A 115343-nucleotide genomic window follows, 5' to 3' on the forward strand; every position below is an offset into this window, starting at 1 on the left:
ATTGTATCCTGTAATCTTTTTATTTTTTCTTTATATGTTATTGCCTGTCCGTTAGAACAGCATACAATAGCAACCTTATCTTCCGATGTGCACCCTAATATTTTTTCCATTAAGCAAAATCTTCCTTTTCTCCACTCCACATATCCTGTTATCTCATACCCTAACGACTGATACAATTTTAATGCATATGGATTTTCGGTAAATGCATCCAGACGTATGCATTCAATGCCTTGTTGTTTCAATTCTTTTTCAATATGTAACATTACTTGCCTTGCAATACCTTGATTCTGAAACTTCGGATTAACACATAATCTATGGATAATATAGTATTTTGCATCCGAATCCTTCCATTTTCCATTCTTGTATTCTTCATCGCATTCCTGATTTAGTACATAAGCAGCTACCATTTCCGTTCCTTGTAAAACTACTGTCATTTCCTGTTTACTAATATCTTCTGCTAGTATTTCTTTATCAGGATATCGTTCATCCCATTGATAAATCTTATTAGCATTCATTTCTTGGATTGCTTTTGTATACATTACAAAAATCTCTTCTAATTGGTACGGCTGTGCCGACGTAAATATTAGTTTATTCATAATACCTGTCTTATTCAACTTCTCCTAAAATCAATAAATTTCCGTTGCATCCTTTGGTAATTTCCGTACATGCTCTAAAAATCCCCTACAGCATTTCCCTTCCTCTACATTGTATTCATATCCCAGATGGTCTCCTACATATACTGCAACTTTTTCAAACAAATCGCACATCCGAAAAACTGCATTCCAGCATGCTTCCACCGTTCCGGCACAATATGTTTCCAAATAAGCATTCCATTCCTCTTCTGACAGCCACTTATACATATATTTTGCAGATTTCCCTACACTAACGGAAAAATTTGTTTCTATCCCTATTTTCCAAGACAAAACTTTTTCTAATTGTTTACGCACATGAAAATTAAGCATATCCTGAACATACGGGATTTCTTCTCTCCAAAGTCCTTTTGCCACATTATCAAGACACCACCAGAATTCATTACAGGTACATAAGTATTGTTCCTTTGACGGGCACTTTACCCAATAATCTTCGTCAGTTGTCTTTGGAATTTCGGGAAGCAAATTATCTTTATCTAGCAAAATCTCACATAATTTATCATTCAGAATATTTTCTTTGGCATGAGAAATACTTTCCACATGCAAGTCAATCCGATTGCCATCTTTAAATTGCATCAACCAGCCATAAAAATTTTCTTTATCACTGGGATAATCGGGATGTTCATCCGGATATTGCATAAAAAGTCTTTCGCCGAAACAGTCAATCCATGATTTATCCTGAATAAATGGTATGGTATTCGTCACAACATATACAATATCATAATCCTGAAAAATATCCTTTGGCACATTCAGATTGGTTCGGGAACCATTCATGTATACTGCACGAATACGTTCATCCTGTTTTGCGATATTTAAAATAAGTTCCTGCATTTCTTTTTCTGTTCTCATTTTTTCTCCTTATTCTTCATGCATATCAAAGATTTTACCGGTACACCGATATCATCTGCAATCACTTCACACTTCGTCATCAATAAAAAATATATTCCAACTTTTTCACATTCGCTCAAGCATTCATAATTTGCCTGTCCCTTTGCAATTATTACATCTGCCTGTTCAAATATACTCTGAAATGCTTCACTTGTCCGTTCTAGTACTGTTCCAAGAGAACCATCTCCATTACTTACAATGCTTGCATATTCATCCATTCCAACCGCATAAGCATCTGTCTCAATAGAATCATTGATAACCGGCTCTCCACGCACACCAAAATATACATTTACATCCGGATTATACTTTTTAATTTCCTTTATAAATATTTTATCAAAACAGATTTCTCCACAGTTATCTCCCAGATACAAAATAGACTGAGCATTTTTTATTTCCTGTTTTAACTGATTCATATCATTTATCTGAAACCCCAATCCATCTGCCTGATTGATAAAATCCATGATTTCTTCCATGGTACTGTTATGTATGGGATTAAAGTCTATAATATTTCCAATTACTGCATATTTCATTGCCTGATAGAAACTGTCTTCCGATGCAATTATTTTTTCTTCATAAATTTTACTTAACTTCATCAATAAATTATTATAATAGTTTCTTACTTCTAAATAAGGGTCTTTATTCTTTAAATGTTTCTTTAAAATTCTAAAAGTCTCTCCGGAAATCTCTGGATTTGTTTTATTGAAATCTACTTTACTCAAATACGCAAATACTTCATGAAGTATCTGTTCACGATTTTTCGCCTTCGTAATATCTGCTACCTTTATTACCTGATTTACAAGACATGGCAGACATTTATCTTTCATTTTCATAGCAATTTCCTCCTAACTAGTATTTTAATAACGTCCCATTTATTATAACGCAAACAAGATTTCTTGTACAGAAAAACAGGACTCTATCACTTTGGATAAAGTCCAGTTTTCTATATATTCATTTTGACAGCCACCCATCCTTCTGACTGTTTTACCTCTTTTACAATAACTTCCGTACTACATACCTGACCTATTTTTTATATAATCCTACTTAAAATATTTATCAAAGAAATTATAAACTATAACATTCAATCCCATTGGCAAACCGAATAATATTCCACCAATAAGAATCCCAATAACTAATTGGGGAACTGAAAAAGCATCTGACAGAACATAATTTCTTAATCCAAAGGCTGAGTTAATGAAAAAAAGTATTCCGGTTATCAATCCCGGTGAAACTTTTTTATCTTTTATTGTATAGAAACTATGATCACATACATTAATAATTCCCCATACTAAAACACCTATACCAAAGCACACAAATGACTTATTTATCATAAACAAAAAAACAGATACCAGTAGCATTGGATAATACACAAATATATTATTTGCCATCCAGTGTCCATGCGTCATATGATGTGGCAACCATTTATGTTCATACATCCATTTCGGAAAATCTCCTATCGCTTCTTCAAACAAATGAAATGGCATATAAATAACCAGATTTAACAGAATAAAATGTATCATTTTCATTTTGTCTCACTCTCTTTCTCTACTAATTGCTGTTCAAAGTTTTCTTCCCATTTTTCTAATATTTCCAAAATCATAGCCTGTTGTTCCAATATGGTCCGGCCATATAAAGGAATATCTTCATGTAAAGGCAATTGTTCCAAAATCTGCCTTTTCGTATTGTGAATACTATTCTTAATATTTGCAACACATTCAGCAGCATCGTTATCATCAAGTAATGCTAAGTTAACGATAACTGCGTTAAAATCTAAAAACACTCTGGTTTCAGCTAATGAAAACTTTGTCATCAACTCTTTAAAGGTCTTCTTTCCCACTGGTGTGAGCGAATAAATTGTCTTTTCAGGCATATTTCCACTCTTTATGGTTTCGCTTGTAACATATCCTTTTTTTTCATATTGAACTACTTTCTTGTAAACTGTAAATGAACCTATTTTTATCCATCTGGACAGATTTCTTGCTTCAATTTGTTTTTGCAAATCGTATGCACTTTTAGGACTTTGACAAAGAGAACCTAGAATAATTAAATCGATTGTTGACATAAACTTCCTCCTTTGTGTGCTGTATATTTCAGTACTGTATTATACAGTACTGAAATATAAAAGTCAAATTGATGTGCTATTTTTCTTAACAACCATTTTAGCTCGTACTCGTTTCAATAACATCATCCGCTACTTATGGTATGGTTCTCCCTGCATAATCCGGTATGCCCGATAAATCTGCTCTAACAAAATCACCCTCATTAACTGGTGCGGAAATGTCATTTTCGAAAAACTCAGTTTAAAATCAGCACGTCTCAAAACTTCTTCTGACAATCCTAGTGAACCGCCAATCACAAACACCATATGACTGATTCCATTGATTCCCATCTGTTCCATCTTCTGTGACAGTTCTACAGAATCCAGCATTTTTCCCTCTATCGCCAAAGCACAAACCCATGCATCGTCTTTGATATATTTTAAGAGACGTTGCCCTTCTTTTTCCTTAATCTGCCGTTCCTCAATTTCACTGGCACGATCCGGTGTTTTTTCATCTTGTACCTCTATAATTTCCAACTTACAATATCGACTCAACCTTTTTTCAAACTCCTCAATTGCCTGTCGGTAAAATTTTTCCTTCACTTTTCCAACTGTGAGAACTGTTATCTTCATTTTTTGTCCTTCCGTAAAATATATTTTATTTAGTATAGCATACTTTCCGTCTATTAATCAGTTATTTATTTTATAAATTATATACAAAAATTTTTCAGATGTATTTCCCTAATTAGGAAATTCTGCTATACTATTTCTATACAAATAATTGTTGCGAGGTGGGTTTATTATGAAGTTATTAGAAGAAAGAATTCTTTCTGACGGCATTGCTGTCAACGAGCACATTTTGAAGGTAGACAGTTTTATCAACCATCAGGTTGATCCTCAACTGATGCAAGAAGTGGGGAATGAATTTGCATCACATTTCAAGGAGAAGGGGATTACGAAGGTTGCTACTATCGAAAGTTCCGGTATTAGTCCTGCTATCATGACAGCATTAGCATTAAACGTTCCATTGATTATTATGAAAAAACAACCGTCCCGAATCTTAACTCCAGATGTTTATCAGACTGTTGTTACTTCCTATACTAAAGGAACTAATTATGAACTAACACTTTCTCATAAATACATTACAGAGGAAGACCATGTTTTGATTATTGATGACTTTCTTGCAAACGGCGAAGCTGCCACCGGTGCAGTCCGGTTAATTCGCAAGGCTCATGCTACCATTGCCGGAATTGGTGTTTTAGTAGAAAAATCTTTTGAACCCGGTCACGATAAGTTGGCTCAACAGGGCATAGAGGTTTATGCACTTGCACGAATTGCTAAAATGGGAGAAGGCTTTGTAGACTTTGCACGCTAGCAATGAGCCATGCAAAAAGAAGCATTAACAACTATGTGTGCTTGCACAAAAATAGTTGCTAATGCTTCTTTTTATAGGGCGAAGCCCGTGAACGAAGGAGCCACAGGCTCCTGAGTGTGCATGGCGAACTATATCATTCACACTCACTTTTATAGGGCGAAGCCCGTGAACGAAGGAGCCACAGGCTTCTGAGTGTGCATGGCCGACTATATCACTTTATAAATGTCCCATCACATCTTCGGTATACACTCTTAATACTTCTCCCACACTCCATGCCTGTGAAAAGCATCCTCTGGAAGTACACGGAAAATCTCCATCAAAAATCTCTGCGATTCCATTCAAGCATCCGTCTTCCATATGGTCTAAGAATAATTCGCACATTTGTTTCACTTCCAATACTGCTTCTTTAGAATAATCATGTACCTTGCAGTATGCCGTTAGATAGGCGCCAATCGGATATGCCCATACCGTTCCCATATGATAAGCCGCATCTCTCTTAATACATTCACCTATGTAAATCGATTTGTATTCCGGATCTGCCCATGAAAGGGAACGCATTCCATAAGAAGTATACAAATACTTCTTACACACGTTTACGATACTTTTTTCCTGTTCTCTGGAAAGCATCGTATATGGGAGAGATACTGCCCATAACTGATTCGGACGTATTTTTCCATCATTTTCATCTACCACATCAAAAAGACATCCTGTCTCTTCATTCCAAAACTTCTTGCAAAAGCTTTCCTTTACCTGTTCACTTAACTTCTGATAGCTACTGCCGTCCTCGTTAAACATTTCACAAAGATGTTCCATAACCTTTAAGGCATTATACCACAAAGCATTAATTTCTACCGGTTTTCCATGCCGTGGAGTTACTACCCATTCACCTACTCTTACATCCATCCAGGTAATCTGGTCTAAATCAGAGCCACCAGCTACCAGTCCGTCTTCCTCCATGTGTATAGAAAAATCCGTTCCGTTTTTGTAAGCTTCAATAATTTCCTTCAAATATGGGAATATCTTCTCTTTTACAAATGTTTTTCCCTCTACAGAGGTATCCTGTGCCAGATATCGGTCTACTGCATAAAAATACCACATAGATGCATCCATGGTATTATACATTGGTTCTTCTCCTGCTTTATTTGGAAAAACATTCGGAATTAATCCATTTTTTACATATCGTGAGAAAGACTCCAACACATCCCTTGCATCCTGTAATCTTCCGGTACAAAGAGTTAATCCATGAAATGCAATCATGGTATCTCTGCCCCAGTCAGTAAACCATGGAAAACCTGCTAAAATAGTTTTTAATCCGGTAGAATTACGCGAAGCAATAAAACTGTCGGCTGCCCATGTCAACTTTCTTGCAAATTCATCCTGAACCACAGCCTTATCCATGCATTCCAAAATAGCTTTTTTATAATCCTCTACTACCTGAAAACCGTCAACTTTTGTAATATCTGTATCTTCTATAGAACAAATCATATAAAACTTCTTTTTTTCAAAAGGTTTCAATTCTACATCAATATCATATGGAGTATAATGACTGTCCAAACTATGACTTCCGGTTCTTACATCGATGGTATAACACAAATCTTCCTCCACCACAAAGGTAGGCGCTGCCATAGAGGTTGGATAAGTACTTCTGTCTACATAAGCTCCTTCCGTGGTGTAAAACTTTGTGATAATATTCGGATACTTTTCCGTCTCTAAAGTCAGCACATTTTTGGTAAGGCTCTGCTTATAAGAAATAGCAGACTTATCCGTCATAGATGCTGCTTCCCGCACATTGAAAAGCGGTGTTATATGTAACACTGCCGGTTCCATTCCATTTTCTATTTCATAGCAAACTGCGACCGTATTTTCACCTCGTACCAATGCAATGGTTTTCTTCACAAAAACATCCTCCACCTGATACAAATACTGCGGTACTGCTTCCAGAGAAAAATGTTCCAGATAACGGCATCCATCTTTCTCTTTTCCAAGATAACGCTGGCATGCCAAATCAACGGTGTGTGTTCCTATATCCAGACGTTCCTGCGTCTTACTTAAAATCAACATTCGTTCCACTGGTGGATTCATTGCAGCTACCAAATAACCGGAATGACTTCTGGTTAATTCTCCTGTTACACTGCAGTTGGAATATCCTCCGATTCCATTTACCATCAACCACTCTTTTTCCAGTCCCTGTTCCGCTGTCCGCCAGTTACTTTTACCTAATTGATATTTTTCCATAAAGATTTCCTTTCGCAACATACAACTATGGTATATAAATAAAATTACACTTTGTCACATCAGACCAACGTTCCCTTTTATCTACTAGTATCACAGAAAGAATATTATTTCCTTCCGGCATCTCCAAAGGTCCTGTATACTGTTCTGAGTTAACCGTAGGATCACTTCCATCCCAGGTATAATATGCCATACATCCTTCCGGTACTTCCACTGTAATCTGTTGTGGGGCATAAAAACTTCCACCATCCGGACTTACTTCCGGTGCCTCTGGTGGCTCAAACTCTACCTCATATTCACATTCCGTTTCCTCACTGTAAATACCAATTTCATTGACCGAAATCATTCTTATGGTAGTGGTTCCCTCTTCTAACTGGATAGGTTTCTCATATTCTGTACCTTTTTTAGGATCTGAACCATCCAATGTATAATACGTGGTTGTTCCTGACTGAGAAATAATCTTCAAACCTTCATCTTCATCATATTCTGAGTCGTCAATTGTTGGAGCAGTTACCAAATAATCAGAAAACAAATCCATAATACTACTATCTTTTACTTGTTTAGAAAGTTCTGTAATAGCATCATAGTCCTGTAATTCATCATATATATCAATTAACTTCTGATATGCCTCCTGGTTATCTTTCTCCAGGCCAATTACCTTGTTCAATATATCAATGGCATCATCCTTCTCGTCCTCTACCAGATATACATCAGCCAAAAGCATCAGAGCATCCGTGCTGTCTTCTTGAATTTCCACTGCCTGTTCCAAATATTTTTGTGCTTTAGCATATTCTTCATCCTGTAAGCAGGATTTCGCTTTTTTCATTTGATAATCATAAGAATTGCTATGATTATAATTTACGAGCAAAATAATCAGAAGTATCAATACCACAATTGCTCCAACTGCTCCGGCAACCACTGGTGTTTTACTCTTTTTTTTCTTCTTCTGTGGGGGCTGATTCTTTTTCTCTTCCGCCACCTTATTCTGCTTCTTTTCTTCGTTTAAAAGTTCTTTTAAAAAATCATCTTCCAGTAGATTATAATCCGGTACAATTTGCGCTTCCTGTCCACACACAGAACAATAGATACAACCTACCCTTAATTCTGCTCCACATTTTGCACACTTCATCATTAGTCCTCTTCTATACTCTGTACACAGTTACTCATCAGCATGGCAATGGTCATAGGTCCAACACCGCCCGGAACCGGAGTAATTGCAGATGCAATCGGTTCTACTTCCTCAAACTTTACATCACCGCAAAGCTTGTTGTTCTCATCCCGATGGATTCCTACATCAATAACAACTGCGCCTTCCTTCACATACTCTGCACCGATAAATCTCGGCTTTCCAATAGCAACAATCAAGATATCCGCCTGTTTACAAAGTTCCGGTAAATTTTTTGTTCTGGAATGTGCAATCGTCACAGTTGCATTTTCTCGTAACATCAACAGAGCCATAGGCTTTCCTACAATATTACTTCTTCCAATAACTACACAGTGTTTTCCCTCAATATCTACATTAGAACGTTTCAACAACTGAATAATTCCGGCCGGAGTACAAGATAAGAATCCTTTTTCTCCAATGGTCATTGCTCCAACACTTTGAGGATGGAATCCATCCACGTCCTTTTTCGGACTAATTGCCTGAATTACTTTATCCTCACAGATATGAGCAGGCAGTGGAAGTTGTACTAAAATTCCCTTCACCTCGTCCTTTTCATTCAGTTCGTCAATCAGTTTTAAAAGTTCTTCTTCCGTAGTATTCTCCGGCAACTCATACGCCAGAGATTCTATTCCAATATAAGCGCAGGCATTTTTCTTATTTCTTACATAAACACTGGACGCCGGGTCTTCTCCTACCTGAATCACTGCAAGAGTTCCTGTCTTTCCCTCCGCCTTTAATGATGCTACTTTCTCTTTTAACTCATCTTTGATTTCCTGTGATATTTTCTTTCCATCAATTAATTTTGCCATGGTGTCTCCTTTCTATGCATCTCTTAGAATAATCCGGTGATGACACCATCATCATCTACATCAATATTGTAAGCTGCCGGAGCCTTTGGTAATCCTGGCATGGTCATAATAGCACCGGTTACTGCTACTACAAATCCTGCTCCCGCGGAAACATATACCTCTCTTACATTGATAGTAAATCCGGTTGGGCGTCCGAGCTTAGTCTGATCATCCGACAGAGAATACTGTGTTTTTGCCATACATACCGGGAAACTTCCCATACCAAGTTCTTCAATTCTCTTCAATTCCTTTAATGCAGCAGGTGAATAAGTAACACCATCTGCTCCATAAATTTCCTTTGCTACCGTTTCAATTTTTTCTGTTAAGGAAAGATTATCCTCATACAGAGGTTTAAAGTTACTCTCTTTTGTCTCAAGTGTTTCTAAAACTTTTTCTGCAAGTGCAATTCCACCTTCTCCACCCTTTTCCCAAACTTCTGAAAGGGCAAATTCACAACCACGTTCTCTACAGAACTGTTCAATATAATCTGTCTCTGCTTTCGTATCAGTAATGAAGGAATTTAAGGTTACAACTACTGGTACACCATATTTCTGAAGATTTTCAATATGTTTTTCCAGATTTACGATACCTTTTTTCAATGCATCCAGATTTTCCTCAGAAAGCTCTGCCTTTGGTACACCACCATTGTATTTTAAAGCACGGACAGTTGCCACTAAAACTACTGCATCCGGCTTTAATCCTGCCATACGACACTTAATATCCATAAATTTCTCTGCACCAAGGTCTGCACCGAAACCTGCTTCTGTAATAACATAATCAGCAAGCTTTAATCCCATCTTGGTTGCACGTACACTATTACATCCATGAGCAATATTTGCAAATGGTCCACCATGTACAATAGCTGGTGTATGTTCTAATGTCTGGATCAGATTTGGCTTTAATGCATCTTTTAAGAGTGCTGCCATAGAACCGGTTGCTTTCAAATCATCTGCTGTTACCGGTTTTCCATCAAAGGTATATGCAACAATCATACGTCCCAAACGTTTCTTTAAGTCTGCCATATCATCCGCAAGACACAATACTGCCATGATTTCAGACGCTACCGTAATTACAAAATGGTCTTCTCTTACCATTCCATCCATCTTTCTTCCAAGACCGATGACAATATTACGAAGAGAACGGTCATTCATATCCAAACAACGTTTCCATACAACCTGTCGTGGGTCAATACCAAGTTCATTTCCCTGCTGAATATGATTGTCTAACAATGCCGCTAACAGATTGTTGGCAGAAGTAATAGCATGAAAATCTCCTGTAAAATGAAGATTCAAATCTTCCATTGGAACAACCTGCGCATATCCGCCTCCCGCTGCTCCTCCTTTAATTCCAAAACAAGGTCCTAAGGATGGCTCTCTTAAGGCTAAGACTGCCTTTTTTCCAAGTTTTCCAAATGCCTGTCCTAATCCAACACTGGTAGTTGTCTTTCCTTCTCCTGCTGGGGTTGGATTAATAGCTGTTACCAAAATCAGCTTTCCATCCGGATTATTTTCTACTCTTTTCATTAATTCATCAGATAATTTTGCCTTATATTTTCCATATAACTCTAAATCATCTTCTTTAATATCAAGCTGTGCTGCCACCTCTCTGATATGTATCATTTCTGCTTCCTGTGCAATCTGAATATCTGTTTTCATTTTTCATCCTCCTTCAACTCGTTCGCCTACTCATACTCTTAAACGTATTCGTCAATATATTCCTCAAATTCTGACATAGACATCAGAATCTTTCTAGGCTTTGTTCCTTCTTCCGGTCCAACAACACCGGCTTCTTCTAACTGATCCATAATACGTGCTGCCCGGTTAAATCCAATCTTGAACATCCGTTGCAACATACCAATAGAGCCTTTATCCTTCTCTATCACGAACTTTCCGGCTTCTACAAAGTAAGCATCTCTTTCATCTGTACTTCCCATACTTCCAGATGCCGAACCGCCTCCTACAGAAACACTGTTCATTTTTTCTTCTATTTCTGTATTATATACTACAGTACTCTGCTTTTTCAAAAAATCAACTACTGCTTCCACTTCGGTGTCTGAAACGAATGGTCCTTGTACACGCAAAGGCTTTTGATAACCCTGTGGATAAAACAACATATCGCCATTTCCCAGAAGTTTTTCCGCTCCATTCATATCCAGAATGGTTCTAGAATCCACACCAGAAGAAACAGAAAATGCAATTCGTGACGGCATATTTGCCTTAATCAATCCCGTAATAACATCCACAGATGGTCTCTGTGTTGCAATAATCAAATGTATTCCGGCTGCACGGGCTAACTGTGCCAATCGACAGATTGCATCTTCTACATCGCCAGGTGCAACCATCATAAGGTCGGCTAACTCGTCCACCACAATTACAATCTGTGGCAGCTTTTGCGGCTTCGTTTCATCCTCTACATCTTTGATTGCTTCTACTTTTTGATTATATCCCTTCAAATCTCTGACCTGATATTCCGCAAATTTTTGATATCGTTCTGTCATTTCTGCCACTGCCCAATGCAATGCGCCGGCAGCCTTCTTCGGGTCAGTCACTACCGGAATAAACAGATGCGGGATACCGTTATATACGCTTAATTCAACTACCTTCGGGTCTATAAGAATCAGCTTTACATCCTCCGGATTCGCTTTATACAAAAGACTCATAATAATGGTATTGATACATACTGACTTTCCAGAACCGGTAGCTCCTGCAATTAATAAATGGGGCATTTTAGCAATATCTGCTACTACAACCTGACCGCCAATATCTTTTCCTGCTGTAAAACAGATATTAGACTTGTGATTCTTAAATTCCGATGACTCTATCATATCACGGAACCGTACCATAACATTTTCCTTATTTGGAACTTCGATTCCAACTGCTGCTTTTCCTGGTATTGGTGCCTCAATACGAATATCCGCTGCCGCAAGATTCAATTTGATATCATCTGCCAGATTAACAATTTTACTTACTTTTACACCCATTTCCGGTTGCAGTTCATATCGTGTTACACTTGGTCCACAGCTTACATCGGTAATGGTTACGTTAACCCCAAATGTTTTTAGTGTCTGCTGTAACTTCATAGCGGTTTCCTGTAAATGTTTCTTGGAATCGCCCTGACTGTTTTCCCCCTTTGTCAGCAATGACACTGGTGGAAAAACATACTCTTGCCCTGATTTTTCCGGAACCGGACGCTGAATTTGTTCCATCTCCTGCTCTATCTCTGCTACATTTTCTTCTATAGATGCCTGATCTTGTTTCGGCTGTTTTGGCTTTTTATGTACTTTTTCCACTACTACAGGTTCAGGAATGACATCTTCCGGCTCAGGTTCTACCGATATCACTTCTTCAACTACCGGAACGGCTTCTTCCGGTGAAAACAGCTTATCCCGTACTTCTGCAGAAAATACTTCCTTTTCCTCTATCGGTGGTGCTGTCAATTCACTGATATTATCTGAATGCTCCACATCCGGTGGTACTACCCGGGTATCAATAGAAACGCCTTCTACCTTTTTGTCCATACGGCGCTTTTCACGTTCTTCTCTTCTTTGTTCCTTTATTTCCCTGCGTCTTACTGCATCTTCTTTTGCAGTATCGTATACCCTTTTACTTCCTTTTTTTACGCCTCCTAAAAAGGAACGTTCGGTCAAAAGAACCATAGAAATAATCAAAACGATAATATCTACCACATATGTTCCAAGCTTACCAAATGCAGGACATAATACCCCTGCCAGAAGCCCACCTATGGCTCCACCACCATTTTTATTCTCCCTAGCATATTCAAAACCAGTTTTTATCGAATATACTCCGGAAGAGTCAACTACCAATTCTACAAATAAACTTAAAAACAAAATAAATAATACACCTGCAACAATTTTTACAACTGCAACAGTATTCTTACGGTTTGACATAAAAAATGCAGTTCCTACAAATAGTGCAATGGGAAATATATATGCCATTAACCCAAATACACCAAAAAAGAAAGAACTTACCTTTGCACCTACAAAACCGCCGAATCCGAAATTACTAATAAAAAGAAGAATAGCCACTGCCAGCACAGAAAGCAAAATCACTTCATCTCTAAAATCTTGCTGTTGCTTTTTGCTATTTCTCCCCTTCTGTCCTGATGTCTTTTTCCCAGCACTTCCTTTGACAGATTTATTCTTAGGCTTTGCTGCCATGTTACTTCCTCCTGAATCTCTCACTGTTTGTTTCACGGGCATCAGCGCACAAGTACTTTGCTGTTTTTCTGCCCTATCCGTATATATTACCATAATTATTTGAAAATGTCATTATCCCTTTTTTCGTCTATCATTTGATGAAGCTTTGTCATTGCTTCTGCAATCCCACCCACTTCATTGATAATCCCTTCTGCAACCGCCTGACTTCCTACCAAAATTGTTCCAAGATCCTTTGTCAGCATTCCTGTGTTCAACATCATCTGTTCCAAACGACTCTGTGTGGCAAAACAATGCTCTGCAATAAAACCCGTAATTCTGTCCTGCATCTGCTGAAAATAATCATAAGTCTGTGGTGCTCCAATTACCAATCCATTTAACCTAACCGGATGAATTACCATAGTTCCGGTAGGTACAATATAGGAATAATCTGTAGACACCGCAAGTGGTACTCCAATAGAATGGCTTCCCCCAAGTACTAGAGATACTGTTGGTTTACTTAAAGAACTTATCATCTCTGCAATGGCAAGCCCAGATTCTACATCTCCACCTACCGTATTAATAATAATCATTACACCGTCAATAGAATCATCATCTTCTATTGACGCAAGTTTGGGCAAAACATGTTCATACTTAGTAGATTTTGTATTAGCAGATAAAGTTTCATGTCCCTCAATTTCTCCTATAATAGATAAAAGATGGATTTTATGCTTGTCTTTCCCCTGCTCTAAGGTAATCTGCCCCATATCTTTGATTTCTTCATTTTCATTCTTATTTTTTTCTTGCTGCTTTAAATTTTCTTCCATAAAAAACTTCCCTTTCTATGCTTTCGGCTGAGCCTTTTTCACATAGTATGGGAAGTTTCTTTCAAAATTATCCGACTTTCATCAAATTCTAATATTTAACATTCACCCATCAGATATTTGTATAATCCCTCATAACGGAACTTAGATGCATTCCAGGAATAATCATTTGCCATAGCCCTGTCTACCATCTGATTCCACTGACGTTTTCGGTCAAAGTAAATGTGTTTAGAATAATTGATAATATTTAGCATTTCTTCACCGTTGTAATTTGTAAACGAAAAACCGTCTCCGGTATTTTCATATTCATTAAAAGGATGAACTGTATCCTTTAAACCACCTGTTTCACGCACAATCGGCAACGTCCCATAACGGAAAGAAATCATCTGAGTAAGTCCACAAGGTTCAAACCGTGACGGCATCAAAAATGCATCTGCAGCAGCATAAAGTTTATGTGCTAAATCATCTGAATAACAGATATTAGCAGAAATGCGGTCCGGATATTTCCATGCAAAATGTCGGAACATATTCTCGTACCTTGCTTCTCCGGTTCCGATTACTACAAGCTGCGTATAATCATCTACCAGACGCTCCATTACATAATCAATTAAATCCAGTCCTTTCTGGTCTGTCAACCTGGAAACCAAACCAATCATATAACGTTTCTTATCCACAGCAAGTCCTAAGTCCTCCTGCAACCTCGTTTTATTTATTGCCTTCTTCTTGCGGAAGGTTTCTGCATTGTAATTTGCATAAATTTTCTGATCGGTCGCCGGATTATAAGCATTATAATCAATTCCATTGACAATTCCTTGCATATCCATATGCCTTGCAGATAACAAACCATTTAAACCTTCTCCATAATAATCAGTCTGAATCTCCTGTGCATAAGTGTCGCTTACGGTTGTAATATAATCAGCATATACCAAACCGCCTTTTAGCATATTGGCATCTTTTTTAAACTCCAATTTATCTGGGGTAAAAAGTCCTGAATGGAATCCCGTCAATCCGCGCATCGTCTTAGTATCCCAGATACCCTGAAACTTCAAATTATGAATCGTCATGATAGACTTCATTCCCCAGAAGAACATATCACCCTGAAACTCGTTTTTCAAGTATACCGGAATAAATCCGGTCTCCCAATCATGGCAATGAATGATATTCGGTTGAAAACCAATTAATGGAAGCATCGACAATACTGCCTTGTCAAAAAAAACAAACTTCTCAATATCATATCGAATATCTCCATAAGGAGTAAAACATTCAAAATAGTTACGGTTATCAATGAAATAATAAGTAATTCCATCCATCTTGTATTGAAGGACACCTACATACTGATTCTGAATATAATTTCCGCAACTCATATAAAAATGAGTTACATACTCAAATTGATTGCGCCAATGCTCCGGTATACAAGTGTAATTCGGAATAACCACACGAATATCCCAGTCATTCTTATCAAACTCCTTCGGCAGCGCACCGCATACATCTGCAAGTCCGCCAGTCTTGATAAAAGGTACACACTCTGATGCTGCAAAAAGAATTTTTCTCATATCTAACCCTCCATATCCTTATCTTATATGGTTGCCAATGCCTGTTTCAAATCATCTATAATATCATCTGCATTCTCAATTCCTACAGAAAGACGAATCAAATCCGGTGCAACACCTGCTTCGATTAATTGCTCATCTGTCATCTGTCTATGTGTATGACTTGCCGGATGAAGTACACAGGTTCTCGCATCTGCCACATGGGTTACAATAGCTATCATCTTAAGCTTATCCATGAATCCAACAGATACAGCTCTTCCTCCTTTTAATCCAAAGGAAATAACCCCACAAGTTCCTGTTGGCATATATTTCTGTGCTAATTCATGATACTTATTATCCGGAAGTCCCGCATAATTTACCCATGCAACTTTTTCATTATTGTTTAAGAACTCCGCAACCTTCTGCGCATTTTCGCAATGTCTTGGCACTCTTAAATGTAAAGTCTCCAATCCAACATTTAATAAAAATGCATTCATTGGAGAAGGAATAGAACCTAGGTCACGCATCAACTGCGCCGTTGCTTTTGTTATGTATGCACCTTTTCCAAACTTCTTCGTATACGCAATCCCATGATAGGTTGGATCCGGCTGGGTTAATCCAGGAAACTTATCTGCATGTGCTTCCCAATCAAAATTACCACTGTCTACAATACAACCGCCTACAGCCATTGCGTGTCCATCCATATATTTTGTAGTAGAATGAGTTACAATATCCGCTCCCCATTCAAAAGGACGACAGTTAATTGGAGTTGCAAAGGTATTATCTACAATCAATGGTACCCCATGATCATGTGCCAATTTTGCAAACTTCTCAATATCTAGTACCACCAGTGCCGGATTTGCAATAGTCTCGGCAAACAATGCCTTTGTATTAGGCTGAAATGCCTTAGCAATCTCTTCTGCCGGAGCATCCGGGTCTACAAAAGTACAATCAATTCCTTGTTTCTTCATAGTCGCGCCATAAAGATTAAACGTTCCACCATACACTGTCGAGGAACATACCACATGATCTCCTGCCTCGCAAATATTGAAAAGTGCATAATAATTAGCTGCCTGGCCAGAAGACGTAAGCATTGCTGCCACACCGCCCTCCAATTCACAAATTTTCTGGGCTACTGCATCATTGGTAGGATTCTGCAATCTTGTATAAAAATATCCTTCGTCCTCTAAATCAAAAAGTCTTCCCATCTGGTCACTGGTATCATATTTGAAAGTCGTACTCTGATAAATCGGAAGTACTCTCGGCTCTCCTTTTTGCGGATGCCAGCCGGACTGGATGCATTTTGTTTCCATCTTATAATCGCTCATTTTGTCTCCTCCTGAAAGTGTATTCATTAATTATAATTTTAACACAAGTATTAACACAAGGCTAGAAAAATTTACCCCTCCATTACTTTATCCATCCATTCTTCCATTCTATCCTCAATCAGCTCATACTGACATGGTCCTATTTCTAATAAAAAACGATGAAATTCCTTGATATCAAAACCAGAACCAAGCACCTTGGATGCCTCTTTCTTTAATGACAAAATTTCCAAATATCCTACATAATATCTTAGATATACTGTCGGTTCATCTACCATAGTATAATATATTTCTGAAATAGCTTCTTCATCTTCCCCTACATATTGCGCCAAAAATTCTGCCGTATCTTCATAATCCCATCCATAATAGTTCACCCCTACATCAACCATACCGTAAATTGCAAAACTAAAAGAAGTATTATACTCAAAAGCCCTTGCCAAACTGCTATTCATTCCTGAATACTTATATGAATAACAGGTTTCAATATACTGTGCCCACCCCTCACTATATCCATTAAAAGGCAATAATGACCGGAAATAATGTGGATTCAAACTATAAAAATAGTTTGTCTGATACATATGTCCCGGAAAACCTTCATGAGCTATGGTTGGAAATAAATCCATATGCGCATATTCCTCACCCTGATTAATATAAATCACATTTCTATTTGGATTATCAATCGGTGGTATCAGATAAAACGCAGGACTCATTGTACTTTCCAGTGACTCCGGAACATAATTCAATGTATATTCTTCATTTACCGCCGCCGGGAAATCTTCTTCCAGAGCATCCTGCAACATTGCCAGCATTTGTTCCGGGTCATCTATAGAATACTCAAATGCTGCCATATCATCCAAAATACTGTCGTTTGTTGCATAAAGAGATGATATTCCAAATGAACACCGTTCCATCTCTTTTTCCATCATCTCATACAGTTCATCAACCGTACGGTCAGATCCGGTATTATATCTTACAAGATATTCATAATATTCACTACCATTTTCATAATTACATAATCCTAATTTTGACTGTTCCTGCCCCTTTATCTGAGTAAATGTATCTATCATGAGTCTGTAAGCCGGTAGCAAAGACTCCTCTACTCCTTTATCAAAAGCTGTCAAATACTGATTTTTTTCTTCTTCTGTAAGTGTTGAAAAATTATTCAATTTTTCCTCAAATACAGGTCGCAGACAATTTGGCTCTGAATTAACAAATTCATTGCACTGTTCAATCACTGTATCCAGCGAATACTCTGCAAGAGTATATCCATTTTCCATACGATATATTTCATAGTTACACAACTGTTCAACATAATCATATATGTCATTTAATAATGTAATATAATCATCTATATTCTCTTTCTCCAGAAATTCATACTCCGAAAAAATAATCGGAAGATTTCCCTGAAGACCTGACATAGGGGCAAATGCAGACTCAAAAAGCAGATACTCACTTCCACTAACACTAAGTTGGTCCTCCATATAGCTTTCAAAACTATCATAAATAAGCTGTTGCTCATAAGTCAGAGCATCATAATCAAACCCTTCAAGTACATCAAGCAGTTCTTCTGTTTCTGCAGTAGCTGCTTCTGTATCAAAATACGACGAAAGTTCCCCCCAGGTAACCTCAACATCTTCTATTCCATAGTTTTCCGGGTGCTCCATCAAAAAATGGGTGTCTATAATGCTATTGGACATTTCGTTTACAAATGTTTCATGCAAGAACTCTTCAAACTCTTCCTGTTCCGAAAGCTGTTCTTCTGAAAAAGTTCTTCCATCCTCATAAATAGAAAAATCATAATTATATTCTACATTCTCTTCCTCTGAAGATGCTTGTTTTTTCGATTTTTCCTGCTTCGCTGTGGACTCTTTTTTCGTGTTCTCCGATTTTCCCTGACTACTTGTACTATTTGTACATCCAGTCATAGAAATTGTAAGAATAAGTATAATTGCAATAATTTGTTTAATTTTTTTCATTGGCTCTCCCTCCTACACAATATCTTGTGTATTATCAATATGCTTAATGGTATCATAAGTCGAATTTTGTTACAAGTCTCGATAACCGGAATTATCCTAAACCAAGATAAAAAGCCGAAGATTTCTCCTCGACTTTCCAAACACCTGTATCAATTACTCCTATACACACTATCGGTCACGGCATGATGTATGTATGCATTTCTGGAAATGTTCATCATATAAATGGAATAATTATATCCAAATAAACTATTCTTCAGACATTACAGAAACAAAAATAGAGCCGGAAACTCCGGCTCTTTTAACTCTCATCCCACTTTTAGAATCAAAAACAGATTCTAAAAGTAGGTCCTCGTAAAAAAAACGCTAGCAAGCTGCATTTTTTTACTCGTCCCAGTTATGATATACCGCCTGGACATCGTCGTCTTCGTCCAGAAGGTCTAAGGTTCTCTGTAAGGATTTCACTGCATTCTCGTCTGTAAGTTCTACATAGTTCTGTGGAATCATGGTCACTTCTGCAGAAACCATTGCAATTCCTTCTTCTTCTAACTTCTGACGCACTTCACTAAAAGCATCTGGATCTGTAATAATTTCAAAGCTATCTTCTTCATCAGAAAAGTCTTCTGCTCCGGCATCCAATGCCAACATCATCAGATCATCTGCATCCATATCACATTCTTCCTTATCCACGATAATCTGACCTTTCTTATCGAACATATAGGACACACAGCCCGGAGTTCCTACATTACCATTTCCTTTTGTAAAGGCACTTCTTACATTTGCAGCAGTACGATTTTTATTATCTGTTAATGCATCTACAATAATTGCAATTCCGTTTGGTCCATAACCTTCATAGGATACAAATTCATAATTAACGGAATTCGCATCTCCAGCAGCTTTTTTGATACCTCTATCAATCGTATCATTCGGCATGTTATTTGCCTTTGCTTTCGCAATGACATCACGCAGTTTGCTGTTATTATTAGGATCTGGTCCACCTTCCTTAACTGCCACTGCAATTTCTCTTCCGATTACAGTAAAAATCTTTCCTTTTGCTGCATCATTTTTTTCTTTCTTGTGTTTAATATTGGCAAATTTAGAATGTCCTGACATTACTTCTTCCTCTTTTCTATTTCTCTTTTCTTATGATTCACAATCACTTTCATAACCTTTGCTATTCTATCACTTTCTCATCATTCTGACAAGAGTCTGCCCTTTGACTTTCTTCCTCGTCATCCAACGCAACCTCTACTTTGGCAATTTTTACGGTTTGAATCATCTTATTTTTTACCGCTACTATATGAAACTGCCATCCCTTATCCTCCACCTGAAATTGCTCATTATCCCCTGGAATTTTATCAATCAAAGAAATCAGATATCCGTTTAGCGTCTCATACTCATCCTCGTCTGTCTCCAACTGAAGTATCTTACATACTTCATCAAAAGGAGCCATCCCATTCATAATAAAACTTCCGTCCGGCTGTTCTACAATCATATTTTCTTCTTCGTCATATTCATCCAGAATATTTCCTACAATTTCTTCCAGAATATCCTCCATTGCCACAAGTCCTGCTGTCTGACCATACTCATCTACAACAATTACCATATGTATTTTCTGCGACTGCATATTCTTAAACAACTCGTTAATATTTCTGGTCTCCGGAATGAACGCTGCTTCTCTTACCAGTCCCGGAATATCCTGAACTGCCCAATTTAAATATTGTTCATTGCGGCTTTGTATCATAACATCTTTAATATGTATAATTCCGATAATATTATCAATATCTTCTCCATATACCGGAAATCTGGAATTATTCTTATCCAATATAAATTCCAATACCTCTGAAAGCTGCATCGTTCCTTGTACTGCAACAATATTCTTGCGATGTGTCATAATATCCTTGGCTTCTTTATCATCAAACTCAAAAATATTGTGAATCATCTCTGCTTCGCTTGCCTGCAATACACCCTGCTCATGTCCCTCATTTACCATGGAAATGATTTCCTCTTCCGTCACATCATCGATGCTGGCATTAGGGTCAATTCCGAATAATCGCACTACAAGATTAGAAACCTTTTCTGCCAGATAAGAATATGGTTTTAATATCATCAACATTCCATGCACGATTCCTGACAGACGAAACAACCACTGTTCCGGACGTCTCGCAGCTATCTTCTGAGGTGCCAGTACTCCTACTGCCGTAAAAAGAAAAATACCAATAATTGCGGCACCTGCATAACACAGAAAATGCAAATACAGCTGGGCATCTTGATTCAAGAAATTTCTAACCAACATTCCACCGAACAACCGCACCTGATAAATACCAAAAATAACACTGACAAAAGTCGTCATAATCTGAATCGTATGTCTGGTCTTATATGGGGAATCTAAAACTCTTAATAACCATGCCGCATGCTTGTTTCCATCTTCTTTTCGCTTTTCAATCTGGCTTTCAGTAATTTCCTCTAATGCTGTAAGAAAACCATAAAAAATGCCATCCATTACCAGTAATACTAAAAATATAATAAGTCCTATGACCGTACTCCCACCGTCATCCATTTCTTTTTTCTATCTCCTTTTGCTCTCGTATTCTCGTTCTGTTTTACAATAAACACTTGAAATATACCATTTTAAGGAATATTAGTCAAGATTTATGTATATATTTCCAAACTAATTCTCAGGGCTTTCTCTACTTTTTTCATAATCTCATGGTCCAATTGACACACTTTATCCTTCAAGCGCTGCTTGTCAATGGTTCGAAGCTGCTCTAATAATACTACAGAATCCTTTACCAAATCATACTTTTTAGCATCTAACTCCACATGAGTAGGCAACTTTGCCTTATTCATCTTTGATGTAATCGCCGCACAGATTACCGTAGGACTGTGTCTGTTTCCAATATCATTCTGTATAATTAGTACCGGACGTATGCCCCCCTGTTCTGACCCCATCACTGGGCGCAGGTCTGCATAATAAATGTCCCCTCTATGAATTATCATGTTATCACACTCCAAAACTTTTATAGGTTATTTCCTATTCTTCCCAATTTCTTCGTGTGTATTCAGTTTATTCTCCAAAATAATCCTTGGTATCTACTATTTTTCCTTCTTTCACAAAAACTCTTGGAATTCGTTTTCCTAAATCACAGGCAAACTCATAGTTAAATCTTCCTGATAAATCACCTATTTCTTCCATGGTAATTTCAGCTCCATTCTCTTTTCCTATGAGAGTCACACTATCTCCCTCCTGTGCCTCCGGGATATCCGTCACATCTACCATAAACTGATCCATACAGATGCGTCCGCAAATTGGTGCCTTTTTTCCATGAATTAATACATATCCTTTATTTGACAAACTTCTTGGATATCCATCACCGTACCCTACCGGAATTGTTGCAATTCGCTGTTTTCTGGTTGTCTCATAAGTTGCGCCATAACTAATGACTCTTCCTTTTTCCAATTCCTTCAAGAATACAATACAACTCTTTAAAGACATTACCGGCTCCAAATCAATATTTTCTTTCTCCACTTCATCGGAAGGCCACATGCCATAAAGAATAATTCCGGCTCTCACCACGCTCATATTTGCTTCTGGCATATCTATAATTGCCGCGCTGTTAGAACAATGAATCATCGGAATTTCAATCTTACGTTCATCTAACATTTTTTTCATATTTGCAAATGCTTCCATCTGCTGATTTGCCATCGTCTTATCACTGGCATCTGATTTCGCAAAATGTGTAAAGATTCCTTCCAGTATAATATGCGGCATTCGAGAAATCCGTGCGATTTCATCGGCAGCTTCCTCTGTCACCTGGAATCCCAGTCTGCTTAACCCGGTATCAATCTTAGCATGTACTATAATCTTCTTATTCATTTTTGCAGCAGCTTCTTCCATCTGTTCTGCCTGACGTATAGAATACACATTCACACGTATTTCATGGTCTGCCATAGCTTCATACTCTTCCGGGAAGGTTGCTCCAAGTACCAGAATTGGCTTTTTCAAACCATTTCTTCTTAAAATTTCTGCTTCTGCTACCGTTGCAGTTGCATATCCCCAGGTATAATCTAATTTTTCCAATTCTCTTCCAATTTGAACTGCACCATGACCATAACCGTCTGTCTTGATAACTCCCATAATTTTTGTATCTTCCTTAAGCAGTCCACGCATCTGCTCCATATTATGGAGAATCGCATCCAGATTGATTTCTGCATAAACTCTGCTGTATTTTTTCATTTTAAATTCCTTTCTTGTCCGCTTCTTTCATTACTTGACGAACACCTTCTATGATATCCTGTGCCATCATACCATAGGTTCCGGTCTGTTCTCCTATCCAATCTGCACCTGCCCCATGCAGATATACACCGAAAGGTGCAGCCTGAATTGGCTCCATCTTCTGCGCTATCAGTCCGGCAATCACACCGGTTAATACATCTCCGGCACCCGCAGTTGACATTCCATTATTTCCACTAGTATTTATAAATGCAGTCCCCTCAGGCAAAGCCGTAATAGTTCGTGCATCCTTCAATACACATATAACATTATATTCCTCTGCAAATTCACGCGCAACCTGCAATAACTGCTTTTGTATGTCAAAAATGCTTTTTTCTGTTAATCTTGCCATTTCACCAAGATGCGGTGTTACTATTATCCGCTGCTTTGCTTCTTTCAACCACTCTTTATGTCTGGCAACAATATTTAATCCATCTGCATCCAAAATCACCGGCACTTCTGCTGTTTCTAAAACAATTCTTATCGTTTCTTCTGCTGTTTTTCCTGTACCAATTCCAGGTCCTGCCACAATTACATTTGCCCATTCCATGTTTTTCTTTAATACTTCTTCTTGTTTTTGTTCTGGCTCATAGGTGTCCAAAATTGCTTCCGGTAACAGTTGTTGGATAATAGTGCGATTTGCTTCTTCTGTATATATCTTAACCAATCCGGCTCCGGTAGCATAAGCAGCTTTTCCACTTAAAAACGCTGCACCTGCCATATTCTTATGTCCAGCCACAACCAGCACTTTTCCGTAAGTACCTTTATTCGAATAATCACAGCGTTTTGGTACTTTTTCAAAGTCCTGCTGTTCCATTTCATAATTCACAGGCTTTTCTTCCAGAAAGCTTTCAGCAGTGATTCCAATATCCTTTACTTTCACCTCTCCAGAGTAGGTTGCTCCCGGATAAAGTAGCATCCCTAATTTCTGAAAAGCAAAGGTAACCGTCATATCCGCACGAAAAGCAATCCCCATAACTGCTCCTGTATCCGCATGAATTCCAGACGAAATATCTACTGCCACTTTCCATGCATTAAGTTCATTCATCTGTTTCACTATTTCAAAATAACTTCCCTGTAACTCTCTGCTTAATCCAATACCAAAAAGCGCATCCACTACTACATCAAATTTTTCCTGTGGAATCTCTTTTCGCATTTCCATTTCATATGCCCGACAGATTTCCATTTGTTTTGCTGTTTCTACAGACATATTACTCCAATCCCCCAGTATAACCAGAGTAATCTCATATCCTTTCTGCCGCAACAACCTTCCTACTGCCAGTCCATCCCCACCATTATTTCCGGTTCCACAAACCAAAAGCACTTTACTTCCCGGCTGCGTATGCCTTTCAATCTCTTCTGTTACTCCAAGTGCCGCACGCTCCATCAAAACCAATGATGGAACTCCAAAATGTTGAATGGTATTTTTGTCACACATTTTCATCTGTTTGCTGTCTACCAGAATATTCATATACATTCCTCCATGTTTAAAAAGAGACATGCCTTATGCTGCTAAGACTGTCTCTTTTCCTCTTCTTTCTGCGAAGGTTCCTTTTCATATGTCAAATCAAAAATATCTATGATATCGGCACCAAAAATATCATGCATATAGGAATAAATTTCCCTATTCTTATCCTCTACAGTCTGCTTGCGTACTGCCTTCTGCTTTACTTCTTCACGAGTCTGTTCCAACCACTTGCGGATTGCTACGCTTTCTATTTCATTGGCGCGCATTTTTTCATAACAATATTCCATGGTCTCTACCATCAGAGCTTCATTCACTGCATCCAATTCCTTAGGAACTTCATCTAATTCCGCATACGCCCGACGCAATTTTTCATTTATTTCAGAAATCAGTCTTCGATCCTCCCGAAGTTTCCTTGACTCTTGCTCGCGCTCAGCTTCATCCATGTTCGCCATAATATTCTTCATCAGTTTCTCTTTCAGGACCTTTAGGTCCTTAATCTCCTGATGCAACCGCCCCTGTTTTTTCAAGTATTCATTTGCTTTCTTTTCCAATTTGACAACACTTTTCGTTTTTCCATCATCTGAAAAAAGATTGTGCCATTTCTGGTCTAAAATCAATAATGATATCTGCTTGCCTCGAAGCACTGTTTCAAACCCATGATTTATTGCTTTTCTTCCACCCATCTTATCACTTCTTATCTCTTATCTTTGACCTTCCCCTGTTTCGCAATATTGTAGGAAAGTTGCATTAAACTGTCTGTAAGATGCACATTCTCTACCACCACATGTTCCGGAAGTTCCAAATCCAAATGCGCAAAATTCCAGATAGCATTGATTCCATAACTTACCAGCATATTTGCAACCTCACTTGCTTTTGTCTTCGGCATAGTAAGCGCTGCGATATCTACCCGATTATTTTTAAGGAAATCTTCTAATTCATCCATCATACGAATATTAATTCCCCTGACCGATACTCCTTTTAATGCCGGATTCACATCAAATAAACCAATGATAGCAAATCCTCTTTTCTCAAACTTTACATAATTTGCAAGTGCCTGTCCCAGATTACCAGCACCTATTACAATAATATTATGCTTCTGGTCCATGCCCATAATCTTTCCAATTTCATCATACAAATATTTTACATTATAGCCATAACCCTGCTGTCCAAAACCACCAAAATTATTCAAATCCTGACGTATCTGGGAAGCAGTTACTTTCATTCTCGTACTTAGTTCATTGGATGAGATACGCTCTACTCCGTCATCTAGCAAATCCCCTAAATAACGGTAGTACCTAGGCATTCTCCGGATCACTGCCTGTGATATTTCCTTTTCCATTGACGTTCCTCCTAAACTGCATTTCTCCCGTGCATATACTATACTCATTATAATGAATCCTGCCTGGACTGTCAATGTGTTAAAGAATTAACATTCTTTTACATAAGTTCTTCCCATTTTTCATACAGTGCTTCCAATTCCTGTTGGCACTTTGCATATTCTTCATGTACTTCCTGAAGTTTCGCCGAATTAGTTGCAATTTCTTCCTGTGAAAAAGATTCTTCCAATTCGCTGATATGAGCTTCCAGACTTTCAATTTTTTCTTCTGTCCGCTTTCTCTCATTTTCAATTTTTCGAAGTCTTGCCTGTTCCTCTTTCTGCTGTTTCCAATCCAGCTTATTACTACTTTCTGTTTCAGGCTTAACCTCTTTCTCTTTTTCTGTCACATAAATCTTCGTAAGTTCCCGGCACTTTTCCATGTAATAATCATAATTTCCGATATAATTTACAATGGTTTCACCTGTCAGATTCAATATTCTGGTTGCCGTTTTGTTGATAAAATAACGGTCATGAGACACAAAGAACACCGTTCCGGTATAACTATTCAATGCCTGCTCTAGAATCTCCTTAGAAGTAATATCCAAATGGTTCGTAGGCTCATCCAAAATCAAAAAATTAGCCTCAGAAAGCATTAGCTTTGCCAGCGATACTCTTCCCTTTTCACCACCACTTAAATCTGCAATCTGCTTAAATACTTCATCACCGGTAAATAAAAATGCTGCAAGCACATTACGAATCTCCGTATTTGTAAGACTTGGATATGCATCAGAAATTTCCTCTATCAGATTTTTTTCTTTATGAAGTACCTGATGTTCCTGATCATAATAGCCAATGTTTACATTGGTACCAAGTTTTATGGTTCCTGCATCAGCTTCTATCATATCATTAATAATTTTCAATATAGTGGTCTTTCCGGTTCCATTGTCACCAATAAGTGCTACCCGTTCTCCACGCTTTATTTCGAAAGAAATATCAGAGAACAACTGCTGATTTGGATATGCTTTCGCAAGATGTTCTACCGCAAGTACATCATTTCCACTGACAATTCTTGGTTCTAAATGCAAATGAATATCTGTATTCTCCTCAGTTGGCTTTTCCAGACGTTCTATTTTATCCAACATTTTCTCCCGGCTCTCTGCCCGTTTGATGGACTTTTCCCGGTTAAAAGACTTAAGTTTTGCAATAACCTCTTCCTGATGCTTAATCTCACGCTGTTGGTTATAATACTGCTTCAACTGTGCTTCCCGCACTTGCGCGCGTTTTGCTGCATAATCACTGTAATTCCCCTGAAATACCGATACTTTTGTACGGTCCAGTTCCACTACTTTACTGACTACTTTATCCAAAAAATAACGGTCATGGGATACAATCACTACTGCTCCCTTATAATTTAGCAAAAAAGTTTCCAGCCATGCAATAGAATTGATATCCAGATGGTTGGTAGGCTCATCTAATAAAATCACATCCGGTTTTGTCACTAAAAGCTTTCCCAAACACACTCGGGTACGCTGTCCACCAGACAATTCCTGCATATGTTTTCCAAATTCCTCTTCTGAGAATCCTAATCCTTTTAATACACCAACAATCTCACTCTGATAGGAATATCCTCCCAGCATATCAAATTCATGGTTCAGACGGTTATAACTTTCCATGAAATCTTCTAATTCCTGTCCCTGATACTGATTCATTCTACTTTCCATATCGCGAAGTTTTTCTTCCATGGAAATAAGTGCTTTCTTTGCAGAAAGCACTTCATCATAAATCGTATGATTGCCGGATATATCGGGATTCTGCGGTAAATAGCCTATAGTCTTATCTTTTGCTAGGACTACTTCTCCTTCATCCGCAGAAATTTCTCCCATAATAATCCGAAGCAGGGTAGTTTTCCCCGCTCCGTTGATTCCTACAATTGCGGCCTTTTCATTTGCTTCAATGTGAAAAGACGCATGTTGTATGATTTCGTCTGTGCCAAAGGATTTACTGATATTTTGGCAGGCTAAAATCATGTTCGTTTCCTCTTCTTTCTTCTATCTTATAAAGATTTCTCCAATGTTTCACGGATTGCCTTGATAAATCCTTCACTGTTTAATACAGTTGGATTCTCTAAGGTAGTAATCAGCGCAAGGTCTTTTGTCATCTTACCGGATTCAATAGTAGATAAACAAGCCTGCTCTAATTTATCTGCAAATGCACTTAATTCTGGAAGATTATCCAATTCTCCACGTTTTCTCAATGCTCCTGTCCATGCAAAAATAGTTGCTACGGAGTTAGTAGAAGTTTCTTCTCCCTTTAAGTGTTTGTAATAATGACGCTGAACAGTACCATGTGCTGCTTCGTACTCATAATATCCATCCGGAGATACTAATACAGAAGTCATCATAGCCAAAGAACCAAACGCACTGGATACCATGTCACTCATAACGTCTCCGTCGTAATTCTTACATGCCCAGATAAATCCACCTTCTGCTTTCATGATTCGTGCTACTGCATCATCAATTAAAGTGTAGAAATATTCAATTCCTGCTGCTTCAAACTTAGTAGCATATTCTTTATCATAAATTTCCTGGAAAATATCCTTAAAAGTATGGTCATACTTCTTAGAAATAGTATCCTTTGTTGCAAACCATAAGTCCTGCTTGGTATCCAGAGCATAATTAAAGCAACTCTTTGCAAAGCTTTCAATAGAATTATTTAAGTTATGCTGTCCCTGGATAACACCTGCTCCGGTAAAGTTATGTATCAATTCTCTCGTCTCTGTTCCGTCTTCAGCAGTATAAACCAGTTCACATTTTCCCGGTCCCGGAATCTTCATTTCAGATGCCTTATATACATCACCATACGCGTGACGTGCAATGGTAATTGGTTTTTTCCAATTCTTTACACATGGCTCAATTCCCTTTACGGTAATTGGTGCACGGAATACGGTTCCGTCTAAGATAGCACGAATGGTTCCGTTTGGACTCTTCCACATTTCTTTTAAATTATATTCGGTCATACGTGCTGCATTTGGTGTGATAGTTGCACATTTTACTGCAACACCGTACTTTTTCGTAGCATTAGCAGAATCAAATGTTACTTGGTCGTTCGTTTCATTTCTATGTTCCAAGCCTAAATCATAATACTCTGTTTTCAGATCAATAAAAGGCAGTAACAGTTCATCCTTTATCATTTTCCAAAGGATGCGGGTCATTTCATCTCCGTCCATTTCTACCAATGGTGTTGTCATTTTGATTTTTTCCATAATAGTCCTCCTGCAAATTGTCTTCTTGTTTGTCTGTTACTTATTTTCTGTGTTGTTCACAATCTTGTCCCAACCACAGCTATCAATATTTTTAATGGTATTCAGAATATGCTGATTAGCATATTCTTCTGCCTTTTTCGCATCACGTTCCTTTAATGCATCCAAAATTTGTTTATGCTCGTTATTGGATTCTATAGAACGTTTCTCTGATGCCAGCGTCACCTTACGCACACTTTCTAAATAATGATGATAATCACGCATTGCATGCTCTAACACCTTGCTTGCACATGCTTCATACAAAACCTCATGAAAACGGGTATCCAATTCTACAATCTGTTCCACATGTCCCTTTTTTACATGAAAATCAGTAAGATAAAGAATCTCTTCCAACTCTTCCAACTGCTCTTGTGTTGCCTTTACAGCCGCGCGCTTTGCGCACAATCCTTCCAACACGGAACGCATCTCATAGATATCCTGAATATCCTCCACGGAAAGTCCGACTACATATGCCCCTTTATTTGGAATAATAGTTACAAGCCCTTCCAATTCCAGTTGCCGCAATGCCTCTCTTACCGGAGTACGGCTGACTCCCAGTTCTTCTCCGATTGTCTTTTCCTTCAGTTCTTCATTCTTATTATATTTTCCTGACAGAATGTCTTCGCGAATCCTGTGAAAAACACGCTGTCCCAGTGAATGGTTATCTTCGCTCAAAAAAATTCCTCCCTATAGTTATAATACAATTCCCAGTTTATTACAACTGTCAGTTATCACAACTACCAATTCATTGTCGGTAATTACAGTAACTCGGCCTTCATCATATTGCTCATCCACCCACTCTTTTACCAATTTTACCAATTCAGAATTCTTATCTACCTTTCGTTCCTCCGGTAAACGATAATAAGTATTAATCCAATGAGCAATTCCGGCAAGTCCTGAAGTATTGGATACAGAAACCAAAGCCGGACGATTCAAAAACTTATCCGTATCAAAGATATTATAAATTTCTTCATTTTTCAAGAGTCCATCTGCATGAATTCCAGCTCTTGTTACATTAAAATTCTTACCGCAGAAAGGTGTTCTTTCCGGCATATGATAGCCTAACTCTTTTTCAAAATACTCTGCTAACTCTGTGATTACAGTAGTTTCCATGCCATCCAAAGTTCCCTTTAACTGTGCGTATTCAAATACCATTGCCTCCAATGGAGTATTTCCGGTACGTTCTCCAATTCCAAACAGGGAACAGTTTACACCACTAGCACCGTATAGCCATGCAGTAGTAGAATTATTTACTGCCTTATAGAAATCATTATGTCCATGCCACTCAATCATTTCTGATGGTACACCAGCATGTGTCGTAAGTCCATAAATAATACCCGGTACACTTCTTGGAATTACTGCTCCTGGGAAGTTAACACCATATCCCATAGTATCACAAGCACGTACCTTAACCGGAATATTATACTCTTTGCTTAACTTCATTAACTCTAAACAGAACGGAATGACAAATCCATATATGTCAGAACGCGTAATATCTTCCAGATGACATCTTGGACTGATACCGGTTTCCAGACATTCACGAATGACACTCAAATAATGATTCATCGCTTCACGTCTTGTCATCTTCATTTTATAGAAAATGTGATAATCAGAGCAACTTACCAGCACACCGGTTTCACGAAGTCCGATTTCCTTTACCAACTGAAAGTCTTGTTTGCTGGCACGAATCCAACTGGTTACTTCGGGAAATTCATATCCTCGCTCCAGACACTTATAAACTGCATCACGGTCTTTCTTACTATATAAGAAAAATTCACTCTGACGAATCAGCCCCTTTGGACCGCCTAATCTGTGCATATAATCATAAATGGTAACAATCTGCTCTGTAGTATACGGTGCTCTGGACTGCTGACCATCACGGAAGGTAGTGTCAGTAATCCAGATGTTGTCTGGCATGTTATGCGGAACAATACGATCATTAAAAGCAATTTTCGGTATCTCTTCATACGGGAAAAGATTCCGGAATACATTTGGTTCTTCTACATCTACCAATTGGTAAAAATGTTCCTCTAACTGTAACAGGTTGGTATGCTCGTTCATTACAACTTCTCTCATGTCTAACACTCCTCTTGACTTAATCTACTATTTATGCATATTCTTATGTATAATCATTCATGTATAATTGTATACAATCATACCATTATATTATTGTATACAATTATACGTTGTCAAGAGACAATTTTAACATATTTTCAATATAAAATTAATATCCGGTTCTTCCTTTCGTCTTCTTAATTACTTTCAGGCGCGTAAATTCTTCTCGCTCTTTTTCCTCCAATGATTCCTGAATGCTTTTTGCCAATGCCTCGTATCGCGGAATTGTAATATTTTGCAACGCATTTGCCCGTTTCTGTGTTTTCTTAATATTGTAGGCTAAACGATAAGCAGAAGTTTCTACTTGTGCCAGATGGATTGTTAATTCTTTCACTTTCTGAAACTTCTGACATGCCTCGTCTAGTGCCATCTTCGTTCCATAAAAGGCATAATAAGGCTTCAATTCCTGTTTTTCATACTCTACCTTCGGAATCTCCGTTCCCATAACGCTACGTCTTTTGATGGTAATGGAATCCTCTACCGGGATTTTCTGACTTAGCGCCTCCACCTCATGAATCCCCATTTGAATATTTGCCTTTTGTAATGCCTGATAGGCACTGGTAAAAGTAACATCAATCTCTTTCTGAATATCTGACGCTTCGTCGATAAGCTCCATCAATTCTCGAATCAAGATATTTCTCTTTTTATCCATCAAATCAAAGCCCTGCTTTGATAATGCAAGAGAATTTTTTGCCAATATGAGATTTCCTTTTGTTGGAAATTCTTTTGGATCCATACATTACGCCTCCCAGTATTTTTCCAATATCTTCGTATCCACTCGGTCTAATTCCTCCTTTGGAAGAATATGCAATAATTGCCAACCAATATTTAAGGTTTCTTCCATGGAACGATTTTCCGTTGCTCCCTGAGAAACAAACTGTTGTTCAAAAGCTATTCCGAACTCTAAATACTTTTTGTCCGTATCTGATAATTCATCCTCGCCGATTACACTGGCCAAATCTCTGGCCTCTCCAACTCTGGCATAAGAAGAAAATAACTGATTTGCCACATCCTGATGATCTTCTCTGGTATATTCTGCTCCAATTCCGTCCTTCATAAGACGTGACAAGGATGGAAGTACATTAATCGGTGGATAGACATTTTTCTGATGTAAAGAACGTTCTAATACAATCTGCCCTTCTGTAATATATCCGGTCAAATCCGGAATTGGATGAGTAATATCATCATTCGGCATGGTGAGAATTGGTATCTGCGTTACGCTCCCCTCACACCCCTTCACAATCCCGGCTCGTTCATATAAGGATGCTAATTCACTGTACAAATACCCCGGATATCCCTTTCGACTCGGAATCTCGCCTTTCATTGATGACACCTCACGCATGGCTTCGGCATAAGAAGTCATATCTGTTAAAATCACCAGGATATGCATCCCTTTTTCAAAAGCAAGATATTCTGCTGCTGTCAAAGCAACCTTCGGAGTAATTAAACGTTCCACTACCGGATCATTGGAAAGATTTAAAAACATGGTTACATGAGACGATGCACCACTTTCTTCAAATCTTCTTCGAAAAAACTCTGCTACATCATATTTTACTCCCATAGCTGCAAATACTACACCAAACTCTTCTTCTGAGTCACTACCTAACGATGCCTGCTCTACAATCTGTGCAGCTAACTGGTCATGTGGCAGTCCATTTCCCGAAAAAATAGGCAACTTCTGTCCACGAATTAAAGTAGTCAATCCATCAATCGCCGAAATTCCGGTACGAATATAATTTCTTGGATATTCTCTGGTACACGGATTCATCGGTAATCCATTTACATCTCGTATTGCCTCTGGCTTTATTTTTCCCAATCCGTCAATAGGTTCTCCCATTCCATTGAAAGTTCTTCCTAAGATTTCTTCAGAAAGTCCAATTTCCATAGGATGTCCGGTAAGTCTGGTATGGGTATTTTTCAGCGACATATCATCTGTGGAATCAAATACCTGTATCAGTGCCTTATCCTCTTCTAAAGCTATAATTCTTCCCTTTTTCACTTGATTTCCTTCTACCACAAACTCTACCATTTCTTCATAGAAGGCATTCTGTACTCCCTCTAACACAATTAGAGGACCATTGATTTCACTTAATCCTAAATATTCAATTGCCATCTGTTCTCCTCCTATGCGTTAATTTGTACTAAATTCTGGTAAAACTCATCAATCATTTGCTTGTATTCTTCAAACTTTTCTAATTCCTTATTCGCCACATCATACTTAATCGCAATAATTTTTTCGAAAATATTCTGTTCCCGTAACATTGCCATAGGCATTCCCATTCCTATAAGGCTTTGGCACTTTTCGTACAAATATAAAATAGTTTCCATCATCTTCAACTGCTTTTTCATCGGCACAAAAGTATCCTCTGCATGAAATGCATTCTGCTGAAGAAAACCCAGACGGATAACTTTTGCAATCTCCAAAATCAATTTTTGATCATCCGGAAGCACATCGCTTCCAATCAATTTCACAATTTCATTCAGCCGGCTCTCTGTAGTAAGAATATTCATCAATTCATTTCGACATAAAATAAAATCTGCACCTACATTAGTAGCATACCATGGTGCCAAATCGTTTAAATACTCCGTATAGCTAGTAAGCCAATTAATTGCCGGATAATGTCTTGCATAAGCAAGGGACTTGTCTAATGCGAGGAAACAACGCACAAATCGTTTTGTATGCTGTGTTACAGGTTCCGAAAAATCACCTCCCTGAGGTGATACCGCTCCAATAATCGTAACACTTCCGTCGGTTCCGTTTAGATTCTCTACATAACCTGCACGCTCATAAAAAGCAGACAATCTGGATGCCAGATATGCTGGGAATCCTTCCTCTGCTGGCATCTCTTCCAGTCGTCCGGATAACTCTCGCAAGGCTTCTGCCCATCGCGAGGTAGAATCTGCCATAATTGCCACATGGTAGCCCATATCACGATAATATTCTGCCAGAGTAAGTCCTGTATATATACTAGCTTCTCTTGCTGCTACCGGCATATTCGAGGTATTGGCAATCAATACCGTACGCTCCATTAAATAACTTCCCGTCTTGGGGTCAATTAACTGTGAAAATTCCTCTAAAACATTTGTCATTTCATTACCACGTTCTCCACAGCCAATGTATATGATAATATCCGCATCACACCATTTTGCCAGCTGATGCTGGGTCATAGTCTTTCCTGTACCAAATCCTCCGGGAAGTGCTGCTGTTCCCCCTTTGGCAATCGGGAACAAAGTATCTAAGATTCTCTGACCTGTTACCAACGGTCTATCTGCCGGATACCGTTTTTGAATAGGACGCGGGATACGAATCGGCCATTGCTGTGTCATGGTAAGCTGCTGTTCTCCTGTCTGAGTACGAATGGTAACCAACGGTTCCTCGATGGTATATTCCCCATCCTCTGCTACAGCAATTACGGTTCCTTCCGTTTTAGGCGGTACCATTACTTTATGCACAATGGCAGAGGTCTCTGGTACTTCTGCAATAATTGTACCACCACTAATCCAATCCCCTTCCTTTACCAACAATTTTGTCTTCCATTTTTTCTGCTTGTCCAGCAAATCCAACTTTACTCCCCTTGGAATATAGGCTCCGTTTTCTTCTCCAATAAGTTGAAGGGGACGTTCAATTCCATCAAAAATATTGTTTAAAATCCCCGGTGCTAACGTTACACAAAGTGCCCTTCCGGAACCTTCTACCTGTTCTCCTGGGCGAAGTCCCGTAGTTTCTTCAAATACCTGTACCGTAGTGGTCTCTCTGTTTAACGCAATTACTTCTCCTACCAGGCGGTTTTCTCCTACATATACCATTTCAGACATCTTAAATCCCAAATTGCCTTTCATGGTTATAATCGGACCATTTATTCCGTATATCTTTCCTGTTATATTCATAGGTAGGTCTCCTCCTGCTAAAATGCATATGAATTCTTTTCCTGCTCTAGTCTGGTAGCAAAGGATTCGTCAATCAAAATATTTTTCGAATGAATGACTGCACGGATTCCTCCACCAAAGTCAACGTTACTTACTGTAAGTACCGCACCTGTTTTTTGTTCCAGACTCTGCTTCTTATCCTCATCAGTAGGATTGATATAGATGATAATCTCTTCTTTTCTTGCAAAATCTATAGATTTTTTAATCTTTGCAATCAAATATTTCTCATAATCCTCTGTCTTTTGATATTCCACCAGCTTCTGTTCTATTATTTCAAACAATTTTTGTTTTTTCTGTTGCTGACACTCATCCAGTATTCGCTTCTGTCTCGTAATCTCAGCAGATACTTTTCGGTTCATTTCCCGCCGGATTTTTATTTCTTCCATCTGAAAAGCATTTTCTATTTCCTGCTGCTTATTTTTCCGAAACTGTTCTAATTCTTGGCTGTAATTTTTCTCATATTCCTCTAATTCTGCCTTACTTTCTTTCTGTGCCACTTCAATAGCTGACTGACGAAATACATTCAATTTTTCATTTATCTGCATTTGCCCACTCCCTATAATTTCAGTCCAATAGCTTCATTAACATAATCTGTGATAAAGCTTTCTTTCCTTCCGGTTCCATGGCGATCTGGAATTTCTACCAATAATGGTAATCGATGTCCCATCTTTGCCTCATTTACCAGTTCCGGAAAATCTCTACCAAACTTTTCTGTGAGAAGTACAATTCCAATTTCACTATCCTTATATACATTTTCCAATGCCTCTTTTAACTCTTCTCTCTCATGTACTACTACACCTTCTACACCTGCCAGTCTCATTCCGGTATAAGTATCTCTATTATCACTAATCAGATACATCTTCATATGACTTCCTCCTAACCTAAAATAGAGAAAGAAATCAATAATCCATATAATGCAATTGATTCTGCCAACGCAACAAAAATCAACGCCTTACCCATAATACTGGAATCCTCGCTTAATGCTCCCAACGCCGCACTTGCTGCACTTGCTACCGCAATACCTGCTCCAATGCAGGAAAGTCCGGTAGATAATGCCGCTGCCATATAACGCCAGCCCTCTGTAGAAGAAGCTACTTGCGCTGCTTCACCGGCCGCATGTACATTTCCGCTAAACAATAATACATCTGCTACCATTACTGTTCCGAAAAAGAAGAACAAATTGCTGGCAAGCGCTGCCTTAAATCCTCCTTCTTTTTTCTTACTAAGCAAAAAGCCTCCAAATGGTATGATGATACTACATAATAAAATTGCTACAATAATAATTTTCGTTGTCATTTTTCTTTCCTCCTACTGCTGTTGTTTTTTGTTTTTAAATGCTACAAAAGGCTTTCCTGTTCCCTTATAAAAACGACTGAACATCTCATAATATTCCAGACGCAATACCTGTATTCCCACAACCAAACCTTCCAATCCTGCTACTAAAATATTTCCCAATATAATCACTATCCAGTTTGGATTTCCTTTTTCTAACCCTGCCAGCGTCATTACTACCCCCATCATACCTGCATGACTCAAGGCAAATGCACCAACACGCACAAAGGAAATGGTATTTGTCGCATAGCTTAAAACTACGTCAAATACTTCTACCAATGCTTCTACCAAAAACATTACTTTACTACCTTCCGGTAGAACAGGCTTTTTCCGTTCTATGAAATGTGCCAGTGGTTCCTTTAATAAAATAGCCACTAACGGAAGTCCGACTGCTAATCCAATCATAATCGTAGCCGGAAGTCCATGTCCTGATATAATTAACAACGCACATATCGCTACAGTTCCATAACAAATGATTCCTGCCAGACCGCTCTGATTAAACAAGAGTCTTCCATACTCTTTTGCTCGAATAGCATTAACAATGTTTAATATCATTGCAATTAAAATTAATAATGCACCAAACCCAATTGCCATCATCAAAACATTCATAATGTTATCCATAGGCTTCATCCAAACTGCCGGAATCAATTCTTCAAATCCAAAAACACTTCCATACATGAAACCAAAAAATACAGACCATAGACCTGCCACAGATATAATTCCTGCTAACCTTATGCCTTTGATACGATATAATAGGAACCCTCCCAGCACTAATACCAAACCTTGTCCTACATCACCGAACATAATTCCAAACATCAACGTATAAGTAAGTGCAATAAACGCCGTGGGATCCATTTCATTATAAGCCGGAAGTCCATACATCTCCACAAACATTTCAAAGGGCTTTAACAGTTTTGGATTCTTTAATCTGGTAGGCGGAACTGCACTTAAATCTTCATCCACCTCTTCTTCTACCAGACGTATTTTTTCATCCTGCATCATTTCCTGTTCTAATTTCTCTGCATCCTTCTCTGCTATCCAACCATACAGAATATAGCATTCTCCTCCATCCTGTTCCCTAGTGCATGCTGCATATTTTCGTATTTCAAAATTATCGCAGTAAGATTCCAACATGTCGCACGCAAGAATAATTTCCTTTTCCTGTTTTTTTAAGCTCTCTTGTATCTCTTCCTGCAATTTCTGCCATTCCACCTTATTTCGCTCCAACTTTTGTGCGGCTTGTGCATAACCTTCTCCGGGTGTCCCTTCAAAATCATCCGGTACCGGTATATCCTCAAAATGGAACGAAGCATATACAGCCTCCTGTTCTCCCATATGCACATGTGGAGCGAAATAAACCGCCCAAACATATTCCGAATCACTGTTACATTCATAAAATAACGTATACGGGTTCTTATAGATGTACTCTTGAAGCTTATGGTAATTCTCTAATTTAATTCTACCAAAACGATAATCGATAAAGTGAAATTCCTTTAGTTTTCCAAGTTCAAAATCCAGACCAATAAACGGCGCAATTTCCGCCATTCGGTTCTTTATTCTTTGATTTTCCTCTTCTAACTGCTTCTGTCTTTCTATTTTTCCCGCTATCATATCAGTTGCACAGCGAATCGTCTTATCTGCTTCCTGTATCGTACACTCTCCTTGATAATACGTTTCATTAGGCAGATATTCTTTTATCCTTTGTCCCTCCTGATAAGTTTCTCGGTAAATATTCGTTTCCACAAAAGGACGTATATTACTGAGATTTCCCAGGCTGGTCATTGCGTTTTCGAAATGAATTTCATATCTGCTGATATACTGCTTCATCACCCTGTCAATATCTTCCTTTGGTCCGGTAATATGCAGCAATTTCATTTTTTCTACCACAATCTTTCCTCCGTTCCTACATTATATGCTATTCACCCAAAACCAACGTCCGGATATCCTGCTCCGGTACCTGATATCGGATTCCTTCTAATGCTGATGTTAGTCTTTGAATCTCTTGTTCTTTCTGATATAAATAAGAGAACACCGGTGCAAGAGATACCGGATACTTTCTACAAAGTCTTCGATACATTCGTTGCATCACTTGATGATACGAAACCTCATCTTGCAACTGTACCAAGGCTTCTTTTCCTTTAAAATATGCCGTGTTCCCCACTATCTTCAAAAAATCTTCTATCTTTCCCGCCTCTGCCATATGCTGAATCTCTGATTTTTTCAATTTGTAATGAGCCGGTATCAATATAGCATAAATTTCTGCCTCATTCTGTCCAAAGAAGCGTTTTGCCCGGTACATCCACATAATATTCAACCAGTCAATCTGTGTTCCAAATACCTCCCGCAAGATTTCTTTCATTTTCTTCTGCCGGAAAATACTAATTTTTTTCCATACCTCTGTAAAATAACTGGTATCCAATTGCGGTACAGCATTTTCATATTGCACCTGTTTTTCATAAAGCCGCAGTGCCTTTCGTTGTACCGGATTACAGAAGCGGCAAATACTCTCATAATCTTCCCGTATAGAATTGTAAATTAGTGCCTCTACCTGCCCACGATGTTGAATCTCATCATGACCACCATAAATTTTCCCATAAATCTGCTGTTCTCTCAAAAAAGCAATGGTCTCATTAACAGTTTGAAACTCCAAAATATGTTCATAATCTTCCCGTGTCAAAAGCCGCCCTTCCATGGCTTTGATTTTTGTAATCAGACCACTATACTGTAACAATTCTCCCGCCATCTTACACCTCTGTCATTCGTTTCAATATCTCCTGTGCCTTCTCCTCATAGTTTCCATCATATTCCTGATTCAATTGTTCCATATAGTTTTGATTTTTCTCTATAATTTTCTGAATTTCTTCTTCCGCCTCTGCTTCCAATTGCGACTTCAAAATTATCAGCCGTCCTTCCATTTCTTCCTGCAATTGCTTCTGAATCTCTTTTTCCTGCTCCTTTTTTTTCCTCTGTAACTCCTGACGTTGCATTTCTGTGTTTTCTATAATCTGATTGGCACGTTCTTCAATCGTATATAGTTCTCTTATAATCTCATTCATCGGATAACGCTCCCTCTTTATAGTATATTTTTTCTGCTACAAAATCTTCAGAAGTTTCTTTCAGTCTTCGTTCTGCAAAAACATCAATCATCTTTTGTACCATCTGCATTACCGTTTCCTCAACTCTCTTTTCTCCCCTTTGTTCTTCCTGAGTTTTTTTCGAAACCTTTATTAACAATCCCAGTACATATTCCCCATTTTCTTTATCTATCACAGCTTTCAATTGATAGCAACCCAAAATTTCTCTAGACGCATACCCTATAATAAATATAGTATATACTATATTTTCCAAAATTTCATTTGGTATTTCTTGGTTGTTTTTCTTTCGCAAACGAAACACCCGATGTTCTTCCGGGCAATGAAATAAATTCATCAAGTAATTAATATGAAAAATATAGTTCTGCGCACCAAACATATAATAACGCATAAATTCCTGAAACATCCCCTCAAATAAATCTACAACCTTATCTTTCTCGCCCGGCGAAAGTTCTATACTTCCACATTGCAGATTACCTTTCATAATTCCGGTCATAGTCTTGCAGATATTATGATAAGTCTGTTTCTTTTTCTCAACCTCATCCACAAGCTTTTTGGTATCTTTGTCAACGGAATTCCACTTCACCGTCATATCCATAGAATGATTTTTTTTCTTTTCTTGTAACTTATAATAATTCAATGCTGATTTTATAGGTTCCACAAGGTCTTCGCTCAAAAAAAATGGTTTTAAAATTAGTTTAAATATCCGGCTATGGTTTACAATTTCCAATGTTTCCCTTACATCCTTTACTTGTGCCATCGCAATTTTTACCGTCTCCGGAGAAATAATCTCCACCATATCAAATACTTCTTTCCCCGACATAACCGGCATATCCAATTCACATACCAAAACCGCCGCGCCTTCTCTACGGATGTATTCCACTGCCTTTTCCGGATATCTAAAATACTTACACTCAATTTTCTCCTTGCAAGCTTCTAACATTCTAATATAATTGTCAATCATTTTTCTGCTATTCTCTACAATAACTACTGTATTCATATAGCAGCACCTCCACCATTTTGATTATAAAACTTCTCCTATTGTCAATTATTCTTGTACTTATATTCAAATTATATCAGACAATGACATAATTTACAAAATTTTTTTCAAACATCGGTAAATACATCCAAGCCATTCTCATATGATACAGTGTAATCAAAATTATGGAGGATTTGAACATGAGTGATTTAGCTGCAACAAACTGTGGATGCGGATGTGACAACAACAACGGAGGATGCGGATGTAATTCTATTATCTGGATTATTCTGTTACTCTTCTGCTGCGGAAATGGAAACAACGGTATCTTCAGTGATGGATGTGGATGTGGCAACAACAGTTGTATCTGGATTATCATCCTGCTTTTCTTCTGCGGATGTGGCAATGACAGATGCGGATGCAACAACAACTTCTGCTAATTCATTTTAAGAAAAACCCGGGTTCTCCGGGTTTTTCTTATTGTTTTTTTTCTTCTTTTTCTTTCTTTTCTTTCTCCTTCTGTTTCTGCTTTTCTTTCTTTCGAATACATTCTTCATCAATCTCATATACGCTGTTACCATCTACAATTAATTTACCCATAATCTGCCACCTCCTCTTATAATATATGCTTTTTTTCAAAAGCTGGTTATATCCTCCATTCTTTCTTCATAGACTAAAATAAAAAATGGTGATGATAAAATGGAAAACCTTGATACACTGATTCAGGATAAGCATCTTCAAATGATAAAGTCTGCACTTCCTTATCTAACCCCTTCACGTCAAAGGGATATGGCGATGCTGGTAAAGTTTATGGAACTACAACGTACCATGGCACTTTTTCAAAATCCAGTCAACAATTTGCGTATGTGCTCGGAAGAAAGTTCTGACGAAGAACGCCCGATACAGATGCTGAATGCCATTCGGGAATATTGTAATGATTACGAAAAGGAAACCATTGATAATCTCATTAATTTTGTGCAAATGTTTTCTACCTATGAAACACTATTTTCACAATAACCGTTCAAGAAAGGAGTCATATGAATCCAGAAGATTTATTAAACAACCCACAATTACAGAATATTTCACCAGAAAAACTTGCTCTCTTAATGGAACTGGCACAAAATAACTCTCCCAAAGGCACTCCACAGGACATGGCTGCCTCCTTAAAAAACGCGTCCGAAACCGCAAAAAAAGAAGGGATAAACTTTTCTTCTAATGAACGGAACATGATTATTGAAGTTATGAAACAAGGAATGTCTCCTCAAGAACAGAAAAAAGTCGATTTACTGATGCAGATGATGAAAAATATGCGGTAGTAATCTTTTGCATTAAAGCAAAAATGCTTATGGAAGGTTGACATACTTCAACTTCCCATAAGCATCAAACTTATACCGTACTATATTTTACTTTGCTACAATATTGATAATCTTACCCGGAACATAAATCTCTTTGATAATATTTCCGGTCAATTTATCTCCAAGAGCTTCTTTTCCAGCTGAAATCGCTGTATCTTTATCAGCATCTACTGCAATGGTAACCGTAGCCTTTGTCTTTCCATTTAACTGTACTGCAATCTCTACTGTGTTTTCTTTCGTCTTTTCTTCTTCATATTCCGGCCATGCATTCTGGTATAATCTTCCTTCATATCCGCACGCAGCCCACAATTCTTCTGTGATATGTGGGGCTACCGGATTCAGTAATAACAAGAAGGTCTTAAACTCTGCACGGTTAATCTTTCCTGCCTTGGAGAAGTCATTTAAAATAGACATCAATGCTGCAATTGCTGTATTGTACTTCAGATTCTCATAGTCAGAACTTACTTTTTTTATCAGCTGATGCATTTTTGTCTCAAATTCCTCACTATAAGCATCACCATCTACCAGTGTATCCTGCAATTTCCATACACGCTCTAAGAATCTTCTACATCCCTTTACACCATTTTCAGACCAGGACGCACTTAAATCAAATGCGCCAATAAACATCTCATATGTACGAAGGGTATCTGCACCATATTCTAATACGATATCATCCGGATTAACTACGTTTCCTCTGGACTTTGACATCTTCTCCCCGTTCTCTCCTAAAATCATACCATGAGAGGTTCTCTTCTGATATGGTTCCGGTGTTGGAACTACCTTTTCATCATACAAGAACTTATGCCAAAATCTAGAATAAAGCAAATGCAAGGTTGTATGCTCCATACCACCATTATACCAATCAACAGGCAACCAATATTTCAATGCTTCCGGGCTTGCCAGCGCTTCTTTATTATGTGGGTCTGTATAACGAAGGAAATACCAGGAAGAACCTGCCCACTGAGGCATCGTATCTGTTTCTCTCTTTGCCGGACCGCCACAGCATGGACAAGTAGTGTTTACCCATTCATCCATTGCAGCCAGTGGAGATTCTCCATTATCCGTCGGCATATAGCTTTCTACTTCCGGAAGTTCCAAAGGCAGTTCACTTTCCGGAATTGGTACATAACCACATTTTTCACATTTTACAATTGGAATTGGTTCTCCCCAATAACGCTGACGAGAAAATACCCAATCTCTTAACTTGAAATTGGTCTTACCCTTTCCGATTCCTTTTTCCTCTAAAAATTCAATGATTTTTTTCTTAGCCTCTGCTACTTCCAGACCATCTAAGAATCCAGAATTTATCATCTTTCCGGTAGCTACATCTGTATAAGCTTCTTCCTGAACATTTTCGCCACCAGCTACTACCTCAATGATTGGAAGATTAAACTTCTTAGCAAATTCCCAGTCTCTGGTATCATGTGCCGGAACTGCCATGATTGCTCCGGTTCCATAACTCATCAATACATAATCAGATACCCAGATAGGAATCTCTTTGTCATTTACCGGATCAACTGCTTTTAAACCGTTGATTTCTACACCTGTCTTTTCTTTCGCAAGTTCAGAACGTTCAAAATCAGACTTTCTAGATGCTTGTTCCCTGTATGCTACGATTTCATCCCAATTCGTAATTTCATCCTTATATTTATCTAAAACCGGATGTTCCGGAGACACTACCATATAGGTTGCTCCAAACAGAGTATCTGGTCTGGTAGTATAAACAGTGAGCTTATCTTCCTTACCTGCGATTTTGAAATCAACTTCTGCTCCCTGGCTTTTTCCAATCCAGTTTTTCTGTGAAACTTTAACACGTTCAATATAATCAACGTCATTTAAACCTTCCAGAAGCTTATCAGCATACTCTGTAATTTTAAGCATCCACTGGCTCTTTACTTTTCTTACAACAGGTGCACCGCATCGCTCGCATACACCATTTACAACCTCTTCATTGGCAAGACCTACTTTACAGGAAGTACACCAGTTAATTGGCATTTCTGTCTTATATGCAAGTCCTGCTTTAAACAATTTAAGGAAAATCCACTGAGTCCACTTATAATATTCCGGATCAGTAGTGTTAATTTCACGGTCCCAGTCAAAAGAATATCCCAGAGAATGTAACTGATTCTTGAATCTTGATACATTATTCTTCGTTACAATCTTTGGATGAATCTTATTCTTAATTGCGTAATTTTCTGTAGGAAGTCCAAACGCATCCCATCCCATTGGATACAATACATTGTATCCCTGCATTCTTCTCTTTCTTGCTACAATATCAAGAGCAGTATATGGTCTTGGATGACCCACATGAAGCCCCTGTCCTGATGGATACGGGAACTCTACTAATGCGTAATATTTTGGCTTCGAATAGTCATCTGTTGCGGCAAATGCCTTTTCTTCATCCCAGATTTTCTGCCATTTTTCTTCCACGGCTCTGTGGTTATATGGTGCTGCCATTTTTATTCCTCCTAAGCTTGGCTCAATGCCAATCATTTTTATTCTCATTATGTATAAACCTATACTTTTAAAAGTTTATCACAAGGGGAAGATTTGTCAAGACTCTTGGTACTTTTCTCTCTTTTTTGCATATAGTATACCGAATAGTTTTTTTTCAGGAGATTACCATGACAACAAATAATTCCAGTCTTACTTTTCTAGAAAATGCATTATATCAGATGCCGGATGCCTATGCCCGCTTAGAAGGTGCTCCAGATTATCAGAATATTTATGGCATTGTCCGTTTCTATTCTGTTGAAAATGGTGTTATTGTAAATGCAGAAGTATATGGTCTTCCTTCTGCTTCTGACCCATGTGCTCCCTTTATTCATGGTTTTCATATTCACGAAGGAAACAGTTGTACCGGAAATACCACAGCTCCATTTTCAAATGCCGGTGCACATTATAATCCTCATTCCTGTCAGCATCCAGCGCATGCCGGAGATATGCCTCCCCTTTTTGCAAACAAGGGATTTGCATGGATGTTGTACTATACGGACCGCTTTTCCATTCCGGAAATCATAGAAAAAACTGTAATCATACATGAAAATCCAGATGATTTCCACACACAACCTTCCGGAAATTCGGGTTCTATGATTGCCTGCGGAGTAATACAATCAGTGGAATAAGTTATATAAAAAAATCCGCTTATGGCAATTTTCATTACCACAAGCGGATTTTCATTCTCGCTTTTTTATTCTTCCTCTTTATCTAATTTATTCGCTCTGGCAGCAACTTCCTTTTCCTGAATATCACTTGGCGTTTGCTCATATCTCGCAAATTCATACGAGAATACTCCGCTTCCACCCGTCATAGAACGCAAATCTGTCATGTATCCATACAGTTCCATATATGGCACATCTGCTGTAATCTCTGTTTTTCCGGTATCTACCGGGTTCATACCAAGCACTCTTCCGCGACGTTTATTTAAATCTCCCATAATGTCTCCGGTATATTTATCCGGCACGACTACCTTCATAGTAGCAATTGGTTCCAATAAAACAGGAGATGCCTCCATGATACCCTTTTTAAATGCCTGAATAGTTGCCATCTTAAATGCCATTTCCGAAGAATCTACCGGATGATAGGAACCATCGTACAATACAGCCTTTACTCCTACTACCGGATATGCCGCCATTGGTCCTTTCAATACAGATTCCTGAAGTCCTTTTTCCACTGCTGGGAAATAGTTTTTCGGAACTGCACCGCCTACTACCTGCTGTTCAAATACATATGGTGTTTCTAAATCACCACTTGGTTCAAAGGTCATTTTTACATGTCCATATTGGCCATGACCACCGGATTGCTTTTTATATTTATATTCCACATCTGCTTTCTTTCGGATAGTCTCACGGAATGCAATCTTTGGCCGGCTCAGTTCAATTTCTACCTTGTAACGTTCCAAAAGCTTGCTTACCACTACCTCCAAGTGTTGATCTCCAATACCATAAATCAAAGTCTGACCATTAGCACTGTCATTTTCTACTCGAAGTGTTAGGTCTTCCTGCATCAGTTTTTGCAATGCCTGAGAAATCTTGTCTTCATCTCCCTTATTTTTTGCCTTATATCTCATATAAGTATAAGGAGTAGAAATCTGTGTTTTCCCATACATCACCGGAGTCGCCTTCGTAGACAAGGTATCTCTGGTTCCTACCTTCGAAAGTTTTGCCAATGCTCCAATATCACCGGCATGAAGTTCCGGTACTTCTATCGGCTTATTTCCGTGCATTACATAAATTTTACCGATTTTATCTTCCACATCTTTTTCAGAATTATACAGCACATCATCCGTTTTCAATACTCCGGAGTTCACTTTAATAAAAGAATATTTTCCAATAAACGGGTCAACAATGGTCTTAAAAATATAAGCGCTCTTTGGTTTTCCAATATCATAATCACCATCAAAGACCTCATTTGTCTTCATGTTAACGCCTTTACAGGAACGTTTTTCCGGACTTGGAAGATATTTAATAATATCATCTAGCAAAGTATATACGCCTTGTGCCATAACACTAGAGCCCATGGATATTGGCACAATGCTTCCATCTGCCACATTATTTCGAAGTGCTGTACGAATCTCAAACTCGGAGAACTGCTCTCCTGCAAAATATCGATCCATAAATTCTTCACTGGTCTCTGCCACAGCCTCCATCAACGCTTCTCTGCAAATTTCCAGATTTGGCTTAGAATAATCCGGAATCGGCACATCTTCTACCTCGCCTTTATCATTCCAACGATTTCCCGTCTGTGCTACTACATTTACATAACCAACAAACTTTTCGTTTTCACGAATCGGAAGATGGAACGGAGCAATTCTCTTACCATACATCTCTTGTAAATCTTCCACCACCTGGCGAAAGCTTGCATTATCATCGTCCATCTCTGTCACAAAAAACATTCTCGGAATCTTATATTTTTCACAAATATCCCATGCTTTCTGGGTTCCTACTTCAATTCCATTCTTTCCGGATACTACGATTACTGCCGCATCCGCCACGCTGACTGCTTCTTCTACTTCTCCTACAAAGCCAAAATATCCAGGTGTATCCAAAACATTAATCTTCGTATCTTCCCATATAATCGGTACTACTGTTGTATTAATAGAAAAAAGACGTTTCACTTCTTCCTTATCATAATCACTTATCGTATTACCGTCACTTATCTTCCCCATTCTTGTAGTAAGACCGGAAAGATATGCCATTGCTTCTACCAACGTTGTCTTTCCGCATCCACCATGCCCTAAAAGGACAATGTTTCTAATCTTGTCTGTTGTGTAAACGTTCATGTCAATTCCCCCAATGCTAATATTTTTATATGATGTATATATTTTACTAAATTGTTTGCATATTTTCAACTATTTTGTTTATTTTTTCCAATTTATTTCATTTTGTTTTTCTTTTTATCTAAAATATTTTATTGTTTCATTTATATATTTTCGCAAATTATATTCAAAATGCACATAATGCTTTTTCGCTTTGACGCGTAAAAGTGTTGACTTTTTTCTTTTTATCACTTATGATAGATACATTATGAAAAAATTTAATTATACATTACACCTACCTGGAGGAAATAATGATGCAACCAGATAAAATTGGTTTTATTGGCCTTGGACTAATCGGCGGAGCCATCGCCAAAACCATCCACCGGGTATATCCCGATATTTCATTAATTGCATATGATATTGATACAGTTTCTCTTTCTCTTGCATTAGAAGAAGGTGTACTTACGAATGCTTACGATATCATTAGTGATGATTTTGCATCCTGTCGCTATATTTTTCTCTGTGCACCAGTGCAGAAAAATGCAGAATTTCTTGCAAAATTGTCGAGATTTGCAGGCGAATCCTGCATCATCACAGATGTTGGGAGTGTCAAGAACTCTATACATCAAGATATAGTGGGGACTAATATTGAGCCATATTTTATTGGTGGTCATCCTATGGCAGGTTCTGAAAAAAGTGGTTATACCAACTCCACTCCCTACCTATTGGAAAACGCATATTATATCCTAACACCTACCGAACAGACTATTCCGAAAATAATAACAGAATTTCAGGAATTCATCCGTTCCCTCGGTGCTATTCCGCTGATAATGGACTACCGAGAACATGATTATGCAACAGCTGCAATCAGTCATCTTCCACATATCCTGGCATTTACTTTGGTAAATCTAGTAAAAAAACTGGATAATTCAGAGGAAACTATGAAGACCATTGCTGCCGGTGGCTTTCGAGATATTACACGAGTTGCCTCTTCTTCTCCAGTCATGTGGCAACAGATTTGCCTAGCAAACCAAGAGCAAATCTTAAAGCTTATTGATGCTTTTATAGAGGCTCTTTCTAATATCAAACAAGATATTGCAACTCAGAACGAGTCAGAATTGTTTCAATTCTTTCAATCTGCCAAAGATTACAGAGATTCTTTTAGTCTCAAAAGTTCTGGAGCAATTTCCAAAAGCTACGAGATTTATTGCGATTTGGTGGATGAGACTGGTGGAATTGCAACCCTTGCTACTATATTAGCAAAAAATCGTATCAGCATTAAAAATATTGGTATTATTCATAACAGAGAATTTCAAGATGGTGTTTTACATATCGAATTTTACGAGGAAGAATCTCTTCAGAAAGCTTTGGTACTTCTTCGTAACTACCAGTACACTGTCTACGAACGATGAGAGGTATTTATATGGAAATCACAAATAACTATACATTTCACGGAGAGCTGTCTGTCCCTGGAGACAAATCCATCTCCCACCGTTCCATTATGTTCGGTGCTATTGCAGACGGATTAACAGAAGTTACAAATTTTCTTCAAGGTGCAGACTGTCTTTCTACTATTTCTTGTTTTCGCAATCTTGGCATAGAAATCGAAAACAATCGCGATAAAATCTTAATTCATGGAAAAGGACTTCACGGCTTACATGCCTCTGACCACACTTTAGATGTAGGAAACAGTGGAACTACTACCAGACTGATTTCTGGAATTCTTGCAGGGCAACCATTTCAAACCACATTAAACGGTGATGCATCCATCCAAAAACGCCCCATGAAGCGTATCTTTACACCACTCTCTGCTATGGGAGCACGCTTCGAAAGTTTAAATGCAAATGATTGCGCCCCTTTTACTATTTACGGAGGACAACTTCATGGCATTCACTATGATTCTCCGGTATCTTCCGCTCAAGTAAAGTCTGCCGTTCTTCTTGCTGGACTTTACGCAGATGGACGAACAAGTGTGACAGAACCTGTACTTTCCCGAAACCATACAGAGCTCATGCTTTCCGGTTTCGGTGCAAAAATAACCTCTTCCGGAACTACAGCATCTATTGAACCGGAACCTAACTTAAATGGACAACAGATACAAGTACCTGGCGACATTTCTTCTGCCGCATACTTTATTGCCCTTGGATTAATTACTCCTAATTCTGAAATTTTAATCAAAAATGTAGGTGTCAACCCTACCAGAGACGGTATTATACAGGCAGCTCTTGCCATGGGTGGAAATCTTACCTTGCTAAATCAAAGAACCGTCTCCGGAGAACCTGTTGCAGATATTTTGGTAAAAAGCAGTTCGTTACACGGTGCCTCTATCGGCGGTGATTTAATTCCTACACTAATTGATGAACTTCCTGTTATTGCAGTAATGGCTGCTTTTGCAAACGGAACCACTACCATCACCGATGCTCAGGAATTGCGTGTAAAAGAATCTGACCGTATTGCTGTTGTCACCGAAAATCTTTCTGCTATGGGCGGTAATATTACCCCTACAGAGGATGGTATGATTATTCAAGGTGGTGTTCCACTTCATGGTGCTTACATTCATACTTATTTAGACCATCGCATTGCTATGTCCTTTGCTATTGCGGGGCTCAATGCAGATGGCAATACCACCTTTGACGACCCAAATGTCGTAACGATTTCTTATCCTTCTTTCTTCGAAGATATTGAAAAACTTACCCGATAAGTATCATCCAAAAAGAACCCGAATGAAAAGTTTCTATTCTTTCCATTCGGGTTCTTTTTACTTTTTAATCTTTCTAGTCCATTTTAAAACCAGAAGTAATTTGATTTAGCTGTTTCGACAGTTCTCTACACTCTTTTGTCATTTCATAAAGATTTTCTGTGTAGCTTACTACGTCTGTAGTCTTTCCTGCAATGTCAGATACACCTTCTGCAGATTCGTTAATCGTAGTATTAATTCCACCAATTGCTTCCGTAATAATAGAAATTCCTCTTTCTAATTCTTCAGCTTCTTTTTCTGCTTCTATCATAAAGCTCTGTATCTGTTCTGCTGCCTCTCTATATTCCTTTCCTGAAGTAAGGAAATTGCTATAATCTTTGGTAACTTCTGTCCCAAGAAATTCCAGTGTCTGCTTCAGACAATCCACTAATGTCTGTACTGAACTATTTACCTGCTCTACAATATCAATAATACCTGTGGCTGTACTAGCACTCTGCTCTGCCAGTTTTCCAATTTGATCTGCAACTACTGCAAATCCTCTTCCATTTTCTCCGGCTCTTGCAGCTTCAATAGATGCATTCAAGGATAACAAGGTGGTTTCCTCCGCAATTTCCTGAATTGTTCCGGTCAGTTCATTAATCTTATCCACTGCAGACGCCTTCTTAATTGCCTCCTTCGCAACTCCTCGAATAGCATCATACATCTGCATTGTATTCTGATTTGCCTTCTCACTTTGATTTGTCAGTTGTTCAGACTTCTCCATAATATCATATGTCATCTGAGCTCCTTCTTTTATCTTTCCGGTTACATTGATGACATTATCTTGCATATCTGCAATATTTTCATTAATAGATTCAGAGGAAGCAGATGTTTCTTCCATTCCTGCCGCAAGCTCTTCTGTTGTGGCAGAATTATCAGTAGAAGCCATATTTACTTCCCTAGATATCTCACTTAATTCTTCAGAACTGTTTAACAACTTCTCTGAAATAGCGCTTAATTTCGCCACAATCGCCGCTAGTTTCTCTTTCATATCCAAAACAGCCAATCCCATATTCCCAATCTCATCCTTGGTCTTTGGCATACTTTCCTGCATAGACAAATCAAATTCAGAAATAGAATGAATTACCTTTGTCAAAGGCTTAATAGGTTTCGTAATAAAGGATGTAATAACATAACCAATTAGAATAATCACCGCTACCAGAATTACTCCCACGATCATACAATACATATTCATTGTATTGATTGGTTCCATTACCTCAGACTTATCTGCCTGTACAAATAACACCCAATTATTTACCGTACACATAAATGCAACATACTTCTCTTCCCCGTCTACCGTGCACTCCCGCACATCTGCGGTTGTAATTACACCTTTGGTATTCAAAGTATCAAGAACTTCTTGCACAACACTATTTCCTTCAATTACTGTTCCTATCTTGTCCCTATCTTTACAATAAAGATAAGTTCCATCTGTATCTACCAAACATGCTTCACTTGATTTCATTCCCTCGATACCAACACTGTTTAGAATAAATTCCAAGCGCACTGACATATCAGTTCGTTCTGCGTCTCCCCAGAAACTTTCATATAAAGTATCTGATGCAGAAGTACATACATCATATAAATAATTCTCACAAAGTGAAACTACATTCTTCTCACTTACCACTCTGGACGCCACCAAAATCCCAGCTATCAGCAGAATGGACGTAGAAATCATCATAACGGACACTTTTCCCTTTATGGTTCCAAATATTTTTTTCATCGTTCTCACTCCAATCTTCCGATAAACAGATTATTTTTGTTCTTTCCATTGTGTCTTTACATCACTTACTACTTCTTCCCAAGTCATCTCCTCTTTCACATAACTCAAAAGATCTGCTCCAAACTGATCTTTAAAGAGCTGCCCCGGGAATGCGGTAAAGTTCCAATCCACACTCTGGCGACTTTCATCTGACATCGTTTCAATTACCTGTTGTGCCAATGGGTCTGTCGGCTTTTCATCATCTTCAAAAGTATCAAACGGTGCAATAAATCCAAGCTGATTTGTTACATAATCCTTTCCAACATCAGAAGTAAAAAGCCATTCCAGAAAATCAATGGTTGCTTTCTGATCCTCTTTAGACGCCCAACTGCTCACACTGAAATAGTTCTCTGTACCAATACAGATTCCCTGGCTTTCTTCTCCATTCATCCCTATATAAATCGGAAGGAATTTTACATCCTCCTCTGATACTATATTTCCATCAATAGAACTAATCTGCCCCCATGCCCAGTTACCATTCTGCACCATAGCCACTTTTCCTTTGGCAAACTCTTCCATAGAATCATTTACAGTCTTAGTTCCTAGCTGTGTTTTATCCGTACAGGAATTATTTACATAAAGATCAAATACATTCCTAAAATTATCAGAATATGTAAAATCTATTTCATCCAGATCATTGACCCCTTTATCCTTAAATTCAAAATAAATTGGCATATTCATAAGATGTGTCTGCCATCTCCAGTCTTCTCCGGAACTTAAAGAAGTAGAACCAAACACTCCTTCAATTCCCAACTGTTCTTTATGCGCAGTCATATCCTCTACTACTGCCTTTAGTAAATCATAACTTGTAATTTCTTCTGCGGACGATATAGATACTGCCTTATCCGGTAATGCAAAATATTTCTTCATAATACTCTCATTATAAATAATGCCATATCCTTCTACTACATATGGAATACCATACACACCACCGTCTTTTTCTACTGCCAGATTCTTATCCAACAAATGTTCATATAAATCCGTGTCTTTTAAATCCAGACAGAACTCAGACCAACTCTCATAACCAATCGGCCCATTAATCTGAAACAAAGTAGGTGCCTCCCTCTTGGCAATTTCAGACTGTAGTACCTGCTCATAAGTTCCGCTTGCTGCCGTAATTATCTTTACCTCTACTCCCGTTTCCTTTGTATAGGTCTCTGCAATTTCTTCCCATACATCTGCTACTTCCGGCTTAAAGTTTAAGTAATATATACTTCCTTCATCTTTCTTGGAGTTTCCACAACCATTCAATACAAATGCCAGAAGTAACAGCACTGTAATGATTCCCATTCTGCTTTTCTTCATCGGTATTCCCTCCCTATTTCATGATACAATATACAGTATTATTTTAACATCCTTGCTCTTTTTTGTTCAATATCTTGAAATAACCTCACAAAAAAATGACATGTTTTTACAAAAAAATGACATAAAAGGCAAGTGATTCACACCTGCCTTTTTCGCCCTATTGGCTCTCCCATTTTCACAATAGTTTCATATCCGTTCTCTGTATTTTGCAATAGTTCTTTCTCTATCTCTACTGCATCCTTCTGAAACAATAAAATTACGGTAGAACCGCCAAATTCAAACATACCTTTCTCTGTTCCTCTTTGCACAATTCCTGCTTCCTGGTGATTTACAATTCGTCCCACTAAAAGAGCACCTACCTCCATCATCAAGACTGTCTTGAAATGTTCGCTCTTTAGCAAAGAAAATTCTCTGGTATTTTCCTTATATATTGGATATACAGCATTTGCTGCCGGATTTACAGTATGGAACACTCCCGGAATATGATAGTTCCCAGATTTTCTTCCATTATCAACATAGCAGAATCGATGATAATCATCTACGGTCAGACGAAAAATACATATTGTTCCTCCCATGAACTTCTGTGCAAGTTTTCCGGAACGTAACAATGACTTTAACGTATAATCTGTGTTCTTTATTTTAAAATGACTATTTTCTTCCACAGGATAAACGCTTAATTTTCCATCGCAAGGACTAATTAATACATTCTCATCCTCCACGATTGGACGATGCTCTTTCCGTATCTGTCTAGTAAAAAACTCATTATAGGATGCATATTCTTTTTTCTCATATAGACTCATATCTATATTATTTTTTTGAATAAACGGTTGAATCAAAACTTTAGAGCATTTCTGGTTCAACAACCATCCTGCCGCTTTTGAAACACTTGGTCTTATCAGAAGTCTTAATACTATTCTTCCTACAGCGCTATTATACATCCGGTACAAAATCTTATCCTGTCCAGATTCTTCTATTGTAACATTTCCTTCCCGGTCTATGTACTTCATCTCTTTTCCTCTCTAACGCCGTACCATTTGCATCCATGGCCAGATTGCTCGAAATTCTATACGATACTGTGTAAACGTAATCATAATCACTAATGCAACAGCAACAATTGCCACTAATACAGCAAGTGTAGAATTCTTAGGTTTTTTCAGTTTAAAATCTACAACAAATAAAATTCCCACAACTAATAATGCCACATAAAGACAAATTCGAAATGCCCAATCCGGTATAAAAAACTGAACCATAAAAACAAGTGGCAAAACAATCGCCATAGAGGTAATCGGAAGCCCCTTATAAAACTTTTCGCCATTTTCTGACACAAGTGCATTCTTCGCTTCCATAACATTAAAAAATGCCAAACGTATTACAGAGTTTACGCAGTAAATTGCAATAACAATCAGGCCAATTATACCACGCACTCCTAAAAGATAACAAATCATAGCAGGAAATACTCCAAAACAGACCATATCACATAATGAATCAATCTGAATTCCAAATGACTTCTCATCTTCTGTCCTGTTCTTCATCGCACGGGCAATTTTTCCATCAAACATATCACATAATCCAGACAATGCCAAACAAAAAATCGCCGTCTTAAATCTTCCATGAATCGCTTGAGTCATTCCAAATACGGAAGACAACAAGCTTATGTACGTTAATATTACTGAATAATTATAAAATCCTATCATTTTCTTTTTCCCCGTTTCTTTCTAAATCACTCTGTTTGCGAATGCCCTATTCTAAAATGTGCTACTGCAGTCATGACTGCACTAAATAGTAACTGTACATAATATGCAATTCCACGACTCAATACCATTCCCGGTAGCAACAGACTTCCTACAAAAACACTCTTAAAAATAATCAGGAATAAATTTTCGCTAATTCCCATTCCGCCAGGCAAAGGAAGCATATCCACAGATACGGATACCACCGCTTGCAACATCACCACATCATACACACTCGCTCCGCTTAAGCCAAATGCTTTATATACAAACCATGTAACAAAAAACAGCGCAAACCTCTGTAAAAAAGTAATCACCATTACATTTCCAATTACCATTTTGTGTGTTTTAAAATAAACTGCTGCTGCTTCATAACGTTCCATAGATGCTTCTAATTTTTGCTGACGCTCCGGCTTCTTCTTCATCAAATGTATATGTTCCAGAAAGTGCATTCCCTTTACCAACATATTCTTTGCAAGATTAGGACAAAACACCAGAAACGACATAAAAATGCAACAGAATACATTTAAAGCTACTCCAAGATAAAAAATCGGAAGGATTCCCTCTAAGTACTGATGTACGAATCCTCTTTGAAAAAATGCTACAAACAATCCAATAAAAACCAATACTGATTTATATGTAATTGTAACAATCATCAGAACTAATGTCGCTACCGGTATTGGAATTTTATTTCTACGCATATAGTATATTTGTGCCGGCTGTCCGCCTGTAGCAGACGGTGTAATTGCACTAAAGAAAAATCCCACACAGGAATACAGAAAACAAGTTCTTTTTTTTGTTTTAATATTCAGGGTTCCAAACATATAATGAATAATGATGGATTCACCCCAGATAAAAAATATAACCGCCGCCCCGGCAGGTATGATATACCAAGGATTTACTCCCTCTATCGCCTTTGCAACCGCATGCAAATCTTCCCCATGAAACACACTGTAAATCGTTAATAAAAAAACTGCTACTAAAAACAATGTATTTCCTATTTTCTTTCTCTTACTCTCCACGTTTATATATCCTTTCACATAGCCGTTCCAACGGTCGATAACACTTCGTATGGAATGCAATATAATAGGTTAACTCTGCAATTGCAATTCCACCGAACACATCTACAATGTAATGCTGCTTGGTAAACTGTGTAGACGCACAAACAAGCAATGCGAAAACACAGGAAAACGCACGATACCATTTTGGTACTTGCTTCTGTCCTCGGATTCCGATATAGCAAAACCAGCTAACCAAGCAATGGATAGACGGAAATAGGCGCGTAGGTGCATCTATATCATACACAAATTGAAGTATGTTTTCCCATAAACCATCACCTAATTCAGGACGTATATTCGTAGTCGGAAGAATCAAAAAAAACAAACAGCAAATCAACCTTGACATAATATCTGCTGTCACAAAACGATAACAGTGTTCCTTGCCTTGACCTGCAATCAGTATATAATTGATTCCCCAGAATAGATAACATCCTAAATATATAATTATAAATTCCGGTACAATAGGAACCGCTTGATCAAAAGTAGTAGTTAAATCATAGTGTTTCCAGCTGTCTGCTATCGGAGCAATTCCCATATAAACAAGAAAATTCACTGCCAGACAAGCCAGCAGTGGAAAAACAGCATATGCCGGAATTAGTTTTTGAATTTTCTCTTTCATTCTTAGTCTCCTCTTACTGCAACTAAAGAATATTATACCAGATTATGACAAATAGTCCACTTAATTTATTCTTAAATTTTACAAAATTAAAAAAATTTCTACATTTTACATATATTATCTACTCCCAAAAGAAGAAATCCCTATACTAACCATTTTCGTTAGCATAAGGATTTCTTTTTTATTTATATCATAGTAACGTAAACCTTCTCCTGATTACATAAAACTATAACATCTTATTTTTCAGCAATTGCTGCCTGTGCTGCTGCCAAACGTGCAATTGGTACACGGAATGGTGAGCAGGATACATAATCTAATCCAATCTTGTGGCAGAATTCTACGGAAGACGGGTCCCCACCATGTTCTCCGCAGATACCAATATGTAAGTTTGGATTTACCGGCTTTCCTAACTTAATGGTCATTTCCATCAGCTTACCAACACCAGTCTGGTCAAGTCTTGCAAAAGGATCATTCTCTAAAATTTTTGCATCATAGTAAGAACCTAAGAACTTACCTGCATCATCACGAGAGAATCCAAATGTCATCTGGGTTAAGTCATTGGTTCCAAAGCAGAAGAAATCTGCTTCTTTTGCGATCTCATCAGCCGTTAATGCTGCTCTTGGAATCTCAATCATAGTACCAACTTCATATTCCAGTTTCGCACCTGCTGCTGCAATTTCTTCATCAGCAGTCTTTACTACCATCTTTTTCACATATTTTAATTCCTTTACTTCCCCAACTAAAGGAATCATAATTTCCGGTTTGATTGTCCACTCAGGATGTGCCTTCTGTACATTGATTGCTGCACGGATTACTGCTCTGGTCTGCATTTTTGCAATTTCCGGATAAGTAACAGCAAGTCGGCATCCTCTGTGTCCCATCATTGGATTAAATTCATGTAAGGAATCAATGATTGCCTTAATGGTCTCAACAGACTTGCCCTGTGCATCTGCCAATTTCTTGATATCTTCTTCTTCCGTAGGAACGAATTCATGCAAAGGCGGATCTAAGAAACGGATTGTAACCGGATTACCTTCCAAAGCTTCATACAGTTTCTCAAAATCTCCCTGCTGTACCGGAAGAATTTTGGCAAGTGCCGCCTCTCTTTCTTCTACAGTATCAGAGCAAATCATTTCACGGAATGCATCAATTCTATCACCTTCAAAGAACATATGCTCCGTACGGCAAAGACCGATACCTTCTGCGCCAAGTTCACGAGCCTTCTTTGCATCTGCCGGTGTATCTGCATTGGTTCTTACTTTTAACTTTCTATATTTATCTGCCCAACCCATGATTCTTCCAAATTCACCTGCGATAGTTGCATCTACAGTTGGAATCTGTCCATCATAGATATTACCTGTAGAACCATCTAAAGATAAGAAGTCACCTTCATGGTATTCCTTACCACCTAAGGTAAACTTTTTATTTTCTTCATCCATAGTGATGTCGCCACAACCGGATACACAACAGGTTCCCATACCACGCGCTACAACAGCTGCATGACTGGTCATACCACCACGCACTGTTAAGATTCCCTGTGCTGCTTTCATACCTTCAATATCTTCCGGAGAAGTTTCCAAACGTACCAATACAACTTTTTCTCCTTTTGCAGCCCAATTCTTTGCGTCTTCTGCTGTAAATACGATTTTACCACATGCAGCTCCCGGAGATGCTCCAAGTGCTTTACCAGCTGGTACTGCTGCCTTTAATGCTGCCGCATCAAACTGTGGATGTAACAAGGTATCCAGATTACGAGGATCAATCATAGCAACTGCCTCTTCCTCGTTTCTCACTCCTTCATCTACTAAATCACAAGCAATCTTTAATGCCGCCTGTGCTGTTCTCTTACCATTACGCGTCTGCAACATATACAATTGACAATGTTCAACGGTAAATTCCATATCCTGCATATCTCTGTAATGTGCCTCTAATGTATTGCATACTACCTGGAACTGTGCATAAGCTCTTGGGAACTTATCCTGCATTTCAGAAATTTTCATAGGTGTACGAACACCTGCAACTACATCTTCACCCTGTGCATTAGTAAGGAACTCTCCAAACAGACCTTTCTCTCCAGTAGCCGGGTCACGAGTAAATGCAACACCTGTACCACAATCATCTCCCATATTACCAAATACCATAGACTGTACATTTACAGCAGTTCCCCAAGAATATGGAATATCATTGTCGCGACGATATACATTTGCACGTGGATTATCCCAAGAACGGAATACAGCCTTAATAGCTCCCATCAATTGTTCCTTCGGATCATCCGGAAAATCGCTTCCAATCTTAGATTTGTACTCTGCCTTAAACTGATTTGCTAATTCCTTTAAATCATCAGCAGTTAATTCAACATCCTGTTTTACCCCTCTGTCTGCCTTCATTTTATCAATTAATTCTTCGAAGTATTTCTTACCAACTTCCATAACGACATCGGAATACATCTGGATAAAACGTCTGTAGCAATCCCATGCCCAACGTGGATTGTTTGATTGTTCAGCAATTACATTTACTACTTCTTCATTTAAACCAAGGTTCAAAATTGTATCCATCATACCCGGCATAGAAGCTCTAGCTCCTGAACGAACAGATACCAGAAGCGGATTTTTCTTATCCCCGAACTTCTTTCCTGTAATATCTTCCATTTTACCTATGTACTCATTAATCTGAGACTGAATCTCTTCATTAATTTCTTTTCCATCTTCATAATACTGAGTACATGCCTCTGTCGTAATGGTAAATCCCTGTGGTACCGGAAGACCAATTTTGGTCATCTCTGCTAAGTTTGCACCTTTTCCCCCAAGAAGTTCTCGCATATTTGCGTTACCTTCTGTAAATAAATAAACCCACTTTTTAGCCATTTGAAATACCTCCTAAATTTTAGTAGTTTGGGTTATTCTGGTAAAATACATTTTATACATATTTTACAAATACTCCAATAAAGTGCTCTGCACATAAGTATATTTTAACATATTATCCAATAATAGCAAGCCTATTTTTATTGTTTTTTTGTCACATTTGGTGTTTTTTTATCGTTTTTAAGCTTTTTTTACATCAAATATACCATATATAGTATTCCCAGCGCCTCAAAGTCTTCTATGACGAAAAAAGCATGACACCATTTTCAGTGTCATGCTTCTACTCTTTCTATCTAGAATTCAAACTTCTTTGCAAAGTATGCATCTAAATCTTCAATTTTTATTCTTTCCTGCTCCATAGTATCACGGTCACGTACGGTTACTGCCTGATCTTCTTCTGATTCAAAGTCGTAAGTAATACAGAATGGAGTTCCAATTTCATCCTGTCTTCTGTAACGTTTTCCGATATTTCCTCTATCGTCAAACTCACAATTGTATTTTTTAGAAAGCTGTGCAAATACCTTTTCTGCACCTTCGTTCAACTTCTTAGACAATGGTAGCACACCAATCTTAACCGGTGCCAATGCCGGATGGAAATGAAGTACTGTTCTCATGTCAGGCTTCTCTTCTGTTCCAATATTTTCTTCATCATACGCAGCACAAAGGAACGCAAGTACTACACGGTCTGCTCCTAAAGATGGCTCAATAACATATGGAATATATTTTTCCTTCTTCTCATCATCAAAATAAGTCATATCCTGTCCTGACGTATTCTGATGCTGTGTCAGGTCATAGTCGGTACGGTCTGCAATTCCCCAAAGTTCTCCCCATCCAAATGGAAACAGGAATTCAATATCAGTAGTTGCTTTACTATAAAAACAAAGTTCTTCTGCGTCATGATCTCTTGCACGCATCTCATCGTCCTTGATACCAAGACTCTTTAACCAATTAATACAGAAGCTTCTCCAGTATGTAAACCACTCCAAATCAGTTCCCGGTTCACAGAAAAATTCTAATTCCATCTGTTCAAATTCTCTGGTACGGAACGTAAAGTTACCTGGTGTAATTTCATTACGGAAAGACTTACCAATCTGTCCGATACCGAACGGAATCTTCTTACGAGAAGTTCTTTGTACATTTTTAAAGTTTACAAAGATACCCTGCGCTGTTTCCGGTCTTAAATATACGGTATTCTTAGCATCCTCTGTAACTCCCTGGAAAGTCTTGAACATCAGGTTGAACTGACGAATATCTGTAAAGTTATGTTTTCCACAAGTCGGACATGGAATCTGATTGTCCTCGATAAACTGCATCATTTCTTCCTGACTCCATCCGTCTACGGAGCTTTTTAATTCAATTCCTTTTTCCTGTGCATAATCTTCAATTATCTTATCTGCACGAAAACGTTCATGACATTCCTTACAATCCATTAACGGATCTGAAAAGCCACCCAAGTGTCCAGAAGCCACCCATGTCTGAGGGTTCATTAAAATAGCACAATCGACACCTACGTTATAGGGATTCTCCATAATAAATTTCTGCCACCATGCTTTTTTTACATTATTTTTAAGTTCTACACCTAGATTTCCATAATCCCAAGTATTTGCCAGTCCACCATAAATTTCAGAACCCGGATATACAAAACCTCTTGCTTTTGCCAATGCTACAATTTTTTCCATTGTCTTTTCCATATGCTGCTACCTCTTTCTATCTACTTTCCTATATAATCTTTTTATTCTTCATATACAATGTATACCAGTGATAATTCTGCTCCATCCTCTGCGCTGTCCGGCAATTTGATAGAAACAGTATCATCTGACTTCATGGACGTATAATTCGAAGATATGTACTTAACTGTTCCATCTACCTTTACGTCTATTTTCTCGCTTAAGATTACAACCTTATCATCAGACTCTTTAATTTTGCTACTTTCCGCTTCGCCGGATGCCTTTCCATCCTTTACAGCGGTAAACTCTGTATCAAAGTCATACCCTGCTGCTAATGCTTGTGGCACTGTACCAGCGAATAACGTAACATCATTAAATTCCTGATAATCCTCATATCCCGCATATTTCATAAAAAGTTCTGCAACTCCATCCTTTACAGAAAAGTCACTTACCTTTACACTGCTCTTATCATGTTCTGTTTGATATGCTTCTACCTTTTCATCAATGAAATCTTCCAATTCATCTTCTTTGTAATAGTCTTTATCCATCTTCTCAATAGACGCTCCTATTACTGTTCCCTTCTTCTGTACATATACGGTATTGCAATCTGCGTCAAGGGAATCCCCGCAGCCTGTCAACAATCCGGTTATCATGATACATACCAGACTGATGGAAATTATTTTCTTCATAACAATCCTCCTAAAGTCTAAACGTGAATCTTAAATATTATACTCTTTCCCACAACTTATTGCAACCGCTATCTCCCATCTTTTTCCGTCAGAATTCCAGCAGCAAACCCCTCATTCTCTTCTAGTACCTGTAAAGAATGAAATTTGCGGTCAATATAGTTTTTCATATACTCATTCATAATTTTCTCCAATTTTTCCAGAACTTCTTCTGATACTGCAAAAGTATATAACTTTTCAATACTAGAAGTAATAATGTACTGCATGGTATAAAGAGTCGATTCATCTATATAAAAGGATGGTACACCTTTTGCACAACTACTACATAGGGTTCCACCACTTTTTACATGAAAATGCGTAAGATTCTCGTTCTTGCCACACTTCAGGCAAGAAAATACATTTGGATATTCTCCATTAATCACCATTGCCTTCAACTCAAAAATTCGTCGTACCAACCGATTATTTAAATGTGCATTTTCTAATGCCCGTAACGACTGATACAATAACTTTAACATATGTATTTCATCTGCATTTTCCCGACCATAATAATCTGCAATTTCCATAAAATAGAAACCATAATATGCACTATCCAAATCCACGGTAAGTTCTCTGAAATAATTAGAAATATCTGCTTTTAACACCGTATAGGAGCTACGTCCTTCATAGGCTTCAAACTGTCCAAAGGAAAAAGGATTACTGGCTGCCATCATTTGGCTATTAGGTCTTCTTGCACCTCTGGCAAATGCCGATATTTTTCCTCTTTCCCTGGTCAGAAGCGTTATTCTTTTATCATATTCGCCCACCGGGACTGCTGATAACACCATGCCCGTCAGCACTATGGTCTGTCCCATATACCGCCACGCTCCTGCCTTTTTCTTCTTGCTCTATCATGGAAGATGTCGCACCACCTTCCATATGTCCCTTATAGTTTAAATAATCGGTTACGCTACCTGTACTTTCAAATTTCATCCATTCTGGTTCTATCATATTGATTCCCCCTTGTACTTTTGTTCTTTCTGTACTATTAGGTTGTCCCTGAACATGATAGATAATACCAGATAAAAAATGGCAAATTTGCAAGAAGTTTTTAGTAGTCTTCCTCTTCACGATAGCCAAAGTTCTTGATAAGAAAATCACTGTCTCGCCAGTCCTTTTTCACCTTCACCCAGAGTTTTAAATTTACTTTGCTATCTAAAAGACGTTCTATCTCAAAGCGAGCGTTAGTACCAATTTTTTTCAACATACTTCCGCCCTTTCCTATGATAATTCCCTTATGAGAATCTCGCTCGCAGATAATGGTAGCATCAATATCAATAATACTTCCGTTTTCCCGTTCCTTCATACGTTCAATAGTTACGGCAATTCCATGTGGAATCTCTTCGCTTAACGCATGCAATGCTTTTTCTCGAATCAACTCTGCTACAATTTGCCGTTCCGGTTGATCTGTAATGGTGTCTTCATCATAGAACATCGGACCATAGGGAAGATATTTAAAAATCAAATCTACCAGAATATCCGTATTCTGTCCCCTCAGTGCAGATAATGGGACAATTTCCGCAAAGTCGTATTCTTTCCGATAAGTATCTATATAAGAAAGAATTTCTTCTTTTTTCACCATATCTGTCTTATTTATTACCAGAATTACAGGTGTTTTTACCTTCCGGAGTTTCTCCAAAATATGCTGTTCGCCTGCACCAATATAATTGGTTGGTTCTACCAGCCAGAGCACTACATCAACTTCATTTAATGTCCGCTCCGCTACATTTACCATGTATTCTCCCAACTTATTTTTTGCCTTATGAATTCCCGGTGTATCCAAGAATACAATCTGTCCCTTCTCATCCGTGTATACTGTCTGAATTCGATTTCTGGTGGTTTGCGGTTTCTTAGATGTAATGGCAATCTTCTGACCAATCAAACGATTCATTAATGTAGACTTTCCTACATTTGGTCTTCCAATTAGTGTTACAAATCCTGATTTAAAATTTTGATTCATACTTTTCTCCCTAATCCTTAATAAAGATTCTTCAACTCTTTGAATAATCCTTTTTCTTCTTTCAGTTTTTCTTCATTTCCGATAACGCAGAGGGCATCTTCTTTTAAAATTGCCTCTACGATTCCAGAAAGTGCACGGATATCTTCCTGGGTTGCATTTAAAATCTGTTGACGTTCTTTTTGTATCATATCATAAGTAACTCCGGTCAAATATGCGGTTGCACTTCTTCCGGTCTTTCCTGCCGGCGTCAGCGGGGTATCCACGTCACTGAAGGTTCCAATAATATATTTTGTCATATCTTTCTCTTCCACGCTAAAATTCTTCAGATACTCCGGAATGCCTTCATATATCTCATTTGTTTTAGATAAATTTGGATCACGGTAAGAAGAAAAATATCCATCTCCTCTTCTGGTAAATCCACTCATACAACCATAAGCTCCACCCTTTACTCTGATATTAATCCAGAGGTAATCATAGCTTAAAAGTACTTTCAAAATACGAAGAGCTCCTGTGTATTCATAACCTGCCTTTTTAAAGTTTCCGGCTCTCGAAACATACTGTACCTGAGAAGCATCCAAAAATCCTTCATTTTTCTTCTCCAGTTGCAACGGCTCTTCCTTTACATCCAAATTCTTTTCTTTCAATATTTCCTTCACTTTCAGAACTTCTGTTTCCAGTAACGCAAGTCCCTCAGGCTGTGCTCCTGCACTTATCATAAGATTATCCTTACGGAAGATATATCCTGCCAGTTCCTTCAAGGTCTGGCTCAGTTGATTTTTCTTTTCCTCAAAATGTTCTTCCAAATCTTTGATTAATTGATAAAATTCAATTCCCTCTGTCATATCGCTATACTTTCCACTAACAGAGAAATAAGACATTGCACGCACTGCCGAAATAGAATGCCCGGAACTACTCATACTCATCTGCAATCTTGACTTCAATTGTGCCAGAATCTCATACAAACGCTCTTGCTGACCATAATTACTGCTGGTAAGTATTTCACGAATAATTTCCATGGTCTTTGGAATTTCTTTATACAGTGTTTTTACCTTTATCTCATATTTCAGGCTGACAGTTTCTTTTTTCACATGAGCATAAGAACCAATGTTTGAAAAAATTCCACCTGTATGAAGATTAATTTCATTTGCAAGTTCAGGATAAGTGTAGTTCTCCGTATCCACATATCCTAATACCGCTTTCATCAATCCCATATATGGTATCAGATGTGCAGGCATGTCTGTCACATCAAACATTAAACTAAAATAAGCAATTCCGTTAGTATCCACATCATGGCATAGCATCAATGTGTCATCCAGATACTTTTCGCGAATATAAAGCTTTTCTGCATCCCTTTTTATATCTTCTCTTGTTAAAGTTGGAATCTTATCTAAATCCTCTGGTGCAGATGGCTCTTCCTGATATTTCTTCAAATGATGCGTAAAGTCCACAATCTCCTGCTTTTCAGCTTCACTTAAGGAATTTTTATATGCCTCTAATTCTTTTGCCAGCTTCTCTTCCTTCTTCGCATTTAGTCCGTACTGTGGCTCTACAATTACTACTGCCGCATGAGTATTATCCAATAAATATTTCTGTACTAATTGTTCAAAATAGTCCGTCTCTACCTGTTTCTTCAAAAACTCAATTACTTCTAATTCTTCCAAATGTAGGAATGGCTGTTTCTCATCATAAATCCAACTATCCAAACACTTGATACCCATCAGCAATCCTTTCGGAAATTGTCCAAAATCTGCCTCTCTGTATTTGAACTCGAAGCTATTAATCCCTGCCAAAAGGGATTTCTTATTAATTCCATTCTTTACTTGGTCTTCTAATACCTTACGAATAATAGCAAGAAATTCTTCCTTTTTCTCAATATTACTATTCTTTGCTACAATAGAAAACATTGGCTGCAAGGTATAATTGTCAAAAGACGCCATAATATCCTTACCAATTCCGGCATCTAACAAAGCTTGTTTCAAAGGAGCTCCCGGAGCACTTAACAGCGCATAATCCAAAATGTCAAATGCTACATACAGTGTCTTATCCAAAATTGTTCCGGTGCTTATATTATAAGAAAGATAAGTATTATCTTCCAATGATTCTCCGCTTGCAATATTATATGGTATCTTTACTTCTTTTACTTCCTTGAACGGCTCCTGCCATTTTACCTCTGATTCTACATCAATAGAATCATACTTTCCAAGATATTCCTTATCCATCCAATTCAGTTTTTCTTCCATGTCCATGTTTCCATATAAATAAATATAGGAATTACATGGATGATAATATTTTTTATGGAAAGCAAGAAACTTCTCATAAGAAAGAGTTGGTATCACATCCGGGTCTCCGCCTGACTCATAAAAATAAGAAGTATCCGGATAAAGGGTGCTTAATATCTCTCTACTTAATACTTCTTCCGGTGAGGAAAAAGCTCCCTTCATCTCATTGTATACCACACCATTAATAGTCAGAGGCGCATTTATATCCTCCATCTCATAATGCCAGCCCTCCTGACAAAAAATCTCCTTATGTTCTGCAATGTTCGGATAAAATACTGCATCCATATATACTTCTATCAAATTTTGAAAATCTTTATCATTACAGCTTGCCACCGGATAAATAGTCTTGTCCGGATATGTCATAGCATTCAAAAACGTATTTAACGAACTCTTTACCAATTCTACAAAAGGATCTTTTACCGGATACTTTTTCGAACCACACAATACAGAATGTTCCAAAATGTGAGCTGCTCCGGTACTATCCAAAGATGGCGTTCGAAATCCAATATAAAACACCTTATTCTCGTCATCATTAGAAATCAAACTAATTCTTGCGCCACTCTTTTTGTGGCGCAACAAATATCCTACCGAATTAATATCCTTCAATTCTCTCGTTTCAATTAATTCATATGCTTTACAATTCTCTAAATTCATAATATTCGTCCTTTTTTCTTTTCTATTATTTATTCTTTCCAATTATCATCCAATTATAGCACAATATTTCTATACACGCAAAGAGGTTGCTCATATTGAGCAACCTCCGGTTCGTCTTTTATCTGAATCAATAGATTAAGCGATACGTCTTACATTAGAAGCCTGTGGTCCTTTATCACCATCTACTACTTCGAATTCAACTGTTTCTCCATCCTTTAATTCCTTGAATCCATCCATAACCAATGCGGAAAAATGTACAAATACATCCTTTCCTTCTGCATCAGAAATAAATCCGTAACCCTTTTTTGCATTAAACCATTTTACTGTTCCCTGTTGCATGAAACACTTCCTCCTAAATACATAAAAATATCTGCAGGTTGTACCTGCCTCGTATTTAAGATTAGCATATTTTACCATAGATGTCAACGAAAACAAGGCGCTTTTTGTGCTATTTTTTGTTTTTTTCCGAAATTACAGAAACACTTAATTGGTTATATGGTATCTCAATTCCTGCTTCTTCTAAATTTTCCTTCATCTTTTCCGTCAAACGCCATTTTGCTTGCCAATACTCGTCTGCCTTTACCCATACCCTGCATCCTAGTTTTACACAACTGTCTTCTAACGCATCTACAAAAACATTAACCTCTTCTTCCATAATGCGTGCTGTTTCTTGCATAAGCAACTCTTGCAATACTTTCTTAGCTTTCTTTATATCTGCATCATAAGAAATGCCAACAAACAAATCCAACCTGCGTTTTTCCTGCTTTGTCACATTTGTGAGACTAGCATTTGCAAGAACACCATTGGGAATTACAATCATCTTATTATCTACCGTTAGAAGCTTGGTATAAAAAATCATAATTTCTGAAACAGTTCCTTCATTTTTATGCGTATCTTCAATAATATAATCGCCTACTTTAAAAGGTTTGAATAGTAAAATCAATACACCGCCTGCAAAGTTAGAGAGACTTCCCTGCAATGCAAGTCCTATGGTTAATCCTGCAGAACCTAACAATGCTACTACTGACGTGGTCTCAATTCCAAGTTGATTTACTACAACTAATATCAATATAAAATACAAAGCTACTTTTGCAAAAGAATCCAGAAACTGTTGTACTCCTTCGTCTGCATTAGAGCGTTGCAATGCTCTTTTCAAAACCTTGCGCAACCACTTAATAATCTTGCCACCGATAAAATAAATAATGATAGCAATTACTACTCGCAACGCAAATCCCAACATCCCCGGCACTAATCCCTCCAAATAATCCTTAAGTACTCCCGGCTGTGACATTTTTTCTAATTCTTCTTCCAGTTCTGATACTTCTTGGGCTTTTGCAAGTACATTTCCTATACGACTTATATTATAAAACATTCTTCCTGCTCCTTCTTTTTTCTGCCCCTATGGTAACATAGATTATTTTTCTCTGCAACCGTGTTCATTGACACAGAGTTTTAAATTCACTATAATATTAATATACTATGGAGGTGAGGAATATTGAAGGAACCAATGATTAATATCACTGATATTATTTGTCGTGCATTTCGTTATATTGATCCACGTCTGGATAGTCACGGAGAACGTGTAGCTTATATTCTCATGCAGATGTTTAGAGACAAATCCGAGATTTCTTCACAGGAAAAACAGAATATTTTTATGCTCGGACTGCTTCATGATATTGGCGCCTACAGAGAAGCTGAAATAGATGCTATGCTTTCTTTTGACCAAAATGATTCTCTGGAGCATTCCGTTTTCGGTTATCTCCTTTTCCAGACTTTTTCTCCACTAAAGGAATATGCCAACATTATTTTATATCATCACCAATGCAATGCTCAATATTATTCTGTGCCCATCAGCAATTACCATCGTAGCCTTGCGCGTATTTTATATCTTGCTGACAGGGTTGACATTTTCTGTCAATTTAATGACACCAAACGTCTACTTCCGTTTTTAGAAAAATATCATGACTCCATTTTTACTCCGGAGGACGTCCTCTGGTTTCAACAAACAGATGATAAATACCATATTTTAGATGCATTACATACTGGTAGCTATCGAGAAGAACTGGCAGAATATATGACAACTATGACCTTTACGGAAGATCAAATACACGATTATCTTCTTCTTTTCATTTTTGCCATAGATTTTCGAAATGAATATTCTGCTCTCCATACTGCTTATGCTGTTCAGATTAGCAGAAATATTGCAACAACTCTACCACTGTTTCCCCGTGAAGTAGTAGAACTTTCTGCCCTTCTTCACAATATTGGAAAAATATCTCTGCTTTCCTGCATCAATAACAAAGAGGATTATGATTCTTATTTAAAAGATATTTATAAAAACTCTACACAGAAAATTACGAAGAATATTTTAATGGGAAATGTAGATGAACAGGTTCTTCAAATTATTGAACAATCTTTCCTTATTCTGAACTGCTGGGCGGAAGAACGACCAATTACCTTTTCACCTACACCTGCTTCAGAGGTAGTTGCACTATCCTGTCTACTCAGTAATGCACTGACGTTAGATTCTAATATGGATATTATGCACCATAAATCACTGATTAATTTTTTACGCACCAAGTACCGTATCTGTTCTATGGATGACAAAATTCTTTCTTCTTTAGAACAACAATACCATAAAATCATCCAGGAAACAAAAATTTCCTGTTCCGCTCTAAATGATGCTTATCGACAGATGATGAATGATTATCACTCTTTAAACATGGTACTTCTTCATTATAATCATAAATATCATTAATTATTTCAAATAACACAAGACAGCGTGATTTTCACGAATGAAAACCACGCTGTCTCTTTTTCTACCACACGCATTATATAATTTTTATTTTACAACTCTTACCTTTAATACGCCTTCAATTTCTTTTAACTGATTTACTGCCGCTTCTGTTACAGGAGAATCAATATCCATCAGAGAATATGCATAATCTCCACGACTCTTATTTGTCATATCAGAAATGTTAATATTATTGCTTTCCATTACAGCAGTATATTTGCTAATCATACCCTTGATGTTTTTATGAAGTACCGCTACACGTCCAGCACCTTCACACACACCCATATCACAATTTGGGAAGTTTACAGAATTACGAATATTTCCATTTTCCAAGAAATCTCTTACTTCTTCTACTGCCATGACTGCACAGTTGTCTTCTGATTCCTCTGTAGAAGCTCCAAGATGAGGAATTACAATACAACCTTCCTGTCCTGCTGTTGTAGCATTTGGGAAATCAGATACATATTTCTTTACTTTTCCTGCCTTTATTGCTTTTAAAATAGCTTCTTCATCTACTAAAAGGTCTCTTGCAAAGTTAAGTACAACAACACCATCTTTCATCTGATTGAATGCTGCTTCATTTAACATCTTCTTTGTATCGTCCAGTAATGGTACATGAATTGTAATATAATCACATTCACGATAAATCTCTTCTACTGCATTGATATGCTTTACATTACGAGACAAGCTCCATGCTGCATTAACAGAGATAAATGGATCATATCCATATACTTCCATACCAAGATGTGTCGCTGCATTTGCTACCTTTACACCGATTGCTCCAAGTCCGATAACACCCAGTTTCTTTCCGGCAATTTCACATCCTGCAAAAGCCTTCTTTGCCTTTTCTGCATCTTTTCCAACTGTTTCACTATCTTTATTATCCAGTACCCAGTTGATGCCGCCAATAACATCACGAGAAGCAAGCAGCATTCCTGCAAATACCAATTCCTTTACACCATTTGCATTGGCACCCGGTGTATTAAATACAACGATTCCTGCATCTGCACATTTTTCTAATGGAATATTATTTACACCCGCACCTGCTCTTGCAATGGCATAAAGATTTTCCGGCAAATCCAAGTCATGCATTGCAGCACTTCTTACCAGAACAGCCTGAGCATCCTTCATATCCTCTACTCTTTTATAATTCTCGTCAAATAAGTCCAATCCTACATTTGCAATTGGATTTAAACAATGATACTGATACATTTTAATTCTCCTCTTCAAATTTTTTCATAAACTCAACTAACTTTTCTACGCCTTCCTTTGGCATTGCATTGTAAATACTTGCGCGCATACCACCTACAGTTCTGTGTCCCTTTAAGTTTACAAATCCGGCAGCTTCTGCTTCTTTTACAAATTTTGCATCTAAATCTTTATCGCCTGTAACAAAAGGTACATTCATTAAAGAACGGTCTTCCTTTCTTACAGTTCCTTTGAACATTTTGCTCTGGTCTAAGAAATCATAAAGAATCTTTGCTTTTTCTTCATTACGCTGCTTCATTACTTCCAAGCCACCCATTTTCTTCAACCATTTGAACACTTTACCACAGATATAAATTCCATATGCTGGTGGTGTATTGTAAAGGGAACCTGCATCTGCATGTGTCTTATACTTTAACATAGTTGGTGTTCCCGGAAGGGTATCCTCTGTAATCAAATCTTCTCTCATGATAACAATTACTACACCGGCAGGTCCGATATTCTTCTGAACTCCACCGTAAATCACTCCATATTTGCTTACGTCTACCGGCTCAGATAAAAAGCAGGAAGAAACGTCTGCTACTAAGGTATGACCCTTTGTATTTGGAAGTGTTTTATATTTTGTTCCGTAGATAGTATTGTTTTCACAGATATATACATAGTCTGCATCCTCTGGGATATCCAGGTCAGAGCAATCCGGTATATAAGAAAATGTCTCGTCTTCAGAAGAAGCTACCTTAACAGCTTCTCCGTAAATCTGTGCTTCCTGATATGCTTTCTTTGCCCACTGTCCTGTTACGATGTATGCAGCCTTTTTATTTTTCATTAAATTCATAGGAATCATCGCAAACTGCTGAGATGCTCCACCCTGCAAGAACATTACCTTGTAATTGTCAGGAATATTCATTAACTCGCGTAAATCTGCTTCTGCTTCTTTGATAATATTATCATAAGCCTTAGAACGATGACTCATCTCCATTACGGACATTCCTGTTCCTTTGTAATCCAGCATTTCATCTGCTGCCTCTTTTAAGACCTCTTCCGGTAAAACCGCTGGTCCTGCTGAAAAATTGTAAACTCTGCTCATGTTTTTTCCTCCTCAATTTACCTTTATGTAAATATTAAAATTATTTGTTTGCCTTCATATCTTCTTCACTGAAAACTTCGCTGATAGCAGCCCCCGGCGCTACCATTGGCCATACCTTATCATCACTATCAATGATACAGTCAATCAATACAGGGGTTTTGCTTTCCAATGCTTTGCCAAAAGCTTCCTTAAACTCTTCTCTGGTAGTTGCACGATATCCTGTTGCTCCCATGGCCTCTGCCAATTTCACAAAATCCACACCATCATTCAACACAGTTTCTGAATAGTGCTGCTCGTAGAACAGTGTCTGCCATTGACGAACCATTCCTAATACATGGTTATTAATTACTACTTGTATTAGCGGGATTTGCTGACGTACTGCCGTAGCAATCTCATTCATATTCATTCTAAAGCATCCATCTCCTGCAATATTCACTACCTGTTTGTTAGGATTCGCTATTTGTGCACCAATGGCTGCCCCTAGTCCGTATCCCATGGTTCCAAGACCACCGGAAGTCAACAAGGTACGCGGCTTACTATACTTATAGAATTGGGCTGCCCACATCTGATGCTGCCCTACTTCCGTTACCATAATAGCTTCGCCCTTTGTCTCTTTATAAATTTCCTCTATCACATAAGGACCACTTAATCCGGTATCGTGATAAGTTAACGGATATTTTTCTTTATATTCCAAAACCTTCGCAATCCATTGGTCATGATTCTGCCGTTCAATTCTTTCATTCAGCCTTGTTAAAATCTCCTTGACATCTCCAATTATGTGAGCGTCTGTAAGAATATTCTTGTTAACTTCTACCGGATCAATATCAAACTGAAGTATTTTAGCATTACTTGCAAACTTCTTGGCATTTCCAATGACACGGTCACTGAAACGCACACCAATTGCAATTAATAAGTCACATTCGCTTACACCATAATTTGATGCCTTGGTTCCATGCATTCCAAGCATTCCGGTATATAATCGATGATTTCCATCAAAAGCACCTTTCCCCATCAGGGAATCCGTTACCGGTGCCTGAACCTTTTCTACAAACTCCAGCAATTCAGGACTGGCTTCTGAAATAACAGCACCGCCACCTACAAATATGTATGGTTTCTTTGCATTCTGTATCATATCAACTGCCGTTTTCAATGCTTCTTCCGTAATATCTTCTGAAATTCTCGGAATTGGTTCAATCTTTATCGGCTGAAATTCTGTTTTATTTGCAGTAACATCCTTCGGAATATCCACCAGCACCGGCCCCGGTCTGCCCGTCTGCGCAATCCGAAATGCACGGCGAATTGTATCTGCCAACTTCTCAATGTCCTTTACAATAAAATTATGTTTGGTAATTGGAGTTGTGATTCCTGCGATATCAATTTCCTGAAAACTGTCCTTTCCAAGTAATGATACTCCTACGTTACATGTAATTGCCACCATAGGCACAGAATCCATATAAGCAGTTGCAATTCCTGTTACAAGATTCGTTGCCCCCGGCCCCGAAGTAGCCAGACAAACACCAACTTTTCCGGTGGAACGTGCATAACCGTCTGCCGCATGAGATGCTCCCTGTTCATGAGAAGTCAATACGTGCTTTATTTCATTTTTATGTTTATATAACTCATCATATACATTTAAAATGGCTCCTCCCGGATAACCAAAGACAGTATCCACACCCTGCTCTTTCAAGCATTCAATCACTATTTGTGCTCCTGTCAGCTGCATATTAATGAACCTCGCTTTCTACAACAATTTTTCTATTTAATTCTTTCGGCAATCAGTTTTCCCATTTCTACAGTACCAACCTGTTTTACTTCTGCCTTCTTCACCTCTTCCTGAGGCATGATATCAATGGTACGATATCCTTCTTTTAACACTTGTTTTACTGCATGTTCTACTGCATCTGCTTCCTTATCTAAATCAAAAGAATAACGAAGCATCATAGCTGCACTTAAAATGGTTGCAATCGGATTAGCAATTCCCTTTCCTGCAATATCCGGTGCAGAACCGCCGCTTGGCTCATACAGACCAAATTTTGTATCATTCAAGCTTGCAGAAGATAACATTCCAATAGAACCAGTCACCATACTTGCCTCGTCTGATAAAATATCTCCAAACATATTCTCTGTCAAAATCACATCAAATTGTTTTGGATCTTTTACCAACTGCATAGCACAGTTGTCTACCAGCATATGTTCTAAAATAACCTCTGGATAATCCTGTGCCACTTCCTCTACTACTTTTCTCCAAAGTCTGGAGGAATCCAATACATTTGCCTTATCTACACTGGTTACTTTCTTTCTACGTTTCAGTGCAATGTCAAAACCACGCTTTGCAATTCTTCGAATCTCATCTTCTGTATAGGTGAGAGTATCCACTGCAGTCATGACACCATTACGCTCTTCTGTTGTTCTTTCTCCAAAATAAAGACCACCTGTCAATTCACGCATAATCATCATATCAAACCCGTCACCGATAATATCATCTCTTAACGGACATGCTGCCTTCAATTCCTCATATAAATATGCCGGTCTTAAATTTGCAAACAGATTCAATGATTTACGCAATTTCAGAAGTCCTGCTTCCGGTCTTAATTCCGGCGGAAGTTTATACCATGGTGAAGTACTGGTGTTTCCACCAATAGATCCCATTAAAACTGCATCAGAACTTTTTGCCTGTGCAATCGCTTCATCTGTCAACGGTACTCCGGTTGCATCAATAGATACACCACCCAATAAAATCTCTTCATAAGAAAATTTATGTCCAAATACATTTCCTACTTTATCCAAAACGTTTTTTGCTTCCCGCACGACTTCTGGTCCTATTCCGTCCCCAGAAATCACACCTACCTTATAATTCATACACTGTCTTCCTTCCTAATTACTTTAGCATATTAAAGTCTATTAGTATTACTATAGTATATTTATGCAAGAATTTCAACTAAAAAAGACATTTTTCTTTTTCATGACTATTATAACTTGAGCTTATATATATTTCCCCTTTCCATTCACACATGTTATTTTTATAATTTTTCCATAATGTAAAAACAGGATATACTACATATCCTGTTCTTACGTTCTTAAACTATTTTATAAACATGGCATCTCCAAAACTGAAAAAACGATATTTTTCCTTTACTGCCGTTTCATAAGCATTCATAATGTTTTCTCGGCTAGCCAGTGCAGATACCAACATCACCAGAGTAGATTCCGGAAGATGAAAATTCGTAACTAATGCATCTAACACTTTGAACTGATACCCCGGATAGATAAAAATATCCGTCCAACCACTACATTCTCGTAAAGTTCCATCTTCTGCTGCTGCGGATTCTATAGTACGGCAACTTGTAGTTCCAACACATATTACCCTGCCACCTTTTTTCTTGGTTTCATTAATAATATCCGCTGCTTCCTGTGTCACCATATAAAATTCGGAATGCATGTGGTGCTCCTGCACATTTTCTACCTTTACCGGTCGGAATGTTCCAAGTCCCACATGAAGAGTTACTTCTGCAATTCGTATTCCCTTTGCTTTTATCTGTTCCAGCAACTCCGGAGTAAAATGCAATCCCGCGGTAGGCGCCGCCGCAGACCCATCATGTTTTGCATACACGGTCTGATAGCGGTTCTTATCCTTCAGTTGATGAGTAATGTAAGGTGGCAACGGCATCTGACCTAACCTGTCTAAAATTTCTTCGAATATTCCTTCATATGAAAACTGAATCAGACGGTTTCCGTCCTCCACAACTTCCAACACTTCTCCTACCAAAAGCCCCTGTCCAAAAATAATTTTCGTACCGGGTTTTGCCTTTTTTCCTGGTTTCACCAAAGTCTCCCAGATATCATTTTCCTTTCGTTTCAAAAGAAGGATTTCTATTTTTGCCTGAGTTCCTTCCTTTTCACCGAAAAGTCTTGCTGGAATAACTTTGGTATTATTCAGCACCAGACAATCCTCCGGATTTAGGTAATCAATAATATGTTTAAAGTTCGTATGCTCCATTTCTCCTGTCTCTTTATTTAAAACCAGAAGTCGGGAGCTGGATCGATCCTCCAACGGATCCTGCGCAATCAATTCCTGCGGCAAATCATAATAAAAATCTTTGACGTCCATTACTTCCTCAATTCTATTCCCATTTCTTCTAATGCTTTTAATATCTTATTCATAGCAGGTGCATAGTCATTTTCTTCCAGAGTCTTATCCTTTGCACGGAAGGTCAGGGAATATGCTACCGACTTAAATCCAGCCTTAATCTGCGCACCTTCATAGATATCGAATAACTTATAACTCTCCAGATACTGTCCACCCTTAGCATCAAATACCTTTTCAATATCTCCTACCATGATGTCCTTACTCATAACCATACTAATATCACGAGTCACTGCCGGGAAGTTTGCAATTCCCTCATACTTACGATCAAAACTTGCCATTTCCACAATATGTGGCATATCAATCACCGCTACATATACTCTATCTTTGATGGCATAATTTTCTGCTACAGTTGGATGTACCTCACCTAAATAACCAACTACCTTGCCATCATAAATGATGTTTGCCTGTCTTCCAGGATGAAGGAATGGCTTGCCTGCATTTGGATCGTAAGTCTCTTTTCCATGAAGTCCTGCGCGGTCAAAGAACTCCTCTACCACACCTTTCATAGTAAAGAAGTCGCCCTCTCCGTACATTCCAAGAGTGAACTGCATCCGTTCCTCTGGTAACTCGGTTACCGGAACCTGTTTTGGCAAATAAATATTTCCCAATTCATAAAGACGTACATCTTTGTTTCTTCTATTATAATTGGTAGAAAGAGAGGTCAGCATACCATTCAGAGAAATAGTTCTCATAATACTGAAATCTTCTCCCAACGGATTAGATATCACTACTGTCTTTCTTAATTCGCTGTCCTGAGGCAATAATAACTTATCAAATACTTTCGGACTTTCAAAGGAATAAGTCATGCCCTGACTGAATCCACAGAATTCGGCTACATCTCTTGCCACATCTTCTACGCGCATCTTAAAGGACTTCTTACCTGCAGTTGCCTCACCACTTGGTAAAGTAGTAGGGATATTAGCATATCCATAGAATCTTGCTACCTCTTCTGCCAAATCCGCCAATCGTTCTAAATCCTGTCTCCAGGAAGGAACAACAACTTCATTTTTCTCATAATCGTAATCCAAGTCAATCTTCTTAAAGTAGCCTATCATAGTTTCTTTATCGATGTCAGTTCCTAATAATTTATTTACTTTATCTGCATCAAAAGGAATTCTTCTTCCTTCCTTTACTTTTCCATAAACATCTACGACACCACCGACTACTTCTCCTGCTCCTAATTCTTCAATTAACTGGCAGGCACGATTAATGGCATCGATTGCATTATTCGGATCTAGTCCCTTTTCAAACTTTCCGGATGCGTCTGTTCTTAATCCCACCTTTTTGCTAGAAAGACGAATATTGGTTCCATCAAAGCATGCTGCTTCAAATAACATTGTCTGTACATTATCTGTAATCATGGAATTTTCTCCACCCATGATACCCGCAATACCGATTGCCTTTTCTCCATCGCAAATCATCAGCACCGAATCATCCATAGTACGTTCCTGACCATCCAGGGTAACGAACTTTTCTCCCTTTTCAGCACAACGTACATTGATTTCTTTTCCTGCAATGGTATCTAAATCGTAAGCATGCATTGGCTGACCATATTCTTCCATAACATAGTTTGTAATATCTACGATATTATTAATTGGACGAATGCCCTGTGCTGCCAATCGTTGCTGCATCCACTTTGGTGATGGTGCAATTTTGATATTTTTTACCACTCTTGCACAATATCTTGGACACAAATCTGTATTGTGTACATTAACCTTAATATAATCATTTACATTTTCACTATTTCCGGTTTCTGTTACTACAGGTGGACGGAATTCTTTTCCAAAAGTAGCTGCCGCCTCTCTTGCAATTCCAAGGATACCGAAGCAATCTACACGATTAGAAGTAATCTCATATTCCACCACTGTATCGTCCAATCCTAACGCATGGATAGCGCTTTCCCCAACGACTGCATCGTCATCAAAAATGTAAAGTCCATTTTCCGGTGCTTCCGGATAAAAATCTTTGGTAGAACCCAATTCTTCAATGGAACACATCATTCCGAAAGACTCTACACCTCTTAATTTTCCTTTTTTTATTTTTACACCACCCGGTGTTTTCTGACCGTCATGTCCACCGGCAACTCTTCCGCCATCTAATACAACAGGTACTTTACATCCTTCTTTTGCATTCGGTGCTCCGGTTACAATCTGGATATTTTCTCCTGTTCCAATATTTACCTGACAAATAACTAATTTATCCGCATCCGGATGCTTTTCAATTTTTTCAATCTGTCCAATAACAATTTTGTCCAAATCTGCATCCAATTTTTCATACCACTCTACCTTAGAACCGGAAAGGGTCATTGCATCTGTATATTCTTGTGCTGTCACATCCAGTTCCGGCACATATTCCTTAATCCATGATAATGATGTCTTCATAATATCCTCCTACTTAGAACTGTTTCAAGAAACGGTCATCGTTCTCATATAACAATCTCATATCGTCAATTTCGTATTTTAACAGTGCGATACGTTCCAAACCTACACCGAATGCAAATCCGGAGTATTCTTCCGGGTCAATACCGCTCATTTCTAATACATGTGGATGAACCATACCACAACCTAAGATTTCAATCCAACCTTCTCCCTTACAGAAACGGCAGCCCTTGCCACCACATTTAAAGCAGGTAACATCTACTTCTGCACTTGGCTCTGTGAACGGGAAGTGATGTGGACGGAACTTCACCTTCGTGTCTTCTCCGAATAATTCTTTTGCAAATTCCTGCAAGGTTCCCTTTAAATCTGCAAAGGTAACATTTTTATCAATGACCAATCCTTCAATCTGATGGAAAGACGGAGAATGTGTTGCATCTACTTCGTCAGAACGGAATACTCTTCCCGGTGCAATCATGCGGATTGGCAGTTTGCCCTTTTCCATCTCTCGCACCTGTACCGGTGAGGTCTGTGTACGAAGTACAATTTTATCATTGATATAAAAGGTATCCTGCTCATCCTTTGCCGGGTGATTTGCCGGAATATTTAATGCTTCAAAATTATAGTAATCATATTCTACTTCCGGTCCTTCCACTACTTCATATCCCATACCAATAAAGATACGTTCTACTTCTTCTAATGCAATGGTATTTGGATGACGATGACCTACGCGGTTCTTTTTCGCTGGCAAGGTAACGTCAATAACTTCTTTCTTTAAGCGTTCCTCACGCTCTGCTGCTTCCATTTTATTCTTTGTCTCTTCAATGAGCTTTTCAATGCTTTCGCGTGTTTCATTTACCCATTGACCTACCTTTGGACGCTCTTCCGGAAGAACATCCTTCATTCCTTTTAATACAGCAGTCAGTTCACCTTTTTTTCCAAGAAAAGCAACTCTGACTTCATTTAATTTTTCCAATCCGTCGGAATTTTGAATCTCACGGACTGCGTCTGCTTTGATTTTTTCCAGTTTTTCTTTCATTGTCTTTCTCCTCTAAATTTTTATTAAGTATTCCTTCCACGCTTATTCGCGCAAAAAATCCCTATGCCAGTCAAAGACTAACATAGGGACGAAATATTCCGCGGTACCACCCTGCTTCTTAAGAAACAATTCTTAAACTCTCACTTAATGCGTAACGTGCACATACGTCATATCTTACTTGCTATAACGTTCATTTCAGATATGCAGCTCCGGTGGGAAATTCGATTGCCTTCTTTTCTTAAGAGGACTTGCAGCTGATAATCCTCTCTCTCTGTAAGCAGTGTAGCTCTCTACTGAACACCTTCATTGCCTTTCATTATTTGCATGGATATTATTTTAGCACGGTAAAAATAAAAGTGCAAGTATTTTTTACATTCTCTTCTTCGCCTTATTTCCATATATTATTTAAAATGTATAATATCATCCGCAATATCTTTCAACCTACTGTCGTGAGAAATTACAATAATAATATGATCCTCCTTAAAACTTTTTAATTTTTCAACTATCCTTTTTACGCTTATATCATCCATTGCGCTAGTCGGTTCATCCAAAATCAATATATCCGCCCCTTTCAACATGGACCTGCAAACCGCAATTTTTTGTTTTTCCCCACCTGACAAATTCGTATTTCTATTACTAACATATGTATTCATTCCTTCTGGTTTTCTTTTTACAAATTCTAATAAACCTGTTTCATCTTCTATTTCCTCCTTTTCTCTATTTAAACCATATAGAAGATTCTCCCTAATAGTTCCATCTTGTAGCATTGGCTCCTGTTCTGTAATTGCTACCAATTTTCTTCTGATTTCGTACATATTTAATTTAGAAATATCTACTCCATTGTATAAAATATTTCCCTCCGCTGCTTCCAATACTCCTGTTAAAGTTTCAATGAATGTTGATTTTCCTGTTCCATTCTCTCCATATAGCAAATAAATATTTCCTTTTTTCAATTCTACATCTTTTCCTTTAAAAATAAAGTTCTTATCATCTCTAACCGCTAGTTGATTTACGCTAATAGTATCAATTTTTGTCAATAACTCCTCTCCATTTTCTTCCTGTTCTAGTTGAAATATATTTTCCATCCTATTTACAGCAACTCTATATGATTCTCTATACTTTCCAATCTCTGTTAAATCTTTTATTTTGGACAATATCATTTCTATATACATAAAAACAGTAGTAAGTATACCTACAGAAACACTTCCGTGTGCTACTGCCCATCCTAAAATTAATATACTTCCTGCATATGCTATTCTAGAAAGAAACTCATTGAACGCTGTCAAAGAGAAATCTATCCTAAGATATTTCATTGATTTTTCGAAAAAGTTGTTCACTGCACTTACGAATTCCTTATCCTTTTCTTTATACCATGCATTTATCTTTATTACTAACATATTGAAAATCTGATTATCAATCATCGAAAAGAACTTACTTTGAGCTTCCAGCATCTCATGATTTCGTTTATATAAAATATTCTTTGTTCCAAAATAAACACCATAAAATACTACGATGAAAATCACTAAAAAAATCCCCATTGGTACATACATATAAAACATAATTGGTACTAAAAAAAGTATCAACACTATATTTTTAACAAAAACAGGAATTTTTTCCACTAAATAATCTCCGATCATAACCGCATCATTATTAATTCTTTGTGTCAAATATACGTTATCAAATTTTCTAAGTGCTTTATATTTTACAAATTTAATATAACGCAATGTATCAAATTCAATTTGAAATGCCACTATATTAGATAATTTTATATTCCATTCGCTAATCAACAGAAAAACTACACACTCTACAACCGCTAGAACAAAAAACTTTCCCAGCATAGCAATAACTGTGTTCCATCCCTCTTGTTTTAAAATTTCATCTACACACAGGCTTAAATAATATGGTATTACTAACGATAATATAAGAAAAATAAAATTAAAAAAAATATATATAATATAACTTCCTGCATTTTTTTTTATATATGTACTAGTATTGAATTCTGTACTTTCAGATGACTCGTCAATAATCGCATTGTTCATTTTTTTCATCTTTTTCACGAACCTCCTCATCTTCCTTAAAAATAACGTACTTTACCCTTTCTCACTAATTAGGCTTTCTAATTTTTCAATAAATTCATCTGTTTTCATATTGTCTTCTAATATTATTTTTTCAATAAATTCCACACATTCTTCTATCTCTTCTGGCAATAGCTTAATATCATTTGGAAATATGTCATGAAAAATAATATGACATATTTCATGACATAGCACATGCATAACATCCGTATATGTTGATATTACAATATTATATCCATCTTGAACATATGTAAACCCATCACAATACTTTCCCCCAAAATTACTGATAATTTTTGTTTCAAGAATATACACACTAATAGGTATATTCTTACTTTGACAGTATAATTGGATTTTCTTATTCAAAATAATAATTTCTTTGTTTTTTACTTTCACCTCTTCTCTCTTATCCTTATATTCCGACAATAAATCTATCAATTCTGATGGCATAACTCCAAACTTTTTAGAATACAATATTTGTTCTATTTTATAATTTTTATATATTTTAATTTTCATCATACTCGCCAATTAAATATTTCATTATTCCTTCTTGATTCTTTCCAAATTCCCATATCAATGCCTCAAAAACATTATTCTGAAATATACATTGTGGAATTTTATCATAAACATTCCCTGTACAGCTATACACTTCCCTTGGGCAAACACCACAAAACATTTTCCATTCACATTTCTTACATGGTTCAATATTTCTTACATTTCGTTCACGCAATTCTTTTGCTCTTTTACTCTTATTAATCATACTCTCCAAGTTGTTCTCTTCATTCACATTTCCCATAGGAATATCTATCTCAATATTTGAAATTTGTCAATACATCTCTCCGATATATTTTTGAAATTTATCTCAATACCTTTATGGGTATCAATTCATTGTTAATAAATCATTTGCCTTGTTTATCCATACACTCACCCTATCAGTTCTCACTGGATCCATGTCCTTACATTCCTTCATTCTGTTTTATGGATAAAGGTACAGGGTAGACTTTTGCTTAGTTGCTGCCTCATTGGGCTGATGGAGATGACCTCCTTATCCCTGTACCTGTATCGGCACTATAAATCTGTTAAGCCGCTTGTAGCTGGCTCTTTCTATAACTTCCGAAGACAAGCTCCGGTTCATAATAAGCTTTCTTTTTGGATAGTGTAAATATAAGGGTAAGCACCTTTTTACTTATAACTACCAGTGCCTGCATCTTTTTCAGTGGATTATTTTCCCTTGTTTTCAGGTAATCATAAAGCTGACGCAGTTCCTTATTGTTTGCCACCATTGTAAGTGAAATCTGATACAATACGCTTCGCAGATTTTTTCTTCCCCGCTTTGAAATACATGTTCCACTCTTGTTTTTACCGGAACTGTCCTCTATCAGGTTATATCCCGCCAAACGGCTCATCTGTCTTGCATTCTCAAAACGTAACGGGTCTCCCAGTTCGCCCAGACATGTTGCAAGCGAAACTACTCCCATTCCTGTTATGCTCAACAGGTATTCAGATACTTCCGTTTTCTTTAATACCTCTGCCATCTCCGCTTCTAATGCTTCCAGCTGGCTTGTTATTAGTTCCAGTTCTTCCATCAGTTGCTGTATTTTAAAGCGTGCGGCATTTTCACCGTAATCAACACCTATGCTGTCTTTCGCAGTTTCTACCAGCTGTGCTGCCTTTTTTCTGCCAACCGTCTTTTTGACTGCCTTCTTAATTTCATCCAGCACACCATCTTCCCCTAATTCCAATATAAACTTAGGAATAGGACATACTTTCAAAAGGTGCATGGAGGCTTTCCCTTTAAAAGGTTGTTTGAATACTGTTCCAAACTCAGGAAAATATTCATCCAACACGGCAGTAATTGTGTTGATAATGGACTTTTTTCTCTTATTCATACTGTATCTGGTTGTTGTCAGTCCTCGCAATTCTGCATAGACATCGTGTGGAAGATATGTCTCAAAATATCGTCCGTCCTTAACCAGCCTTGCTATGGTAAATGCATCCTTTTTATCTGATTTTGTCTGGCTGTTATCATCCAGCTCCTTTGCCTTTTTTGTATGATAAGGATTTACCAAAACAACTTTGATTTTTGCCTGCTTTAACAGGAAATTTGCAAATGCTTTCCAGTAATGTCCTGTTGGTTCCATTCCAACAATAACCTTATTAAAATCTTCCTGCTTGCAGATTTCATAAATCCTTGCTAAGATTGCATTGAAACCATTACGATTATTTTCAAATTTAAGAGCCTTGTTATGTTCGATACCACGACAGTCGACAAATCTTGCCCACTGATTGTGCTTGGCTATATCGACACCTACAATTAAGGTTCTAAATGTGACTGCTTCAAGTTTTTTGTTTAAGCGTTCCTTTAAATGGTTTCTTTTACTCATGTTATAAAATCTCCTTTGTTTTCTGATGTATTAAGTCGCCAAACTCATATACATCATACGGGGAGATTTTATTTATTTCAAATTTCATGTTCTATAGGAATGCTTTTCTTGCTTATAATCTTATCTAACTTCAAAAAAAGGTTTATACCAAAACCGGATTTTTTATCTAACCAGTTTTGGCATAAACTTTTACTTCTTTCTATGTTATTATAATAGATTATTAATTTTTACATTCTCTTCTCCGCCCACTTTTCTTCATAAATATTATTGACCTCTGCCGCCAACAGCAAAATATACATGCCAAAATATAGCCAAAGCATTACTAACGCAATGGTTGTCAAACTTCCATACATGGAAAATCCATTAAAATAATCTACATAAATGGAGATTCCAAAGGATAACACTGACCACCCCACCGCACTTATAATACTTCCCGGAAGCTGACTTCGAATGGTTGCTTTACGGTTTGGAAGCATTTTAAACATCACAGCAAAAAATACAATTAATACCGCCAACAAAATCAAGGATCGCAAGCGGATAATTCCTCCCGTCATTTCCGAAATAAAAGGCACATATTTCAACAACATCTTCTGCAGACTATGTCCAAATACCATCAATACCAGAGACACGACAATACTAATTAACAGCATTACTGTATACAAAACAGCTCTAAGGCGCAAAAATAACCAGTTTCTGGTCTCTTCAATATCATATACTGTATTCAGTCCATTGGTGAGATACTGGATTCCCTTTGCTGCAGACCAAACAGCAACCACCGCCGTCACCGATACAATTCCAATAGAATGGTTATACATCTCATGAATAATAGAAATGAGAAATGGCGAAATATAGGTAGGCATTACCCTATTCACCATCTCCATTACCATGGATTCTGTCACCGGCGTATACTGTATGAGTGAAATAAAAAGCATAATAAATGGAATAAGTGACATCACAATGAAAAATGCCGCCTGAGAAGCGAATGCACTAACATTATCTTTTTTACATTTCTTCCAAAATATTCTTGCTTTTGCGATTGCTTTCCACATAACTCTTTTCCTCCATATTAGACGTAATCTAATATATATTTTCTATCGTAATTCCCTGATAAAATTTCATCAAAATATCTATATATGACATTCCTATCTTCGCCATTCCATTCGCACCATTCTGGCTCATTCCCATTCCATGACCATATCCACCGCCATATACCACATAGCCACTTTCTACCGGTATTATGGTACAATAAGCACTCGGCATCAATGCCATATTCACTTCCTTATCATCTTTATCCGTCAGTTTCTTCATTGCCTTTCCAAGAATATACCGTACATTATATTCACTCATAACCTGTACCGTTCCTTGTTCATAAGAAATCTGTAATTTTTTCATACATCCACCACTACTTCGTTCTATTACCTTCATTCCCGTTACAGTTCCAAAGCCAGCCACATCATTAACTACTGCTGCGGAACCGTCTGCTTTTATCAATTGCATATTTCCTGGATTTGCCTGTGAGCGCTCTATCACTGCCTGATTTACACTTTCTATACATCCTGCCATATCCAGTTCTGCTCTCCAACGAAAATATGACGCATCACTGTCAAAAGCCACAATATCCTTGTTCTGAATAAACGTTGCAAAAGCCTCTTCTGAGGAAAAATCCGGTTCACTTCCATCTGTTAAAAGTGTTGTCCCCGCAAGATACCCATCTTTTTCTTCCACTGGCTGATTCCATATTCCCATATCATCTGTATGACCGCAAGATGTAGAAAAATAGTAGGTTTCTGCAATTTCGCCGTTATATTTTATCACTTCTCCTATGGTATCGTCTACCGCAAGATTGGTTTTCTCATCTTCTTCCTTTTTATTATACACCTGATAATTGGTACTGTCGTCAACATTAGCTGCAAAACTTGCATAATCTCCCTTCATAAGCTGAATACACGCATAGCTTCTTGCACAAACTGCCTGAGCACGCAATGCCTCAATTTCATAAGTCGCAGGCATTTCACTGGGAACCACACCATATAAATATTGTTCCAAAGACACCTGATTTACCACACCAAAACCTTCTAAATATCTACGAATCTCTATACTTCCACGATAACCGAGTGAAATTCTCTCACCTGTTTCATCCGAAAAATATATTCTTCCCTCTTCTGTTATCGGCATAAGTTTCACATAATTGTTGCCCCCTTCCGGCAACATAGATGCCGGCACAATTACCTGTCCTGCAGGTATAGTCTGCTGGCTTTCTCCGATAGAAACTATACACTCGGCATCTGACACAAACATCGGATTTTCTCGATAGGGCAAAGTATCATTCATCAATAACACACGTATATTCTCAATTTGTGCCGGTTGTTTCAAAATAATTCCACAGACCTTTTTTTCTGCTACCACAAAGTCTGCCTGAAGATTCCCTATTACCAACTTAGATTCATCTAATTGTTCTACCGTTCCATAAGTCTTATAAATCCTTAGTACTCCCTCATACTCCAAGGTCCCATATCCTGATATTTCAATCTGATTCTCGTTAAAACTCAAGACTTTTCCCTGAATGGTCTCTTCTTTTTTATACACAGCAATTATCTTGCCATCCTTCCATACAATATCACATATCGTATCTGTAATGTTTTCCTTCAATCCAGCAATATCTAATAAAATTTGTTGATTTTCATACAATATCTGTGCTTTTTCTTTTTCTGTACTATGTACAAATACATTCTTCCATGTAATCTCTTGGGAAGATGCCTTTTTTATACCAATAATTTCATTCTCTTTCACATAAACCTGATAGGTATCATATGGCTTAAAATAAGTAATTTCTTCTGGCAGCTGATAATATCCCTCTTGGGTCAAGATTTGCTTCTCCTTCGGATTATCTAAAAACACAAAATTTTCTATCGTTACTGTTTGATTAACATCCAACAAGTCCAATATCTGCTCATAAATCTTGTTCCAATTTTTTCTGGATACGGTCTTAAAATCTGCCTTTTTCTCATATGTAACATATGTTTCCAATGATAGCTTTTTTAGTAGACTTTCTAACTTCCCATAGGTCAATTTTCCGTTTAAATTTCTACCGTTATTAATCTCTTTTATTATCCTTTTCCATTCATCTTCATCATAATAAGTAAAACTCATTTGGCTAGGCAATTCCTTTATTGCCACATATTCCTCACTATATGTATTTACTTGTTGTCGTTCTGTGAAAAATTTAACAAAGCATACCACCAGTAATAGTAGTACTATCCCAACCCCAACTGTTACATACCACTTTATACTTCTTGCATCTCTTTTTTTCATATATCTGTTCCTGTCTAATTTTATTCCATACGATAAAGAGGCTACTTTCTAAAAAGTAGCCTCTTTCTTTTGTATTTTATCTTCTGTATTCCTCTTTCGTACTTTTACAAAATCCTTTGTAACTTGTGCGCAAGTTATCTTTTGTAAAAGCTATGATTCATACATTTCATTTGAATTTGCCCCAAAATGCCGTTTCCTGTGATTTTGACGCCTAGCCTATGCTAGGTGGGTAACCGCAACCGCTCTTCTGCCTTCCGCTGCAAACGACGGCCTGACATCCAATTGGCAATGTAGGAATCCCATAAACGTAAATGTAGGTTCAAAATAACAGGGTATCGAACATCCCAGGAATCATTTCATCACTTATTTGCTTCTAAAATGATTATACTCTATTATTCCACAGATTTCAATGTAAAATTCTTGTCAATTTTTGGCTAAAACCGACTAACGTATGAGTTACAACTCACTGATTATAACTGTGGGCCAGCTGAAACTAATGCTTTACCAGCTTCATTTCCTTCATACTTAGCAAAGTTTTTAATAAATCTTCCAGCCAAATCTTTAGCCTTTGTCTCCCATTCAGAAGCATCAGCGTATGTATCGCGTGGGTCAAGAATATTTGTATCTACTCCTGGAAGCTCTGTTGGAACCTCAAAGTTAAAGTAAGGAATCTTCTTTGTTGGAGCATTCTTAATGTCACCATTAAGGATTGCATCAATGATACCACGAGTATCTTTAATGGAGATACGCTTTCCTGTTCCGTTCCATCCTGTATTAACAAGGTAAGCCTTAGCTCCGCTCTTCTGCATCTTCTTAACAAGTTCCTCAGCATACTTTGTTGGATGTAACTCAAGGAAAGCTTGTCCAAAGCAAGCAGAGAATGTAGGTGTAGGTTCTGTAATACCACGTTCTGTACCTGCAAGCTTAGCAGTAAATCCGGAAAGGAAATAGTACTGTGTCTGCTCCGGTGTAAGAATAGATACAGGAGGAAGTACTCCAAATGCATCTGCGGAAAGGAATATTACATTCTTAGCAGCCGGTGCGGATGAAATTGGACGAACAATATTCTGAATGTGATCGATTGGATAAGAAACACGAGTGTTCTCTGTTACGCTCTTATCTGCAAAATCAATCTTTCCATCCTTGTCTAATGTTACATTCTCAAGAAGCGCGTTCTTCTTGATTGCATTATAAATATCAGGTTCTGAATCCTTATCAAGGTTAATAACCTTAGCATAGCATCCACCTTCAAAGTTAAATACACCATTATCATCCCAACCATGTTCGTCATCACCGATAAGAAGACGTTTAGGATCAGTAGAAAGTGTTGTCTTACCTGTTCCAGAAAGACCGAAGAAAATAGCTGTATTCTCACCATTTAAGTCTGTATTAGCGGAACAATGCATGGAAGCCATACCTTTTAATGGAAGGTAGTAGTTCATCATAGAGAACATACCCTTCTTCATTTCCCCGCCGTACCATGTGTTAATAATAACCTGCTCACGACTTGTGATGTTAAATACAACTGCTGTCTCTGAATTAAGACCTAACTCCTTGTAATTTTCAACTTTTGCCTTAGATGCATTATATACTACGAAATCAGGCTCAAAGTTTTCAAGTTCCTCAGCGGTTGGCTTAATAAACATATTTGTAACAAAATGTGCCTGCCAAGCAACTTCAACGATGAAACGAATAGCCATACGAGTATCCTTATTTGCTCCACAGAATGCATCTACTACATAAAGTTTCTTATTGGAAAGTTCCTTTACTGCAATATCCTTTACTGCTTTCCATGTTTCCTCAGATGCCGGATGGTTATCATTCTTGTATTCTTCTGATGTCCACCATACTGTGTCTTTAGAATTCTCATCAACAACTATGAACTTATCCTTAGGAGAACGACCTGTATAAACACCTGTCATTACATTAACAGCACCAAGTTCACTAACCTGTCCTTTCTCATAGCCTTCCAGTTCAGGCTTAGTCTCTTCTTCAAACAATAAATCGTAAGAAGGGTTGTAAACGATTTCTGTAGTTCCGGTAATACCATACTTGCTTAAATCAACCTTTGCCATCTTCATTCTTCCTCTTTTCCTAATTTTTGATTTCATATTAAGTAAGTCTGCCGTTGCAAACCCCTATGTTTACATAAAAATGGGTTTTAAACACATTCTTGTGGATAGTATATATCATTTATTTTAAAAAATCAACAAAATTATTACCATTCCAGCATTGAAAGGTAAATTTGTTTTATAGCCTACCATTTCCGTAAAATGCTTATCTTCGACATTTCGTGTGAAAATGTCTTAAGTTATCCACATTGCATACTTACACAAATTCCTGTCAAAAAAAATTGTGAATAAATTTTGCATTTTCCTCTTGGCAGGCATCACCTTCTTTGCTACAATTAATTCAGTTTTGAACTGAGTTATTCAGTTGAACTGGTATATCTTCTGTTTCTGTTAGTTGCCGTCCAAAGCTGGCTAACAATTCAGGAGATATATTTTTTTGCAGCTTTTTTATTCCATTTTTTTCAAGATAGAAATACTCATATAGCTGCTTCACAAAATCCGCTATCTGTTCCATCAGATAGTGATTCTTCTGTGCCCGCTCATTCCAACTACATGCGTGCTCTATATCTCCCTGCCAATGCTTCTGGCGGTTAAATCCCTGATTTTCTATTTTCCATCTGTTACGTCCGGCACGTACGATTTTTTTTGCATTACTTTTCGTAATCTCGATGCTTGTAATCCAGGCAAACTCTCTTTCTTTCTCTTCACCTTTTACAATCCACCTTTCCCGATAATAGATTAGATTCACGTCAAAGTCATTGAACATGATTTTATTCTGATACTCTATATCAGTTCCAATTGTTTCTTTTTCCGGAAGTGCACGGTATTCTTTAGCTATTGATGAAGCGCAGCCTTCTTTATATCGGATAATGTAATCCCAATGATAATCTTTACATATCTGTAAAACTGTTTTTGTAACATACAGTCCATCTGCCGTAATGATAATTGGCAGCCTCGGGAATTTCTGTTTGATTTTGGCAGCAAGTCTTACAAAAGCTTTACTTTCGCAATCCTGTTTTACTGCTTCATCACTTTGATTTATATATTTCTCCGAATTTTCTATTGTTTCTGATGCAATACTGCATACAAGATTTTCTCCAAAGTATATTTTTGCCTCAAGTATGCTTCTGTGATACTTAATGTACTCTTTATCTGAGCCTCTGTTGTAACACCGGCTCAGATAATGCTCATTCTTCTTTTGGTATCCTTCGTCCAATTCGGTTGCATCTACAATAATCTGCCATTTCTTTAACACCTTGGCATTATCAAAGGTCTTTCGACGAATCATGGAATATACGATATTCTGCTGAACATTCTCTAACTCCCTTGGATCTAATCTTTCCAGAAATTCATTTTCTGTCACACCATGGGGCATATAATCTTTTACTTCTTCTCCCATGAATCTGTATAAATTTCTGCAGATTTTCTCATCATTAAAGGTTCTTGTCATTTCCTGCATGCTCGAAATCCCTGCAATACTTTTATAGTACATAGTTCCAAGCATGACTCTTGAAGAATAATCAATGTAACTCTGATTACGGGGATCTTTTACTCTGCCGAACATCGAAAATAGTTCCGGACAAAATCTGTTCTGAATCTTATTACATTCAGCAATGGGATTGTTTTCAAGTTTCTTTCTGATTCTTTCCTGCTCTCGGCTCATTTTGCACCTCTGCGATAAAGTTTTTCTTCTATTTTACCTTATTACAGAGAAAACCACAGTAATTTCATATGATTTAGTGCGAATTATTTTTACCTTTCAATGCTGTTACCATTCCCATGAATGCAAACAGCTCATGCCTTTTATATTATGTAGTTACGCAATTCAGATTTTTTGAGCTAAAAGCCCCCGGCAATAACTCTCCCAATGAAATCACTTTGTAATCCTCTGCACTGTTTGCCAAAATAACTTTCAAAGAATCATCTGCAAATTCTGAAAGTACTTGACGACATATTCCGCATGGCGGCAAATAATCTCCATTATCACCGTTTATAGCAATTGCCTGAAATTCCTTTTCTCCTTCGGAAACAGCTTTAAATACCGCAGTTCGTTCTGCGCAGTTTGTTGCACCATAGCTTACATTTTCAATATTACACCCGGTATATATTTTTCCACTTTTTGTGAGTAATGCTGCGCCTACCCGAAAATTTGAATATGGAACATATGCATTTTCCTTTGCCTCTATTGCCTTTTCAATCAAATTCGTAATATCCATCTTTATCCTTTCCTTTCTAACTGTTCCAAATAACTATTTATAGTCTAAATCATTTTTAAAGAAAAATCCACGGAAATCTCTAAAATCAAATACTACTTTTTAAGTATTTTAATTCTAAAAAAAATATTAAATTTTATTTATTTTCTTGTATAAAAAGAAATACATGTGATATGATAGAACAATCAGCAGTGTTTTACACAGTACCACTTTAACACTGCACTTAAAAAAATATCCAGAAAGGGGTTTTATATGAGCACGAATTATTTTTGCGAGATTACACCTGAAATTGCACATTTTGCAGAACTAAGCCGCCAGGCAGCAACTATAAATCCAGAACTTTTTACAGAATATGATGTAAAACGTGGCTTACGTGACATCAATGGAAAGGGCGTACTTGTTGGACTGACTGAGATTTCCGATGTTTGCTCTACAAAAATGGTAGATGGCAAATCAGTTCCCGCTCCCGGCGAACTGTATTACCGTGGTTATAACGTAAAAGACATTATCCGTGGATTATCTGACAACAACCATTTTGGTTTTGAGGAAAGTACATACCTTCTTTTATTTGGGAAACTTCCTACCTCAGAGGAATTAACTTCTTTCTGTCAGGTTCTTGCTAATTACCGTACACTTCCTACCAGTTTTGTGCGGGATATTATCATGAAGGCACCTAGCCAGGATATGATGAATACCCTTGCCCGTAGTGTCCTTACACTTTATTCTTATGATGACATGGCTGACGATATTTCAATTCCAAATGTATTACGTCAATGTCTGGAATTAATCAGCCTTTTTCCATTACTTTCTGTATATGGATACCAGGCTTACAAACACTACCATGATGGAGCAAGTCTTTTCATCCATACACCGGATTCAAAACTGTCCACTGCAGAAACGATTCTTCATCTTCTGCGCCCAGACAGTAAGTATACTCCGTTAGAAGCAAAACTTTTAGATATTGCTCTCATTCTTCATATGGAGCACGGCGGCGGTAATAACTCTACCTTTACTACCCACCTTGTTTCTTCTTCCGGTACAGATACTTACTCTGCTATTGCAGCTTCTCTTGGTTCATTAAAAGGGCCACGCCATGGTGGAGCTAATATCAAGGTAGTAAAGATGTTTGACGATATGAAACAACACATTCATGATTGGAAAGATGAAGAGGAAATCGGCGCCTACCTTACTGCTCTTTTAAATAAAGAAGCATTTGACCACGCCGGTTTAATATATGGTATGGGCCATGCTGTATATTCTCTGTCTGACCCACGTGCAGAACTGTTCCGTACCTTTGTGGAACGTCTTTCCAAAGAAAAGGGACGCGAAGATGAATTTGCTCTCTATTCTACTGTAGAACGTCTTGCTCCTCAAATTATTGCAAGAGAACGCAAGATTTATAAAGGTGTAAGTCCAAATGTAGATTTCTTCTCCGGTTTCGCTTACAGCATGCTGGATTTACCATTAGAGTTGTATACTCCGATTTTTGCTATTGCAAGAATCTCCGGTTGGAGCGCACACCGTCTGGAAGAATTAAACTACAACGGAAAGATTATGCGTCCGGCATACAAAAATGTTCAGGAACATTTAGAATATATTCCTATGGACCAGCGATAATCAAAAATATTGAAATAGAAAAAGAGAAATGCAGTATTAATTGCATTTCTCTTTTTCTATCCTCACAAATGTTTAATTCTTATAAATAGGCAATTCAAACCAGAACGTGCTGCCCTCCCCCAACTTACTTTCTACCCCATAAGCCGCTTCGTGAAGTATCAGAATATTCTTTACAATAGATAGTCCCAGACCAGTTCCCATCACTGCCCTTTTATGCGTCTTATCCACCTTATAATATCGATCCCATACATAAGAAAGGTCTTCCTCTGCAATTCCTTCCCCTGTATCGGTCACTTCAATTCGTACCACATCACCTTTTATAATCTGCCGCACCAGAACCCGCTTATCTACTCCTGTATAGTTAATCGCATTATTCACCAGATTGTAGAGGACCTGAAAAATTTTAAATTCATCAGCTTCTACCATCACTTCCTTGTCATACTGGAATTCAATAATGTATCCATCCTGCTCTTTTAGCTTATTATACCGTTCAAAAACCGATTGGATACTTTCTGTCAGATTATATATAGAAGTATCTTTTTCCAGCACTCCCGCCTGAAGCTTAGATATATCAAGCATATCATTTACCAGATTCGTCAATCGGCGTGATTCATCAATCACTACCTGTATATTTTCCGGTGTATTTTCTCCCGGCAAATCCCGCATTACTTCTGCATAGGCAATAATCATGGTTAATGGCGTACGCAAGTCATGGGAAACATTGGCTAAAAGCTCCTTGCGAAATCCTTCTGTCTTCTCCAGTTCTCTCGCTGCAAAATTCAATGTTTCTGACAGTTCTGCAATTTCACGATAATCCTTTCCTGAAAACTCTACAGAATAGTCTCCTTTTGCCAGTTCTCTGGCAGAATGATTTACCCTGATAATCGAACTTGAAATTTTCCTTGACAACAAAAACGCTATCAATAAAGACAGTAATATCAGAATAACGGAAATCCAAATAAACTGTATTCGCAGGGTATCCACTGTTGCATCTACCGGTGTCAACTGAGAATTTACCATAACCACGATATCCTCTGTACCATTCTCAATAATTTCTACATAAATAGCTGACTGCGCCATCTTCTGTCCATGATTTTGAAAAAATCCTGCTTTGGGCTGAAATGGAGTTTTAGTACCTTCCTCTACTTCCGGCGGCTGTTCTTCCAGTCGTGGCATAGTAATATTTTGACTACCCTCAAATTCAATTTTAGCCTTTCCTCCCTGCTCTTTTGCCTGATTGTAGTATCGTTCAAATTCTTCTTTTGGAATAGCACTCATTTGAGAGTTCATAATATACTCTGCGCTGTGTATCACTTCTCCATTTGTGTCCGTTACTAAAATTGATAGATTTCCTTCCGCAGCAAGGCTGTCAATTTGATTTTCCGCATCTGTATCCTCTGATTCTAAAATATTTACCACCTGTTCTAATGCATTTTCTGCCTCTCTATTTTTAATAAGCTTGTAAAATGTATCCAGATAACAAATTTGAAATATCCATAAAATGGCAAGAAGAATTATGGTAAAACTAAGTAAATATAAAAAAACCTTCCATTTTATACTAATTTTCTCTCTGATTTTTCCCTCTCTAAGCCTCAAATCGATATCCCACCCCTCTTAGCGTCACCAGAAACTTGCGATATTCTCCAAGACTGCTGCGCAAAAGTTTCACATGCGTATCTAAGGTACGGTCATCTCCATAATAATCATACCCCCATACCTCTGTAATAAGTTTTTCCCGCTCCAAAGCAATATTACGATTTTTTACCAGATAAAATAACAATTCATATTCCTTCGGTGACATCTCTACTCTTTTTCCATCTACAGTAACCGTTCTTCCTGTGAAATCTACTTCTAATCCTTCTTTGCGGAAGACGTCACGCTCTGCCTTTTCTTCCTTGCTCTGATTGCGACTAATAACCACTTTCACCCGCATCATCAATTCCTTCGGAGAAAATGGCTTCACCACATAATCATCTATTCCAATTTCAAATCCATGAATTCGGTCATATTCTTCTCCTCTCGCAGAGAGCATAATAACAGGTATATCTTTTTCCTTCTTAATCTCACGGCAAGTAGAAAAACCATCCAATTCCGGCATCATCACATCCAAAATAATCACATCAAAATCCTGGCGCTGACAAATTCGGACCGCTTCCATTCCATCCCTCGCTTCAGTAATCTCGTATCCTTCAAATTCCCCATATTTTCGAATAATTGTACGAATCTTTTCTTCATCATCTACAACTAATATTCTTTTCACAGCACTTTCTCCTTTCCTTCCGTTTAAAATAGCCTATCACCTTCAGGTGATGGTTCTGTGAAGTTTTTCTGAATTCCTACCAGACATTATATCACAATTCTTTTGTAATTGCCGAAAAGTATCACAAATTGTATTTGTCCAAAAGAAAAGATTGAAACTTTCTGCCGTTTAGTGTAAAATATTTATATAAAATTTGACTATACTGAAGGAGCGGGTGATTACTATGGAAGATGTAAAGATTTTGATTTGCGATGATTCTATTTTAGCACGCAAGCAATTAAAAGATATTATTAAAACATGTGGTTTTGACAATTTTATTGAAGGTGTTAATGGGGAACAGGCAGTAGCTCTTTACAAAGAGCATAAACCACAATTGGTATTTTTAGATATCGTAATGCCTCTGATGGATGGTGTTCAGGCAGTTCATGAAATTCGCCAATTTGATCCGGAGGCATATATTATTATTGTTTCTTCTGTTGGTACACAGTCACAATTAAAGGCAGCAATTATGGAAGGCGCTCATGATTTTATTCAAAAACCTTACTCCTCTGAGGCCATTTCTAAGGTTGTAAGCAAACGTTTTGAAGGGAGATAGGTTATGTATACACAGTTTTTCGGAAATTTTCTAATCAATAAAGGTATTATTACTGCCGAGCAACTTATGGAAGCACTGAAGATTCAATCTTCAGCTCATCAAAAATTAGGAACACTTGCTATCCATGAAGGATATATGTCGGCTAATGAAGTGGAAGATGTTTATATTATGCAGACCCACTATGACAAACGTTTTGGTGAATTAGCTATAAAGCTTGGTTATCTTACTCAAAAGCAGGTAAATGAGTTGTTAAAGCTTCAGCTTCCTGACTATATGAAATTGGGACAAGTATTGATAGATCAAAATTTGATTACAAATACTGACTTAGAAAATCTGGTAGCCGAATATCGTTCTGCTTATGAAATTTATGATTTGAACATAGCCCTTGAGCAACAGGAACTGGTAGATAAACTGCTCTCTTCTTTTTGCTCGCAGGAGAATATTACAGAACCGGAGCGTTTAATACCATATTTGACTCTCTTATTCAATAACTTGATTCGTTTTATTGGTGAAGATTTTACTCCGCTTGATATTATCCCTATGCCAGAAATTCCAATTAATTTCTGTGTATACCAAGAAATAGAAGGAACATTGCTCTCTGCTTTGGATATGGAACCACAAACTGCAATTGCATTTGCCAATAAATATGTGGGAGATACGTTTACTGAGTTGGATGAGTATGTTCAAGCTTCCGTGGAAGACTTTTTGAATCTTCACAATGGACTTTACACAGTAAATATGTCCAATGAACATTCTGTCGAATTAAAATTAGAACCACCAATGGTGCAGGAACATCCGACCCTTTCTACTGATTCATTGGCTTATCTTCTTCCAATTGTATACCCTTTCGGAAGAATCAATTTTATTATATCACTTATGTAAAATTGCAAAAAAAGAATTCCGCAATAATGCGGAATTCTTTTTTATATTCCAAGGAATTTCTTCACTACAGACTGCATTTCATTCACTTCACAAACAGTCTTATGTAATACTGGAGCGGTACGAATATCTTCAATCGCCTGAGGTACTTTTACCTTGGATAACTTTTCTAATTCATCTACCAATTCAAAATCCGGCTGGCTGTCGTATTTTTCATCAATAGCTGTCATAACGCTTCTGGTAAACTTATATGGGCTAGCTGTAGATGCAATCACAGTCTTAGCCACATCCTTAGTATCTTTTTGATATTTCTTATATACTACTGCTGCTACTGCTGTATGTGTATCAATAATATATCCTGTTTCATCATAGATTTCCTTGATTATTGCAGCAGTTTCTGCTTCACTGGCATAATTGCCATAGAAATCTTTTAACTGCTCTTTCATCTCTGCTGTAATCTCGTACTTACCATTTTCCTGCAGAGACTTCATCAGTTCCTGATTCTTCTTTGCATCATTTCCTGCAATGCGATAAATCAAACGTTCCAGATTGCTGGAAATCAGAATATCCATAGATGGTGAACTTGTTAAGATAAAATCACGATTCTTATCATATTCTCCTGTTGTAAAGAAATCATATAACACCTTATTTTCATTAGATGCACAAATGAGCTTTCCAATCGGAAGTCCCATGTTCTTTGCATAAAATGCGGCTAAAATATTTCCAAAGTTACCGGTAGGTACTACTACATTCATCGTCTCGCCATTCTGAATGTTTCCTGCCTTTACCATCTTTGCATAAGCATATACATAATATACAATCTGTGGCACTAAACGTCCGATGTTAATGGAGTTTGCAGAAGAGAATTGGTAGCCGGCAGCTTCCATTTCTTTTGCTAATGCTTTATCAGAAAACATCTGTTTTACTCCGGTCTGTGCCTGATCAAAGTTCCCATTAATTCCTACAACAAAAGTATTGTCACCTTTTTGTGTTACCATCTGCTTCTGCTGAATTGGACTTACACCATCTTTTGGATAAAATACAATAATCTTAGTTCCCTTTACATCTGCAAATCCTGCCAGTGCTGCCTTTCCGGTATCTCCAGAAGTTGCAGTCAAAATTACAATATCATTTTTCACTTCGTTTTTTCGTGCTGCGGTAATCAGAAGATGTGGAAGAATGGACAATGCCATATCCTTAAACGCAATAGTTGCCCCATGGAATAACTCCAAATAATAAGCATCCTGAGCCTTTACCAGTGGTGCGATTTCTTCTGTATCAAACTTGGAATCATATGCATTTTTAATACAATTCTTCAATTCTTCCTCTGTAAAATCTGTCAAAAACAGCTTCATAACCTCGTATGCTGTTTCCTGATAAGACATATCTGCCAGCTTTTCTACCGGAACCTCCAGAGACGGAATACTATCCGGTACAAAAAGTCCTCCATTTTCCGCAAGACCTTTTAATATCGCCTGAGAAGCCGTTACTTTCTCATCTGCGTTTCTTGTGCTTGAATATAACATATTCCTATCCATCCTTTGCTTTTATAATCCTTTCAATTATAAAATTTTTCTACAAGTCTGTCAATGATTACACTACACAATTTTACTCTATTAAAGTGTGAAATTTTCACGGAAGTGTATAAAACTCATGTCCGCCATACTGAAATAGCCATTTCAAATTGTGGTCGAACCATGCCATGTCATTTGGATTTGCCTTACTTCTGGCCGAAAAAAACAATGCGCCTTGTGAGTAATCTTCTCCATATAGCGCCTTTTCCACAGCCTCCCTAGTCTCTTCTGTCACTTCTACCGTGAAATATCTCCCATCTACAGTAGGGGCAAACTGGGCACTACCACCACTTTTTTCAAATATCACATTATATACTGTATCTTCAAATCCATCTGTCCGCACACGATTTAGAATCACTTCTGCTACCAGAATCTTTCCTTTTTCATCTTCCCCACCTGCCTCTGCCTGCACAATACGGCACAGTGCCTCATAATCGTTCTCAGAAAGCTGTAATTCCTGATAGGCATTTACAGGCGATTTGGGAAATTCCTTTTGTATCTGCCCCACATTTTCAAGATTGATACATTCTTTTACTACTTCCTGTTCTATTTTACTTTGTTCTTCTAATGCATTTTTGCATATCACAATAAATTGAGGACCAGCAATCAACCCTGTTTCTTCTGTTTCTCCTTCGAAACTTTCTTCTTCGTTTCCCTTTAACGTATTACATTCTTTTGGAACCACCTTATTCTTCCCCGCACCACCGAATGCCTGCGCATTCAAGGAAATCATCGCAAATACGAGAAACCCTGAAACAATAACGGCGCAATCGCGATAGGACTTCTTTGATATATTTCTGATACACCAATACACATTCTTTAGTAAGCTTTGAATTGTTAACATAATATTCCTCTTTTCTATCGTTGACTACACAAGTAAGCATTACTTCAACGCTTGCTTATTGCCATCAATACAAATTTTTACCATAAATTACCACTCTTATTCTGGAAATTTTAGAAAAACTTTTTTATTCTTTTTTTTTGTGTTATACTTATTTCAAATCACAATCAGGGAGGACAATATGCTACCAGGTGTATACCTTGCTTACCAAAAAAATGGGGACACATATTACCGCTCCAGTATTACTTATAAAAACAAACACATCTCTCTGGGTAGTTTCTCCAGAGAAGACGATGCTAATACTGCTTATACGGAAGCCGGTAAAATTTTAACGGATTCTGAACTTACCATAGATACCATTTTTGCGTACCACACTATTTTAAAATTTGACAAGGTGATTTCTCTGTTGAATTTTAGGGATAATGGTATTTATTTTAAAAATCCCATTTATCTTAGAAATAATTACTTTGTATATTACATTTCCAAGTCAGATGAATTAAAATTTGATATTGACGATTTATTTTATTATTCCAGCCATAAAATTATGCGCCGGGGATCTCACCTTTTTGTAAACGACTACGGAATGCAGGTTAATATCCTCTCACGTTATGGCATTAAAAATTACGGTATAGCCGGTAAGGACTACTATTTCGCCAATGACGATGCCACAGACTTTCGCTATTCTAATATTATTATAATCAATAAATATCATGGGGTGACACAGTATCTAAAAAATGAAATTCCACGATATAAGGTAAAAATACACATTAACGGAAATTATACGATAGGAACCTATCGCAGTGAAGAAAAAGCCGCTATTGCCTACAATAAAGCGGTAGATTTGGCCAAAAGCCATGGGATTAACAAGAACTTTCCCACTAATTATATTGAAAATTTTTCCCCAAAGGAATATGCAGAGATTTACAGCAAAATCAAAATCTCTGCAAAATATCTGGAATATCTTGCCGGATTATAAATAAAACAACGAGAAAGCAACGTATCAAAATACGTTGCTTTCTCTTATACTCACTTTATTGCAACAATAACAGCAAATTTTTGACTGGTATACACATTCTCTACATTCCTAAAATTAAATTTTTGAAGCATAGCCATTTCATCCTTAACAGAACACTCCTTGTCAAATTTTCTGCGTTCCATCCAACGCTCCAAATCAAGTTCTGAAAGTCCACTTTGGCTTAATTGTTTTTCCCAATATGAGTGAATAATTCTGCCTTATCCGTATTTTCCAAATGATGAATAGATAAAGCAGAAATAATACTCTCAAATGCTTCATCCGGAAGTTCTTTGGCATAATCTAAAACTTGATAAGATACATTTTCCAATCCTGAAAATCGTTCTTTCGCAACCTCCAACATCTTATCTGCAATATCTACAAGTACGTATTCTGACTCTGGAAAATACTTATACCAAAAAGACGTTAAAAGCCCTGTGCCTGCCCCTAAATCCAATACTCTTTTTGGTGCCTTAATATTAGAGGTTAAAAATTTCGTCGTACTTTCATAGTAATCTTCAAAACATGGTATAAATCTTTTTCGATTAATATCATATTCCTTGGCAATCACATTAAATTGCTCATCTATATCCATATTATACCTTCTTTACCTTACTTCTGATTGATATAATTAATCAAACCTTCTGCCTTGATAATCTTCTGCATAAATTCCGGGAATGCCTGCCCCTGGAAAGAAGTTCCTTTTGTCTTATTGGTAATGATACCGCTATCAAAGTCCACTTCAACTTCATCGCCTGCATCAATTCCCTTGGCAGCTTCCGGGCACTCAATAATTGGAAGTCCGATATTAATCGCATTTCGATAAAAAATTCTAGCAAAAGTCTCTGCAATTACACAACTTACTCCAGCTGCTTTGATTGCGATTGGTGCATGTTCTCTGGATGAACCGCATCCAAAATTTTTATCTGCTACGATTAAGTCACCTGCTTTTACGTTATTTACGAAATCTTTGTCGATATCTTCCATACAATGAGTTGCTAATTCCTTTGGATCAGAGGAATTTAAATATCTTGCCGGAATAATAACATCCGTATCTACATTATCGCCATATTTAAAGACTGTTCCATGTGCTTTCATTTCTTTTCCTCCTTAATCCTGTGGTCCGGAAATCTTACCGGTAATGGCACTTGCTGCGGCTACAGCCGGACTTGCAAGATATACTTCTGATTCTACATGTCCCATACGTCCTACAAAGTTACGATTTGTAGTGGATACACAACGCTCTCCTTCTGCAAGGATTCCCATGTAACCACCCAGACAAGGTCCGCAAGTTGGAGTACTTACAACTGCTCCTGCTTCAATAAAGGTTTTTAAAATTCCTTCTTCCATTGCTTCTAAGTAAATTCTCTGAGTTGCCGGAATTACGATGCAACGCACTCCCTTTGCTACCTTATGTCCGTGAAGCACCTCTGCTGCGATTCTAAGGTCGTCCAATCTACCATTCGTACAGGAACCGATGACTACCTGGTCAATCTTCACATCCCCTACTTCGTCAATTGTCTTTGTATTTTCCGGAAGATGTGGGAATGCAACTGTTGGTCTTAATGTACTTAAGTCTATGGTATATTCCTCGTCATATTCTGCATCCTCATCTGCTTCATATACCTTAAATTCTCTTGTAGAATGCTCTTTCATATATGCAATAGCAACATCATCTACTGGGAAGATTCCATTTTTTCCGCCTGCTTCGATTGCCATATTTGCAATAGTAAAACGATCGTCCATAGAAAGATTTTTAATTCCTTCACCTACAAATTCCATGGACTTATAAAGAGCTCCGTCTACTCCAATCATTCCAATAATATGAAGGATAACATCTTTTCCGCTCACCCACTTAGAAGGCTTTCCTACAATATTAAACTTAATAGCAGAAGGCACCTTGAACCATGCTTTTCCAGTTGCCATACCTGCTGCCATATCTGTACTTCCTACTCCGGTAGAAAATGCTCCCAATGCCCCATAAGTACATGTATGAGAATCTGCACCAATAATTACATCTCCTGCTACAGTAAGACCTTTTTCCGGTAACAGAGCATGCTCGATTCCCATTTCTCCTACATCAAAATAATTCGTAATGTCATGCTTACATGCAAATTCTCTTACACATTTACAATGCTGTGCAGACTTAATGTCCTTATTTGGAACAAAATGATCCATAACCAATGCTATTTTATCCTTATGAAATACCCCATCTTTGCTAAACTTATCCATTTCATGGATAGCCACTGGAGAGGTAATATCATTTCCAAGAACTAAATCCAACTCTGCCTCAATCAACTGTCCTGCTTTTACCTCAGGAAGTCCTGCTGCTGCCGCCAGAATCTTCTGTGTCATTGTCATTCCCATTCTTCTATATCCTCCTATTTTATAATTCTCGTGTTCGCGTATCGTTTCTATCTATGTTTGCTATTTTAGCATAGAACATAGTATAATAGAAATACATATTAAATATAATTATTATGACTTTTAGTTATGGAGGTGCTTATGAATCAGAACTTATCTTCTTACCGGATTTTTTATGCAGTTGCCAATACCGGAAATATATCAAAGGCTGCCAAGGAATTGTACATTAGCCAACCAGCTATCAGCAAATCCATCCAGAAGTTGGAAGACAGTGTAGGTGTACGACTCTTTGACCGAAGTTCCAGAGGGGTTACGTTGACTACAGAAGGAGAACTTCTCTACTCTCATGTAAAATCTGCCTTTGAAACCCTTACCCTTGGGGAAGAAAAACTACGCCGTTCTATTGAACTTGGAGTAGGACATCTTACTATCGGAGTAAGCTCTACTTTATGCAAATATATTTTACTTCCTTATTTAAAAGATTTTATAAAAAAGTACCCACACATCAATATTTCTATTTCCTGTCACTCTACCAATCAAACTCTGGCTCTTTTAGAAGACGGAAAACTGGATGTAGGATTAATCGGAAAACCGGAAAATCCAAGAACAATTGATTTTTATTGTCTGCGGGAAATTGAAGATATTTTTGTAGCTACAGATGATTATTTACATATTTTAAAGCTTCGTGGAGTAGAAGCAGATCAAATTTTACAGAATTCTACTCTCATGCTGTTAGATAAGGAAAATATGACTCGCCAATATATTGATGACTATTTTCAGAATAATCATATTGTAATACAAGATACCATTGAAGTTTCTAATATGGACCTTCTCATTGAAATGTCCAAAATCAGTCTTGGCGTAGGATGTGTGATTCGTGACTTTGTAAAAGAAGAGTTGGAAACCGGTGTACTAAAAGAGATTCCACTAGGGATTCCAATTCATAAACGTGAGATTGGCTTTGCTTATAATCAAAACGTAAGAGTTTCTAAATCTCTGGAACACTTTATTGATTTTTATGAAAGTTATCAGATATAAGCCTTCTCAAGTCTTTGGCTATGTTCTGTAACCACGCTTTTTATAATATCGATGTCTGTCTGCATCTGTTCCATTTTAGTTATTCCATTTTTATATCGCTCATATGTAGATGTGTAACAGGCTTCGATATTCTGTAGGCGTGGCAAAATATTATTTTCATTCTGCAGTTTTAGAAACTGTATGTTTTCTCCCATTGATTGCACTTTTCCTTCTAAGGATTGTACCCTTCCTTCTAAAGATCCTACTTTTCCTTCTAAAGATCCTACTTTTCCTTCTAAAGACTGGATACTTTCTTCTATCGGTTTTAGTTTCTTATCAAACAATGTTGATAAAGCCAAAAGTAATTCATTATCTGTCATTTTATGTTCTCCTTCCTTTTTTGATGGATTTAACTATAACACAAACCTTCAAAACCTGCTATGCACAAATATGTAGAATTTTTCAGATGATTTTTCTGTAAAACTTCTGTATCCCTTCTTTTATCAGTGTTTCAAATGTCAAAAGATACGATAAAACTCCCTCCACAACATCTCTGTCGTGGAGGGAGTCACATTCCAATATATGATTCTGATTAGTTATTGATTAACTTATCTTCTTCGTTGTTCCAGCTATACAATTTACGAACTTCTTTACCAACTTCTTCTGCCGGATGCTCTGCTGCTCTCTTTCTCATAGCCTTGAAGTGAACCTGACGTCCAGCTGGAGACATATCTAATAAGAAGTCTTTTGCAAAAGTACCATCCTGGATATCTGTTAATACTTTCTTCATAGCCTTCTTAGTATCTTCTGTGATAATCTTAGGTCCTGTGATATAATCACCATACTCTGCTGTATTGGAGATAGAATATCTCATTCCTTCAAATCCTGACTGATAAATCAGGTCTACGATTAACTTCATTTCATGGATACATTCAAAGTAAGCATTTCTTGGGTCATATCCAGCTTCTACTAATGTTTCGAAACCAGCCTGCATCAATGCACAAACACCACCGCAAAGAACTGCCTGCTCACCAAATAAGTCTGTTTCTGTCTCTGTTCTGAAAGTTGTTTCCAAAACACCAGCTCTTGCTCCACCAATACCAAGTGCATATGCTAAAGCGATTTCCTGAGCCTTTCCAGTTGCATCCTGCTCTACAGCGATAAGACATGGAACACCTTTGCCTGCCTGATACTCACTTCTTACAGTGTGTCCTGGTCCCTTTGGTGCAATCATGGTAACGTCTACGTCCTTAGGAGGTACGATAGCTCCGAAATGAATATTGAAACCATGTGCAAACATTAACATGTTTCCTGCCTCTAAGTTTGGCTCTATGTCTCTCTTGTACATATCTGCCTGTAATTCATCATTGATAAGAATCATGATAATGTCTGCCTTTTTAGCTGCTTCATCAGCAGTATATACTTCAAATCCCTGTGCTTCTGCCTTTGCCCAGGACTTACTTCCTTTATAAAGACCAATGATGACATGGCATCCGGAATCCTTTAAGTTTAATGCATGTGCATGTCCCTGGCTACCATAACCAATAACTGCGATTGTTTTTCCTTCTAATAATGAAAGGTTACAATCTTCCTGATAAAATATTTTTGCTGCCATTTTTTCTTATCCTCCTAGAATATAATTAAATATCTCATTATGCTTTGCATAATAAATAGTATTTACATATGTTATTATTTATCAATCGAACATCTTTACATCCGATGTTCCTCGGTTCAATCCTGTAATACCGGTTCTTGCCAACTCCAGAATCTCATAATCTCCGAGCAACTCTAAAAATGCATCTAACTTACTCTGCTGTCCAATTAATTCTATCATCATAGAATCATTGGTAACATCAACAATCTTTGCCTTAAAAATCTCTGCTATGGAAATCACCGGCTGACGTTCCGAAGGTTTCACACCTATCTTAATTAAAATCAGCTCCCTACATACAGAATTTCCTTCCTGCAACTTCTTAATATCAATGACATCTTCAAGCTTCGCAAGCTGTTTTTCGATTTGCTCTAAAATCATCTCGTCTCCACTGGAAACAATAGTAATTCTTGTAAATCTTGGATCTGCCGTAACTCCGGCTGTGATACTGTCAATATTATATCCTCTGCGGCTAAAAAGCCCGGATACATGGCTGAGTACATTGGGTGTATTCTCAACCAACATAGATAATGCCTGTCTTCCCATAAGAGAAACCTACCTTTTCTTTACGCTTCACGATTACTAATAAGTTTAGCATATTATGGTACTTTGTCAATAGGATTAGGCTATACTTATTATTTTTATCTGCTATTCCTCTAAGTTATGGTTATATATGCCTGCTATAATCTCCAGTAAAGACAACAGATATATCATTCTTCAAACTCCGCTTCGTGACTCTTGAAAAAATCGTAATAAATACGGACATTTTCCAGTTCTGTCCACTTTTTCACATCTACCACTTCTTCATCCATATCGTATATCTTCGCCCCCTTCATCGATAACAAAAAGGGCGAATGAGTTGCAATTACAAACTGGCAATTAAAAAATCTGGCGGAATCTTCCAGAAACTTCTGTAACTTTAACTGATTCTCTGCAGACAAGCTGTTTTCCGGTTCGTCTAATAAATACATTGCATTTTCCTTGATTTTCTCCGTAAAATACATCAAGGCACTTTCTCCATTAGATTGTTCTCTCACATTGTCTATCAATTGGTTTCTAACGTATTTTGACTGGGTTTTGCTACGTGCCATATTTACCTTTCTCAGCTTTTCGTAATCCTCTATGGACTTCATCTGAAAATGAGAATATTTTGCCTCCAGATACTCTTTGAACATGTCCTCACGCTTCTGGTCAATTCCACTGTTTAGTGTACGAATATTCAGCATATAGTCAAACACATCATCACTGGTAATAATCATACGATTATCCGGCATTTCACTGCCCCACTCAAAAAAACACCGTTCCAGATATTCCTCAAAAAAATTAGAACGGTTATACACGGATTCTCTCTGTGCCCCTATTTTCTGGGCGATGACATTTAAAGCTGTGGTCTTTCCAGAGCCATTTCCACCATATAAAATTGTGATGGGTTCAAAATCAATCCGACGAAATCCCTTTTTAGACAATACCTGAAAAGGATAAAAGCTATCATAACAAGTCCTTTTTTGCGCTAAGAAAAAATCGAATTCCTCATCCGCTGTAGGAAATGTAATATAATCTAAATATACCACGTTATCCCTCCTGTTTTTCTAACTGTCCAAGCAACTTCTCCGCCACTGTCCGACGCCCTTCAAACTGCAAATAAAAATCTTGATTAATATCATAAGGATTCACATAAAACAAATTTAACAAGTACATATTTAATTCCTTTGCCATTGTTTCATCCTGTGCCCGCTTCATCAATCCTACTGCTCTTTTTTTCAACTTATGCCAGTGCAATAAAAATTTTTCATTCTGTTCTATGTTAGGAATTCCTAACCACTTTTTTATCTTTACTTTTGTTTTGTTCGGCTTCGGACAGGCATCTTCCAAAAAAATATAACTGATTTCATTTTCTCCGTACTGTCTACCCAACGGAAACAATCGACAAATACCTGGGCGAAATTCATGTATAGTACAACGTCCTTCTTCATTCAAGAAACCACATCGTTCCTCTTTTCCTCTCATTTTGAGATTTGGAAGAATCATACCATCACTGACACCTAATTCTATTTTTTCCTGCATCAGCTGCTCAAAGTTTGTTTCCAAATTCCGTTCCAATTCAAACACATCATAAGGGGTCAAAATAACGGAACTTCCCATACCTTCGCAACATGCAAAGCATCCCGCACAATCCTGACATGATAATTTTAGCATATCATTCAATTCATATACATTTCCGTCTGTTTGTTCATTTTCATTTCTAATATTCTTCATTTTTACCCTCACTCCAGACCTTATTTATTCCTATTCCAACCAATAAAATTACCGGAAACACAAGTGCTGCCAGAATACCTATTTTCAAATTCTCTTGAAACATTCCGGAAACTCTTCCCACTAAGGTTGGTCCAAGGGAACATCCCACATCACCACCAAGAGCAAGAAATGCAAACATCATGGTTCCACCATTTCGGATTCCCGCAGATGCCATACTAAAAGTTCCCGGCCATAGGATTCCAACGGAAAATCCACAAATACCGCATCCCACCAAACTCAGTGCCGGAACTGGGCTAAGCACAATCATAAGGTAACTAATAATGCATAATGCACCACTTGCTACCATCACTTTCTCCAATTTTAATTTCTCGCCGTATTTTCCGTATAAAGCCCTGGAAGTTCCCATCATAATTGCAAAAAACATCGGACCTGTCAAATCTCCAATTGTCTTTGCCACCCCCAGTCCCTTTTCTGCAAATGCGGATGCCCATTGGCTCACTGCCTGTTCACTGGCTCCTGCACAAATCATAAGAAGAAACATCAGCCAGAATTTTTTCTTACTCAACAATTCCGGAAGAGTCAGTCCTCGCTCTCCTTCCTCAATCAAGGATGCCATTGGCACAAAGAAGAACAATATCATATTGCACAGAGGAACCAACATCCACAACAATGCCATGTACTTCCAATTTGTAATTCCGAACAAACTAAAAAAGCCTGTAGATAATAACACTACCCCTACATGTCCCCAGCAGTAAAAGGAATGTAGCATACTCATAGCTGTTTCTTTGTTATCTGTCGGGCAGGCTTCTACAATTGGACTAATCAATACCTCTAATAGACCTCCACCTAACGCATATATCATAACTGCTACCAAAAGTCCGGTGAAAGGGTCTGAAAAAATCTCCGGTAAGATAGTGAGTGCCAAAAGCCCTGTTGCTGAAAAAACATGAGCTAATATCACTGACACCCGATAACCAATTTTATCTACAAAAGTCGGAGACAACAAGTCAATCAACAACTGCACTCCAAAATTAAAGGTGACCAAAAATGTTATTTTAGACAATGAAATTCCATATGTTGACCGAAAGGTCAAAAATAGCAGTGGAACGAAATTATTTACAATAGCCTGTACAATATAACCGATAAAACAAGCATAGATTGTGGTTTTATAGTTATTTTTAAATCTGGTTTTCATGTTTTTTGTATATCCTTTCTGTTTTCGTATATACTAGCACCGAGGTGATAATTATGGCAAGCTACGTAGCTCCCGGATTACAAGATAAATTCGAATCCTTGTCCACAGAATTGAAAAATTGTATTCTGGAACGAAACGTAAGAATCAACACCCTTCAAGATTTGATTAATGTTCTGGAACAAATTGTAAAAGAAGGGGAAAGCTAGTAAAAAGGGGATGTGAACACTTTACATCCCCACTTCTATTCTATGGTCTGTTCCAGCTTTCATCAATGCCATCCGCTTTCCATTGGTTATTTTCCTCACGATATTCGTCAATTAGCAAATACTGAAACTTACTTGTGGTCTTCAAGGCATCATATACATACCGCAAAGGTATCCGAGTCCGATTATTTGTAGGACTTCCCGGTTCCGCTAAAAATACTGTATCATCTTCTTCTTGATACAACCAGATATTCACATAATGCCCTGGCGTATCCTTCCAGTAGGTAGCATCATTTGCACTGCACACCAGCACTACTGCCGACTTGGCCTGGAATATCTGCTGCTGAAATGCTTCGTAAGTGTCCGGCTTATAATATACATCGCAAGAAACACCACACTGCTTCAATACTTCTTTCATATTTCCCCAATCGATTGCACCTGACTTTTTCTTTGGAGCATAACCGGAAACACTCATAGCATATTCACACATGTCCCACGGGGAAACCTCATATGGTGACAATGTATCATAAATATTTGCCATACAACAAAGTCCACAGCCGAAATTTCCGAAAGAATTTCCTTTTACACCAAAAAGACACCATTCTCCCGACCATTTTACCCCTTCCGACCATGACCTTGGTCCCTGTAAAAAAGTATAGACCTCCGGTTCTTCCAACAAAAATGCATCGATTAACAATTCTTTTTCTTCTAACGATACTACTTGTCCCAAACATTCAGAAATTCCAATATTAAGTTTTACCTCCGCTTCTGCCTCTTTACCTGTTGTGATTGTTCCCAGCGTTTCCTTATCTATTGTTTTTTTATCTGCACTAATCATCAATAAAATGGCAAATAGAACAAGCATTAGCGCTGATATGTATCTTTTCATATATTACCTATATTTCTCCATTGTTATGTTCTGTCATTTTGCTACTATAATTGACATATTACCACTTTCTCAGTTCTATTACCATATCTTTTTTATATGCTTTTATTTCCAAAACACATTTAAAAACACCCAGACTCGTTATGAATCCAGGTGTTTCACTTTCTCTACATTAATATCTTTTTATTTTTTTAGATGTGGTCTTTTCAAATTCTACCTCTCGCACTTTCATCCGATAAACCCTTTTATACGCCGGTGCCCCCTGATTATACTCATCAATTAACTTTTGCAGAGCTTCCTCGATATCTGATATTTTCTTCTTTTTCGCATATTCATAATCTGGAAAAATCTCCGCCTCAATCACCCCTTCATTCTCCCGCACTAAAATTTCCTGAACCAGACGGTTAGAACCAATTTTATTCTCCAGTTCTTCCGGTGAAACATTTTCGCCATTTGGAGTAATAATCAAATTCTTCTTTCTTCCGGTCAGATAGATAAAACCTTCCTCATCCACATAGCCAAGATCACCTGTCTTCAGCCATCCGTCCTGAAGTGTCTCTGCTGTTTCTTCCGGCATGTTATAGTATCCCATCATCACACTGCTTCCGCGCACCCAAAGTTCCTCTTCTACCACTTTGGCTTCGCAGTTTGGCATCAACTGCCCTACAGAACCTTTTTTGATATTCCAGCTGACATTGGTGCTGATAACAGGAGCACACTCTGTCATACCGTACCCCTGTAATATGCTGATTCCGTATTTTTGGAACAAATCAATATAAGAAGGATTTAAGTATGCACCTCCACTAAAAATGGTGTGAAATTGTTTTCCAAACACCTTATTTTTTACAATTGCAGGTGGAATCCATGCCGTTTCTTCCAATTTTTTTGATAACGTTTCTATCATAAGCGGTACCATAAGAATCAAGTTAGGCTGAAAAAGTTTGATGTTTTTCGCTACCCTAAGCAATGAGTCATTGATACAAATAATGGCTCCCAGGGACATTCCCTTTAAAATATCCATACTGAGACAATAAGCGTGATGTATTGGCAATACTGTCATAAGCACTGTTCGTTCCGCAATTTTCATATCCAAACAAGTCGCATTTTCCGCAAGATTGCGGTGTGTCAGCATAACTCCTTTACTCTTTCCTGTAGTACCTGACGTAAACATAATGGTACAGAGCTGATCCGGTTGCGGAGAAAAGGAAAATTCACCCTTCTGTTCCCTTAACAACTGTTTAAAGGAAAGTACTTCTTCACTACTTTCTTCCTTCTGCATAGAAATCAGGTATTTCAATTTCGGACATTTCTGTCTTACCATTTCCATAACGTCTGCACGCATTTCATCTATCACCAACACGGTTGCATCAGCACGGTCAATCAGTTCACACATTTCTTCTGCCGGAAGGGCCACGTCTAGCGGTACTGCAACACTTCCACTGTTCACCGTACCCAAAAAGGTCACAAGCCACTGATAAGATGTTCTTCCTGTTATAGCAATATGGCTACCCACTTCTCCCAGAGACTGCAATACATTTGAAAAACTCTCACTATCCTCTTTCCACTGTGTATAGGACTTTGCTTCGACTTTGTCTTTCCCGATTTTATAGCGAACAGCATCTCCTGCTCCAAACTTCTTTTCTGCATATACCAGAATTTCACGAATTGTACTGCAAACCATTTTTCCCCTCCTACTATTATGCGATTAACTTTTCCAAGTAATCAACTGCTTCCTGTACCGTACGAATGTTTGCTGCTTCTACTTCATCCACTTCGATGTCAAGTTCCTCTTCTAATTCTCCCAGCATGCTCATGAAGTCAAAGGAAGTAAAACCTAAATCCTCCATAAAACGGGTTTCCGGCTTAATTTCCTCCGGTGTAGTCTCTACATAATTACAAATTACTTTTTTTAATTTTTCTAACATATTCTTTTCCCCTTTCCTTCTATATTAATTTTATAATGTCGCCAATAGGTAATCCCGGATTCTCAGTTCCCTTGAAGAGAATTTTACAGAGATAATAGTACATGTACTCCAACTGCTCTCTGGATATTGCCTTTATCTGATGTTCAAAATTAAAATCCAGTCCGTTGTCTTCCGGTCTGTGCATTACAGTAAGGTACATTCCCTGAGTGGTTGCACCATTTGGATACCAATTCGTTTTATATCGGATATCCCCTAATTTGTCCAATCCTTTTTCCTTTAATGTCATAGGCTGATAAGTCAGAGACATAGGCTCATAGGTTCTTCCACCCTCTATATTATAATACTTCGTACGATAGCCGAAATAAGCAACCGGATCGTAATTGGCATGCCGAAACAACTCATTCTGCTTATCACGAATGATATAAATTCCTTCTAAAAAAGTCTTATCCTCCGGTATAATAGTACGGAACGGGAACGAGTGAATCCTGGTTCCACCAGACTTCTTCTCTAGCAACGTTGCCCTTCTTGCAATTGCCGTATTAAAGGAAACATCATCATTTCCATTCATTTTCTGGAAATAGGTTCGAAGTCCCATAATAAGTAGACAAGAAAGGGAAACATGATATTTTTCGCAAAAATCCATCAATCGTCTGGTAGGATTCGCTTCCAAATGGAAAACGTCCAATGCGGCATCTACCGAATCAGAAATGTTGACTGCCGCACGAAGATTTGGATTCCCAGACTTTTTCTGCTCTTCCCTCAGTTTCCGAACTCCGTCAACTCCATTGTAAATCGGCTCAGAGCTTTCAATCAACTTACGAAAGTACTCCTCATCCTTATCCTTTGCCTTACAGCCTGCCTCATATGCCAAATCCTTTTCTAACTGTTCTATGTAAGATGCCATCTCCTTCGGATATGGAACTCCCTCGTACTTTGCATTACAGTAAAGTTCAATGATATCCTTCATGAAAATAATCAGAGACTGAGCATCCATAGTCAGATGATCCACCAACAGATAGATTCCGTTATATCCATCCGGCATTTTAATCATAACAATTCGGTTCATAGGATTATCCTTACGTTCAAAAGGCACCTGAGTCCATTTCTTCATTTCTTTTTCTGCTTCTTTCATGGTTCCGTTGGTAAAATCTCTGAACTCAATATCTCGTTCTTCTTTTTCCACCACATACTGATAACAGGTACCATCCTTATCCTCCACAAAACGAAGGCGCATAGATTCGCACCGTTCATATGCCTTATAGATTGCCCGTTTCAATTCATTCCAGTCCAAATCTACCTCAATAGTCAGACTGGTTCCAATATTTACCACTTCTTTTTTAGGACATGCCTTCTGATAAAAAAAATGAAATTTCTGTGCTACTGTTAATGGATAAACCTTATACCCTTTTCTTGTTTTCATTAATTCATAACTCCTCTCGTAAAATCATCTAACGCTTTCTCATAAGTTTCTCTGTCTTTGTAATAACTCTCTGCATGGGCAGCTCCCTTAATAATCACTTTTTTCTTAGGCGCTGCACAATTTTCATAAATTTCATCACACATGCTGCATGGTACAAAAGTATCTGCATCACCATGAATGAAAAGAATAGGGACTTTTGCCTTACGCACTTCCCTTGCTGCATTGCATTCATCCATTCCGTATCCTGCTTTTTTCTTATTGATATAATCTGCCATCGGAATCACAGGAAACGCAGGTAAATGATACATGGAATGAAGTACATGGGTGAATACATACTTCGGTGAAGTGAACGCACAATCTGATACAATTCCCTTCACTTGTGTCGGCAAATCAAGTCCACTTGTCATCAATACCGTAGCTGCCCCCATTGAAGTTCCATGTAGCAAAATTTGTACATCCTGCCCACATCTTTGTATCACCCAATCTATCCACTTTAAGGCATCCCATCTATCCTTACATCCAAATCCAATGTATGTACCTTCACTTTTTCCGTGAGCCCGCTCATCTACCAGCAACATACTATAACCATTGTCTAAATAGTAACCGGAAAGTCCGATATAATCTTTCATTCCCTCACTGGTATATCCATGAAAGCAGATTACGACTTTGTTTTTCTCCTGTCCCGGAAAATAAGTAGCATACAACTTCAGTCCATCCTCTGAGTTGCAATAAATATCTTCATGAGGCTGTGCAAGCATCTTTTCCTTGCGTTCCTCTATAAATGGCATATGCTGATTCCAATCTGTTCCTGCCATCTTCATCGTACGCTCTACCTTGGCCTTATTTCGTTTCATAGTTCTTCGGTAAAAATATGCTGTCTCTACCACCTGGGCAACCGCTGCTATTCCCAGCAAACTTCCTACACCTATTACAATTTCTTTCATATTCCTTTCCCTTCTCTATCCTTTATACCCTATTCCATTGCAACCTATTTCTTTCTTTTGCTTTCAATCAAATCCTTCAAACGTAACGCCTTATCAATATTTCCTTCCACCTTTAGTTTCTGCAAGGTTACAGCAAGAACCGGATCCAATTCTCCCTCTGCAATTTTCATTAAAGTTTCTGCCTTACATGTAAACATGGCATCTCTGTCAAAATATTCATATGGCTCTACATGAAGCTTTCCCTCTTTGGCCTCTACATAAAAAATGCCGCTAGCTTCCCCTATGATATTAAACTGATATGCCAGATGTTCTGTTACGTCACTAATGTCTGCCTCCATAAATTTTCCTTTTACTTCTGAAAAAAACTCCGCATAAGTCATAACTTTTCCTCCTCCTTTTCGACTCGTGGTCGATTCTTTTCATAACTAAGATAGCATTTATTCGACTCATGGTCAATATTCTTTTTACAAATTTATTAATTGCCTATATGCGTTTTGTTGTGGTATAATGTGCGAAAAGCATTTGCTACGACTATAGTTTAAATATACATAAACGACGCATATAAGGAGGATTTCATCATGGGAAATCACATAAAATACGATAAAATTTTGGATGCATTACAAGAATTACTGGAAACAAAAGATATGGACTCCATATCCGTCAGCGAAATTGCAAAAACTGCCGGTATTGGAAAAGGAAGTATTTACTACTACTTTTCTTCCAAAGATGCTATTTTAGAAGCATTGATAGAACGAAATTATGAAAAACCAATTGCCACTGCCAAAAGCTTGGCAAGTCAGACAAATATTTCTTCCTTCATGCGCATGGCAATGATTTTTCAAGCCTGTAGAAATTCTTCTTCTGAATTTCTTCGCCATGATGCTGACGCTAACCTGCCAACTGCTTTAGAAAAATCCTTATTACACCAGAAATACCTGATGTATTTGGTTTCAGAACTAAAACCTGCTTTGACAGAAATTATTACACAGGGAATCAAAAATGGGGATATTCACTTTGACTATCCTGCAGCTTTAGCCGAAATTGTTTTAATTGTGCTTGCTGTAAAACTGGATAATACTTTAGTTCCTTCTACTCCGGAAGAAATTAAGGAAACAATTCTAGGATTGATTTCTTTACTTGAAAAAGGTACCGGGAACCCAGCAGGAACTTTGAATTTTTTGATGATGTAATAAAAAAGGACCTCACGCCCTATTAGGGTTTGAAGTCCTTTTTTCATTAACTAATCA

Annotated in this window: 105 protein-coding genes, 1 other RNA gene and 1 other annotated feature (1 of these 107 cut by a window edge); of the genes, 15 read left to right on the top strand and 91 right to left on the bottom strand. The window is 37.7% G+C overall.

Annotated elements, in window-relative coordinates:
• The 6 genes from BIV20_RS07825 to rlmH all read right to left on the bottom strand — a co-directional run.
• Positions 1-596, bottom strand: partial view of a GNAT family N-acetyltransferase gene (locus BIV20_RS07825; RefSeq protein ID WP_202817013.1) — the start only. The gene continues 769 nt to the left of window position 1, outside the view; only the first 596 of its 1365 coding nucleotides appear in the window; the start codon lies at positions 594-596; the stop codon falls past the left edge of the window.
• Between the two features lie 30 nt (positions 597-626).
• Entirely contained in the window at positions 627-1499 is an 873-nt protein-coding gene (locus BIV20_RS07830) for an aminoglycoside 6-adenylyltransferase (protein WP_075719749.1), read from the bottom strand.
• Positions 1496-2368, bottom strand: a complete 873-nt coding sequence (locus BIV20_RS07835) for a damage-control phosphatase ARMT1 family protein (protein WP_075719751.1) — start codon at positions 2366-2368, stop codon at positions 1496-1498. The genes BIV20_RS07830 and BIV20_RS07835 overlap by 4 nt, the downstream gene beginning before the upstream one ends.
• Positions 2369-2575: 207 nt before the next feature.
• Positions 2576-3061, bottom strand: a complete 486-nt coding sequence (locus BIV20_RS07840; RefSeq protein WP_075719753.1) for an HXXEE domain-containing protein — start codon at positions 3059-3061, stop codon at positions 2576-2578.
• Positions 3058-3597, bottom strand: coding sequence for a PadR family transcriptional regulator (locus tag BIV20_RS07845; protein WP_075719755.1), 540 nt, complete (start codon positions 3595-3597; stop codon positions 3058-3060). Before BIV20_RS07845 ends, BIV20_RS07840 begins: the two co-directional genes overlap by 4 nt.
• Before the next feature lie 129 nt (positions 3598-3726).
• Complete coding sequence (gene rlmH, locus BIV20_RS07850; RefSeq protein ID WP_075719757.1) at positions 3727-4206, bottom strand: 23S rRNA (pseudouridine(1915)-N(3))-methyltransferase RlmH; 480 nt, start codon at positions 4204-4206, stop codon at positions 3727-3729.
• A gap of 169 nt (positions 4207-4375) precedes the next feature.
• Between rlmH and BIV20_RS07855 the strand changes: the two genes are divergently transcribed.
• On the top strand, positions 4376-4948 hold the full coding sequence (locus BIV20_RS07855; protein WP_075719759.1) for a xanthine phosphoribosyltransferase: 573 nt from the start codon (positions 4376-4378) through the stop codon (positions 4946-4948).
• Positions 4949-5164: 216 nt separating this feature from the next.
• On the opposite strand, the gene BIV20_RS07860 is transcribed toward BIV20_RS07855, so the two are convergent.
• The 30 genes from BIV20_RS07860 to BIV20_RS08005 all read right to left on the bottom strand — a co-directional run bounded on the left by BIV20_RS07860 (position 5165) and on the right by BIV20_RS08005 (position 40820).
• On the bottom strand, positions 5165-7183 hold the full coding sequence (locus BIV20_RS07860; protein WP_075719761.1) for an amylo-alpha-1,6-glucosidase: 2019 nt from the start codon (positions 7181-7183) through the stop codon (positions 5165-5167).
• 25 nt (positions 7184-7208) lie between these two features.
• Positions 7209-8312, bottom strand: coding sequence for a chitobiase/beta-hexosaminidase C-terminal domain-containing protein (locus tag BIV20_RS07865; RefSeq protein WP_083655137.1), 1104 nt, complete (start codon positions 8310-8312; stop codon positions 7209-7211).
• Positions 8312-9154, bottom strand: a complete 843-nt coding sequence (folD, locus tag BIV20_RS07870; RefSeq protein ID WP_075719765.1) for a bifunctional methylenetetrahydrofolate dehydrogenase/methenyltetrahydrofolate cyclohydrolase FolD — start codon at positions 9152-9154, stop codon at positions 8312-8314. Before folD ends, BIV20_RS07865 begins: the two co-directional genes overlap by 1 nt.
• A gap of 23 nt (positions 9155-9177) precedes the next feature.
• The gene (locus BIV20_RS07875) at positions 9178-10848 is read right to left on the bottom strand and encodes a formate--tetrahydrofolate ligase (protein ID WP_075719767.1); all 1671 of its coding nucleotides are present in this window, start codon (positions 10846-10848) and stop codon (positions 9178-9180) included.
• Between the two features lie 38 nt (positions 10849-10886).
• A complete protein-coding gene (locus BIV20_RS07880; RefSeq protein WP_075719769.1) occupies positions 10887-13370 on the bottom strand; it encodes an FtsK/SpoIIIE family DNA translocase in 2484 nt (827 codons plus the stop codon).
• Positions 13371-13465: 95 nt separating this feature from the next.
• Positions 13466-14173, bottom strand: coding sequence for a ClpP family protease (locus BIV20_RS07885; protein WP_075719771.1), 708 nt, complete (start codon positions 14171-14173; stop codon positions 13466-13468).
• Positions 14174-14268: 95 nt separating this feature from the next.
• A complete protein-coding gene (gene glgA, locus BIV20_RS07890; protein WP_075719773.1) occupies positions 14269-15723 on the bottom strand; it encodes a glycogen synthase GlgA in 1455 nt (484 codons plus the stop codon).
• Between the two features lie 23 nt (positions 15724-15746).
• Positions 15747-17027, bottom strand: coding sequence for an O-acetylhomoserine aminocarboxypropyltransferase/cysteine synthase family protein (locus BIV20_RS07895; RefSeq protein WP_075719775.1), 1281 nt, complete (start codon positions 17025-17027; stop codon positions 15747-15749).
• A gap of 71 nt (positions 17028-17098) precedes the next feature.
• Positions 17099-19000, bottom strand: coding sequence for a DUF885 domain-containing protein (locus tag BIV20_RS07900; protein WP_075719777.1), 1902 nt, complete (start codon positions 18998-19000; stop codon positions 17099-17101).
• Positions 19001-19381: 381 nt separating this feature from the next.
• Positions 19382-20110 (bottom strand): YebC/PmpR family DNA-binding transcriptional regulator, encoded by a 729-nt coding sequence (locus BIV20_RS07905; protein ID WP_075719779.1) that lies wholly within the window; start codon positions 20108-20110, stop codon positions 19382-19384.
• 61 nt (positions 20111-20171) lie between these two features.
• Complete coding sequence (locus BIV20_RS07910) at positions 20172-21557, bottom strand: hemolysin family protein (RefSeq protein ID WP_075719781.1); 1386 nt, start codon at positions 21555-21557, stop codon at positions 20172-20174.
• A 92-nt stretch (positions 21558-21649) separates the two neighbouring features.
• Positions 21650-21997, bottom strand: a complete 348-nt coding sequence (locus BIV20_RS07915; protein WP_075719783.1) for a type II toxin-antitoxin system PemK/MazF family toxin — start codon at positions 21995-21997, stop codon at positions 21650-21652.
• A 67-nt stretch (positions 21998-22064) separates the two neighbouring features.
• Positions 22065-23234, bottom strand: coding sequence for an alanine racemase (gene alr / locus BIV20_RS07920; RefSeq protein ID WP_075719785.1), 1170 nt, complete (start codon positions 23232-23234; stop codon positions 22065-22067).
• A gap of 1 nt (position 23235) precedes the next feature.
• On the bottom strand, positions 23236-24741 hold the full coding sequence (locus tag BIV20_RS07925) for an NAD(P)H-hydrate dehydratase (protein WP_075719787.1): 1506 nt from the start codon (positions 24739-24741) through the stop codon (positions 23236-23238).
• A gap of 41 nt (positions 24742-24782) precedes the next feature.
• Positions 24783-25421 (bottom strand): hypothetical protein, encoded by a 639-nt coding sequence (locus tag BIV20_RS07930; RefSeq protein ID WP_075719789.1) that lies wholly within the window; start codon positions 25419-25421, stop codon positions 24783-24785.
• 11 nt (positions 25422-25432) lie between these two features.
• The gene (locus BIV20_RS07935; protein ID WP_075719791.1) at positions 25433-26077 is read right to left on the bottom strand and encodes a redox-sensing transcriptional repressor Rex; all 645 of its coding nucleotides are present in this window, start codon (positions 26075-26077) and stop codon (positions 25433-25435) included.
• Between the two features lie 98 nt (positions 26078-26175).
• On the bottom strand, positions 26176-28083 hold the full coding sequence (gene abc-f / locus BIV20_RS07940; RefSeq protein WP_075719793.1) for a ribosomal protection-like ABC-F family protein: 1908 nt from the start codon (positions 28081-28083) through the stop codon (positions 26176-26178).
• 26 nt (positions 28084-28109) lie between these two features.
• Positions 28110-29318 (bottom strand): NADP-dependent isocitrate dehydrogenase, encoded by a 1209-nt coding sequence (locus BIV20_RS07945; RefSeq protein WP_075719795.1) that lies wholly within the window; start codon positions 29316-29318, stop codon positions 28110-28112.
• 36 nt (positions 29319-29354) lie between these two features.
• On the bottom strand, positions 29355-30029 hold the full coding sequence (locus BIV20_RS07950; protein ID WP_075719797.1) for a GntR family transcriptional regulator: 675 nt from the start codon (positions 30027-30029) through the stop codon (positions 29355-29357).
• Positions 30030-30047: 18 nt separating this feature from the next.
• On the bottom strand, positions 30048-31430 hold the full coding sequence (locus BIV20_RS07955; RefSeq protein ID WP_075719799.1) for a hypothetical protein: 1383 nt from the start codon (positions 31428-31430) through the stop codon (positions 30048-30050).
• A 148-nt stretch (positions 31431-31578) separates the two neighbouring features.
• Positions 31579-32205 carry a V-type ATP synthase subunit D gene (locus BIV20_RS07960; protein WP_075719801.1) on the bottom strand — a complete coding sequence of 209 codons (627 nt, stop codon included), beginning with the start codon at positions 32203-32205 and terminating at the stop codon, positions 31579-31581.
• Between the two features lie 3 nt (positions 32206-32208).
• Positions 32209-33582, bottom strand: coding sequence for a V-type ATP synthase subunit B (locus BIV20_RS07965; RefSeq protein ID WP_075719803.1), 1374 nt, complete (start codon positions 33580-33582; stop codon positions 32209-32211).
• A gap of 11 nt (positions 33583-33593) precedes the next feature.
• On the bottom strand, positions 33594-35357 hold the full coding sequence (locus BIV20_RS07970) for a V-type ATP synthase subunit A (protein WP_075719805.1): 1764 nt from the start codon (positions 35355-35357) through the stop codon (positions 33594-33596).
• A gap of 17 nt (positions 35358-35374) precedes the next feature.
• On the bottom strand, positions 35375-35941 hold the full coding sequence (locus tag BIV20_RS07975; protein WP_075719807.1) for a V-type ATP synthase subunit E: 567 nt from the start codon (positions 35939-35941) through the stop codon (positions 35375-35377).
• A gap of 11 nt (positions 35942-35952) precedes the next feature.
• The gene (locus BIV20_RS07980) at positions 35953-36261 is read right to left on the bottom strand and encodes a V-type ATP synthase subunit F (protein WP_075719809.1); all 309 of its coding nucleotides are present in this window, start codon (positions 36259-36261) and stop codon (positions 35953-35955) included.
• An 11-nt stretch (positions 36262-36272) separates the two neighbouring features.
• Entirely contained in the window at positions 36273-36692 is a 420-nt protein-coding gene (locus BIV20_RS07985) for an ATP synthase subunit C (RefSeq protein ID WP_075719811.1), read from the bottom strand.
• 12 nt (positions 36693-36704) lie between these two features.
• The gene (locus BIV20_RS07990) at positions 36705-38615 is read right to left on the bottom strand and encodes a V-type ATP synthase subunit I (protein WP_075719813.1); all 1911 of its coding nucleotides are present in this window, start codon (positions 38613-38615) and stop codon (positions 36705-36707) included.
• A gap of 28 nt (positions 38616-38643) precedes the next feature.
• Positions 38644-39471, bottom strand: a complete 828-nt coding sequence (locus BIV20_RS07995; RefSeq protein ID WP_075719815.1) for a V-type ATPase subunit — start codon at positions 39469-39471, stop codon at positions 38644-38646.
• A 1-nt stretch (position 39472) separates the two neighbouring features.
• Positions 39473-39784 carry a hypothetical protein gene (locus tag BIV20_RS08000; protein WP_075719817.1) on the bottom strand — a complete coding sequence of 104 codons (312 nt, stop codon included), beginning with the start codon at positions 39782-39784 and terminating at the stop codon, positions 39473-39475.
• The gene (locus BIV20_RS08005; RefSeq protein ID WP_075719819.1) at positions 39777-40820 is read right to left on the bottom strand and encodes a response regulator; all 1044 of its coding nucleotides are present in this window, start codon (positions 40818-40820) and stop codon (positions 39777-39779) included. The genes BIV20_RS08000 and BIV20_RS08005 overlap by 8 nt, the downstream gene beginning before the upstream one ends.
• Before the next feature lie 179 nt (positions 40821-40999).
• Here BIV20_RS08005 and BIV20_RS08010 point away from each other — a divergent pair, with 179 nt between their 5' ends.
• Positions 41000-41236, top strand: a complete 237-nt coding sequence (locus BIV20_RS08010) for a chorion class high-cysteine HCB protein 13 (RefSeq protein WP_075719821.1) — start codon at positions 41000-41002, stop codon at positions 41234-41236.
• 37 nt (positions 41237-41273) lie between these two features.
• Here the strand turns inward: BIV20_RS08010 and BIV20_RS08015 are convergent, their stop codons facing one another.
• Positions 41274-41396 carry a hypothetical protein gene (locus BIV20_RS08015; protein WP_278335660.1) on the bottom strand — a complete coding sequence of 41 codons (123 nt, stop codon included), beginning with the start codon at positions 41394-41396 and terminating at the stop codon, positions 41274-41276.
• 99 nt (positions 41397-41495) lie between these two features.
• Here BIV20_RS08015 and BIV20_RS08020 point away from each other — a divergent pair, with 99 nt between their 5' ends.
• Entirely contained in the window at positions 41496-41813 is a 318-nt protein-coding gene (locus tag BIV20_RS08020; RefSeq protein ID WP_075719823.1) for a hypothetical protein, read from the top strand.
• A gap of 20 nt (positions 41814-41833) precedes the next feature.
• The gene (locus tag BIV20_RS08025) at positions 41834-42112 is read left to right on the top strand and encodes a hypothetical protein (RefSeq protein WP_075719825.1); all 279 of its coding nucleotides are present in this window, start codon (positions 41834-41836) and stop codon (positions 42110-42112) included.
• A gap of 87 nt (positions 42113-42199) precedes the next feature.
• Here BIV20_RS08025 and leuS read toward each other — a convergent pair whose 3' ends face one another.
• Positions 42200-44608, bottom strand: a complete 2409-nt coding sequence (gene leuS, locus BIV20_RS08030) for a leucine--tRNA ligase (protein WP_075719827.1) — start codon at positions 44606-44608, stop codon at positions 42200-42202.
• Positions 44609-44775: 167 nt separating this feature from the next.
• Between leuS and BIV20_RS08035 the strand changes: the two genes are divergently transcribed.
• The gene (locus tag BIV20_RS08035) at positions 44776-45276 is read left to right on the top strand and encodes a superoxide dismutase family protein (protein ID WP_075719829.1); all 501 of its coding nucleotides are present in this window, start codon (positions 44776-44778) and stop codon (positions 45274-45276) included.
• A gap of 65 nt (positions 45277-45341) precedes the next feature.
• On the opposite strand, the gene BIV20_RS08040 is transcribed toward BIV20_RS08035, so the two are convergent.
• On the bottom strand, positions 45342-47432 hold the full coding sequence (locus BIV20_RS08040) for an elongation factor G (protein ID WP_075719831.1): 2091 nt from the start codon (positions 47430-47432) through the stop codon (positions 45342-45344).
• Positions 47433-47722: 290 nt separating this feature from the next.
• Here BIV20_RS08040 and BIV20_RS08045 point away from each other — a divergent pair, with 290 nt between their 5' ends.
• Together BIV20_RS08045 and aroA are read left to right on the top strand one after the other, a co-directional pair.
• Entirely contained in the window at positions 47723-48820 is a 1098-nt protein-coding gene (locus BIV20_RS08045) for a prephenate dehydrogenase/arogenate dehydrogenase family protein (protein ID WP_192848878.1), read from the top strand.
• 11 nt (positions 48821-48831) lie between these two features.
• Complete coding sequence (aroA, locus tag BIV20_RS08050; protein WP_075719835.1) at positions 48832-50109, top strand: 3-phosphoshikimate 1-carboxyvinyltransferase; 1278 nt, start codon at positions 48832-48834, stop codon at positions 50107-50109.
• A 73-nt stretch (positions 50110-50182) separates the two neighbouring features.
• On the opposite strand, the gene BIV20_RS08055 is transcribed toward aroA, so the two are convergent.
• The 15 genes from BIV20_RS08055 to BIV20_RS08125 all read right to left on the bottom strand — a co-directional run bounded on the left by BIV20_RS08055 (position 50183) and on the right by BIV20_RS08125 (position 68128).
• A complete protein-coding gene (locus BIV20_RS08055; protein WP_075719837.1) occupies positions 50183-51868 on the bottom strand; it encodes a methyl-accepting chemotaxis protein in 1686 nt (561 codons plus the stop codon).
• A 30-nt stretch (positions 51869-51898) separates the two neighbouring features.
• Positions 51899-53212 carry an ABC transporter substrate-binding protein gene (locus BIV20_RS08060; RefSeq protein ID WP_075719839.1) on the bottom strand — a complete coding sequence of 438 codons (1314 nt, stop codon included), beginning with the start codon at positions 53210-53212 and terminating at the stop codon, positions 51899-51901.
• A gap of 137 nt (positions 53213-53349) precedes the next feature.
• A complete protein-coding gene (locus BIV20_RS08065) occupies positions 53350-54219 on the bottom strand; it encodes a phosphatidylserine decarboxylase (RefSeq protein WP_075719841.1) in 870 nt (289 codons plus the stop codon).
• Positions 54220-54231: 12 nt separating this feature from the next.
• Positions 54232-54906, bottom strand: coding sequence for a CDP-alcohol phosphatidyltransferase family protein (locus BIV20_RS08070; protein WP_075719843.1), 675 nt, complete (start codon positions 54904-54906; stop codon positions 54232-54234).
• Positions 54907-54932: 26 nt separating this feature from the next.
• On the bottom strand, positions 54933-55961 hold the full coding sequence (locus tag BIV20_RS08075) for a lysylphosphatidylglycerol synthase transmembrane domain-containing protein (protein WP_075719845.1): 1029 nt from the start codon (positions 55959-55961) through the stop codon (positions 54933-54935).
• Complete coding sequence (locus tag BIV20_RS08080; protein ID WP_075719847.1) at positions 55951-56616, bottom strand: phosphatase PAP2 family protein; 666 nt, start codon at positions 56614-56616, stop codon at positions 55951-55953. Before BIV20_RS08080 ends, BIV20_RS08075 begins: the two co-directional genes overlap by 11 nt.
• A gap of 233 nt (positions 56617-56849) precedes the next feature.
• A complete protein-coding gene (gene ppdK / locus BIV20_RS08085; RefSeq protein WP_075719849.1) occupies positions 56850-59477 on the bottom strand; it encodes a pyruvate, phosphate dikinase in 2628 nt (875 codons plus the stop codon).
• A 290-nt stretch (positions 59478-59767) separates the two neighbouring features.
• Positions 59768-61165, bottom strand: a complete 1398-nt coding sequence (locus BIV20_RS08090; protein WP_075719851.1) for a glycine--tRNA ligase — start codon at positions 61163-61165, stop codon at positions 59768-59770.
• A gap of 41 nt (positions 61166-61206) precedes the next feature.
• A complete protein-coding gene (locus BIV20_RS08095; RefSeq protein WP_075719853.1) occupies positions 61207-61830 on the bottom strand; it encodes a hypothetical protein in 624 nt (207 codons plus the stop codon).
• A 68-nt stretch (positions 61831-61898) separates the two neighbouring features.
• Positions 61899-62678, bottom strand: a complete 780-nt coding sequence (recO, locus tag BIV20_RS08100) for a DNA repair protein RecO (RefSeq protein ID WP_075719855.1) — start codon at positions 62676-62678, stop codon at positions 61899-61901.
• The gene (locus BIV20_RS08105) at positions 62617-62814 is read right to left on the bottom strand and encodes a hypothetical protein (protein WP_143524519.1); all 198 of its coding nucleotides are present in this window, start codon (positions 62812-62814) and stop codon (positions 62617-62619) included. The genes recO and BIV20_RS08105 overlap by 62 nt, the downstream gene beginning before the upstream one ends.
• Positions 62815-62914: 100 nt before the next feature.
• A complete protein-coding gene (gene era, locus BIV20_RS08110) occupies positions 62915-63823 on the bottom strand; it encodes a GTPase Era (protein WP_075719857.1) in 909 nt (302 codons plus the stop codon).
• A 17-nt stretch (positions 63824-63840) separates the two neighbouring features.
• The gene (locus BIV20_RS08115; protein ID WP_075719859.1) at positions 63841-66756 is read right to left on the bottom strand and encodes an insulinase family protein; all 2916 of its coding nucleotides are present in this window, start codon (positions 66754-66756) and stop codon (positions 63841-63843) included.
• 135 nt (positions 66757-66891) lie between these two features.
• On the bottom strand, positions 66892-67095 hold the full coding sequence (locus BIV20_RS08120; RefSeq protein WP_075719861.1) for a cold-shock protein: 204 nt from the start codon (positions 67093-67095) through the stop codon (positions 66892-66894).
• 109 nt (positions 67096-67204) lie between these two features.
• Positions 67205-68128, bottom strand: coding sequence for a mechanosensitive ion channel family protein (locus tag BIV20_RS08125; protein WP_075719863.1), 924 nt, complete (start codon positions 68126-68128; stop codon positions 67205-67207).
• 123 nt (positions 68129-68251) lie between these two features.
• Between BIV20_RS08125 and BIV20_RS08130 the strand changes: the two genes are divergently transcribed.
• Positions 68252-69514 carry an HD domain-containing protein gene (locus tag BIV20_RS08130; RefSeq protein ID WP_075719865.1) on the top strand — a complete coding sequence of 421 codons (1263 nt, stop codon included), beginning with the start codon at positions 68252-68254 and terminating at the stop codon, positions 69512-69514.
• 84 nt (positions 69515-69598) lie between these two features.
• On the opposite strand, the gene BIV20_RS08135 is transcribed toward BIV20_RS08130, so the two are convergent.
• The 17 genes from BIV20_RS08135 to BIV20_RS08215 all read right to left on the bottom strand — a co-directional run bounded on the left by BIV20_RS08135 (position 69599) and on the right by BIV20_RS08215 (position 91460).
• The gene (locus BIV20_RS08135) at positions 69599-70762 is read right to left on the bottom strand and encodes a phosphoglycerate dehydrogenase (RefSeq protein ID WP_075719867.1); all 1164 of its coding nucleotides are present in this window, start codon (positions 70760-70762) and stop codon (positions 69599-69601) included.
• 1 nt (position 70763) lies between these two features.
• A complete protein-coding gene (serC, locus tag BIV20_RS08140; RefSeq protein WP_075719869.1) occupies positions 70764-71843 on the bottom strand; it encodes a 3-phosphoserine/phosphohydroxythreonine transaminase in 1080 nt (359 codons plus the stop codon).
• 40 nt (positions 71844-71883) lie between these two features.
• Positions 71884-73566 (bottom strand): biosynthetic-type acetolactate synthase large subunit, encoded by a 1683-nt coding sequence (ilvB, locus tag BIV20_RS08145; protein WP_075719871.1) that lies wholly within the window; start codon positions 73564-73566, stop codon positions 71884-71886.
• A 32-nt stretch (positions 73567-73598) separates the two neighbouring features.
• Positions 73599-74702: a 3-isopropylmalate dehydrogenase gene (leuB, locus tag BIV20_RS08150; protein ID WP_075719873.1), complete on the bottom strand. Its 1104-nt coding sequence runs from the start codon at positions 74700-74702 to the stop codon at positions 73599-73601.
• A 223-nt stretch (positions 74703-74925) separates the two neighbouring features.
• On the bottom strand, positions 74926-75951 hold the full coding sequence (queA, locus tag BIV20_RS08155) for a tRNA preQ1(34) S-adenosylmethionine ribosyltransferase-isomerase QueA (protein WP_075719875.1): 1026 nt from the start codon (positions 75949-75951) through the stop codon (positions 74926-74928).
• On the bottom strand, positions 75951-78371 hold the full coding sequence (gene pheT, locus BIV20_RS08160) for a phenylalanine--tRNA ligase subunit beta (RefSeq protein ID WP_075719877.1): 2421 nt from the start codon (positions 78369-78371) through the stop codon (positions 75951-75953). Before pheT ends, queA begins: the two co-directional genes overlap by 1 nt.
• A 13-nt stretch (positions 78372-78384) precedes the next feature.
• Positions 78385-79404 carry a phenylalanine--tRNA ligase subunit alpha gene (pheS, locus tag BIV20_RS08165; protein ID WP_075719879.1) on the bottom strand — a complete coding sequence of 340 codons (1020 nt, stop codon included), beginning with the start codon at positions 79402-79404 and terminating at the stop codon, positions 78385-78387.
• Between the two features lie 81 nt (positions 79405-79485).
• Positions 79486-79720, bottom strand: a binding site (T-box leader).
• 85 nt (positions 79721-79805) lie between these two features.
• Positions 79806-81452, bottom strand: coding sequence for an ATP-binding cassette domain-containing protein (locus BIV20_RS08170; RefSeq protein ID WP_075719881.1), 1647 nt, complete (start codon positions 81450-81452; stop codon positions 79806-79808).
• Positions 81453-81494: 42 nt separating this feature from the next.
• Entirely contained in the window at positions 81495-81992 is a 498-nt protein-coding gene (locus tag BIV20_RS08175) for a hypothetical protein (RefSeq protein WP_143524520.1), read from the bottom strand.
• Entirely contained in the window at positions 81982-82272 is a 291-nt protein-coding gene (locus BIV20_RS08180; RefSeq protein ID WP_075719885.1) for a hypothetical protein, read from the bottom strand. Before BIV20_RS08180 ends, BIV20_RS08175 begins: the two co-directional genes overlap by 11 nt.
• Before the next feature lie 283 nt (positions 82273-82555).
• The gene (locus BIV20_RS08185; RefSeq protein WP_075719887.1) at positions 82556-83860 is read right to left on the bottom strand and encodes an IS110 family transposase; all 1305 of its coding nucleotides are present in this window, start codon (positions 83858-83860) and stop codon (positions 82556-82558) included.
• A gap of 227 nt (positions 83861-84087) precedes the next feature.
• On the bottom strand, positions 84088-84909 hold the full coding sequence (locus tag BIV20_RS08190) for a YihY/virulence factor BrkB family protein (RefSeq protein WP_075719889.1): 822 nt from the start codon (positions 84907-84909) through the stop codon (positions 84088-84090).
• Positions 84910-84937: 28 nt separating this feature from the next.
• On the bottom strand, positions 84938-87172 hold the full coding sequence (locus tag BIV20_RS08195) for a SpoIID/LytB domain-containing protein (RefSeq protein WP_075719891.1): 2235 nt from the start codon (positions 87170-87172) through the stop codon (positions 84938-84940).
• 174 nt (positions 87173-87346) lie between these two features.
• Positions 87347-87526, bottom strand: a non-coding RNA gene (gene ssrS / locus BIV20_RS08200) — 6S RNA.
• Positions 87527-87642: 116 nt separating this feature from the next.
• Positions 87643-89247 carry a phosphoenolpyruvate carboxykinase (ATP) gene (gene pckA / locus BIV20_RS08205; protein ID WP_075719893.1) on the bottom strand — a complete coding sequence of 535 codons (1605 nt, stop codon included), beginning with the start codon at positions 89245-89247 and terminating at the stop codon, positions 87643-87645.
• A 337-nt stretch (positions 89248-89584) separates the two neighbouring features.
• Positions 89585-90907 (bottom strand): transposase family protein, encoded by a 1323-nt coding sequence (locus BIV20_RS08210; RefSeq protein ID WP_075719895.1) that lies wholly within the window; start codon positions 90905-90907, stop codon positions 89585-89587.
• A gap of 145 nt (positions 90908-91052) precedes the next feature.
• Positions 91053-91460 (bottom strand): cytidine deaminase, encoded by a 408-nt coding sequence (locus BIV20_RS08215; RefSeq protein WP_075719897.1) that lies wholly within the window; start codon positions 91458-91460, stop codon positions 91053-91055.
• A gap of 249 nt (positions 91461-91709) precedes the next feature.
• Between BIV20_RS08215 and BIV20_RS08220 the strand changes: the two genes are divergently transcribed.
• Positions 91710-93074 (top strand): citrate/2-methylcitrate synthase, encoded by a 1365-nt coding sequence (locus BIV20_RS08220; RefSeq protein WP_075719899.1) that lies wholly within the window; start codon positions 91710-91712, stop codon positions 93072-93074.
• Between the two features lie 72 nt (positions 93075-93146).
• Here BIV20_RS08220 and BIV20_RS08225 read toward each other — a convergent pair whose 3' ends face one another.
• Together BIV20_RS08225 and BIV20_RS08230 are read right to left on the bottom strand one after the other, a co-directional pair.
• A complete protein-coding gene (locus tag BIV20_RS08225; protein WP_242939804.1) occupies positions 93147-94670 on the bottom strand; it encodes a sensor histidine kinase in 1524 nt (507 codons plus the stop codon).
• Positions 94660-95334: a response regulator transcription factor gene (locus BIV20_RS08230; RefSeq protein WP_075719901.1), complete on the bottom strand. Its 675-nt coding sequence runs from the start codon at positions 95332-95334 to the stop codon at positions 94660-94662. The genes BIV20_RS08225 and BIV20_RS08230 overlap by 11 nt, the downstream gene beginning before the upstream one ends.
• Before the next feature lie 223 nt (positions 95335-95557).
• Between BIV20_RS08230 and BIV20_RS08235 the strand changes: the two genes are divergently transcribed.
• Both BIV20_RS08235 and BIV20_RS08240 read left to right on the top strand, forming a co-directional pair.
• Positions 95558-95929 carry a response regulator gene (locus BIV20_RS08235; RefSeq protein ID WP_083655139.1) on the top strand — a complete coding sequence of 124 codons (372 nt, stop codon included), beginning with the start codon at positions 95558-95560 and terminating at the stop codon, positions 95927-95929.
• A 3-nt stretch (positions 95930-95932) separates the two neighbouring features.
• Positions 95933-96811, top strand: a complete 879-nt coding sequence (locus BIV20_RS08240) for a chemotaxis protein CheX (protein ID WP_075719903.1) — start codon at positions 95933-95935, stop codon at positions 96809-96811.
• Between the two features lie 41 nt (positions 96812-96852).
• Here BIV20_RS08240 and thrC read toward each other — a convergent pair whose 3' ends face one another.
• Together thrC and BIV20_RS08250 are read right to left on the bottom strand one after the other, a co-directional pair.
• A complete protein-coding gene (gene thrC, locus BIV20_RS08245; protein WP_242939805.1) occupies positions 96853-98334 on the bottom strand; it encodes a threonine synthase in 1482 nt (493 codons plus the stop codon).
• Between the two features lie 106 nt (positions 98335-98440).
• Positions 98441-99226 carry a cell wall hydrolase gene (locus BIV20_RS08250; protein ID WP_075719907.1) on the bottom strand — a complete coding sequence of 262 codons (786 nt, stop codon included), beginning with the start codon at positions 99224-99226 and terminating at the stop codon, positions 98441-98443.
• A 178-nt stretch (positions 99227-99404) separates the two neighbouring features.
• Here BIV20_RS08250 and BIV20_RS08255 point away from each other — a divergent pair, with 178 nt between their 5' ends.
• Positions 99405-100199, top strand: a complete 795-nt coding sequence (locus BIV20_RS08255; RefSeq protein ID WP_075719909.1) for a hypothetical protein — start codon at positions 99405-99407, stop codon at positions 100197-100199.
• Positions 100200-100249: 50 nt separating this feature from the next.
• On the opposite strand, the gene BIV20_RS08260 is transcribed toward BIV20_RS08255, so the two are convergent.
• Genes BIV20_RS08260 through leuC form a run of 4 tightly spaced genes read right to left on the bottom strand, consistent with a single transcriptional unit; the run spans position 100250 to position 102602 of the window.
• Positions 100250-100381, bottom strand: a complete 132-nt coding sequence (locus BIV20_RS08260) for a hypothetical protein (RefSeq protein WP_278335662.1) — start codon at positions 100379-100381, stop codon at positions 100250-100252.
• A 38-nt stretch (positions 100382-100419) separates the two neighbouring features.
• Positions 100420-100830 (bottom strand): class I SAM-dependent methyltransferase, encoded by a 411-nt coding sequence (locus BIV20_RS08265; protein WP_242939806.1) that lies wholly within the window; start codon positions 100828-100830, stop codon positions 100420-100422.
• Positions 100831-100847: 17 nt separating this feature from the next.
• The gene (gene leuD, locus BIV20_RS08270; protein WP_075719911.1) at positions 100848-101333 is read right to left on the bottom strand and encodes a 3-isopropylmalate dehydratase small subunit; all 486 of its coding nucleotides are present in this window, start codon (positions 101331-101333) and stop codon (positions 100848-100850) included.
• 12 nt (positions 101334-101345) lie between these two features.
• The gene (gene leuC / locus BIV20_RS08275) at positions 101346-102602 is read right to left on the bottom strand and encodes a 3-isopropylmalate dehydratase large subunit (RefSeq protein ID WP_075719913.1); all 1257 of its coding nucleotides are present in this window, start codon (positions 102600-102602) and stop codon (positions 101346-101348) included.
• A gap of 138 nt (positions 102603-102740) precedes the next feature.
• Here leuC and BIV20_RS08280 point away from each other — a divergent pair, with 138 nt between their 5' ends.
• A complete protein-coding gene (locus tag BIV20_RS08280; RefSeq protein ID WP_075719915.1) occupies positions 102741-103637 on the top strand; it encodes a LysR family transcriptional regulator in 897 nt (298 codons plus the stop codon).
• Here the strand turns inward: BIV20_RS08280 and BIV20_RS08285 are convergent.
• The 6 genes from BIV20_RS08285 to BIV20_RS08310 form a co-directional block, all read right to left on the bottom strand.
• Positions 103628-103996, bottom strand: a complete 369-nt coding sequence (locus tag BIV20_RS08285) for a hypothetical protein (protein ID WP_083655140.1) — start codon at positions 103994-103996, stop codon at positions 103628-103630. The genes BIV20_RS08280 and BIV20_RS08285 overlap by 10 nt on opposite strands.
• Positions 103997-104208: 212 nt before the next feature.
• Positions 104209-105231, bottom strand: coding sequence for a ketol-acid reductoisomerase (gene ilvC / locus BIV20_RS08290; protein ID WP_075719917.1), 1023 nt, complete (start codon positions 105229-105231; stop codon positions 104209-104211).
• A gap of 81 nt (positions 105232-105312) precedes the next feature.
• Positions 105313-105813, bottom strand: coding sequence for an acetolactate synthase small subunit (ilvN, locus tag BIV20_RS08295; protein WP_075719919.1), 501 nt, complete (start codon positions 105811-105813; stop codon positions 105313-105315).
• A 164-nt stretch (positions 105814-105977) separates the two neighbouring features.
• On the bottom strand, positions 105978-106838 hold the full coding sequence (locus BIV20_RS08300) for an ATP-binding cassette domain-containing protein (RefSeq protein WP_075719921.1): 861 nt from the start codon (positions 106836-106838) through the stop codon (positions 105978-105980).
• 1 nt (position 106839) lies between these two features.
• On the bottom strand, positions 106840-107523 hold the full coding sequence (locus BIV20_RS08305; protein WP_075719923.1) for a YkgJ family cysteine cluster protein: 684 nt from the start codon (positions 107521-107523) through the stop codon (positions 106840-106842).
• Positions 107510-108718, bottom strand: coding sequence for an MFS transporter (locus BIV20_RS08310; RefSeq protein WP_075719925.1), 1209 nt, complete (start codon positions 108716-108718; stop codon positions 107510-107512). The genes BIV20_RS08305 and BIV20_RS08310 overlap by 14 nt, the downstream gene beginning before the upstream one ends.
• Positions 108719-108771: 53 nt before the next feature.
• On the opposite strand from BIV20_RS08310, the gene BIV20_RS08315 reads away from it, so the two are divergent.
• Positions 108772-108924 (top strand): hypothetical protein, encoded by a 153-nt coding sequence (locus tag BIV20_RS08315; RefSeq protein ID WP_192848875.1) that lies wholly within the window; start codon positions 108772-108774, stop codon positions 108922-108924.
• 40 nt (positions 108925-108964) lie between these two features.
• On the opposite strand, the gene BIV20_RS08320 is transcribed toward BIV20_RS08315, so the two are convergent.
• The 6 genes from BIV20_RS08320 to BIV20_RS08345 all read right to left on the bottom strand — a co-directional run bounded on the left by BIV20_RS08320 (position 108965) and on the right by BIV20_RS08345 (position 114476).
• Positions 108965-109810, bottom strand: a complete 846-nt coding sequence (locus BIV20_RS08320; RefSeq protein ID WP_075719927.1) for a hypothetical protein — start codon at positions 109808-109810, stop codon at positions 108965-108967.
• A 169-nt stretch (positions 109811-109979) separates the two neighbouring features.
• Positions 109980-111488 carry an AMP-binding protein gene (locus tag BIV20_RS08325; RefSeq protein ID WP_075719929.1) on the bottom strand — a complete coding sequence of 503 codons (1509 nt, stop codon included), beginning with the start codon at positions 111486-111488 and terminating at the stop codon, positions 109980-109982.
• 16 nt (positions 111489-111504) lie between these two features.
• Positions 111505-111732 carry an acyl carrier protein gene (locus tag BIV20_RS08330; protein ID WP_075719931.1) on the bottom strand — a complete coding sequence of 76 codons (228 nt, stop codon included), beginning with the start codon at positions 111730-111732 and terminating at the stop codon, positions 111505-111507.
• A gap of 19 nt (positions 111733-111751) precedes the next feature.
• Positions 111752-113152 (bottom strand): condensation domain-containing protein, encoded by a 1401-nt coding sequence (locus tag BIV20_RS08335; RefSeq protein WP_075719933.1) that lies wholly within the window; start codon positions 113150-113152, stop codon positions 111752-111754.
• Complete coding sequence (locus tag BIV20_RS08340; RefSeq protein ID WP_083655141.1) at positions 113152-114096, bottom strand: alpha/beta hydrolase; 945 nt, start codon at positions 114094-114096, stop codon at positions 113152-113154. The genes BIV20_RS08335 and BIV20_RS08340 overlap by 1 nt, the downstream gene beginning before the upstream one ends.
• Before the next feature lie 44 nt (positions 114097-114140).
• The gene (locus BIV20_RS08345) at positions 114141-114476 is read right to left on the bottom strand and encodes an SCP2 sterol-binding domain-containing protein (protein ID WP_075719935.1); all 336 of its coding nucleotides are present in this window, start codon (positions 114474-114476) and stop codon (positions 114141-114143) included.
• 198 nt (positions 114477-114674) lie between these two features.
• Here BIV20_RS08345 and BIV20_RS08350 point away from each other — a divergent pair, with 198 nt between their 5' ends.
• Complete coding sequence (locus tag BIV20_RS08350; RefSeq protein ID WP_075719937.1) at positions 114675-115286, top strand: TetR/AcrR family transcriptional regulator; 612 nt, start codon at positions 114675-114677, stop codon at positions 115284-115286.
• Positions 115287-115343: the final 57 nt, after the last annotated feature.

It is taken from the genome of Roseburia sp. 499 (assembly GCF_001940225.2).
GTDB lineage: Bacteria > Bacillota > Clostridia > Lachnospirales > Lachnospiraceae > Petralouisia.

Bases quoted from the DNA above. Each gene is read 5' to 3' on its own strand.
- BIV20_RS07830 (WP_075719749.1), bottom strand. From the start codon at position 1,499: ATGAGAACAGAAAAAGAAATGCAGGAACTTATTTTAAATATCGCAAAA.
- BIV20_RS07835 (WP_075719751.1), bottom strand. From the start codon at position 2,368: ATGAAAATGAAAGATAAATGTCTGCCATGTCTTGTAAATCAGGTAATA.
- BIV20_RS07840 (WP_075719753.1), bottom strand. From the start codon at position 3,061: ATGAAAATGATACATTTTATTCTGTTAAATCTGGTTATTTATATGCCA.
- BIV20_RS07845 (WP_075719755.1), bottom strand. From the start codon at position 3,597: ATGTCAACAATCGATTTAATTATTCTAGGTTCTCTTTGTCAAAGTCCT.
- rlmH (WP_075719757.1), bottom strand. From the start codon at position 4,206: ATGAAGATAACAGTTCTCACAGTTGGAAAAGTGAAGGAAAAATTTTAC.
- BIV20_RS07855 (WP_075719759.1), top strand. From the start codon at position 4,376: ATGAAGTTATTAGAAGAAAGAATTCTTTCTGACGGCATTGCTGTCAAC.
- BIV20_RS07860 (WP_075719761.1), bottom strand. From the start codon at position 7,183: ATGGAAAAATATCAATTAGGTAAAAGTAACTGGCGGACAGCGGAACAG.
- BIV20_RS07865 (WP_083655137.1), bottom strand. From the start codon at position 8,312: ATGATGAAGTGTGCAAAATGTGGAGCAGAATTAAGGGTAGGTTGTATC.
- folD (WP_075719765.1), bottom strand. From the start codon at position 9,154: ATGGCAAAATTAATTGATGGAAAGAAAATATCACAGGAAATCAAAGAT.
- BIV20_RS07875 (WP_075719767.1), bottom strand. From the start codon at position 10,848: ATGAAAACAGATATTCAGATTGCACAGGAAGCAGAAATGATACATATC.
- BIV20_RS07880 (WP_075719769.1), bottom strand. From the start codon at position 13,370: ATGGCAGCAAAGCCTAAGAATAAATCTGTCAAAGGAAGTGCTGGGAAA.
- BIV20_RS07885 (WP_075719771.1), bottom strand. From the start codon at position 14,173: ATGGAAGAAAATTTAAAGCAGCAAGAAAAAAATAAGAATGAAAATGAA.
- glgA (WP_075719773.1), bottom strand. From the start codon at position 15,723: ATGAGAAAAATTCTTTTTGCAGCATCAGAGTGTGTACCTTTTATCAAG.
- BIV20_RS07895 (WP_075719775.1), bottom strand. From the start codon at position 17,027: ATGAGCGATTATAAGATGGAAACAAAATGCATCCAGTCCGGCTGGCAT.
- BIV20_RS07900 (WP_075719777.1), bottom strand. From the start codon at position 19,000: ATGAAAAAAATTAAACAAATTATTGCAATTATACTTATTCTTACAATT.
- BIV20_RS07905 (WP_075719779.1), bottom strand. From the start codon at position 20,110: ATGTCAGGACATTCTAAATTTGCCAATATTAAACACAAGAAAGAAAAA.
- BIV20_RS07910 (WP_075719781.1), bottom strand. From the start codon at position 21,557: ATGGATGACGGTGGGAGTACGGTCATAGGACTTATTATATTTTTAGTA.
- BIV20_RS07915 (WP_075719783.1), bottom strand. From the start codon at position 21,997: ATGATAATTCATAGAGGGGACATTTATTATGCAGACCTGCGCCCAGTG.
- alr (WP_075719785.1), bottom strand. From the start codon at position 23,234: ATGAAAAAATACAGCAGAGTTTATGCAGAAATCAATCTGGATGCGATT.
- BIV20_RS07925 (WP_075719787.1), bottom strand. From the start codon at position 24,741: ATGAATATTCTGGTAGACAGCAAACAGATGAAAATGTGTGACAAAAAT.
- BIV20_RS07930 (WP_075719789.1), bottom strand. From the start codon at position 25,421: ATGGGTGGAAGAAAAGCAATAAATCATGGGTTTGAAACAGTGCTTCGA.
- BIV20_RS07935 (WP_075719791.1), bottom strand. From the start codon at position 26,077: ATGGAAAAGGAAATATCACAGGCAGTGATCCGGAGAATGCCTAGGTAC.
- abc-f (WP_075719793.1), bottom strand. From the start codon at position 28,083: ATGATTTTAGCCTGCCAAAATATCAGTAAATCCTTTGGCACAGACGAA.
- BIV20_RS07945 (WP_075719795.1), bottom strand. From the start codon at position 29,318: ATGGAAAAAATCAAAATGACAACACCATTGGTAGAAATGGACGGAGAT.
- BIV20_RS07955 (WP_075719799.1), bottom strand. From the start codon at position 31,430: ATGAGAGAAGTTGTAATGAACGAGCATACCAACCTGTTACAGTTAGAG.
- BIV20_RS07960 (WP_075719801.1), bottom strand. From the start codon at position 32,205: ATGGATCCAAAAGAATTTCCAACAAAAGGAAATCTCATATTGGCAAAA.
- BIV20_RS07965 (WP_075719803.1), bottom strand. From the start codon at position 33,582: ATGGCAATTGAATATTTAGGATTAAGTGAAATCAATGGTCCTCTAATT.
- BIV20_RS07970 (WP_075719805.1), bottom strand. From the start codon at position 35,357: ATGAATATAACAGGAAAGATATACGGAATAAATGGTCCGATTATAACC.
- BIV20_RS07975 (WP_075719807.1), bottom strand. From the start codon at position 35,941: ATGCAGATAAATGAAAAATTGAATGTATTTCGTCAGTCAGCTATTGAA.
- BIV20_RS07980 (WP_075719809.1), bottom strand. From the start codon at position 36,261: ATGAAGATGTATCTGATTAGTGATAATAGAGATACTTATACCGGAATG.
- BIV20_RS07985 (WP_075719811.1), bottom strand. From the start codon at position 36,692: ATGACAACGAAAATTATTATTGTAGCAATTTTATTATGTAGTATCATC.
- BIV20_RS07995 (WP_075719815.1), bottom strand. From the start codon at position 39,471: ATGGCGGGAGAATTGTTACAGTATAGTGGTCTGATTACAAAAATCAAA.
- BIV20_RS08000 (WP_075719817.1), bottom strand. From the start codon at position 39,784: ATGAATGAGATTATAAGAGAACTATATACGATTGAAGAACGTGCCAAT.
- BIV20_RS08005 (WP_075719819.1), bottom strand. From the start codon at position 40,820: ATGAATACAGTAGTTATTGTAGAGAATAGCAGAAAAATGATTGACAAT.
- BIV20_RS08010 (WP_075719821.1), top strand. From the start codon at position 41,000: ATGAGTGATTTAGCTGCAACAAACTGTGGATGCGGATGTGACAACAAC.
- BIV20_RS08015 (WP_278335660.1), bottom strand. From the start codon at position 41,396: ATGGGTAAATTAATTGTAGATGGTAACAGCGTATATGAGATTGATGAA.
- BIV20_RS08020 (WP_075719823.1), top strand. From the start codon at position 41,496: ATGGAAAACCTTGATACACTGATTCAGGATAAGCATCTTCAAATGATA.
- BIV20_RS08025 (WP_075719825.1), top strand. From the start codon at position 41,834: ATGAATCCAGAAGATTTATTAAACAACCCACAATTACAGAATATTTCA.
- leuS (WP_075719827.1), bottom strand. From the start codon at position 44,608: ATGGCAGCACCATATAACCACAGAGCCGTGGAAGAAAAATGGCAGAAA.
- BIV20_RS08035 (WP_075719829.1), top strand. From the start codon at position 44,776: ATGACAACAAATAATTCCAGTCTTACTTTTCTAGAAAATGCATTATAT.
- BIV20_RS08040 (WP_075719831.1), bottom strand. From the start codon at position 47,432: ATGAACGTTTACACAACAGACAAGATTAGAAACATTGTCCTTTTAGGG.
- BIV20_RS08045 (WP_192848878.1), top strand. From the start codon at position 47,723: ATGCAACCAGATAAAATTGGTTTTATTGGCCTTGGACTAATCGGCGGA.
- aroA (WP_075719835.1), top strand. From the start codon at position 48,832: ATGGAAATCACAAATAACTATACATTTCACGGAGAGCTGTCTGTCCCT.
- BIV20_RS08055 (WP_075719837.1), bottom strand. From the start codon at position 51,868: ATGAAAAAAATATTTGGAACCATAAAGGGAAAAGTGTCCGTTATGATG.
- BIV20_RS08060 (WP_075719839.1), bottom strand. From the start codon at position 53,212: ATGAAGAAAAGCAGAATGGGAATCATTACAGTGCTGTTACTTCTGGCA.
- BIV20_RS08065 (WP_075719841.1), bottom strand. From the start codon at position 54,219: ATGAAGTACATAGACCGGGAAGGAAATGTTACAATAGAAGAATCTGGA.
- BIV20_RS08070 (WP_075719843.1), bottom strand. From the start codon at position 54,906: ATGATAGGATTTTATAATTATTCAGTAATATTAACGTACATAAGCTTG.
- BIV20_RS08080 (WP_075719847.1), bottom strand. From the start codon at position 56,616: ATGAAAGAGAAAATTCAAAAACTAATTCCGGCATATGCTGTTTTTCCA.
- ppdK (WP_075719849.1), bottom strand. From the start codon at position 59,477: ATGGCTAAAAAGTGGGTTTATTTATTTACAGAAGGTAACGCAAATATG.
- BIV20_RS08090 (WP_075719851.1), bottom strand. From the start codon at position 61,165: ATGGAAAAGACAATGGAAAAAATTGTAGCATTGGCAAAAGCAAGAGGT.
- BIV20_RS08095 (WP_075719853.1), bottom strand. From the start codon at position 61,830: ATGAAGAAAATAATTTCCATCAGTCTGGTATGTATCATGATAACCGGA.
- recO (WP_075719855.1), bottom strand. From the start codon at position 62,678: ATGGGACAGACCATAGTGCTGACGGGCATGGTGTTATCAGCAGTCCCG.
- BIV20_RS08105 (WP_143524519.1), bottom strand. From the start codon at position 62,814: ATGATAGAACCAGAATGGATGAAATTTGAAAGTACAGGTAGCGTAACC.
- era (WP_075719857.1), bottom strand. From the start codon at position 63,823: ATGAATCAAAATTTTAAATCAGGATTTGTAACACTAATTGGAAGACCA.
- BIV20_RS08115 (WP_075719859.1), bottom strand. From the start codon at position 66,756: ATGAATTTAGAGAATTGTAAAGCATATGAATTAATTGAAACGAGAGAA.
- BIV20_RS08120 (WP_075719861.1), bottom strand. From the start codon at position 67,095: ATGCAACAGGGAACAGTAAAATGGTTTAATGCAAAAAAGGGTTACGGA.
- BIV20_RS08125 (WP_075719863.1), bottom strand. From the start codon at position 68,128: ATGTTTTATAATATAAGTCGTATAGGAAATGTACTTGCAAAAGCCCAA.
- BIV20_RS08135 (WP_075719867.1), bottom strand. From the start codon at position 70,762: ATGTATCAGTATCATTGTTTAAATCCAATTGCAAATGTAGGATTGGAC.
- serC (WP_075719869.1), bottom strand. From the start codon at position 71,843: ATGAGCAGAGTTTACAATTTTTCAGCAGGACCAGCGGTTTTACCGGAA.
- ilvB (WP_075719871.1), bottom strand. From the start codon at position 73,566: ATGCAGCTGACAGGAGCACAAATAGTGATTGAATGCTTGAAAGAGCAG.
- leuB (WP_075719873.1), bottom strand. From the start codon at position 74,702: ATGAATTATAAGGTAGGTGTGATTTCTGGGGACGGAATAGGACCAGAA.
- queA (WP_075719875.1), bottom strand. From the start codon at position 75,951: ATGGACGTCAAAGATTTTTATTATGATTTGCCGCAGGAATTGATTGCG.
- pheT (WP_075719877.1), bottom strand. From the start codon at position 78,371: ATGAAGACATCATTATCATGGATTAAGGAATATGTGCCGGAACTGGAT.
- pheS (WP_075719879.1), bottom strand. From the start codon at position 79,404: ATGAAAGAAAAACTGGAAAAAATCAAAGCAGACGCAGTCCGTGAGATT.
- BIV20_RS08170 (WP_075719881.1), bottom strand. From the start codon at position 81,452: ATGAAAAAAATGAACAATGCGATTATTGACGAGTCATCTGAAAGTACA.
- BIV20_RS08175 (WP_143524520.1), bottom strand. From the start codon at position 81,992: ATGAAAATTAAAATATATAAAAATTATAAAATAGAACAAATATTGTAT.
- BIV20_RS08180 (WP_075719885.1), bottom strand. From the start codon at position 82,272: ATGGGAAATGTGAATGAAGAGAACAACTTGGAGAGTATGATTAATAAG.
- BIV20_RS08185 (WP_075719887.1), bottom strand. From the start codon at position 83,860: ATGAGTAAAAGAAACCATTTAAAGGAACGCTTAAACAAAAAACTTGAA.
- BIV20_RS08190 (WP_075719889.1), bottom strand. From the start codon at position 84,909: ATGTGGAAAGCAATCGCAAAAGCAAGAATATTTTGGAAGAAATGTAAA.
- BIV20_RS08195 (WP_075719891.1), bottom strand. From the start codon at position 87,172: ATGAAAAAAAGAGATGCAAGAAGTATAAAGTGGTATGTAACAGTTGGG.
- pckA (WP_075719893.1), bottom strand. From the start codon at position 89,247: ATGGCAAAGGTTGATTTAAGCAAGTATGGTATTACCGGAACTACAGAA.
- BIV20_RS08210 (WP_075719895.1), bottom strand. From the start codon at position 90,907: ATGAGCCGAGAGCAGGAAAGAATCAGAAAGAAACTTGAAAACAATCCC.
- BIV20_RS08215 (WP_075719897.1), bottom strand. From the start codon at position 91,460: ATGGATATTACGAATTTGATTGAAAAGGCAATAGAGGCAAAGGAAAAT.
- BIV20_RS08220 (WP_075719899.1), top strand. From the start codon at position 91,710: ATGAGCACGAATTATTTTTGCGAGATTACACCTGAAATTGCACATTTT.
- BIV20_RS08235 (WP_083655139.1), top strand. From the start codon at position 95,558: ATGGAAGATGTAAAGATTTTGATTTGCGATGATTCTATTTTAGCACGC.
- BIV20_RS08240 (WP_075719903.1), top strand. From the start codon at position 95,933: ATGTATACACAGTTTTTCGGAAATTTTCTAATCAATAAAGGTATTATT.
- thrC (WP_242939805.1), bottom strand. From the start codon at position 98,334: ATGTTATATTCAAGCACAAGAAACGCAGATGAGAAAGTAACGGCTTCT.
- BIV20_RS08250 (WP_075719907.1), bottom strand. From the start codon at position 99,226: ATGTTAACAATTCAAAGCTTACTAAAGAATGTGTATTGGTGTATCAGA.
- BIV20_RS08255 (WP_075719909.1), top strand. From the start codon at position 99,405: ATGCTACCAGGTGTATACCTTGCTTACCAAAAAAATGGGGACACATAT.
- BIV20_RS08260 (WP_278335662.1), bottom strand. From the start codon at position 100,381: ATGGAACGCAGAAAATTTGACAAGGAGTGTTCTGTTAAGGATGAAATG.
- BIV20_RS08265 (WP_242939806.1), bottom strand. From the start codon at position 100,830: ATGGATATAGATGAGCAATTTAATGTGATTGCCAAGGAATATGATATT.
- leuD (WP_075719911.1), bottom strand. From the start codon at position 101,333: ATGAAAGCACATGGAACAGTCTTTAAATATGGCGATAATGTAGATACG.
- leuC (WP_075719913.1), bottom strand. From the start codon at position 102,602: ATGGGAATGACAATGACACAGAAGATTCTGGCGGCAGCAGCAGGACTT.
- BIV20_RS08280 (WP_075719915.1), top strand. From the start codon at position 102,741: ATGAATCAGAACTTATCTTCTTACCGGATTTTTTATGCAGTTGCCAAT.
- BIV20_RS08285 (WP_083655140.1), bottom strand. From the start codon at position 103,996: ATGACAGATAATGAATTACTTTTGGCTTTATCAACATTGTTTGATAAG.
- ilvC (WP_075719917.1), bottom strand. From the start codon at position 105,231: ATGGCAGCAAAAATATTTTATCAGGAAGATTGTAACCTTTCATTATTA.
- ilvN (WP_075719919.1), bottom strand. From the start codon at position 105,813: ATGGGAAGACAGGCATTATCTATGTTGGTTGAGAATACACCCAATGTA.
- BIV20_RS08305 (WP_075719923.1), bottom strand. From the start codon at position 107,523: ATGAAGAATATTAGAAATGAAAATGAACAAACAGACGGAAATGTATAT.
- BIV20_RS08310 (WP_075719925.1), bottom strand. From the start codon at position 108,718: ATGAAAACCAGATTTAAAAATAACTATAAAACCACAATCTATGCTTGT.
- BIV20_RS08315 (WP_192848875.1), top strand. From the start codon at position 108,772: ATGGCAAGCTACGTAGCTCCCGGATTACAAGATAAATTCGAATCCTTG.
- BIV20_RS08320 (WP_075719927.1), bottom strand. From the start codon at position 109,810: ATGAAAAGATACATATCAGCGCTAATGCTTGTTCTATTTGCCATTTTA.
- BIV20_RS08325 (WP_075719929.1), bottom strand. From the start codon at position 111,488: ATGGTTTGCAGTACAATTCGTGAAATTCTGGTATATGCAGAAAAGAAG.
- BIV20_RS08330 (WP_075719931.1), bottom strand. From the start codon at position 111,732: ATGTTAGAAAAATTAAAAAAAGTAATTTGTAATTATGTAGAGACTACA.
- BIV20_RS08335 (WP_075719933.1), bottom strand. From the start codon at position 113,152: ATGAAAACAAGAAAAGGGTATAAGGTTTATCCATTAACAGTAGCACAG.
- BIV20_RS08340 (WP_083655141.1), bottom strand. From the start codon at position 114,096: ATGAAAGAAATTGTAATAGGTGTAGGAAGTTTGCTGGGAATAGCAGCG.
- BIV20_RS08345 (WP_075719935.1), bottom strand. From the start codon at position 114,476: ATGACTTATGCGGAGTTTTTTTCAGAAGTAAAAGGAAAATTTATGGAG.
- BIV20_RS08350 (WP_075719937.1), top strand. From the start codon at position 114,675: ATGGGAAATCACATAAAATACGATAAAATTTTGGATGCATTACAAGAA.